Annotated in this window: 106 protein-coding genes, 1 tRNA gene and 4 pseudogenes (1 of these 111 running past the window's edge); 61 read left to right on the top strand and 50 right to left on the bottom strand. The window is 57.8% G+C overall.

What is annotated here, in order from left to right; all coding sequences use genetic code 11:
- Positions 1-1,028, top strand: partial view of a GMC family oxidoreductase gene (locus IPI80_RS10930; protein ID WP_413859960.1) — the 3' portion only. 589 nt of this gene lie to the left of the window's left edge; 1,028 of the gene's 1,617 nt are visible here — the last part of the coding sequence; its start codon lies off the left edge, out of view; its stop codon occupies positions 1,026-1,028.
- Between the two features lie 185 nt (positions 1,029-1,213).
- Here the strand turns inward: IPI80_RS10930 and IPI80_RS10925 are convergent, their stop codons facing one another.
- From IPI80_RS10925 to IPI80_RS10915, 3 genes are read right to left on the bottom strand one after another with little or no spacing between them, the layout of a single operon-like run.
- The gene (locus IPI80_RS10925) at positions 1,214-1,807 is read right to left on the bottom strand and encodes a DUF1579 domain-containing protein (protein ID WP_413859958.1); all 594 of its coding nucleotides are present in this window, start codon (positions 1,805-1,807) and stop codon (positions 1,214-1,216) included.
- 16 nt (positions 1,808-1,823) lie between these two features.
- Positions 1,824-2,147, bottom strand: coding sequence for a transcriptional regulator (locus IPI80_RS10920; RefSeq protein ID WP_413859956.1), 324 nt, complete (start codon positions 2,145-2,147; stop codon positions 1,824-1,826).
- Between the two features lies 1 nt (position 2,148).
- A complete protein-coding gene (locus IPI80_RS10915) occupies positions 2,149-2,712 on the bottom strand; it encodes a hypothetical protein (protein WP_413859954.1) in 564 nt (187 codons plus the stop codon).
- A 193-nt stretch (positions 2,713-2,905) separates the two neighbouring features.
- Between IPI80_RS10915 and IPI80_RS10910 the strand changes: the two genes are divergently transcribed.
- From IPI80_RS10910 to IPI80_RS10900, 3 genes are all read left to right on the top strand, one after another.
- Positions 2,906-5,551 (top strand): ATP-binding protein, encoded by a 2,646-nt coding sequence (locus IPI80_RS10910; RefSeq protein WP_413859952.1) that lies wholly within the window; start codon positions 2,906-2,908, stop codon positions 5,549-5,551.
- A gap of 34 nt (positions 5,552-5,585) precedes the next feature.
- Positions 5,586-6,779, top strand: coding sequence for an EAL domain-containing protein (locus tag IPI80_RS10905; RefSeq protein ID WP_413859950.1), 1,194 nt, complete (start codon positions 5,586-5,588; stop codon positions 6,777-6,779).
- Between the two features lie 433 nt (positions 6,780-7,212).
- The gene (locus IPI80_RS10900) at positions 7,213-7,677 is read left to right on the top strand and encodes a M1 family aminopeptidase (protein WP_413859948.1); all 465 of its coding nucleotides are present in this window, start codon (positions 7,213-7,215) and stop codon (positions 7,675-7,677) included.
- Here IPI80_RS10900 and IPI80_RS10895 read toward each other — a convergent pair.
- Complete coding sequence (locus tag IPI80_RS10895) at positions 7,674-8,252, bottom strand: cysteine hydrolase family protein (RefSeq protein WP_413859946.1); 579 nt, start codon at positions 8,250-8,252, stop codon at positions 7,674-7,676. The genes IPI80_RS10900 and IPI80_RS10895 overlap by 4 nt on opposite strands.
- 205 nt (positions 8,253-8,457) lie before the next feature.
- Between IPI80_RS10895 and IPI80_RS10890 the strand changes: the two genes are divergently transcribed.
- Positions 8,458-8,727, top strand: a complete 270-nt coding sequence (locus IPI80_RS10890; protein ID WP_413859944.1) for a hypothetical protein — start codon at positions 8,458-8,460, stop codon at positions 8,725-8,727.
- Positions 8,728-8,749: 22 nt separating this feature from the next.
- Here the strand turns inward: IPI80_RS10890 and IPI80_RS10885 are convergent, their stop codons facing one another.
- On the bottom strand, positions 8,750-9,712 hold the full coding sequence (locus IPI80_RS10885; protein ID WP_413859942.1) for a DUF6920 family protein: 963 nt from the start codon (positions 9,710-9,712) through the stop codon (positions 8,750-8,752).
- A 16-nt stretch (positions 9,713-9,728) separates the two neighbouring features.
- Positions 9,729-11,132 (bottom strand): class II fumarate hydratase, encoded by a 1,404-nt coding sequence (gene fumC / locus IPI80_RS10880; RefSeq protein ID WP_413859940.1) that lies wholly within the window; start codon positions 11,130-11,132, stop codon positions 9,729-9,731.
- Between the two features lie 218 nt (positions 11,133-11,350).
- Here fumC and IPI80_RS10875 point away from each other — a divergent pair, with 218 nt between their 5' ends.
- The 3 genes from IPI80_RS10875 to IPI80_RS10865 all read left to right on the top strand — a co-directional run bounded on the left by IPI80_RS10875 (position 11,351) and on the right by IPI80_RS10865 (position 14,829).
- Positions 11,351-12,307 (top strand): TAXI family TRAP transporter solute-binding subunit, encoded by a 957-nt coding sequence (locus IPI80_RS10875; RefSeq protein WP_413859938.1) that lies wholly within the window; start codon positions 11,351-11,353, stop codon positions 12,305-12,307.
- Positions 12,308-12,383: 76 nt separating this feature from the next.
- Positions 12,384-14,402, top strand: a complete 2,019-nt coding sequence (locus IPI80_RS10870) for a TRAP transporter permease (RefSeq protein WP_413859936.1) — start codon at positions 12,384-12,386, stop codon at positions 14,400-14,402.
- Positions 14,403-14,415: 13 nt separating this feature from the next.
- Entirely contained in the window at positions 14,416-14,829 is a 414-nt protein-coding gene (locus IPI80_RS10865) for a DUF1850 domain-containing protein (RefSeq protein WP_413859934.1), read from the top strand.
- A gap of 398 nt (positions 14,830-15,227) precedes the next feature.
- On the opposite strand, the gene IPI80_RS10860 is transcribed toward IPI80_RS10865, so the two are convergent.
- On the bottom strand, positions 15,228-15,926 hold the full coding sequence (locus IPI80_RS10860; RefSeq protein ID WP_413859932.1) for an SDR family NAD(P)-dependent oxidoreductase: 699 nt from the start codon (positions 15,924-15,926) through the stop codon (positions 15,228-15,230).
- A 282-nt stretch (positions 15,927-16,208) separates the two neighbouring features.
- Between IPI80_RS10860 and IPI80_RS10855 the strand changes: the two genes are divergently transcribed.
- A complete protein-coding gene (locus IPI80_RS10855) occupies positions 16,209-16,664 on the top strand; it encodes a fasciclin domain-containing protein (protein ID WP_413859930.1) in 456 nt (151 codons plus the stop codon).
- Positions 16,665-16,945: 281 nt separating this feature from the next.
- Positions 16,946-17,848 (top strand): class I SAM-dependent methyltransferase, encoded by a 903-nt coding sequence (locus tag IPI80_RS10850; protein ID WP_413859928.1) that lies wholly within the window; start codon positions 16,946-16,948, stop codon positions 17,846-17,848.
- 11 nt (positions 17,849-17,859) lie between these two features.
- On the opposite strand, the gene IPI80_RS10845 is transcribed toward IPI80_RS10850, so the two are convergent.
- Positions 17,860-21,696, bottom strand: coding sequence for a rhamnan synthesis F family protein (locus IPI80_RS10845; RefSeq protein ID WP_413860411.1), 3,837 nt, complete (start codon positions 21,694-21,696; stop codon positions 17,860-17,862).
- A 285-nt stretch (positions 21,697-21,981) separates the two neighbouring features.
- Between IPI80_RS10845 and IPI80_RS10840 the strand changes: the two genes are divergently transcribed.
- From IPI80_RS10840 to IPI80_RS10810, 7 genes are all read left to right on the top strand, one after another.
- Entirely contained in the window at positions 21,982-22,935 is a 954-nt protein-coding gene (locus IPI80_RS10840; protein ID WP_413859926.1) for a DUF6929 family protein, read from the top strand.
- A gap of 135 nt (positions 22,936-23,070) precedes the next feature.
- The gene (locus tag IPI80_RS10835; protein ID WP_413859924.1) at positions 23,071-23,682 is read left to right on the top strand and encodes a hypothetical protein; all 612 of its coding nucleotides are present in this window, start codon (positions 23,071-23,073) and stop codon (positions 23,680-23,682) included.
- Positions 23,683-23,755: 73 nt separating this feature from the next.
- Positions 23,756-24,088: an ArsR/SmtB family transcription factor gene (locus IPI80_RS10830; protein ID WP_413859922.1), complete on the top strand. Its 333-nt coding sequence runs from the start codon at positions 23,756-23,758 to the stop codon at positions 24,086-24,088.
- The gene (gene arsB / locus IPI80_RS10825) at positions 24,085-25,104 is read left to right on the top strand and encodes an ACR3 family arsenite efflux transporter (RefSeq protein WP_413859920.1); all 1,020 of its coding nucleotides are present in this window, start codon (positions 24,085-24,087) and stop codon (positions 25,102-25,104) included. Before IPI80_RS10830 ends, arsB begins: the two co-directional genes overlap by 4 nt.
- Before the next feature lie 11 nt (positions 25,105-25,115).
- Positions 25,116-25,535, top strand: a complete 420-nt coding sequence (gene arsC / locus IPI80_RS10820; protein WP_413859918.1) for an arsenate reductase (glutaredoxin) — start codon at positions 25,116-25,118, stop codon at positions 25,533-25,535.
- The gene (gene arsA / locus IPI80_RS10815; RefSeq protein WP_413859916.1) at positions 25,532-27,583 is read left to right on the top strand and encodes an arsenical pump-driving ATPase; all 2,052 of its coding nucleotides are present in this window, start codon (positions 25,532-25,534) and stop codon (positions 27,581-27,583) included. The genes arsC and arsA overlap by 4 nt, the downstream gene beginning before the upstream one ends.
- A gap of 47 nt (positions 27,584-27,630) precedes the next feature.
- Positions 27,631-28,407, top strand: coding sequence for a hypothetical protein (locus tag IPI80_RS10810; protein WP_413859914.1), 777 nt, complete (start codon positions 27,631-27,633; stop codon positions 28,405-28,407).
- 9 nt (positions 28,408-28,416) lie between these two features.
- Here the strand turns inward: IPI80_RS10810 and IPI80_RS10805 are convergent, their stop codons facing one another.
- The gene (locus tag IPI80_RS10805; protein ID WP_413859912.1) at positions 28,417-31,275 is read right to left on the bottom strand and encodes a serine/threonine-protein kinase; all 2,859 of its coding nucleotides are present in this window, start codon (positions 31,273-31,275) and stop codon (positions 28,417-28,419) included.
- Positions 31,276-31,485: 210 nt separating this feature from the next.
- Between IPI80_RS10805 and IPI80_RS10800 the strand changes: the two genes are divergently transcribed.
- Together IPI80_RS10800 and IPI80_RS10795 are read left to right on the top strand one after the other, a co-directional pair.
- Positions 31,486-32,022 (top strand): hypothetical protein, encoded by a 537-nt coding sequence (locus IPI80_RS10800; protein WP_413859910.1) that lies wholly within the window; start codon positions 31,486-31,488, stop codon positions 32,020-32,022.
- Positions 32,023-32,115: 93 nt separating this feature from the next.
- On the top strand, positions 32,116-32,691 hold the full coding sequence (locus IPI80_RS10795) for an ECF-type sigma factor (RefSeq protein ID WP_413859908.1): 576 nt from the start codon (positions 32,116-32,118) through the stop codon (positions 32,689-32,691).
- A 35-nt stretch (positions 32,692-32,726) separates the two neighbouring features.
- On the opposite strand, the gene IPI80_RS10790 is transcribed toward IPI80_RS10795, so the two are convergent.
- From IPI80_RS10790 to IPI80_RS10780, 3 genes are all read right to left on the bottom strand, one after another.
- Complete coding sequence (locus tag IPI80_RS10790) at positions 32,727-33,158, bottom strand: DUF3617 domain-containing protein (RefSeq protein WP_413859906.1); 432 nt, start codon at positions 33,156-33,158, stop codon at positions 32,727-32,729.
- A gap of 20 nt (positions 33,159-33,178) precedes the next feature.
- A complete protein-coding gene (locus IPI80_RS10785) occupies positions 33,179-33,649 on the bottom strand; it encodes a hypothetical protein (protein ID WP_413859904.1) in 471 nt (156 codons plus the stop codon).
- 112 nt (positions 33,650-33,761) lie between these two features.
- Positions 33,762-36,077 (bottom strand): hypothetical protein, encoded by a 2,316-nt coding sequence (locus IPI80_RS10780; RefSeq protein WP_413859902.1) that lies wholly within the window; start codon positions 36,075-36,077, stop codon positions 33,762-33,764.
- 266 nt (positions 36,078-36,343) lie between these two features.
- Between IPI80_RS10780 and IPI80_RS10775 the strand changes: the two genes are divergently transcribed.
- The 3 genes from IPI80_RS10775 (at position 36,344) to IPI80_RS10765 (ending at position 39,327) form a co-directional block, all read left to right on the top strand.
- A complete protein-coding gene (locus IPI80_RS10775; RefSeq protein WP_413859900.1) occupies positions 36,344-37,111 on the top strand; it encodes a CsgG/HfaB family protein in 768 nt (255 codons plus the stop codon).
- Between the two features lie 477 nt (positions 37,112-37,588).
- Complete coding sequence (locus IPI80_RS10770; RefSeq protein ID WP_413859898.1) at positions 37,589-38,650, top strand: OmpA family protein; 1,062 nt, start codon at positions 37,589-37,591, stop codon at positions 38,648-38,650.
- Between the two features lie 59 nt (positions 38,651-38,709).
- On the top strand, positions 38,710-39,327 hold the full coding sequence (locus IPI80_RS10765; RefSeq protein ID WP_413859896.1) for a hypothetical protein: 618 nt from the start codon (positions 38,710-38,712) through the stop codon (positions 39,325-39,327).
- A 192-nt stretch (positions 39,328-39,519) separates the two neighbouring features.
- Here the strand turns inward: IPI80_RS10765 and IPI80_RS10760 are convergent, their stop codons facing one another.
- From IPI80_RS10760 to IPI80_RS10745, 4 genes are all read right to left on the bottom strand, one after another.
- Positions 39,520-40,287, bottom strand: a complete 768-nt coding sequence (locus IPI80_RS10760; protein WP_413859894.1) for a LytR/AlgR family response regulator transcription factor — start codon at positions 40,285-40,287, stop codon at positions 39,520-39,522.
- A gap of 5 nt (positions 40,288-40,292) precedes the next feature.
- Positions 40,293-41,435 (bottom strand): sensor histidine kinase, encoded by a 1,143-nt coding sequence (locus IPI80_RS10755; RefSeq protein ID WP_413859892.1) that lies wholly within the window; start codon positions 41,433-41,435, stop codon positions 40,293-40,295.
- A 159-nt stretch (positions 41,436-41,594) separates the two neighbouring features.
- The gene (gene gdhA / locus IPI80_RS10750; protein ID WP_413859890.1) at positions 41,595-42,938 is read right to left on the bottom strand and encodes an NADP-specific glutamate dehydrogenase; all 1,344 of its coding nucleotides are present in this window, start codon (positions 42,936-42,938) and stop codon (positions 41,595-41,597) included.
- Between the two features lie 113 nt (positions 42,939-43,051).
- The gene (locus IPI80_RS10745) at positions 43,052-43,897 is read right to left on the bottom strand and encodes an AraC family transcriptional regulator (protein ID WP_413859888.1); all 846 of its coding nucleotides are present in this window, start codon (positions 43,895-43,897) and stop codon (positions 43,052-43,054) included.
- Between the two features lie 106 nt (positions 43,898-44,003).
- Here IPI80_RS10745 and IPI80_RS10740 point away from each other — a divergent pair, with 106 nt between their 5' ends.
- The 3 genes from IPI80_RS10740 to IPI80_RS10730 all read left to right on the top strand — a co-directional run bounded on the left by IPI80_RS10740 (position 44,004) and on the right by IPI80_RS10730 (position 46,640).
- On the top strand, positions 44,004-45,236 hold the full coding sequence (locus tag IPI80_RS10740; protein ID WP_413859886.1) for an MFS transporter: 1,233 nt from the start codon (positions 44,004-44,006) through the stop codon (positions 45,234-45,236).
- Between the two features lie 70 nt (positions 45,237-45,306).
- Positions 45,307-46,017, top strand: coding sequence for a ProQ/FINO family protein (locus tag IPI80_RS10735; RefSeq protein ID WP_413859884.1), 711 nt, complete (start codon positions 45,307-45,309; stop codon positions 46,015-46,017).
- A gap of 5 nt (positions 46,018-46,022) precedes the next feature.
- Positions 46,023-46,640: an ABC transporter ATP-binding protein gene (locus tag IPI80_RS10730; protein WP_413859882.1), complete on the top strand. Its 618-nt coding sequence runs from the start codon at positions 46,023-46,025 to the stop codon at positions 46,638-46,640.
- A gap of 21 nt (positions 46,641-46,661) precedes the next feature.
- Here IPI80_RS10730 and maiA read toward each other — a convergent pair whose 3' ends face one another.
- The 7 genes and pseudogenes from maiA to IPI80_RS10695 form a co-directional block, all read right to left on the bottom strand.
- A complete protein-coding gene (maiA, locus tag IPI80_RS10725) occupies positions 46,662-47,306 on the bottom strand; it encodes a maleylacetoacetate isomerase (protein ID WP_413860409.1) in 645 nt (214 codons plus the stop codon).
- Positions 47,307-47,323: 17 nt separating this feature from the next.
- A complete protein-coding gene (gene fahA, locus IPI80_RS10720) occupies positions 47,324-48,643 on the bottom strand; it encodes a fumarylacetoacetase (protein WP_413859880.1) in 1,320 nt (439 codons plus the stop codon).
- Between the two features lie 40 nt (positions 48,644-48,683).
- Positions 48,684-49,673 carry a TRAP transporter substrate-binding protein gene (locus tag IPI80_RS10715; RefSeq protein WP_413859878.1) on the bottom strand — a complete coding sequence of 330 codons (990 nt, stop codon included), beginning with the start codon at positions 49,671-49,673 and terminating at the stop codon, positions 48,684-48,686.
- 61 nt (positions 49,674-49,734) lie between these two features.
- A pseudogene (locus IPI80_RS10710) lies at positions 49,735-51,013 on the bottom strand (TRAP transporter large permease).
- Positions 51,010-51,576: a TRAP transporter small permease gene (locus tag IPI80_RS10705; protein WP_413859876.1), complete on the bottom strand. Its 567-nt coding sequence runs from the start codon at positions 51,574-51,576 to the stop codon at positions 51,010-51,012. The pseudogene IPI80_RS10710 and the gene IPI80_RS10705 overlap by 4 nt, the downstream one beginning before the upstream one ends.
- Positions 51,577-51,609: 33 nt before the next feature.
- Positions 51,610-52,152, bottom strand: a complete 543-nt coding sequence (locus IPI80_RS10700) for a VOC family protein (protein WP_413859874.1) — start codon at positions 52,150-52,152, stop codon at positions 51,610-51,612.
- A gap of 98 nt (positions 52,153-52,250) precedes the next feature.
- Positions 52,251-52,781: a hypothetical protein gene (locus tag IPI80_RS10695; RefSeq protein WP_413859872.1), complete on the bottom strand. Its 531-nt coding sequence runs from the start codon at positions 52,779-52,781 to the stop codon at positions 52,251-52,253.
- Between the two features lie 179 nt (positions 52,782-52,960).
- Between IPI80_RS10695 and IPI80_RS10690 the strand changes: the two genes are divergently transcribed.
- A complete protein-coding gene (locus IPI80_RS10690) occupies positions 52,961-53,872 on the top strand; it encodes a LysR substrate-binding domain-containing protein (protein WP_413859870.1) in 912 nt (303 codons plus the stop codon).
- Between the two features lie 79 nt (positions 53,873-53,951).
- Here the strand turns inward: IPI80_RS10690 and IPI80_RS10685 are convergent, their stop codons facing one another.
- Complete coding sequence (locus IPI80_RS10685) at positions 53,952-54,485, bottom strand: Lrp/AsnC family transcriptional regulator (RefSeq protein ID WP_413859868.1); 534 nt, start codon at positions 54,483-54,485, stop codon at positions 53,952-53,954.
- 108 nt (positions 54,486-54,593) lie between these two features.
- Between IPI80_RS10685 and hppD the strand changes: the two genes are divergently transcribed.
- Genes hppD through IPI80_RS10665 form a run of 4 tightly spaced genes read left to right on the top strand, consistent with a single transcriptional unit; the run spans position 54,594 to position 58,716 of the window.
- Positions 54,594-55,676: a 4-hydroxyphenylpyruvate dioxygenase gene (gene hppD, locus IPI80_RS10680; protein ID WP_413859866.1), complete on the top strand. Its 1,083-nt coding sequence runs from the start codon at positions 54,594-54,596 to the stop codon at positions 55,674-55,676.
- Positions 55,677-55,678: 2 nt separating this feature from the next.
- On the top strand, positions 55,679-55,999 hold the full coding sequence (locus IPI80_RS10675) for a 4a-hydroxytetrahydrobiopterin dehydratase (RefSeq protein WP_413859864.1): 321 nt from the start codon (positions 55,679-55,681) through the stop codon (positions 55,997-55,999).
- 12 nt (positions 56,000-56,011) lie between these two features.
- The gene (gene phhA, locus IPI80_RS10670) at positions 56,012-56,905 is read left to right on the top strand and encodes a phenylalanine 4-monooxygenase (protein WP_413859862.1); all 894 of its coding nucleotides are present in this window, start codon (positions 56,012-56,014) and stop codon (positions 56,903-56,905) included.
- Between the two features lie 56 nt (positions 56,906-56,961).
- Complete coding sequence (locus IPI80_RS10665; RefSeq protein ID WP_413859860.1) at positions 56,962-58,716, top strand: thiamine pyrophosphate-binding protein; 1,755 nt, start codon at positions 56,962-56,964, stop codon at positions 58,714-58,716.
- A gap of 96 nt (positions 58,717-58,812) precedes the next feature.
- Here the strand turns inward: IPI80_RS10665 and IPI80_RS10660 are convergent, their stop codons facing one another.
- From IPI80_RS10660 to IPI80_RS10610, 11 genes and pseudogenes are all read right to left on the bottom strand, one after another.
- Positions 58,813-60,144, bottom strand: a complete 1,332-nt coding sequence (locus tag IPI80_RS10660) for a 4Fe-4S binding protein (RefSeq protein ID WP_413860407.1) — start codon at positions 60,142-60,144, stop codon at positions 58,813-58,815.
- 91 nt (positions 60,145-60,235) lie between these two features.
- Entirely contained in the window at positions 60,236-61,045 is an 810-nt protein-coding gene (locus tag IPI80_RS10655; protein WP_413859858.1) for an FTR1 family iron permease, read from the bottom strand.
- Positions 61,046-61,060: 15 nt separating this feature from the next.
- Positions 61,061-61,408: a cupredoxin domain-containing protein gene (locus tag IPI80_RS10650; protein ID WP_413859856.1), complete on the bottom strand. Its 348-nt coding sequence runs from the start codon at positions 61,406-61,408 to the stop codon at positions 61,061-61,063.
- Positions 61,409-61,416: 8 nt separating this feature from the next.
- Positions 61,417-62,964 (bottom strand): carbohydrate porin, encoded by a 1,548-nt coding sequence (locus tag IPI80_RS10645; RefSeq protein ID WP_413859854.1) that lies wholly within the window; start codon positions 62,962-62,964, stop codon positions 61,417-61,419.
- A 3-nt stretch (positions 62,965-62,967) separates the two neighbouring features.
- Positions 62,968-63,525 (bottom strand): annotated as a pseudogene (locus IPI80_RS10640) (iron transporter).
- A 127-nt stretch (positions 63,526-63,652) separates the two neighbouring features.
- The gene (locus IPI80_RS10635) at positions 63,653-65,272 is read right to left on the bottom strand and encodes an ABC transporter substrate-binding protein (RefSeq protein WP_413859852.1); all 1,620 of its coding nucleotides are present in this window, start codon (positions 65,270-65,272) and stop codon (positions 63,653-63,655) included.
- A 132-nt stretch (positions 65,273-65,404) separates the two neighbouring features.
- Entirely contained in the window at positions 65,405-66,439 is a 1,035-nt protein-coding gene (locus IPI80_RS10630) for a dipeptide ABC transporter ATP-binding protein (RefSeq protein ID WP_413859850.1), read from the bottom strand.
- Positions 66,436-67,434, bottom strand: coding sequence for an ABC transporter ATP-binding protein (locus IPI80_RS10625; RefSeq protein WP_413859848.1), 999 nt, complete (start codon positions 67,432-67,434; stop codon positions 66,436-66,438). Before IPI80_RS10625 ends, IPI80_RS10630 begins: the two co-directional genes overlap by 4 nt.
- 43 nt (positions 67,435-67,477) lie before the next feature.
- Entirely contained in the window at positions 67,478-68,380 is a 903-nt protein-coding gene (locus IPI80_RS10620) for an ABC transporter permease subunit (protein ID WP_413859846.1), read from the bottom strand.
- On the bottom strand, positions 68,377-69,387 hold the full coding sequence (locus IPI80_RS10615; protein WP_413859844.1) for an ABC transporter permease subunit: 1,011 nt from the start codon (positions 69,385-69,387) through the stop codon (positions 68,377-68,379). Before IPI80_RS10615 ends, IPI80_RS10620 begins: the two co-directional genes overlap by 4 nt.
- A 212-nt stretch (positions 69,388-69,599) precedes the next feature.
- Positions 69,600-70,049 carry an SWIB/MDM2 domain-containing protein gene (locus IPI80_RS10610; protein ID WP_413859842.1) on the bottom strand — a complete coding sequence of 150 codons (450 nt, stop codon included), beginning with the start codon at positions 70,047-70,049 and terminating at the stop codon, positions 69,600-69,602.
- 176 nt (positions 70,050-70,225) lie between these two features.
- Here IPI80_RS10610 and rraA point away from each other — a divergent pair, with 176 nt between their 5' ends.
- Positions 70,226-70,747, top strand: coding sequence for a ribonuclease E activity regulator RraA (gene rraA, locus IPI80_RS10605; protein WP_413859840.1), 522 nt, complete (start codon positions 70,226-70,228; stop codon positions 70,745-70,747).
- Here the strand turns inward: rraA and IPI80_RS10600 are convergent.
- Positions 70,744-71,706 carry a DMT family transporter gene (locus IPI80_RS10600; RefSeq protein WP_413859838.1) on the bottom strand — a complete coding sequence of 321 codons (963 nt, stop codon included), beginning with the start codon at positions 71,704-71,706 and terminating at the stop codon, positions 70,744-70,746. The genes rraA and IPI80_RS10600 overlap by 4 nt on opposite strands.
- Positions 71,707-71,962: 256 nt before the next feature.
- Here IPI80_RS10600 and IPI80_RS10595 point away from each other — a divergent pair, with 256 nt between their 5' ends.
- The 17 genes and pseudogenes from IPI80_RS10595 (at position 71,963) to IPI80_RS10515 (ending at position 89,072) form a co-directional block, all read left to right on the top strand.
- Entirely contained in the window at positions 71,963-73,123 is a 1,161-nt protein-coding gene (locus IPI80_RS10595; protein ID WP_413859836.1) for an extracellular solute-binding protein, read from the top strand.
- A gap of 89 nt (positions 73,124-73,212) precedes the next feature.
- Entirely contained in the window at positions 73,213-74,313 is a 1,101-nt protein-coding gene (locus IPI80_RS10590) for an ABC transporter ATP-binding protein (RefSeq protein WP_413859834.1), read from the top strand.
- 11 nt (positions 74,314-74,324) lie between these two features.
- Complete coding sequence (locus IPI80_RS10585) at positions 74,325-75,248, top strand: ABC transporter permease (protein ID WP_413859833.1); 924 nt, start codon at positions 74,325-74,327, stop codon at positions 75,246-75,248.
- 10 nt (positions 75,249-75,258) lie between these two features.
- Complete coding sequence (locus tag IPI80_RS10580) at positions 75,259-76,110, top strand: ABC transporter permease (RefSeq protein ID WP_413859832.1); 852 nt, start codon at positions 75,259-75,261, stop codon at positions 76,108-76,110.
- A gap of 234 nt (positions 76,111-76,344) precedes the next feature.
- Positions 76,345-77,661, top strand: coding sequence for an isocitrate lyase (gene aceA / locus IPI80_RS10575; protein WP_413859830.1), 1,317 nt, complete (start codon positions 76,345-76,347; stop codon positions 77,659-77,661).
- A 97-nt stretch (positions 77,662-77,758) separates the two neighbouring features.
- Complete coding sequence (gene thrS / locus IPI80_RS10570) at positions 77,759-79,696, top strand: threonine--tRNA ligase (RefSeq protein ID WP_413859828.1); 1,938 nt, start codon at positions 77,759-77,761, stop codon at positions 79,694-79,696.
- A gap of 105 nt (positions 79,697-79,801) precedes the next feature.
- Positions 79,802-80,398 (top strand): translation initiation factor IF-3, encoded by a 597-nt coding sequence (infC, locus tag IPI80_RS10565; protein WP_413860405.1) that lies wholly within the window; start codon positions 79,802-79,804, stop codon positions 80,396-80,398.
- A 167-nt stretch (positions 80,399-80,565) separates the two neighbouring features.
- On the top strand, positions 80,566-80,769 hold the full coding sequence (rpmI, locus tag IPI80_RS10560; RefSeq protein WP_413859826.1) for a 50S ribosomal protein L35: 204 nt from the start codon (positions 80,566-80,568) through the stop codon (positions 80,767-80,769).
- 25 nt (positions 80,770-80,794) lie between these two features.
- Positions 80,795-81,154: a 50S ribosomal protein L20 gene (gene rplT / locus IPI80_RS10555; protein WP_087494119.1), complete on the top strand. Its 360-nt coding sequence runs from the start codon at positions 80,795-80,797 to the stop codon at positions 81,152-81,154.
- Positions 81,155-81,256: 102 nt separating this feature from the next.
- A complete protein-coding gene (gene pheS, locus IPI80_RS10550; RefSeq protein WP_413859823.1) occupies positions 81,257-82,330 on the top strand; it encodes a phenylalanine--tRNA ligase subunit alpha in 1,074 nt (357 codons plus the stop codon).
- 6 nt (positions 82,331-82,336) lie between these two features.
- Positions 82,337-84,773 (top strand): annotated as a pseudogene (gene pheT, locus IPI80_RS10545) (phenylalanine--tRNA ligase subunit beta).
- Positions 84,774-84,809: 36 nt separating this feature from the next.
- Positions 84,810-85,127 (top strand): integration host factor subunit alpha, encoded by a 318-nt coding sequence (locus IPI80_RS10540; protein WP_413859821.1) that lies wholly within the window; start codon positions 84,810-84,812, stop codon positions 85,125-85,127.
- A gap of 205 nt (positions 85,128-85,332) precedes the next feature.
- Positions 85,333-85,695, top strand: a complete 363-nt coding sequence (locus IPI80_RS10535; protein ID WP_413859819.1) for a MerR family transcriptional regulator — start codon at positions 85,333-85,335, stop codon at positions 85,693-85,695.
- Between the two features lie 39 nt (positions 85,696-85,734).
- Positions 85,735-85,811 (top strand) — tRNA-Pro (locus IPI80_RS10530).
- 77 nt (positions 85,812-85,888) lie between these two features.
- Entirely contained in the window at positions 85,889-86,368 is a 480-nt protein-coding gene (gene ispF / locus IPI80_RS10525; protein ID WP_413860403.1) for a 2-C-methyl-D-erythritol 2,4-cyclodiphosphate synthase, read from the top strand.
- 75 nt (positions 86,369-86,443) lie between these two features.
- Positions 86,444-86,926, top strand: coding sequence for a DUF3016 domain-containing protein (locus IPI80_RS10520; RefSeq protein WP_413859817.1), 483 nt, complete (start codon positions 86,444-86,446; stop codon positions 86,924-86,926).
- Positions 86,927-87,023: 97 nt separating this feature from the next.
- Positions 87,024-89,072 carry an FAD-dependent oxidoreductase gene (locus IPI80_RS10515; RefSeq protein WP_413859815.1) on the top strand — a complete coding sequence of 683 codons (2,049 nt, stop codon included), beginning with the start codon at positions 87,024-87,026 and terminating at the stop codon, positions 89,070-89,072.
- On the opposite strand, the gene IPI80_RS10510 is transcribed toward IPI80_RS10515, so the two are convergent.
- The gene (locus tag IPI80_RS10510; RefSeq protein WP_413860401.1) at positions 89,073-90,434 is read right to left on the bottom strand and encodes an ATP-binding protein; all 1,362 of its coding nucleotides are present in this window, start codon (positions 90,432-90,434) and stop codon (positions 89,073-89,075) included.
- Between the two features lie 77 nt (positions 90,435-90,511).
- Positions 90,512-91,243, bottom strand: a complete 732-nt coding sequence (ompR, locus tag IPI80_RS10505) for a two-component system response regulator OmpR (RefSeq protein ID WP_413859813.1) — start codon at positions 91,241-91,243, stop codon at positions 90,512-90,514.
- A 706-nt stretch (positions 91,244-91,949) separates the two neighbouring features.
- On the opposite strand from ompR, the gene IPI80_RS10500 reads away from it, so the two are divergent.
- The 5 genes from IPI80_RS10500 (at position 91,950) to IPI80_RS10480 (ending at position 94,169) form a co-directional block, all read left to right on the top strand.
- Positions 91,950-92,408: a protein kinase domain-containing protein gene (locus IPI80_RS10500; RefSeq protein ID WP_413859811.1), complete on the top strand. Its 459-nt coding sequence runs from the start codon at positions 91,950-91,952 to the stop codon at positions 92,406-92,408.
- 180 nt (positions 92,409-92,588) lie between these two features.
- On the top strand, positions 92,589-93,068 hold the full coding sequence (locus IPI80_RS10495) for an HDOD domain-containing protein (RefSeq protein WP_413859809.1): 480 nt from the start codon (positions 92,589-92,591) through the stop codon (positions 93,066-93,068).
- Between the two features lie 159 nt (positions 93,069-93,227).
- Complete coding sequence (locus tag IPI80_RS10490; protein WP_413859807.1) at positions 93,228-93,368, top strand: hypothetical protein; 141 nt, start codon at positions 93,228-93,230, stop codon at positions 93,366-93,368.
- Positions 93,369-93,578: 210 nt separating this feature from the next.
- Entirely contained in the window at positions 93,579-93,851 is a 273-nt protein-coding gene (locus IPI80_RS10485; protein WP_413859805.1) for a hypothetical protein, read from the top strand.
- 33 nt (positions 93,852-93,884) lie between these two features.
- The gene (locus tag IPI80_RS10480) at positions 93,885-94,169 is read left to right on the top strand and encodes a hypothetical protein (RefSeq protein WP_413859803.1); all 285 of its coding nucleotides are present in this window, start codon (positions 93,885-93,887) and stop codon (positions 94,167-94,169) included.
- Here IPI80_RS10480 and IPI80_RS10475 read toward each other — a convergent pair.
- Together IPI80_RS10475 and IPI80_RS10470 are read right to left on the bottom strand one after the other, a co-directional pair.
- The gene (locus tag IPI80_RS10475; RefSeq protein ID WP_413859801.1) at positions 94,166-95,191 is read right to left on the bottom strand and encodes a GGDEF domain-containing protein; all 1,026 of its coding nucleotides are present in this window, start codon (positions 95,189-95,191) and stop codon (positions 94,166-94,168) included. The genes IPI80_RS10480 and IPI80_RS10475 overlap by 4 nt on opposite strands.
- 240 nt (positions 95,192-95,431) lie before the next feature.
- Positions 95,432-96,202: a 3-hydroxybutyrate dehydrogenase gene (locus IPI80_RS10470; protein WP_413859799.1), complete on the bottom strand. Its 771-nt coding sequence runs from the start codon at positions 96,200-96,202 to the stop codon at positions 95,432-95,434.
- Positions 96,203-96,295: 93 nt separating this feature from the next.
- Here IPI80_RS10470 and IPI80_RS10465 point away from each other — a divergent pair, with 93 nt between their 5' ends.
- Both IPI80_RS10465 and IPI80_RS10460 read left to right on the top strand, forming a co-directional pair.
- Positions 96,296-97,198: an alpha/beta fold hydrolase gene (locus tag IPI80_RS10465; RefSeq protein ID WP_413859797.1), complete on the top strand. Its 903-nt coding sequence runs from the start codon at positions 96,296-96,298 to the stop codon at positions 97,196-97,198.
- 21 nt (positions 97,199-97,219) lie between these two features.
- Positions 97,220-99,439 (top strand): RelA/SpoT family protein, encoded by a 2,220-nt coding sequence (locus IPI80_RS10460; RefSeq protein WP_413859795.1) that lies wholly within the window; start codon positions 97,220-97,222, stop codon positions 99,437-99,439.
- An 18-nt stretch (positions 99,440-99,457) separates the two neighbouring features.
- Here the strand turns inward: IPI80_RS10460 and IPI80_RS10455 are convergent, their stop codons facing one another.
- The 6 genes from IPI80_RS10455 to IPI80_RS10430 are packed head-to-tail and all read right to left on the bottom strand — an operon-like array spanning position 99,458 to position 105,742.
- A complete protein-coding gene (locus tag IPI80_RS10455) occupies positions 99,458-100,315 on the bottom strand; it encodes a DMT family transporter (protein ID WP_413859792.1) in 858 nt (285 codons plus the stop codon).
- Complete coding sequence (locus IPI80_RS10450; RefSeq protein WP_413859790.1) at positions 100,312-101,769, bottom strand: TRAP transporter large permease subunit; 1,458 nt, start codon at positions 101,767-101,769, stop codon at positions 100,312-100,314. Before IPI80_RS10450 ends, IPI80_RS10455 begins: the two co-directional genes overlap by 4 nt.
- Positions 101,766-102,248, bottom strand: coding sequence for a C4-dicarboxylate ABC transporter substrate-binding protein (locus IPI80_RS10445; protein ID WP_413859788.1), 483 nt, complete (start codon positions 102,246-102,248; stop codon positions 101,766-101,768). The genes IPI80_RS10450 and IPI80_RS10445 overlap by 4 nt, the downstream gene beginning before the upstream one ends.
- Positions 102,245-103,588 carry a thymidine phosphorylase gene (gene deoA, locus IPI80_RS10440; protein WP_413859786.1) on the bottom strand — a complete coding sequence of 448 codons (1,344 nt, stop codon included), beginning with the start codon at positions 103,586-103,588 and terminating at the stop codon, positions 102,245-102,247. Before deoA ends, IPI80_RS10445 begins: the two co-directional genes overlap by 4 nt.
- A gap of 9 nt (positions 103,589-103,597) precedes the next feature.
- A complete protein-coding gene (deoC, locus tag IPI80_RS10435; RefSeq protein WP_413860399.1) occupies positions 103,598-104,383 on the bottom strand; it encodes a deoxyribose-phosphate aldolase in 786 nt (261 codons plus the stop codon).
- A gap of 60 nt (positions 104,384-104,443) precedes the next feature.
- A complete protein-coding gene (locus tag IPI80_RS10430; RefSeq protein ID WP_413859784.1) occupies positions 104,444-105,742 on the bottom strand; it encodes a purine-nucleoside phosphorylase in 1,299 nt (432 codons plus the stop codon).
- Positions 105,743-105,808: 66 nt separating this feature from the next.
- Between IPI80_RS10430 and sbcB the strand changes: the two genes are divergently transcribed.
- The 3 genes from sbcB to IPI80_RS10415 all read left to right on the top strand — a co-directional run bounded on the left by sbcB (position 105,809) and on the right by IPI80_RS10415 (position 109,081).
- Complete coding sequence (sbcB, locus tag IPI80_RS10425; protein WP_413859782.1) at positions 105,809-107,254, top strand: exodeoxyribonuclease I; 1,446 nt, start codon at positions 105,809-105,811, stop codon at positions 107,252-107,254.
- A 56-nt stretch (positions 107,255-107,310) separates the two neighbouring features.
- Positions 107,311-107,787, top strand: coding sequence for an FKBP-type peptidyl-prolyl cis-trans isomerase (locus IPI80_RS10420; protein WP_413859780.1), 477 nt, complete (start codon positions 107,311-107,313; stop codon positions 107,785-107,787).
- A 61-nt stretch (positions 107,788-107,848) separates the two neighbouring features.
- Positions 107,849-109,081 carry a serine hydrolase domain-containing protein gene (locus tag IPI80_RS10415; protein ID WP_413859778.1) on the top strand — a complete coding sequence of 411 codons (1,233 nt, stop codon included), beginning with the start codon at positions 107,849-107,851 and terminating at the stop codon, positions 109,079-109,081.
- A 26-nt stretch (positions 109,082-109,107) separates the two neighbouring features.
- Here IPI80_RS10415 and IPI80_RS10410 read toward each other — a convergent pair whose 3' ends face one another.
- The 3 genes and pseudogenes from IPI80_RS10410 to IPI80_RS10400 form a co-directional block, all read right to left on the bottom strand.
- A complete protein-coding gene (locus tag IPI80_RS10410) occupies positions 109,108-110,385 on the bottom strand; it encodes an amidohydrolase family protein (RefSeq protein WP_413859776.1) in 1,278 nt (425 codons plus the stop codon).
- 8 nt (positions 110,386-110,393) lie between these two features.
- Positions 110,394-111,048: pseudogene (gene upp / locus IPI80_RS10405) on the bottom strand (uracil phosphoribosyltransferase).
- Positions 111,049-111,543: 495 nt separating this feature from the next.
- Positions 111,544-112,263, bottom strand: coding sequence for a hypothetical protein (locus tag IPI80_RS10400; RefSeq protein ID WP_413859774.1), 720 nt, complete (start codon positions 112,261-112,263; stop codon positions 111,544-111,546).
- Between the two features lie 96 nt (positions 112,264-112,359).
- Here IPI80_RS10400 and IPI80_RS10395 point away from each other — a divergent pair, with 96 nt between their 5' ends.
- From IPI80_RS10395 to IPI80_RS10385, 3 genes are read left to right on the top strand one after another with little or no spacing between them, the layout of a single operon-like run.
- Positions 112,360-112,851 (top strand): putative molybdenum carrier protein, encoded by a 492-nt coding sequence (locus tag IPI80_RS10395; protein ID WP_413859772.1) that lies wholly within the window; start codon positions 112,360-112,362, stop codon positions 112,849-112,851.
- A gap of 13 nt (positions 112,852-112,864) precedes the next feature.
- A complete protein-coding gene (locus IPI80_RS10390; RefSeq protein WP_413859770.1) occupies positions 112,865-113,047 on the top strand; it encodes a hypothetical protein in 183 nt (60 codons plus the stop codon).
- A 29-nt stretch (positions 113,048-113,076) separates the two neighbouring features.
- Positions 113,077-113,607 carry an exonuclease domain-containing protein gene (locus IPI80_RS10385; RefSeq protein WP_413859768.1) on the top strand — a complete coding sequence of 177 codons (531 nt, stop codon included), beginning with the start codon at positions 113,077-113,079 and terminating at the stop codon, positions 113,605-113,607.
- Positions 113,608-113,692: 85 nt separating this feature from the next.
- Here IPI80_RS10385 and IPI80_RS10380 read toward each other — a convergent pair.
- On the bottom strand, positions 113,693-114,113 hold a 421-nt coding region (locus IPI80_RS10380), incomplete at its 5' end, for a hypothetical protein (protein WP_413859766.1).

Raw genomic sequence — 114,113 nt, 5'->3', positions numbered from 1 at the left:
CCGAATTTCGTGATGAACGCATGGCCTGCTGCGGCAGTTCCAGTTGCATCCCGGTGTGCCCGGTGCAGGCAAAATACGACGCCACAGTGCATGTGGGTAAAGCGGTTGCGGCGGGTGCGGTGCTGCTAGAGCGCAGTACGGCGGTGCAGTTGGATGTCGGTCCCGACGGACTTATTTCGTCTGTGCGCTTTCGGCGCTGGGACAATAGCGAAGGGGTGTTTCGCGCTAGGGTGGTCGTGCTGGCCTGCAACGCCATTGAGACACCGCGCCTGCTGCTGGCCTCAAAGAATCCGGCCATGCCCAACGGTGTTGCCAACAGCTCCGACCAGGTCGGTCGCAACCTGATGGATCACCCCGTGCAGCTTTCCTGGGCCTTGTCCAAAGAGCCGGTGTATCCCTACCGGGGTCCGCTCTCTACCTCGGGCATTGAAAACCTGCGCGACGGCGCGTTTCGCCAGCAGCGCAGTGCCTTCCGCATTGAAATCGGCAACGATGGATGGTCATGGCCAACAGGCGCCCCTGGCAGCACCGCTGCAGACTTCGCAAAGCAAGGGCTGCAGGGCCAGGCCATCAAGACGGCCACGGCAGATGCGGCTTCGCGTCATATGCGCATCGCCTCCCTGATGGAGCAAGAGCCCGACCCGGACAATCGCGTGAGCCTGGACAAGAGCGCACGGGACATGTACGGCGTGCCACTGCCGCACATTGCGTATAGCGTCAGTGAGTATGTGAAGAATGGCATGGTGGAGGCCCGCCGCGCCCACACGGACATTTTCGCGCGCATGCAGGCGACCGGGCTTGAGCATGCACCGACCTTTTTCGGCGCCGGTCACATCATGGGCACGACGCGCATGGGTGCAGACCCCCGGACCTCCGTCGTAGATGCATCCTTGTGCAGCCATGATCACCGCAATTTGTTCATGGTCGGTGCGGGGGTATTTCCAACCACCGGAACGGCCAATCCGACCTTGACGATTGCTGCTCTCAGCCTGCGCGCGGTGAGCGCCATACAAGACAGCCTGCGCTGACTCAGTTGATCGCTCACAACCCTATTGAGCCATTCGCGCCAAACCTCCGGATTTGTATCCCTGCTTTTGCACAACCTGCTGTGGCATCTGAGCTCTTTACTTAAATGCTATGGTGTTTGTAGCAACAAATTGAATGGAGACGAGGGCTAGAGCCAATATTCACTCACACCCCGTGGCAAGATCAACTATTTGGGACCTAGGCCCCCCGCGCCGGGCCAGGCGCTGGGGCCGACACGGGTCAGGTTCATCTCGAAGGTCTGGTGTGGTGGTTTACCTTCGGCCAAATATTCCCCAATTTCCTTGTAGGTGTCGCCCTTTACAACGGCCGTATATCGAATGGTCGCGTTAGGCCCGGCTGGGATGGTCCAAACGTATCCATCTGGCTTGGGTGTCAGTACGAATTCGCCCTGATGTCCCTGCGCCCAAGAGGTCAGCGTCCACGTTTTGGTCGTGGGATCGAACGCCAACACACCAAAGGCGTTAAACCCGGTGCTGCCATCTGCGTTGTAGCCGCGCCCTTCGATCAGCTTGATGGAGCCGTCCAGCAACGGGCCAATGCGCTCGGTTTGGGTAATGTCATGGCGCTTACCGTCGCGTCCCAGCGTCCAGGCACTGCCGCGCCATTCGCCATCCATAAAGGCCATGGTTTTGAGTGCGTCCTTCTGCGCGTTGAGCGTGGCCGCTAGGTCAGGCCCACCCTGTGCATAAGCGCTCGGTAGCGCCAAGCAGGCCTGTAGAACGAAGCCAATGCAGCCGAGAACAAACGAGTTTTTTTTCATGACAAGTCTCCGTGGGTTAAAGAAGGGGCAAGGAAACGGGTTCAGGGGGAGGTACCGTCCAAAATACTCCGCAGCTGTTCGACATAGACCGCAAACCCGCGCCGGCCCTGGCGGGTGAGTTGTATCCGGGTACGCGGTTTTTGCCAACAAAGTCTTTTTCAATGGCCACATGACCCGCAGTTTTCAGCGTGCCCAAGTGGGCACCGAGGTTGCCGTCGGTAGCACCCACAATGGCCTTGAGGGCTACGAAGTCAATAAACTCGCCGTCGGGGCAGGCATTGAGTGCAGCCATAATTTTGAGGCGTATTGGTTGGTGGATGACGCTGTCGAGTTCAGCCATGTCATGCGCGACGCAGCCAGAAACCCACGGCAACGAGTCCGCCACCGCCGGCCATGCCCATCCACAGGTTAAATTGGGCGTCAGCCCAGAAAAACGCAGCCAGTGCAATACATGCCACCAGGCCCCCAATCACTACCAGCCGCCAGCCGGCCCAAATGCCAAACAGCGCATAGGCTGCGGCAAAAACCAGGGTGATAAACGTGGCCACCTGTTGCCCGGACTGCGGCGCAAGCACCGAAAAACTGGCCGCAACAAAGGCTGCCACCACGGCCACGGCGGCCATGAGCCGCCAAGCGCCATGGTGGCGGGCTGTGATCGGACGGGCCCGCATGATGCGCCATGAGCCAAGTATGCCGATGACATCACTGACGCTCCAGATCACACCCATGTGGTTTGGATAGAAATTGCACAGCCCATAAGCCAAGGCCCAGCAGCAGCCCCACAGGATAAAAAAAGGCGCAGCGCGGCGATACCGGAGCAGGATTGCGCTGTGGCGGCTGGCATCTTCGATTGACCGGAGCGCTGCACCGGCTTGTTCGGGGGTGATGGTCATGTGGTCTGGCATGGTTGGCAAATCATATGCTCTATTGGACAGAGTACTCTATTTTATTTCTTAGGCGCCTGCCTGACCATCCCAAAGCAGCGAAAAGCTATCTCTATCATCGTGCCGCACTCAATTTTGAGGCCCTGGCGGATAACACCGTGGACGGCAAAATTTGGATGTACTATGGGCTCCACGGTTCACGATCGGAGTCACCATGGCAGCACCTGTCACGAGGTACGTGGCCCACATAGGCTTCGCGCTTGCGATGCTGGTGATTCTAGTTATGGGCGGGACGCTCTATGCAGTGAGCCAAAGCCAATTGGAGTCCTCGCGGTGGGGCAACCATAGTCAAGAAGTGTTGCGCGCTTTGACCGACATCGATGCCTCAGTCAGTGCGGCGGAATCTGCGCAACGCGGCTACCTTCTGTCGGGCAACGAAATATTCTTGACCGAACGCGATCGCACCATCGGCAAAGCCAACACCTCAGTGCAATTTGTCAAGAAGATGACAATGGATAACGCCAAGCAACGCGGCAAGATGCCATTGCTGGAGGACATGGTCGCCAAGCGGTTTGCGATCATGCATGACGATGCCGGGCTGCGGCGCATCCAGGGCCAGGCAGTGGATCAGACGACTGCCGTGTCCGACATCGGCAAACAGACCACGGAGAAGGTCTTTGAAATAACCGAAGCACTGCGCCAGGAGGAGCTTGACCTGTTGAAGTTGCGCCATGCAACTGCGGAACATCTTCAGGACATCACTTTGTTCGTGCTGCTAGGCAGCACGTTGATCGGCATGCTGGTCCTGATTCCGGGATACCTGGGTTTTTCTCACCAAGCACGTGTGCGCGCGCAGATCGAAAACAGGCTGCGAGCGATGGCCGACAGTCTGCCTGGTGCCATGTACCAGTTGCGGCAATCCCCATCTGATCTGTCAGAGATCACTTTTTCCAGTGTCAATCTACGCAGTGTCCATGGGATCGCGGCGAGCCATGGCACGGAGGATACGCCGGGATGGGATGAGATTGTGGGTGCCATTGACGACCGAGACAAAACGGACTTCCTCGCAACTTTAGACGATGCCAAGAAGAACCTTTCTGCTTTTCAACACGATTACCGGGTCAAGCGTGGCGACAACACCGACAAGTGGCTGCACCAGGAAGCTTCACTTCAGCGGGAAAGCGATGGCAGTATCGTCATGAACGTGTATGTGGCCGACATTACCGGGAAAAAACGAATGGAATTGGCATTGCAGGAAGCCAAGGAAGCGTCCGATTCGGCGAGCCGCGCCAAGAGTACGTTTCTTGCGACCATGAGCCATGAAATTCGAACACCCATGAACGGTGTCCTCGGAATGCTGGAGTTGCTGAGCCTGACTCGGCTCGATGCCGAGCAATACACGTCGCTGGCCATTGTGCGCATGTCCAGTAAGTCCTTGCTGCGCATCATTGATGACGTCCTGGATTTTTCAAAGATTGAGGCCGGCAGGATGGAAGTTCGCCCTGAAGTGGTATCGATCGAGGATCTGATCGGAGATGTTCACAACATCTTTTCAGGAAACGCCAGCAGCCTTGGCTTGTTGATCAAGCGCAATGTAGACCCGCATATCAGCCCTGCCGTGTGGGTAGACCCCACGAGGCTGCGTCAAATTCTCAACAACTTCGTCAGCAATGCACTCAAATTCACGTCGCAAGGCGTCATCGAGGTCAAGGCAGAACTGATCGATCAGGCGAACAACTCTGAGCGTGTGCGATTTTCGGTGGTGGACAAGGGCATCGGAATTTCGGAAGAAGACCAAAAGCGCTTGTTTCAGCCTTTTATCCAGATCGAAAACAAGGTGGCCCCACGGATGGGTGGTACCGGATTGGGCCTTACGATCTGTCGACGGCTCGCTGATCTGATGGGCGGTTCGGTCGAAATGCAAAGCGAGCTTGGCAAAGGCACGACCATGTTTCTCACACTGTGGTTGCCGACGGCTGATGCCAAGGACTTGCCAGGCCGCGATAGCCGTGCCGACCGCGATTGGCTTAGCACTACAACAAGTATGCGGCGTGCCGCGCCCAATGCGAAACAGGCACAAGCGGAGGGAACCTTGGTGCTGGTGGCCGACGACCACTCCACCAACCGGGCCGTACTGATGCGCCAGGTGCATGCGCTGGGTTATGCGGCCGAGAGCGCCGTGCACGGGGTCGACGCCTTGGAAAAATGGAAGTCGGGGCGCTATGGACTGTTAATCACTGATTGCAACATGCCGGAAATGGACGGCTACGATTTAACCCGCCGAATCCGTGAGATTGAAGCCAGTACCGGCAAGGCCCGCACTCCCATCATCGCCTGTACCGCCAATGCATTGGACGGCGAAAACGAAAAATGCATGGCAGCCGGGATGGACGACTATATGGTCAAGCCCGTCGAGTTATCCGAGATTTTGAAGAAGCTCGATCAGTGGCTTCCCATACCGCACGAACATGGACCATCTGAGGGAATCGTTGGTAAACCAACGTACGCGACGGTGGGCAATGGCGTGTTTGATCCAACGGTGTTGGTAGCCGTTGCCGGTGGAGATGCTGCAGACGAACGCCATATACTCAAGGACTTTCGGCGTGCTGCCGTTGAAGACATTGCCCTGCTAAGACTCGCGGTTGAGAACAGCGATATGGCCCAGTTGACTATTGCTGCGCATCGGATCAAGGGTGCCAGCGCAATGGTGGGCGCCATCGGACTGGCAGCCGTCGGCGAGCGCTTGGATAAGGCCAGTCGAGCCAATGATTGGACGACAGTCCTGGGCAACATGGGTGCGTTTGACAAGGAGTGGGAAAAGCTCAATGCCTTCCTCACGAATGTGATAGAGCAGACTTAAAATTGGGCAGATAAAAAATAGTGAGGAGGGAGCGATGGCAATCGCGAGGTTGAACTTTCTGGTTGTTGAAGACCATGACTTTCAGCGAAAAATGCTGGTCAGAATCCTGCACGGAATTGGCGCAAACGCGATCTATGAAGCGAAGGATGGTGTGGGCGCTTTGGCAATTCTGCAGGAGCCCGGCAAGCCCGTCGACATTATCATCAGCGACCTGGACATGCCAGGCATGGATGGAATGGCCTTTGTTCGCAACTTGGGGGAAAGTGGCGTTCGCGTCTCCATTATTCTCGCCAGCGCGCTCGATCGCAATCTGCTTGCATCCATTCAAACCATGGCAGAAGCCTACGGGATCAATTTGTTGGGTGTGCTGGAAAAGCCCCTTACGCCTGACAAGTTGCTCCCCATCATCGCACGGCACAGCATACTTGCGAGCCAGCTACCGCACCGCACAAGCCCAGTGTTTACTTTGGAGGAAATACTTGCAGGGCTGAGGGATGGCGAATTCGAGCCGTACTACCAACCCAAGATCGAAATGGCGACCCGCCGAGTCTCAGGCGCCGAATCGCTGGCGCGATGGAACCACCGTCAATACGGGCTAGTTGCACCTTGCGACTTCATTCCAACGCTTGAGCTGCAAGGAAAGATCGGTACGCTGACCGAGACCATGGTCGAGAAGACTGCAGCATTTCGCCGGACCTGGGCGGCCCACGGCATAGACGGATCCGTCTCCATCAACCTGTCGATTCGATCCCTGGTGGATGTGCGCACCGCCGATCATGTGATCGAACTCGTACGCGCACACCATGTCGAACCGCGCGATGTCGTGGTGGAGGTGACAGAGTCGGCATTGACCACAGATGTGGGCCATACGCTGGAAAACCTTGCACGATTGCGCATGAAAGGATTCGGCTTGTCGATTGACGACTACGGAACGGGCTACTCTTCCATGCAGCAACTCATCCGCATTGCGTTTACCGAGCTCAAGATTGATCAGTCGTTTGTGGCCAATGCGAGCAGACAAGAATCCGCCAGAGTCATACTGGAAGCCAGCCTGGGAATGGCCAGGAAACTCAATATCTGCTCCGTTGCCGAAGGAGTGGGAACCCAAGCGGACTGGGACATGTTGCGGCAGTTGGACTGCCATACCGTGCAGGGGTACCTGATTGCCCGACCGATGCCTTCCGAGGAATATCTGGACTGGGTAAAGGATTGGAATAGATCCATCTGAGTTTTGGGGCAATACAGTAATCGCATGGTTGGAGGGTTTGATTGTTCCCACGCCCAACATGTCGCCTGCTCTTCAACTACCTGCCGGGGTTTGTAATTACTATCAATTCAGTAGCTGCCAACGTAATGGATACGAGGGCTAGCGGCCAATTTTATCAACAAAAGTTTTAGTGCCCATTTTGGCTGATCCTAATCACCCTGCCAACCTAGCTGGCCGCGTAAAGGTCCAGAGCGTAGCCTGGCTCCAGAATCCAGACACTGTGCGCGTGCAGCCGCTATGAAATGCTTTGCCAGAGTCGTGAAGCTGTTGGTGGCTCTGCTGCTCTTGCCCGTGTCGGCTTGGGCGCAACAGGGCTGGAGCGTTCAGCACTTTGCGCTGCAACTGCAACCCCGGTTTGAAACCAAGACCATTGTCGGCAGCCTGCAGGTGGTAGGTGGCTACAGCGTTTTCAACCAGCCAGTGGACTCCCTGCCCGGATGCCCCCTCGGTGCGCGCCAGTTTGATGCTGGCCCTGGTTTTGCCATCCCAATTGGTCAGTGTGGGCAATGGCAATCCGCGTGCGCCGTTGCAGCAGCCAGCCGACGATGAACAGATCGAAGCTGCACCGACCAAATACAAAGGCCTCAAAGACGCCGGCTTGGACCGCCCACTGGTGTTTCCTGACTGGGATGCCCCAACTGCAGCCGACCGTTCACTGGTCTACGACAAGGGCACACTGGTCGTCCACGAACTGCGCAAGCTGATGGGAGAAGAACGATTCTGGAAGGGGTTTGCCCGCTACACACGCACGCACTGGGGCCAATCGGTTGAAACTGCAGACTTCCAGCGGGCTATGGAGGCATCCAGCGGTATGGACCTAAGCGCCTTCTTCCGACGCTGGGTTTACTTGCAGGACTAAAGCCGCTTACCCCCTTCACCGTAAAACTCAACGGCCTCAGCCGCGACCGTAGTGTTCTTGCGGCCCGGGTAGCTCAGCCAGGTCATTGCAATGTTCAGGTCCTCGACCAAGGTTGCGGCTTCAAGCTTCATGCCATTCTCCAGCTCCAGGGTCTTGGTGGTATGGGCGTCCTTGATCAGGGTCAGGTCGTATCCGCGTTCCAACGCGCCGTAGGCCGTTGCACGGATACACCAGTTGGTGGCGCAGCCTGCCAGGACGATATGGGTGACACCCAGCTTGGCCAATTCTTCGTCTAGCGGTGTGTGTTCGAAACAAGAGTTGAACTGCTTGTGGAGTAACCGCTCATCCGCGGCGGGTATCAATTCGGGTACCCACTGCCAACCGGGGCTGTCTTTAACTAGATCGTCATCCGCATGCTGCACCCAGACTATTGGCACTTTTTGGGCGCGCGCGCGTTTGACGGATAACGCCACATTACCAATGACGCGGGGTGCTTCCCACGCACCCTTGACGACGTTGACCTGCACGTCAACGACGAGCAGAACAGACTTGTTACCACTGCGAATGCTTGCCATGGTGATGTACCTCCCAGTAAATAGTTGAAAGTATGGCTTGCAAGTGTGCGTTACAGCACAGTGTTTTAGCGCGCCAGCGTGCACCATGGGGTCTATTGGATCACGCCATGGGTAGCCAAAAAGTTCTAATTAAATTGGCCTATAGCCCTCGTGGAATATACGTAGATAGCTATAAAAATAATAGTAAATGATTGAGGAGAATTCCATGTTAACGATACCGTTCAAAGCTACCGAAGAATCCCCTTGGTTTGCGTTTGCTGGCTCGCTGGTTGTGGTGGGCATGCTGGTACTTTTCTATTCGGTTGTCAGTGGTGCGGTGCAAGCTGGCGAGTTGCGGCGGCAGGCCCAGGCAAGCCAAACTACGGCGACGTTGCGCTGCAATGCCTTGCCAAACTGGAGCGATAAAAATGATTGCCTAAAGGAAATGGGTACGAAGGTGTCTGCGCAACAGTCACCCCTGTTTGCATCCAGATAGCCGTGAACTGGGCCTGCCCTGTCTAGCGCGGCATGTCGTAAACCAGCTTGGCGATCGTGCCGCGCCAGTAGGGCAAGCGACCTCTGGGTGTCAGCCAGGCCACTTCCCCCTCTTGCGGCACCCGCATGCCGTCGTGCTCCGCATAATTGAACAAGCGCACTTCCCAGGGCATGGGCACCATTGCACCGTTGAGCAGGGCGCTGCGCTCTGTGCTGCTGATGCGTTCTACAAAGCCAACCGCATCAAATGCGAACAACAGGCTTACCGTCAGTGGGCCATCGGTCAATGTGGCCTTGGCAGAATGTGCATCGACAGCCTCCCACTGCACGCCTTGGCTGGGCAGCAAGGCCGTGGGGTACCACACGCTCTCGGCGAAATAGCGGATCAGCTCGCCGCGCGCAATGTCAGTATTGCCTTCGCTGCTGCCCACATCCACCAGTCCCAACACCGAAGGCTGCAAGCTGCCAACGCCGGCCACATAGGCGTCCACTACGCGCACCGTGATTCCGGGCGACACCGTGATGGCCGCGTCCCACACAAAGCCCGGACGCTTGGTCGCCACCCGTTGGCGTGCAGTAAATGGCTCCCACTGAGGGGTCTGGGGATCGCTGCTGCGGTTGAAGCTGCCGGTCTGCTCCAGATAGAGCCCGCGCACAATAGGCTGGTTTGGGTTCAACGCCAGCGACAGGTATCGACGCACCACGGGCGGCAAGTTCTTCAATTCTTCGTCGTCGTAGCGCTGGGAATGCGTTTGCGGTGTAGCAGCCGCTAGCGCCTGCATGCGCGCATCGATATTGCGGCTCCAACGTGCGTTGCCACTTAGCCCCACGATCAAGGACACCACCGCCAGAGCGACAACCCCGCGCACTATCCACTTCAGCGCAGCCCACTTTCTTTGGGGATGTGCGGGTGTGTAGCTGGGCACCACAAAGTCGGCCAAGACTGGATTAGAGGTGGTTTTCGGCAATTCGCTGTCTATCGTCATGTTTGTGTGGTTCTGTTTAAACCATATTTTGCGGTGCCACCCAGGCATCAAAATCCGTGCCACTGACCGTCCCCAACGCCAGCGCCGCCTCGCGCAGCGTCGTGCCGTGCTGGTGTGCATACTTGGCAATTTCAGCCGCCTTGTCGTAGCCGATATGCGGGTTCAGTGCCGTCACCAACATCAATGAATTTTCCACCAGTGCGGCAATGCGTGTGCGGTCAGGCTCCAGCCCTTGTGCGCAATGGTGGTCGAAGCTGGTCATGGAATCACACAGCAGGCGCACGCTTTGCAGGAAGTTATGGATGATCAGGGGCTTGAACACATTCAGCTCAAAGTTGCCCATGGCGCCACCGATGCCCAACGCCACGTCGTTGCCCATTACCTGGCAACACACCATGGTGAGTGCCTCGCATTGGGTAGGGTTGACCTTGCCGGGCATGATGGAGCTGCCGGGTTCATTCTCAGGCAGCCGTAACTCGCCCAAACCGCCGCGTGGACCGCTGGCCAGCCAGCGCACATCGTTGGCGATCTTCATCAAGGCAACGGCCAAGGTCTTCAAGGCACCATGGGCACTGACCAATGCGTCGTGTGCGGCCAACGCTGCAAAGCGGTTGTCGGCGCAACGCAATGCCAAGCCGGATTCCTGCGCCAGCCGCTGTGCCACGCGCGCGCCGAATTCGGGATGGGTATTAAGCCCCGTGCCTACGGCGGTGCCGCCCACGGCCAGCTCCAGCAGGGCATCCAGGCTGCGTTCTATGCACGCCTGTCCGTGCACCAGTTGTGCGACCCAGCCCGACATTTCCTGGCCCAAGGTAATAGGCGTGGCGTCTTGCAAATGGGTGCGCCCCATTTTAACGATGGTGGCAAATGCTTCAGCCTTGGCAGTCAGCGTAGATTGCAGCGCGCCCAGCGCCGGCAACAGGTCGTGAGTGAGTCCGGCAAGCGCGGCGACGTGCATGGCAGTGGGAAAAATATCGTTGGACGACTGGCCCATGTTGACGTGGTCGTTGGGGTGGACCAGGCGGTCCATGCCGCGTTGGCCGCCTAGTATCTCGGAGGCGCGATTGGCCAGCACCTCGTTCATATTCATATTGGTTTGCGTGCCGGAGCCCGTTTGCCAGATGGACAGCGGGAAGGCGTGCGCATGCTGGCCTGCCAGCACCTCATCTGCAGCCTGAACAATGGCATTGGCAATCGCTGTATCCAATAAACCCAGCTCACTGTTCACATGCGCGGCAGCGCGCTTGGTACTTGCCAGTGCGTACAGTAGCGCCTGCGGCATGCGCTCGGTGGAGATCGCAAAATGCAGTAGCGAGCGCTGGGTTTGTGCGCCCCACAGTGCGTCGTTACTGACGGCTATCTCGCCCATGGAATCGTGTTCCATGCGCTGGTCTTGGCTGGCGGTTGAGGCTGTAGTCATGGTAGGCGGTATTCCTTCTGCTCTTTAGGCAACCGCTAAACCGTAAACGCATTGCGCCGGTTGGGTGGTTGTTCCGATTTTGGCAAATCTTCCAGCAGACCGCCAGCTGCGCATTTGGGGTTGCAAGCAAAGCCTGTGGGTACTGTCAAACCTGGGTTTCCCCTGAGAGCACTTGCGGTATGCTGGAAACCTCTTTCAATAAGACAGGAGATATTACGATGCGATTGATTCAAAAGGTGAGTCTAGGACTGGGCTTGAGTGTGGCCTTGGTCGCCGGTGCGGCCCATGCTCAACAGCAATTTATCAACGTACTGACCGGCGGGCAAAGCGGTGTCTACTACCCCATGGGTGTGGCACTGTCCCAGATCTATGCCAAGGCCATTCCCAACGTGCGCGCTACCGCACAGGTTACCAAAGCGTCTGCCGAAAATCTGAACTTGTTGCAGGCCGGGCGTGGCGAGCTCGCGTTGGCCTTGGGTGATTCTGTGTCTGACGCCTGGCGAGGTGATGCCGAGGCTGGCTTTGCCAAACCGCTGGACAAGCTGCGCGGCCTGTCTGCCACCTACAACAATTACATCCAGATCGTGGCCAGTGCCGAGTCAGGCATCAAAACGCTGGCTGACCTTAAAGGCAAGCGCGTGTCGGTGGGAGCCGCCAAGTCGGGCACCGAACTCAATGCCCGTGCCATTTTCAAAGCAGCGGGATTTAGCTATGCAGACTTGGCCAAGGTGGAGTACCTGGCGTTTGGCGAATCGGTCGAGCTGATGAAAAACCGCCAGCTGGATGCGACATTGCAGTCAGCCGGATTGGGCGTGGCCTCCATCCGCGACTTGTCTACCGCGATCAAGATCGTAGTGGTTCCCGTGCCGGCTGACGTAGTGGCCAAGGTGGGTGACGCGGCGTACCAAAACGCCATCATTCCTGCCAACACCTATGGCGGTCAGACGGCGGATGTAGCCACGGCTGCTATCCCCAACTTCCTGGTCACCCATTCTGGCGTGTCCGACGAGTTGGCCTACCAAATGACCAAGACGATGTACGAGAACCTTGACACGCTGTATGCAGCCCACAATGCAGCGAAGGCCATCAAGCGCGAGAACGCGGTTAAGGGCATGCCCATTCCCCTGCACCCCGGTGCACAGCGCTACTACCGCGAGGTGGGCTTGATCAAGTAAGCCCCATACTTGTTGTCTCCTGAATCGGCCGCACCATCCATGCGGCCGATTCTGTTTGCTATTTGAAGAGGTCCGCATGTCGCAAGCCCCTACCGTTCCCGACGAAGCCGTCCATGCGCCCCTGCACGGCGCCTTGTTCGTCATCGCCATCCTGTTTTCCAGTTACCAAATATGGATGGCCGCTTTTCATCCACTGTCCAGCCTGGTAATCCGGTCAATACACGTGGGCTTTGTTTTGCTCATGATTTACGGCTTGTATCCGCCCCTGGGCGGCCGGGTGGCATGGTCGCGTGCGCTGGGGTGGGTGTTAGGCCTGATTGGCTTTGCGTTTGGGATTTATCAGTGGGTATTTGAGGCAGAGCTGACGCAACGCTCGGGTGATTTGACGACCATGGACTGGGTGGTGGGCGTGGTGACCGTCGCCTTGGTATTTGATGCCGCCCGCCGTGCCATGGGTTGGGGCTTGCCAGTCATCTGTGGAGGTTTCCTGCTCTATGGCATGTTTGGCAACCATTTGCCCAGCGTCTTGGCCCACCGGGGGTTTGGGCTGGACCAGATTGTCAGCACCCTGGGCTTTGGGACTGAGGGCATCTACGGCACACCGACCTATGTGTCATCCACCTACATATTTTTGTTTATTTTGTTTGGCTCGTTTCTGGAGCAAGCCGGGATGATTCGGCTGTTCACCGACTTTGCCTTGGGCACCGTGGGCCACACCCGAGGCGGTCCGGCCAAGGTGGCTGTTATTTCGTCGGGTTTGATGGGCACCATAAGCGGGTCTGGCGTGGCCAACGTGGTGACTACCGGGCAATTCACCATTCCGTTGATGAAGCGCTTTGGCTACAACTCCGCCTTTGCAGGCGGCGTGGAGGCGACCGCCAGCATGGGTGGGCAAATCATGCCGCCGGTCATGGGGGCGGTGGCTTTCATCATGGCCGAAACGATCAACGTGCCTTACCTGGAAATCGTCAAGGCGGCGGTCATACCGGCCATTCTGTATTTTGTCACCGCATTCTGGATGGTGCATCTGGAAGCCGGGCGCAAGGGCCTGATAGGTATGTCCAAAGAAGACTGCCCCAACCCATGGGCAGCAGTGCGCGAACGCTGGTACCTGTTGCTGCCTTTGGCCGGCTTGGTAGTGCTACTGTTCTCGGGCTACACGCCGCTGTTCTCTGGCACCGTGGGCTTGGGCCTGACCGTCATCCTGATATTTGGCGCTGCGGTTGTCAGCGGTGTGCGTAGCATGCCGCTGCGCGCGTTGTTCTGGGTTTTGCTGGGCTTTGCGTGCAGCGGGTTCTTCAAGTTCGGGGTGGGGGCATTTTTTGTGCTGATTACGGCTCTGGTTGCGTGGACGTATATACGCCGTACCGGTGGAGACGCACGGCGCCTTGCCGTGATTGCGTTGGTGGACGGTGCCCGCCATGCGCTGCCTGTGGCCATTGCCTGCGCGCTGGTAGGTGTGATCATTGGCATGATCAACCTGACCGGAGTCGCAGCTGAGTTGGGCGGCCACATCATTGCCGTTGGTGAAAACAACCTGTTCCTGGCCTTGGTGCTGACCATGGTGACTTGCCTGATCTTGGGCATGGGCATTCCCACCATTCCCAACTACATCATCACCAGCTCTCTGGCCGCACCGGTGCTGCTCAAGCTTGGCGTGCCCTTGATCGTGTCGCACATGTTTGTTTTCTACTTCGGCATCATGGCGGACCTGACACCGCCGGTGGCGCTGGCCGCCTTTGCAGCAGCCCCTATTGCGCGCGAAAGTGGCCTGAAGATCAGTCTGCAGGCGATTCGGGTTGCGATTGCGGGGTTTATCGTGCCATTCATGGCGGTGTACAGCCCTGCGCTGATGCTGCAAACGGGCAACTGGGTAGATACCGTGTGGATTGTGTTCAAAGCGCTCGTGGCGATTGCCATGTGGGGCGCTGGTGCCATCGGGTTTCTGTTTGGCCCGCTGAACTGGGTTGAGCGCGCGTGGGCTATTTTGTCGGCTAGTTTGCTGATCGTGGCACTGCCGTTCACCGACGAGGCGGGGCTGGCGTTGGTGGCCGCGTTTGTGGTCTGGCACCGATGGCGCGTGCGCCAAGCCTGAGAAAGGTTGCGGCATGGGCCCAACATTGGGGGTTTGTTTGGCGCTAGCAGCGCTTTCGCCGGCAGCGAATCCAGTGTTTGTACCTGGCACCCACTTCACCCTATCCTGGATGCACAGCATTGAAAAAGTGCGTTGGGAAGAGGACTATGTGGTGCGGGCCCCTGTAGCCGGCCAGGCCTTGCGGCTGGATGCGGTGGAGGCGCGTGTGCATGGGTCTGCAGCAGGGATGGAGCCGCCGCCTGATGCAGTGCTGCGCAATGGCTGGTATGCCTACACGCCCAGCATTCCCTTCACCGATCGGCTGCCGTTGACGCGTTCCGAGTTCACCGCTGACTTCACGTTGTGTGCCGACGGCCAGTGTCACCTTATGGCGCACTGGTTGCCCTCGGATGGCGGAGTGAGCTACCTTACGCCATGTAGCCGCTGATCGGCATTCCAATTTGCTGCACGGTGCCTGCGCTGTCATCCTCGCGCAGGTAGAGATGGTGGTTCAGCGGATCACCTGAACCAGGCGCTTAGTCGACAAGCAAATGGCCGGTGTTGACCATGATCCGGCAACCTTCTACGCTAAACGGCTGGCGCTGGCTCATGTGCGGGCTGAGCAGCCAGCTACCAGAGTCAGGCGCTGAATTTTTCAAGTAAATCATTAACTTGCGACGTGTCGATGTGGGAACGTTGGGACACTAATGAGTTCAATTTCAACTCCAAATCCAAGTTTGCTGAAGCAGCTGTTTGCTGATATGGCGGATGAATGCCGTTGAGTTAGAAGTCAACCGCCGCACCATTGCAGCGCCAGACGACATCCATAAATGATTTAAGTAAACGCTACCAGGGTAGGCGTTGACCATCGTAGGCCCAGAAATCACCAGTCTGCTCCGGTAGCAATCCATCCATCACCTCTAGCAACTCCGCTGCAGCTGTTGCCGGCGGCCTACCAATCTCTGCACCGCGAAACGGCGCGGACAAGGCTGAATTGACGGTGCCGGGATGCAATGCCGCCAGCACCGCCAGTGGATTGGTGCGTGACATCTCGATGGACGCAGTCTTGATCAGCATGTTGAGCGCAGCCTTTGAAGCCCGGTAGCTGTACCAACCGCCCAGACGGTTGTCACCAATGCTGCCCACCTTGGCAGAGAGCACGGCCATAAGGCTGCGGGTGCATTTATCCAGAAGGGGAGTGAAGTGCGCGATGGCCAGTGCCGGCCCTATGGTGTTGATCCGAAAGGTGGATTCCATTTGCGCGTAGTTCAGTTGCGCCAGCTTTCTTTCTGGCATGCCTTGAGCACTGTGCAAAGTGCCGGTAGCTAGAACAACCAGGTGAAATGGTCCTAGCGAACGCATGTGTACCGCTGCCGTTTCAATCGAGCCCGGGTTCTCGAAATCAATTGCAGGCTGACTACTGCGGGATAGGCCGACGACGCGCCCGCACCGAGGATCGCGTTGGAGTTGTTCCAAAAAAGCAGATCCAATTGCGCCCGACGCGCCGATAACGAGCGCTTGATATCCTTCAGGCAGTGATTGCATAGTCGATTCCTTTGTCGATTAGTTGACCGCTAATGCTTTGACCGTTTCCTACTGATTTCAACCTTTCCGAGATTGAAACCTTTATTTCATGCTGTGGCTTTCATTGGGTACTTGCTATGACGCAGTGGCTGGCAGTTTGGTTTAGAGTCTCGCAATTTTTATGAAAATACTAAGTGGTATTAAAAAATACCATAAAGAATATAAGGATACTAATTAGTAATATAGTCGCGCTACGCCACATATCTGGCGCATCTGTAGATCAACTACTTGTCGGAGATTTCCATGAAAAAGACCCTTATCGCTTCTGTTCTCGCTCTCGGCGTCGCATTTTCTGCCCAAGCCAAAGACATCGTAGACACCGCTGTCGCTGCTGGCAGTTTCAAAACCCTAGTCACAGCATTGGGTGCTGCCGGGCTGGTCGACACCCTAAAGGGCCCCGGACCGTTTACCGTGTTTGCCCCAACCGATGAGGCCTTTGCGAAAATTCCAAAGGCTGATCTGGATGCGCTTTTGAAAGACAAGACCAAGCTCACCGCAGTTTTGACTTACCACGTAGTTCCCGGCAAAGTGATGGCCGCCGACGTGAAGGCAGGGAAAGTCAAAACCGTTCAAGGATCTGAATTGACTGTATCCACCATGGGTGGTGTCAAAGTGGACAATGCGGATGTTGTCAAAACAGACATAGTGGCTGACAACGGCGTTATACACGTCATCGACAGTGTGATCATGCCCAAGTAAGCCAGTATTCCGAGCCATCCAGCTACTTAGCCGAGATGAAATGCGCCCGAGGCTTTGAAAAGGCCCCGGGCGTTTCTGATTCTGGATATTTCATATCGACTGGCTTGGCATTCTATTTGTGCACCTTTTCAAGCAACCCGAAAACTGGGGCGCAGCGCGTCCTTTTATGTCTCACTTTTAGTGAGATACTCGCTGTCATGCGGTTGGATTGCCTATTCGCTTTCGAATCAACGGGACTCAATGGTCGTTGAGCGAATCCAATACTTTGAAGGATTGCTTTGATGGCTAGCGGAAAATCTCAACTTCCTTCAATATGGCTCGCTGAGTTCACTAGCAAGGCAGAGTTTGATGCCAAAGCTTCAGAGCTGGGCGCTCAACTGGAAGTAATGGCGGCGATAGATGACCGCATGTTGATGTCCAGGCATCCTTTTGACATCAAAGCTTGGTGCGCAGCGTGCAAATCCGTGACGGACATGCGGATTACCTGGCACTACTGCGGATCAAATCCGACGGGTTCTGTTCATCCTGCGTGGACTGAAACGTGTGCTTGTAGTCAGTGCGGGCTGAATAGCCGCATGCGGGCTCTTATCGATTTGCTCGTCAGCAAGCTGAACGTTTCGCAAACAGCGCATGTTTACATTGCTGAGCAAACTACCGTGTCATTCAAAGTCGTTCAGAATTTGTTCGAAAACGTAATCGGAAGCGAATACTTGGGGCCTGGATATAAGCTAGGGGAAGTGGTCGCGGATTTCAACGGTCATGTCAATGTCAGACATGAAGACCTGAGCCGATTGTCTTTTGCGGATAGCGTCTTCGACATTGTCCTAAGTCAGGATGTCTTTGAACATATTCCAGAGTACCTGAATACCTTTTCGGAATCAGCCCGAATATTGAAGCGAGGAGGATCGCTGGTTTTTACCGTCCCATTTTTCTACGATCAGGCGGAGACACGCATTCGCGCAACCGTCGATGCGCAGGGTAGCGTTCAACACATCCTGCCGCCAGAATTTCATGGAAATCCGGTCTCCAACGAGGGATCGTTATGTTTTCAGAATTTTGGCTGGGACATACTGGATGCACTGAGAAATGCAGGTTTCAAGCAGCCGACAGCCAATATGTACTGGGGCCCTTGGGCAGGGCACATCGGTTTCCCGTTTTTTGTCATGAGTGCACACCGAGCGTAAGCCCGTTGCGGCTATCGCACCAAATCACGGCCACAGTAGTAATCGTCCAGAACCAACTCGCGCAGCAAAGCGACCTCACGTTCGGATGCGTTTTTCACGAATGCTTCATACAGACCTCGTCCCAAAGACACTGGAACGACATAATTTTCCAAAAGATTGGTGCGTGTGGTCACGGCATCTTGGACAAATTTCAGTGCGCCTTTTCTGATTTCTGCTCTGATGGATTGGGATTGGACTTCATCACTGCTCAGAACGCGGACTTCTGGAGCCACTGCACCAGAAGGCATGATGTTGTAGCGAACAATTTGTGCTTCATCAGAACTCAACAGTTTTTCAAGATCGAAGCTCTGCGTCAACATTGCAGATGCATCCAGTGTCGGTTGAACATACTGGCCAAAGCACCCCGCGACAGTCACGGCGTATCGATCAGAAACAGATTCTGCGCGACTGTCCGTCATCATGTAGTAGCCATGTACCTTACTGTCCAAAAGTTGATTTAACCGCCCCTGGATGGTTGCTGAATAGCCAACGTCAACCACAGCAAATTTCTTGCCGTCGCCCAAGCCCATGCCCACGCCATTCAGATAAGCCATGAGTCCGGGAAGCTCTGTTTTAGCCTGCTCCAAAATTCGCGGCAAAAGCGCCGCAAGCAACGGCTTGAGGTGATCAATCTGCCCATTCGTCACTTCCACCCAGCCGTCCGCATGCACCAAACCCTGCTGAACGCAGGCAGACCATTCATCGTCCGTGAGCACCAATCCATACCGCTCGCGAAGAAATGTGGTTCCCTGATTTTCAAAATAGATCGTCCGCGCAATGGCCTCAATTTCATCCATCCCTCGGATCATCGGGACAGTGACTGCACGCCGCGACAAAATAAGGTATTCAGACGGTGGCAGCGCTTCTGCATGTTGAGCCCATAAGTCGTAGACCTTTTTCAGGAACTCGCCTTCACGTGACAGGAAATAGAGCCGATCCATGCCTTCTTCCGAAGCTCGCTGTCCAAGCCATTGGACGAAGGACAACACCAGCGGACCTAGAACGGTGTAGCCAATAGCTTGGTGACTGGGCGGAACCAGGTCCAGCGAATTAAAATGGGAGTAGAAGACCGGCCCCAAATTGGCGCGCAGTATTAAGCCCAAGGTCAACTCTTCGTTCAGATCATTTTTTTTCAACGCATGGTGCACCAACGCCGACAATCGCCCCGCAGCATGCGCCATCTCCACAGGGCGCATCACATGCCAGATTTTGATACCCATATCACTGGGAATCTGAACGTCTGAGTGCTCGTTGTCGCCAATCATCAATATTTGCTGAGGCGTCACTTGCTCTGTTGCCAGGATGTGGTGGTACAAATCTCCGGTGTCCTTGCGCAAGCCTACTTCCGAAGACAGGTAGAGCGCATGCCACCCCACAATTCCATTGTCCGCCAGCATGGATTCAATAACCGGCCGGGGCAGAAACATGTCACTTGCCAGAACCACCCGCTTCCCTTTCGCCAGTGCGAATTGCAGCATGTCAACTACGTCATATCGCGCTTTGACCGCGGCATGTTCCACGCTTTCCTCCAGGTGGCGCAGGCTGGCCACTGAGTCGTCCTGCAATCCCGACAGCACTGCAAACTCCGCATAAATGGCATCTAGACCGACATCGCGCCCGGCCCGTTGTCGCGCCAGACCTTCAGACTGAGCCCTGAATCTCAGATAGGTCTTGCCAACATCCTCGCCCGCCTTTTGCGCAATGATGGCTTTGGTGCTCTCGGGGTTTAAGAGAGGTCGCAGCAGCAGCGTGTCAAAGATGTCAAATGCCACCACTTCCAAAGCAGCGTCAGACACGAGGGCGCGCACGTGGGCGTCGGTTTGTCCCAAATATTGTTCAAAGCCCCAAGCGGACGATCGGGGAGATGCCGCATCCTGCAAAATTGCCGTCTTATAGCCGCTGCGATTGGCGGTCAGTGCAAACAGGCGTTCCAGGCAGTGAGCAGGCGTCGCGTCCTGTTGGCCCGTCTCCATTGGGAAGTCGTCCAGTGTCAAGCCTGCATCAAACAATGGCTTCAGGGCTTTGGTACGGGCCCAGAACATGGAACCCGCTGGATAGTCAAAATACCCGTTGGGCATGTCATCAATGCCCAGCCGTTGGCACCACGAACGCGCCAACGGCTTGTTGGAAAGCCAGGTATTGGCCCAGTAAGGAAGCTTGGAATAGTTTTGCGGATAGATCAAGCCAACCCGCGTGGGCTCGGCCAGCAACGCAAAGATTTTTCGTATCTGTAGAGGGCTTCCCATCAGTTGCTCCAGCAAATACTCTCTCCAACCCTGGGTTGCTCCCTCGTTGTATAGCGATTTTTTACTATGGATATGTGCCAGGTAATCATATTTGCGTAACTCTGCGCCGAAGGTGCAGAACATGGGCGCTACATCGCGCCCCCGATTCGGCACCACGGCAATTTTCAGGCGCAGCAGTTTTGGCAGATGTGCAAACAATGCCTTGCAGTCTATTCGGGCTTCTTCATTGGGAACCGATATAAACAAGTCGAATGCAAATGGCATGCGACCCAGGAAACCTGCGAATTCAGGGCCAACATCCGGGTAAAAAATATGCGCATGCACAGCGATTCGCCCGTGCGGGAGGGTGACAATGGGTGCGACACCTCCCATGTCCACCATTCCTGACATGGACGTGTCCGATAGCTCCAGAAAACGCGATACCAAATGGTGAGTGGGTGTGCCTGCAATATTGAGAGCTGTATCTGACGAGGCGCCAACCCAGGCGGGCGGTAGGCGAACGCCCACCTGGTTCGCTAGGGAGATGAGACGCCGACGAACGCTGTCCATTGCCTGACGGCGCTCCCCGCGCGCAATACGAGACACAAATCTCAGCAGCCCTGTCACTTTCCATGAAGTTGAATTGACTAGCTCCTCAATTGTGTTTTGCAATGCATCGGCTCGGGTTGCATTCTCTGCAGCAATTCCTATCAAAGCCGCTTTGCGTCGATCAAAACGGTCAATATTTTCTTGTAAGGCCACTGCATGTATGTGGGCAGCATCCAGCTTGGACTGCATATCAGCAAAAACCGCTTGGTCGGCAAGTAACTGCGCCTCCAGTTGTTGATTTTCATGAAAACGATCCAATGCCATTTGGTAAAAATGGCTTCTCGCGTTCTCAAACCAGTGAATCGAGCGTACCCAGTCGCGTGAAGTAAATTGTGGAAGCCAAGTTTCGAAAATCAACGCCCTATTGGTGATGTGTTTTTCGGCGTCAGCTTCCGATGAAAGGCCAGAAGAGCCGAGAGCGATACGGTACACAGCACTCACTTCGGGCACATGCTGGAAGTCCGTAAGGGCTGCAATTTGCAGCCAAAACTCCCAGTCTTCCAGACACTCGAGATCTTCTCGAAATCGGCAGCCATCGTCCAGAAGTGAGCGTTCAAAAAGAACAGCGTGAATGGGAAGAAAATTTGCCCCTCTCAGTCGGTCAATTTCCCACGGTTCATCCAGCACCAGGATGGTTTGCCCTTCGCTTCCCAATAACTGCACACCCGTGTAGCATGCCCGCGCTGTACTCGTTGTCAGCGCTGTGCACAATTTTTCCAGATGGTTTGCCAAGAAAAAATCGTCATCATCCAAAAAAATGAGGTATGTTCCTTTTGCGCTCTCCATACCCAAATTTGCGGCCGCAGAGCGTTCCAGATTACCGCTACCCTGAACGAGTCTCAGGGGAAATCGGCCACAACATTTATCTAATGTGCTGTGATTGACTCCCGTTGCATTCACTACTACTACTTCCACGTTCGAGTAGGTTTGCAATGCAATGGAATCGAGTGCATCCTGAAGCATGGGTCGGTCCATGCTTCGGACAATCACACTGACCAAGGGTATATCTGATACTGTCGAGACCGAGACCAATTTGGGTGTGCTTTGATAGTTTGGTTCACGCGATGCGAACATGTCGTTGTCTAGTTCGTGCGAGTTGAGCATGAATCGAGCTTACGGATCAACGTACCGTCCTTCTGTACGGTTGCGAACAGAGCTTTCTCTCGATTTTTTTTTGTGAGAACGCAGCAGGAGGGGACACGTAAATAGTACCATGCAATTATTGGTCCAAGCCATTGATAGCCGTTGGCCGATTTTTCCATGCCTTCTTTCTCTTGCACCCTGAATCCACAAAATATCGGCACACTTCGAATAGACCCAGTACAGCATCCGCAAGCACGGGCGCATCTGAGTGCGGCCAGTGGCCTTGTTCGGTCTGGCCATACGCTGTATGTAGTGGCGGACGACGACTTGCATCTTGGCTTGTTTGAAGACACCGTAGCTGCCGGAACGGCACCTGCACCGGGTCGTTTGTTGCAGTTGCTGGATGGTGATTTACCCAGAGACACTGCCCAACGCAAAAGGGTCAAGCCAGACTTTGAAACCCTTGCGCACTTGCCACCCCTGCCCGGCTGTGTGGGCGGTGCGTTGCTGGCATTGGGCTCGGGATCTACGCCCAACCGAGAGACGGGCGTACTGGTGGCACTGGCTGGTCCTGGGCAGCTCAATGGACGCAAGGCTATCGTGTCTTTGTCTGCCTTGTACGCGCCGCTGCGCAAACAATTTGCCGATTTGAATATTGAGGGCGCCTGGGTGGCTAGTGAAGAGCTGCATTTGCTACAGCGAGGCAACAAAAATGATGCGCGCAGTGCTTGTATCCATTACGACTGGAATGTGGCAGCGCGATGGCTGGCAGGGCTGCAGACGGAGCCGCCCGCCATCTTGAGCGTGCAGATGCTGGACTTGGGTGACGTGGACGGGGTGCCATTGAGCCTGACCGATGGTGTGCCGCTGCCTGGTGGCGAGTGGTTGTGCAGCGCAGTAGCCGAAGACACCAGTAGCAGCGTGGCAGACGGAGCCTGTGTAGCATCGGCGTTGGGGGTGGTTGCTGTGGACGGCCAAGTGCGCCGCCTGATACGCCTGCAAGGCGCGCCCAAGGTGGAGGGCATTGCGGTTCAGACGGACGGTGAAGACTGGCTGGTAACAATGGTGACCGACCCTGACGACGCAGCCCTTGCCTCGCAACTGTTGACCGTGCGTTTGCCGCGCAGTTAGTCACGTCGTAGAAGAGTAGTTTGTATGTATTCGCGTTGTCCTAATTGTGGTCACCAGCCGCTTCCCTCAGACCAGGCTCTTCCCGCTGCGTGCCCTGAGTGCGGGGTCATACTCGCCAAGGTTGGACAGAGTGCTGTGACACGACCAACAGCGGATGATGAAGCTGATCGAGAAGGTTGGTGGTCTCGCTTGACGGAAGTGCCCGATCAGGTCAGTTCATCAGCACTTTGGCTGCGTTGCCTGTCGTGGATGGCTTTTGGTGTGTGGGGCGTGAGCCTGATTGCACTGGACTACCGAGACGGCGCCATGGGAGCGACATTTCTGCACCGTCCACTTCTCATTTTTCATGAAGCTGGGCACGTTATTTTTATGCCATTGGGAGAGTGGTTCACCGTTTTGGGAGGAACCCTGGGCCAATTGGTGATGCCGTTGGTTTTGGCGGGTGCGCTGCTGGTAACTAACCGCGATCCCTTTGGTGCATCTATCGGGCTGTGGTTTTTTGGCGTGTCGTTGTTGGACGTAGCGCCCTATATGTATGACGCACTGCATCCCCAACTCATGCTGCTGAATGGACAAACGGGCGAGGAGGGCGGCCATGATTGGATATTCTTGTTTTCTTCCATGGGGTTGCTGCCCAAGGCGCAACTTATAGGCGGTTTGACGCGCGCGCTAGGCGCTTTAGTGATCATCGGTGCGTTGGCGTGGGCGGGGTGGCTCTTACGCCTGCAATATGCTCATCGCACCTAGGAGTACCAGCGCGGTCGGGAAATCAGCTCATATTCCTTTGTGCATCGGTCATTATTTCAACTATCATTGAATAATGGAATCAAATACAGTCGTGAAGGCGCTTTCGGCTTTGGCACAAGCGTCGCGCCTGGAGATCTTTCGGGCACTGGTGGTGGCCGGTGAAGCCGGGCTCACACCGGGTATCTTGGCCGACGCACTGAAGGTTGCGCCCAACACGCTGTCATTTCACCTGAAAGAGTTGATGCACGCCGATCTGGTCAGCCAGAAGCGCGACGGGCGCAACCTGATTTATCGCGCACAGTTTGACCGCATGAGCGACTTGTTGACGTACCTCACCCAAAACTGCTGCCAGGGCGAGCCTTGCCTGACCGGGGTGGTCGCATCATTGGGGGTATGCGTCCCATGAGCATATTTGAGCGTTATCTGACAGTCTGGGTTTTCTTGTGCATTGTTGTGGGTATTGCCTTGGGGCAGCTCTTTCCCGGGGTGTCTCAGGCCATTGGCCAGATGGAAATTGCGCAGGTCAATTTGCCCGTGGGTTTTTTGATTTGGGTGATGATCATCCCGATGCTGGTAAAGGTGGACTTTGCCGCGTTGGGCCAGGTGCGCCAGCACATCAAGGGCATTGGCGTGACCTTGTTTGTCAACTGGCTGGTCAAGCCGTTTTCCATGGCATTTCTGGGTTGGCTGTTCATTCGCCATTGGTTTGCACCGATGCTGCCGCCCGACCAGCTCGATAGCTACATTGCCGGCCTGATTCTGCTGGCCGCAGCGCCCTGCACGGCAATGGTGTTTGTTTGGAGCCGGCTGACTGGCGGTGACCCGCTGTTCACGTTGTCGCAAGTGGCGTTGAACGACAGCATCATGGTCATCGCCTTCGCGCCGCTGGTCGCATTTTTGCTGGGCATTTCGGCAATTACGGTGCCATGGGATACCTTGCTGACCTCGGTGGTTCTGTACATCGTTATCCCAGTCATCCTGGCGCAACTGCTGCGCAAATCGCTGCTGACCCAGGGTACGGCCCGTTTTGATGCGGTGATGGCCAAGATGGGTCCATGGTCTGTTGCGGCACTGCTGGCCACGCTGGTGCTACTGTTTGCGTTCCAGGGCGAGGCCATTTTGAGGCAGCCACTGGTGATTGCTTTGCTGGCGGTTCCGATCCTGATTCAGGTGCTTTTCAATTCAGCGCTGGCCTACTGGCTCAACCGGGTGCTGGGCGAAAAGCACAACATTGCCTGCCCTTCGGCTTTGATTGGCGCATCCAACTTCTTTGAGCTGGCCGTGGCGGCAGCCATCAGCCTGTTTGGATTCAACTCCGGCGCAGCGCTGGCAACCGTGGTGGGGGTTTTGATTGAAGTGCCCGTCATGCTGCTGGTGGTCTACATTGTCAATAGTAGCAAGTCCTGGTACGAGCGGGCATGAAGGAACTCAACATGAGCACAGTCACGATTTACCACAACCCCCAATGCGGCACCTCGCGCAATACCCTGGCCATGATCCGCAACAGCGGCGTGGAGCCAACTGTCATCGAATACCTGAAAACTCCACCAAAGCGTGAAACGCTGCTCGCCCTGATCCAGGCCAGTGGCCTGCCGGTGATGGACATTGTGCGCAGCAAGGAGTCGGTGTTTACTGAATTGCAGCTGGGCCGCAGTGGCGTGACCGATGCACAGCTGGTGGATGCCATGCTGGCCCATCCGGTTTTGATGAACCGGCCCATCGTCGTCACGCCCCTGGGCACACGCCTGTGTCGCCCGTCAGAGTTGGTGCTGGATATCCTGCCCCAGCCACAACAGGCGGGGTTCACCAAGGAAGACGGCCAAGTCGTTATCAATGCCAAGGGAAAACAATGAAAGGCACAGTATTGGGCCCCGGATGCAGCAAATGCGAAAGCACAACGCGCATGATCCAACGAGTGGCCAGCGAACTGTGCGTAGCCGTTGAAATAGACAAGATCGAATCGCGTGAGGACATCAAGAGCCATGGCGTCACAGCCACGCCGGCCGTCATCATCGGCGGTGTGATCGTCCATGCCGGTGGCATCCCGTCGCATGAGACGGTTCGGGCTTGGTTGCAGTCCAGCAAACTGGGGTTGCTGTCGCAGCCCACCCGGCATCTGTTTTTTACCGGGAAAGGGGGCGTCGGCAAGACGTCGATTTCCACCGCAGTGGCCTTGCGGTTGGCCGACGCGGGCAAAAAAGTCCTTTTGGTCAGTACCGACGCGGCGTCGAATCTGGATGAAATGCTGGGTGTTGTCCTGCGCAACCTGCCCACACCGGTTCCGGGGGCGCCACGGCTGTCCGTTTTGAACATCGACCCGGTTAACGCCGCAGAGTCTTACCGGCAACGTGTGGTTGACCAGATGGGGCAAGATGCCAGTGAGAAAGAAATCTCGACGGTCAGGGAGCAACTGTCGGGTGCATGCACCACCGAGATTGCATCCTTTGATGAATTTGCGTCATTGCTCTCCGACAAAGACCAGAACTACGACCACATCGTTTTTGATACAGCCCCTACCGGTCATACGCTGCGGCTGCTGAGCTTGCCCAAAGCCTGGAGCGGGTTTCTGGCAGACAACGACCAGGGTGCATCCTGTCTTGGGCCTCACTCCGGCCTGAAGATGCAGGAGCTGCGGTTCAAGGCCGCACTGGATGCCTTGTGCGACCCAGCCTTGACCACCATCATCTTGGTGACCCGAGCGGATGCGGGTGCGATTGGCGAAGCATCGCGCACGTCCGACGAGTTGCAAATTCTGGGTCTGCTCAACCAGCGGCTGGTCATCAACGGCGTCTTTCACGCAACCGACAGCCACGACGCTGTTGCTGCGGCCCTTGAAGACTTGGGCACCAAGGCGCTAGACGCCATGCCTGAAAATTTGCGGGCACTACCGCAAGATCAGGTTCCTCTGCGTGCTTTTGATACCGTTGGCCTTGCCGCTTTGCGAGCCTTGCTGCCACAGGCCAACGCGGCGCAAGGCGTTAGCGGTACGGTCGAGCCCTTGTCGTTGGCAGTGCCGCTGCAAGGCGCTGGTCTGGATGCGTTGGCCGATGCACTGGCGCAAGCCGGGCAGGGCTTGATCATGGTGATGGGTAAAGGTGGGGTTGGCAAGACAACCGTTGCCGCAGCCCTGGCGCTGGGTCTGGTTCAGCGGGGCAAGACAGTGCATTTGAGCACCACCGACCCAGCTGCGCATCTGACCAAGACACTGGAAGGGACGGTCGAAGGGTTGCGCGTGGACCGCATTGACCCCATCGTCGAAACGCAGCGGTATATCGACAAGATCATGGCCAGCAAAGGCGCCGGGCTTGATGCGCAAGAACGCGCCTTGATGCTGGAGGACCTGCGCTCTCCCTGCACCGAAGAGGTTGCGGTGTTCCACGCTTTCTCGCGTGTGGTGAGCGAAGCGCGCAGCGCCTTTGTGGTGCTGGATACGGCCCCCACTGGCCACTCGCTCTTGCTGATGGATGCAACCGGCGCCTACCACCGCCAAATGATGCGGGAGTTTGAGGGGCATGGCGTGGGCCGCGTCGTCACCCCGTTGATGCGTTTGCAGGACCCGCTGTACACCAAAATTATTTTGGTCACTCTGGCGGAAACCACCCCGGTATCGCAGGCACAAGCCTTGCAAGAAGACTTGCGCCGGGCCAGCATTGAACCCTTTGCATGGGCAATCAACAAGAGCATTCTGGCGGCGGGCACACAAGACCCGTTGCTGCGCGCACGTCTGGTGGGTGAAGCCCGGCAGATGGATCGCATTGCCGATGGTCTGGCGAAAAAAACCTATGTGCTGCCCTGGCTGGCGCAGCCACCGGTTGGTGTGGAGGCGCTAACAAGTCTGGTGACCAAACTGGCTATCCAAATAGCCCCCCCTCGCGCTACCTTGCTTCAACGCAACCCTTAAACTGGTCGCCAATATCGTTTTTACCGGTCTGATGCACCGCTTAAATCATGCTTGACGCCTATTTCGATTTATCTTCGTTTTTGCAATTGCTGATACTCACCTTGCTGTCGGGGCTGATGTTGGCAGCCAGTTTTTTGTGGCTGGGCTGGCTTAATCGCCGCTTTGCCAGCGTGCCCAAGCTCCTTCCCGTGGGTCCAGCATTTGTACCGGTTACCACCATATTCGCGCTCTTTTTGACTTTTCTTGCTGTCGACATCTGGACACAGCAGAGAACGGCTATTGACGCAGCGTCCAAGGAAGTCTCGGCATTGATGAGACTCAGTGAACTTAGGGAACCTGCTGCGTTGAATGTCTCCCAGGCTGAAGTGCTGTTAGTGGCCTACCGGAATGCCGTATCTACTGACGAGTGGGGTGTGCATTTCAACCATAAAGCCAGTCCTGATGCGGCAAAGGCACTGCGCGAACTGCGAATGCAGGGCGCACGCTTGAGCCGTGACGGCTCGCCTGCGCTAATGGTGGGACAGTGGCTCAAAGCGGTCGATGAACTGGAGGATGCCCGTCTTCGACGCCTGCTTATTGGCAGTGATCACACAGACAACAATCAGTGGTGGGTGGTGATTTTGCTGGCTTTTTTCGCCTATATGATGATTGCGGCCTCGCATTTGGACCGTCCACCTGCCGGGCGACTTGTGTTGGTGTTGTTTTCAATCGCAACCACCTTGGCTCTGTGGCAGTTGGCGATGCATACCAACCCCTATAACGGCGGTTTTACCCGAGTCACCATGCCCGTTTATCTGGCAGCGCCAACGGCAGGGAATCTATAGCTAGTCAAGTTATAAACTAGCCATATAGGGAACTCGCCAGTTCGAAGGGCGTGGGCGCATAAAGGCCTGGTCTACCGCGTCTTCCGCAGCACGAACGGCTGCCGCGTTGCTGTCGGGCGCAATGCGGGCGTCCAGATACGCCAACACCGCTTTCCAATGGGGCTGCGGACCGCCCAGACGCGCAAACATGGCCTTGCTCTGCGCCACCGATTGGGCGGCGGCGGCGGCATTAAACTCCGCTTCAAACAACGCACGCTGTAGCCACAGCGTGGCACGGCGCGGACTGTCGCCCTCCAGTGACTTCTCGTACAGCGCAAAGCGGTCTTGCAACAACTCCACAGCACGCTGTGGCTGGCCGCGCAGATAGGCCGTCAGTGCCGCACTGCGGTTAACTTGGGCCGCACGCTCGGGGTTGGAGTTGTTGATTTGGGCCAGATCGGTGCGGGCCAACTTTTGTGCTGTGTCGGCCAGATCCAACCAGCCCGAACCCGCCGCTGCGTCAGACAGGCGCCGGTAAAACTCGGCGCGCTCGGCTCCGCCACCCGGCAAGTTTTGGGGCGCGACTGCCAGCATGTGCTCTAGCTGCGCCTTTACCGTGGCGTTGGGCACCATACCCCGGCGGATTTCAATACCCAGTAGATTGAGTTCGGTGTCTGCCAGCCGCTCCGCCGCGCCTGGCTGGGTTTTCTGTAGTTCCAATAGTGCCTGGTTGATGGCCACAGAATCGGCAAAGCGGCCGGTTTCATTGGCAAGGCTTTGCAAACGGTCGATCGAGCTGATCGCCAAGGGGCTGCCTTTGCCCAGCAGTACATCCAGTTCGGCCACGATCTTTTCTAGGCGTGCTTGCGTCCCGTCGAACTGGCCCAGGCGTAAGCGAATGGCCTCCAGGTTGGCCCGCATGATGAGGGCGTCGCGCACATGCTGACCACCCAAGCGGGCCACGGCTGGCAAATCAGGCTCAATGGCGCTCAGTGTGTCTGCGGCCTCGCGCCACAGTGCCTGCTGGGTCAGCAGCACGGCGGCATCGTTGACTACATCGACACGCTTGGCCAAGTCTTTGGGGAACAGCTTGGTCATGATGGTCGCGGCCTGCATCAGCCGGTCTTTGGCCTCTTGCATGCGCCCCACACCGGCCAAGCTGCTGCTGAGGCCTTGTAGCAGCAGGGCGTAGGCCTCGCTTTGCACACCGTAGCGCCGTTCAAAAACCGGCAACAATTGCTCGTCGATGACAAGGGCCTCCGGTTCCCGGTTGAGTCGGCGCAAGATCTGGGCCGTGTGTTTGCGAACGTCCAGCATGGCATCCGAGTCCGCCGATTCCGTTTGGGCCAGCAGCGCCTGCAACTGCTGCAACTGGGCCAACGCCACGGCATTGCGGTTTAGCGCGTCGTTGGTTTCGATCAAACGCTGTAGCAGCGTGGCATGTGTTTTGGGATCATCGGCAAACTGCGTGCCCAAGTCTTTCTCGGATTGCTCCAGCAGGGTCAGCACGGTGGGCCAACTGCCACCGTGGTTGTCGGGGCTGGCGCTTTGTATCAGTTCACCCAAGTAGTCTGCCACTTTGTTGGCACGCAGAGCCTCTGCATTGGCCCTTTGGGCTTGCCACAGCGCCACCACCAATCCAGCACTCACCGCCACAAAGGCAATGGACGCCAGCACCGCCACCAACCGGTTGCGCCGCAGCCATAGGCCCGTGGTGTAGCGCCAATTACCACGGCGCGCTTCCACCGGAAGCTTGCTGATCCAGCGCTCCAAGTCGGCAGCAAACGCACCCACCGTAGGGTATCGGTCAGCCGGATTCTTGCGCAGTGCCTTGGCCACGATGGCATCCAGATCGCCTTGCGCACGAGCCGCGTCGTGCGGCCTACCCGCCACCGACGTCGGTGCGGTCAGCAATGCCTTGGCCACCGACTTCGCCTCGGTGTGCACGATGGCATGTTCCAGTGCCGTGCGATTTTCACCGGCGAATGGCATGACCCCTGTGATCAACTCAAACGCCAACACCCCCAGCGAGAACACATCGGCAGCCACCCCTGTGGCCTCGCCGGTGATTTGCTCTGGCGCGCAGTAGCCCAAGGTGAATCCACGTCCGGTGATATGGGTTAAAGCAGTCGCTTCGCCAGGCTCTATATCGTCCAACAGCTTGGCAATGCCAAAGTCCAGCAAGGCTGGCTCGCCTGCGCGGCTCACCATCACATTGGACGGTTTGATATCGCGATGCACGATGAGTTGGCCGTGCGCGTACTCGGTGGCCCGGCATACCTTGAGAAGCAGATCAATACGTTGCACCAACTGCGGTGAGTTGCCACCCGCCCAGTCGGTAATCGGCATGCCGTCGATGTACTCCATCACGAGGTAGGGTTCACCGTGGTGGGCGCCGGCATCCAGCAGTCGTGCGATGCCGGGATGGGTCAGGCGGGCCAACAGGCGGCGCTCCCGCAGGAAGCGATCGACCAACTCGGTTTTGCCCAGTCCGGTGCGCAAGAACTTGATGGCGGCATGGCCCTCAAAATTTCCATCGAGCCGCGCGGCCAACCACACCGCGCCCATACCGCCTTCGCCAATCTTGCGTTCCAGCTGCCAGGGACCGACCAGATCTCCGGCGCCGATTGGGGCGCTCACCTCGGGTGCGGCCGCCAGATCCACCTGGGCGTCAAATTCACGGGCACTGATACCCACCAGACTGGGGGACTGGTCTGGGAAGGTGGAGGTCTGATCCAAGGCATTCAAAAGGTTCTGCACTGCGGCCACATGCTCAGGCTCGCTGATTTGCAACGCCAAAAACCAGGCAGCACGGTCAGGTAGAGCCAAGTCAGCCACCGCGTCAAACAGGGCGAACCGGCGCTTTAAATCAGTGGGATTGACGGTCATGGAGGCTGTGTGTTTTTCGTAGGCTAACCCAAACAGGCGGGATACCTTAAGTGGTAAGACGCAAATCGGCCCAGAAGTACGACAGATGCCACAGGTGTTGTCTATTTTTTAGTGTTGTGGCGCAATGGACGCCCGCGCTACGTCTTATTGATGCAGACAGCACTGTAAACCCTGCACCTCCACGACGACTTATTCCACCCAAGGAGCACCATGTACATACCACTCATTCTCCGCAGCGCTGGCGCACTGGCACTGACACTCATGGCTTTTGGCCTGGGGTTCCCGCTAGCGGCAACGGCAGATACCCCGCAGCGCCTAAGCGCCACAGTAGACGGCAAATTATTTGAGAGCGACGACGATGGCATCATGTATTTGATGCCCACCAAGGGGGTGCTCAACCTGATAGCCAGTACCAAAGGTGCCAGTGCCTACCCGCCACCTAAAACGCCGGTGGACAAGCTGTCCATCAACTGCAGCAACTTTGATGGCAAGCCCGTGAAGTTTATCTTTGCCAAATCAGGCAGCCGCAGTTGCGAAATCAGCTTCACGCAAGGTGTGAGCCAAAAACCCTTTGGCGAACCGGTTGCTGAGTACCGGATGGTTGATGGTAAAAACCAGTTGGAGATCACCTCAGTCAACGGCAAAGTCATAGAGGGCACTTTCAGCTTCGAGTTTATGAACGTCAAAACGAAAGCCAAGATGGTTATCACGGACGGCAAGTTCAAAGCCGAAGACCGCCAGCTGTAACGCTTAGTTACAGACCCTGATCCGGGGTCTCATTCGCTGTGCCTTAAACTGCCTCGCTAAAGCGCCCAAGCGCCCACAGCGAGGACACCAGCTTTGACACCAACGGATTCCGCCGAACAGATTGCACAATTGCTGCAAGACATACGCACCGGTGACGAGAGTGCTGCGGCACGGCTGTATGCCTTGCTCTATCCCGAAATCAAACGCCTGGCCCGCTCGCGCCTGTATGCCGTAGGTGGCGTTACCAGCCTGAACACGACCGGACTAGTGAATGAAGGCTTTTTGCGCATGGTTGAGCGCGTGGGCATGGCCGGTGAATCACGGGCGCAGTTTTTTGCCTACGTGGGCAAAGTGCTGCGTTCGGTAGTGCTAGACCACCTGCGTGCCAGCCAGGCCGAAAAACGCGGTGGTGACTTGGTTCAGGTCACGTTGTCCCAAGCAGAGTCGATTGCTGCGGATGGACGCGACAATTGGTTTCTGCTGGACTCGGCATTGGAACAACTGCGCACATTGGACCATGCGTTGTATGAGCTGGTGGAACTGCGTTACTTTGCAGGCCTGACGGTGGCCGACATCGCCAAACTGTTGGGCGTATCCACCCGCACGGTGGACCGCGATTGGGTCAAGGCCAAGACCTGGCTGGAAGGTCTGATTAAGGTTGCTGACTAGGCGACCCCAATGCTCTGGCATCAGTCTGGGCGCAATTACTTCGTACAGTCACCCAGCCGCTTGGCACTTAGCGCGGTATGCACCACGGTGCCCTTCATATCGCTGCCTTCATCAAACTGCGTCACGCGCATGTCCATGTTGAATGTGTCATCGGTTACCGTACCCTTTCCCTCACCACTCATTTTTGGTTTGGTGCAGGCGTATTTGATGGAGATGTTGTTGCCCTTGCGTTTGACCTCCGGCGGGGTGCAGCCTTCCATGCCTTGCTGGTTAACGTAGGCGCTGTTGGTGTCCACATCTTTTTGCGTCACGCATTGCTTAAAGTTCACCGGGATTTTCATGCCAAATACTTCCGTCACGGTGGCGTATTCGTACTGGCCGGGCTTGAGGTTTTGCGCGCTGGCAGAGGCCAGGCCCATAAGGGCCAGACCGGCAAAGCAGGCGACTTTTTTTAGGGTGATAGTCATAGTACGTACTTTGAGGTATTTCACGAGGGTGAATTGACGGTGCTTATGTCGCAGGATTTGAAGATAAACGGCCCATCGCTGGCGAGGGCGACGTAACTCGCATTACTCTCTAAGCTGATGGGTACCAAAATCTGTTGTACGCCGGGTGATACCGAGAGAGTTTGGCCGCTGGTGGATGCGGTTGCCCCCACCAATGCCTTCATCTTTTTGGTTGGCATGTCCGAGGTGATTCCCACGACGAAATTCATGAGGTAAAACCCCGTCTGTTTGCCGTTACGCTTGAAGTCGCACAGCACACCTGCTGCCACCCCGCCAAATTTTGGCTCGGGGTTGCTGGGGTGGATGTAAACCGTTCCCTTGTCAAAATCGATCCCTGCACCTCTGAACGATAGGAAGCCCAAGGTCGCCTTTGGGTTCGCCAGTGTCAGCGATACCCCTGCATCCATGTCAGGGGCCTTGGCCGTTGCTTCCAGCGCTGTTTTTTTTGCCATTTCTGTCTCCAAATGATGATCATGATTTATGGACCTGATGGATGCCAAAAGTGACATTCACCCTATAAGACGCAATTCGCGCAGAGAACACGACACGCTGCGCAATGAGTCGTCAGCGCTTGTGAAATTGGCTACCCAGGTTGTCCGGCACGGTGAGCGAGGTGTTGCCCAAACTTCCGGGCGGATGTGGCCGGACCGTTCCGGTTTCTGAAGCGGGGCTGCTATCGGACTTGCTGTAGACCTGCGCCTGTTCGGTCTGGCGGCAGGTTTTGAGTTTGCCGCTATCCACCTGTAACTTGCAGGCATTGAAATCCGCCACATTGCTGCACAGCATCTCGTCGGCTCGGCCTAGAATGCGCTTGCAACTAGCGAGTTGTGGCGTTTGCAAGTCCAAGGCCACAGCGGGTGCTGTGGGTGCAGTTAGTTTGGTACCGAGTGAACCTCCCAGTAACATACCTCCCGCCGCAGGTGGCAGCGTTACCAGCGCACCGCTGCCCATCACAGACTGTTTGAAATGCACACTCAACAAGGCGGCGAATCGTGGCTCCAGAGCTTTCTCAAGCGCTACTCCGGCGTTGTAAGAGCTGCTTATTGTGATCAGCTTCTCAATGGCTTCATCGCGTAGTTGCTGGAATTGCTGCAACGCCTCGCCCCGCTGCTTTTCTACATCTTTGGCCGATGCGGCTGGGTCTTTACTTGGTAGAGCCAGTACACGCTTGGCCTCAGCGTCCAGATGCTCATCCACCTTGCCCTTGGCAGCAGATATTCTGTAAAGCACGCCATAAGCTTTGGCACAGCCCTTTTGAATACTCATGGGACCAGCAACGTCGCCATGTTCGTCGGGTGGACCACTGGTTTTGCCGCACGCCTGGTACATGTGCGTGATATCGGTACCGCAGCGGATGTCTGAGCACTCGGCTTTAAGTTTGGTAATGGCAGCCAGTGCCTCTGCAGAATTCTTCGGCTGCAACTCTGCACCGGTTCTCTTGGCTGCGTCTTCTTCTTTCTTTTTTTGTTCTTCTGACTTTATATTTGTCATCACGACTTTGGTTACGCCATAGTCCATAAACGATGTGATTTTCTGAGCGATCAGCACATTCGCTTGCTTTAGTAGTGGGCGATTGGTCGCGTAGAAGATGCTGCCTACCGTATCGGTCGGTTGGGCATTCGCCGCCATCGTCTGAATTTTTTGAATAGATTTTTGCGGGTCAGTCAACGCTGTGGGGGTGTAGGAATAGAAATCGTCAAACTGTCCCATGCTTTTAGGCTCAGTCACTGTTTGGTTGAAGCCATACACATCACGCAGCACGGTAGACACGCAGGAATAGTGCGCAGCACTAAGCAGCGCCAATGTCTTATAGCGCTTGAAAAGTCCATCCGTAGCCCCACCCATGTACTTTTCAGGCGGTACTGATTTGACCGCTTGGGTCACCGCCTTGGCACAGATACGCACTAGCGGGTCACCTCGTTTCCAGCTTGGCAAATCCAGCGCATCACCATTGCGTGGCAGCAGCCAACCCAACTGCGACTTCATCAGCTTGGTAGCAGCGAGGGTTGGGTCTGCAGCCAGGCCCTTAACCAATCGAACTTGGTCTTGCAAGACTGCCCACTTGGCAAATTCTTGGTTGTACGAGTCGCGGAAACTATTGCAGGTCTTCTCTGCATTACCAGGTTTCATGCGGTATGCATCAAAATAGTCCCGACACGTCGCCGTCACCCCATCTACGTAGCCACCCTGGCGCATGAGCGTATTGTGCAGCTGCGAATAGGGTGACATCAACGCCACCCAATATTTGTACTCAGCCTCTCGTCGGTTGGCAAAGTAGATGCGGTAGTAGGTTTCTTGAGGCATATGCGCACCCTGGTAAATGGACTCCAAAGTGTTCTCAACAGCCTTTGCACCTGTCTCTATACCGACCAACCCACCTTTGACCAAGTCCGTCACCAAGCCGCCGCATTGTTGCGCGCCGCTGCCCACCGCATTCATGACTTTTTTAATCGTTTCCGGGCCTCCAATGTCTGCCACCGCACAGCCGCATGAGAGCGCTCCCGTCACAGTGCTCATGCCTGGTACGCTACTAAGCGCAGTGCTCGCTCCGCCATCAACAATGTCTTCCAGCATATCGGTGCCCTTGGCTCCCAGAAGTGTTGGCAGGCCAGGCACCTTCAGCAAAGCATCGGCAATGAGACCACTGGCCTTGCCGTTGATAAACCCCTTGCATTGCCCGATATCTTTCGGTATCACGTTTTTTTGCTGTAAGGCAATCACCGTCACCGAGCTAACAATGGTGGCAGGGTCCACCGCCATGACACGGCCCACGCATGGTGGGTCGTCTACAGCCAACTGCAATACTTTTTCGCCAGACGATACGGCCACTGCCGCTGCCTTGAACGGTGCCGCCAAGCAGCCGGCTGCGTTCTTTACCACTTGGCGTGTGCGGGCGCTGAGGCAAACAGCAGCGGTGCCAGAAGACCCAAAAGCACCGTACGCAAGGACAAATCGTTCCTGTCTATCACTGCAATTCCCCTGTCAATTCGCTGATACCTCATAAGAAGGAAAGCTGAACGCGTTTGCGACATTCGTGCGTGTGATTTATTTTTCATGAAGATGTCGCAGTCTTCGCGCCAACTGCGTCTTAGTTGGTAAGAAAGCCCCAATGCGGGCTGTGGCCCCAACGCAAACCAGGAGCTTTTATGTCCCGAAAAATCGTCTCGCGTCCGCAGGCCCTCTGCTGCGCACTGCTGGCTTTTATCTGCTTGTGCGCAGGTTCTGCACATGCCGAGGGCAGTGACCCAGTCTCTGACCGTTCTTCCACCACCCAGAAGCTGCAAGGTCTAGCCATCGTTGCGTTGGCTGCACGGCCCATGGTGACGGTCTATGAGGTCACGTCCAACGTGTCAGAGATTGAAGCCCGCGCGGCCACTGCGATGTTCACCACGGCGCTCATAAAGAGCAAACAGTTCCGGGTGATGGAGCGCAGCAAAATCGCGAACGGCGTCGCCCGGGAGCGTGAGATGAACCAGACCGGCGTGTCCAGCGGCAACAGTGCCACCAAGCAGATCAAAGGCGCCAATGTGATCTTTGAGGCCACCATTTCCGAAGCCACTGCCTCAAAGTCCAGCAGCTCTGGTGGTTTTTCGATCGGCGGCATGCAGTTGGGCGGGGGTAGTACCGCAGACGAAGTGGGTATGGATGTTCGCGTGCTGTCGGTAGGCAGTGGTGAGGTGTTGGACGCCATCAATGTGCGCAAGGAGGTGGCCAGCACACAAAGTAGCGTTAGCGGCATTGGCAGCCTGCTGGGCACAATGGCCGCCAACAGCGGCCAGGATCTGCACGGCATGAACCCGGACGCCAACTTTCAATCAGCCCACAAGGAGGGCATGGACCGCGCCGTGCGGGCGGTAATGGAGCAGGCAATTTTTGAGCTGGCGCAGCGTGCCGGTGAATGGGTGGATGACTAACATGCTACTGGGCAGCAACCTGCGCCGCTGCATTCCGTGCATGGTCCTGCTGGCGGTGCTGAACCATTGGTGTGCACAGGCGGCAGACGATGAGGCGCTACAAGAGCCCCTAAGTCGCGAAGGCCCTGCACCCTACCGCCTACCCGGCCATGACCGTCTCGTTTTCACAGCTCCGCCAAGCCAGTTGTTTGAACCGTGGCTTTGTGCGTGGCCGGCTACCAGTGGGAATCCTTGGGCCGTTGTACCCTGCCGCCCCTACGACCACCCTGAGAGAAACCCATACACTGGTTATCCCAATGATCTTCTGCAAGATCCGTTTGCCCGACTGCACTACCTGTCACAACCATACCCCTTGCGTCCACCCCAACCGCGTGGTGAATCCGTGCCGGGCGCGCCACCGTCGCAGTTGCCCAATGGCCGAAGCCTTCCCTTAGGCCCTGACTATCCTTCTCCCCAACTTCTATTAAGGTGAATACCATGACTTTTCAACACCGCTTGCTCCTTCCTTCCACCCGACTTTTGATCGGCGCTTTTCTGCTGTGCGCCAGCGCACTGGCCCAAGCCGCCAACCCGATGCCAACCAAAGACTTAAAGGGTCTGACCGACCCCGATGGCCTGAAACGCTACACCGGCTCGATATTGACCTACCGCGACGACGCAGCCTATGACGAATTGAAATTCCCCATGGGCAAGGTCATTTCCAAAGACGATCAAGCCGTTGCCGCGCGCAGTCTGGATCGCTCCGGCCAGCGCACCATGCTGCAATACTTGACCCCGGCGGGCAAGTCTGCACTGGAAGTGGTGCGCAACTACCAGCAGGACCTGAAGGCTGCGGGCTACAAGTCCACATTTGAATGCGCGGGCGAAGCCTGTGGTGCCGCAGACTGGATAAGCCGGGGCTACTTTGTATCCACCCTGGTGTCTGGTGCGTACTGGAGCAATATTGGTGACAACAGCCCCGCAGCCTGTAGTGGTGGTGCCAATGTTGGGGACTTCCGCTACGCGCTGCTGGATAACCCCGCTACTGGTTCCACCGTTGCCGTGGCAGCCTGGCGCCCAGGCATTCTCTCGGCCTACTGCGATGAGCCCGAGTACCAAAAGCGCACCAGCGTTGTGGTAGTCAAGGTGGATGCCAAGGCGCGCGAACAAGCCATGGAAACGCTGTCCGCCAGCGAAATGGGCAAGAGCCTGGATTCGAGCGGCAAAGTTGCCGTGTACGGCATTCTGTTTGATACCAACAAGGCCGACATCAAGCCCGAGAGCCGCGCGTCGCTGGATCAAATTGGCGCACTACTGAAACAACAAACGGGCCTCAAGCTGCATGTCGTGGGTCACACCGACAACGTGGGCACTTTGCCTGCCAACATGGACCTTAGTAAACGCCGGGCTGAAGCCGTGGTGGGCGATCTGGCCAGCAGCTACGGCATCGCCCGCAACCGCCTCACTGGCAATGGCGTGGCCAGCCTGGCCCCCGTAGCCAGCAATAGGGATGAGGCGGGCAGGGCCAAGAACCGCCGCGTGGAGCTGGTGCTGCAATAACCAAACACCAGGAGACGACTATGAACTTACTTCGCTTCACCCCCAAGCTCGCAGCCAGCATGCTGGTAGTTACTGGACTGCTGGCCAGCCACGCCCATGCGCAGTTGCCGGGAGGATCACAAAGTCAGCTGCGGCCACCCAGTGGGGGAAAAATCATGCCCCAAGTTAGTGCGGTGCCACCAGCCAACAATACATCACTTGCGGCTCAAGTGAATACACCCAAAGTGCACACCCCTGTGAAAGTGGAGTTGCCGTTGACTGAATTTGGCACCCCGGTTGTGCGCACTGAAGTGCAGAAACAAATTACCCTTCGCAAGGTCTATGACAACGACCCAGCGAACACAGGTAAGACTACGGAGTTGCCCAGTATCCGGCTATCAGGAAGTCAATCAGCTGATTTTTCGGCAACTCCACCCAATTGCCATTTGGGCATGGAGAGCGGGAAGATGGTTGTACAAGGACTTCCGATGACGACACCGCCAGCCTACGTCTTCACTTGCACCAGTACCGTCACGTTTCGACCCAGCGCCGAAGGTGCTCGCTCTGCACTACTAGAGGCGCTATTTGCTGATGGTGACAGGTTTAGTGCCGTGCTGAAAGGCACTGGCCGATCCCCAACAGTATCTCTTTCAGAACATGCCGCACCAAAGGGTGCAGTGGCCAGAGTACGTCAGTAAAGCCCCTGCGCTGACATGCCTGGCAAATGTGAACAGCAGCGAACTTTTCTGAATTGTTGTCAACGGTGACGAAGCCAGCAGGGCCAAGGACCGTCGCGTAGAGCTGGTGCTTCAATAAAGCGCTATAGATCTAATAGCTGCATGTGTAATTTTGACGAGGGCTAGAGCCAATTACTTTGCATAAAACTGCGTCTACATCGCCTTGAACAGGTGCACGTAGGCGCGGCTTACCGGCAGCTCGTTGGCGTGGCCTTTGATACGCACAAACAGGCGGCTGGCTTCGTCACGGCGCGTGCCTTCCAGATGATGCAGATTGACGATGGTGGAGCGGTGTACCTGCCAGTACTGCGTTGGGTCCAGTTGTGCGGCCAGCTCGGCAATGGGGGTACGGATCAGGTACTCGGCTTGGGCGGTTTGCACACAGGTGTACTTTTCGTCCGAGTGAAAGAACAAGATATCGTGCACCGCCACTTGGCTGGTGTAGTCGCCCCGGCTGGCGCGAATCCAGCGCAGTGGTTCTGTCGCGATTGCATTTTTGGGCAGCAGCTTCTTTAGTACGGCCAGTAGTTTGGGGTCGGCCATGTCTACACCTGCCTCAGCCGGCGCGGCCAGCGCGCGCTGCACCCGTTCCATGGTGCGCTGTAGGCGGTCCAGCTTCACGGGTTTGAGCACATAGTCCACCGCCTCCTGATCAAAAGCCTCTACAGCGTATTCGTCAAAAGCCGTGACAAACACCACCCGCGTGTGCCCTTCAATGCCTTGGGCCACTTCCAGGCCGGTCAGGCCGGGCATCTGAATGTCCAGAAAGGCTATATCGGGCTTGAGCTCGGCAATGCGTTGGGCGGCTTCCAGGCCATTGCGGGCTACGGCCACGATGGTCAGTTCGGGCCACTGGGCCAGCTGGGCCTGCAAGGCACGCACCAAGTGGGGTTCATCGTCAGCAATCAGCACAGTGGTCATGGGGTCTATCCGGCATGGAGCGGGCGGTAGGGCAATCGCATGGTGGCACGCATGCCGGGGTTGGCGTCAGTCAAGGTCAAGGAAGCCGTGTCACCGTACTGTGCCTGTAGGCGTTCCCGCACATTGGCCAACGCCATGCCAGAGCCTGGGCGACGACGGGTACTGTCTGGCCCCATGCCATTGTCCAGTACCTCTAACACCAGGGTGTTTGCATCGATCGTGGCCGATATATGGACGCTGCCACCTTCTACTTTGGGCTCCAGGCCGTGGTGCAAGGCGTTTTCTACCAAAGGCTGCAGCAGAAAAGGAGGCATGGTCACGTCTCGCAGATGCGGGTCGTAGTGCACGGAATACTGTAGGCGGTCTTCCATGCGGGTCTTCATCAGCTCCAAATAGTGTCCAACCAGGTCCAGCTCGCCACCCAGCGTGGCGTCCAGGCGCCGCAGGTTGCCCAATGAGGCACGCAGGTAGTCGGTAAAGGACTCCAGCATCACCTTGGCGCGGGGCACATCGTCGTCCATCAGCGACGACACATTGGCCAAGGTGTTGAACAGGAAATGTGGTTCGATCTGCCCTTGCAATAAACGCAGTTGCGCTTCAGCAGCACGTTTTTCGGCTTGAAGTCGGCGCGCACCAACCCTGAATATCCAATAGAACACCAGGCTGATCAGGAACGCTAACAACAAAGCCTGCAACAGGCTCCCTGCCAAAGCGTTGGAGCTATCAAGTAGACGCGAGGAATTGGTTTCATAGCCCATCACCGCAGCACCCAAAGGCCAGCCTATGGCCAACCCCAAATTGGGAATGCCAATGAAGTATGCCAAGCGTCTCCAGCCACTGAGCTTGCGTATGCCTTCGGTACCCAGCCAGTGGTGGCCCAACACAAACAGCCCGCGAATGGTGAAACCGATAAACAGGGCGATGATGAGGTTAATCTTGTACCCTTGCCACCAGCTGGCCCAGTTGCGCCAGGCACCATCGTCCTGTGCAGCCATTGCAAAACCCATGACGGTGAAAGCGACCGCGCAGGCGCCCGAGAAAAGAAAGGTCCAGACCACAGACAACCATTGCGGCCCCACGGGATGGGGGTCGCTGCCCCACCAGGAACGCCATGACTGCCGCAAGGTGTAAGTGTTCAGTGTGTTCATGGCGCCGAGTTTAGGGCGTCTCAAACGCACTGTCAGTCTGCCTATGACGAATCGACAGACTGTGCGACGAACCGACAGCGTTGAGCTGGTGTTTCAGTAAAACGCTATAAATTCAATAGCTATTTACGTAACGTTGACGAGGGCTAGCGGCCAATTCCGTTAGATAACTCCCTGCGCCAGCATGGCATCAGCTACCTTGACGAAGCCGGCTACGTTGGCGCCGTCGATGTAGCTGACCGTGCCATCCGCGCGGGTGCCGTGCTTCAGGCAGGCGGCGTGGATGCCTTGCATGATGATCAGCAAGCGGTTGTCCACCTCTTCGGCGGTCCAGTTCAGGCGCATCGCGTTTTGGCTCATCTCCAGACCCGACGTGGCCACACCACCTGCATTGCTGGCTTTGCCCGGTGCGTACAGTACGCCGGCGGCTTCAAATGCCTTGGCTGCTTCGATGGTCGACGGCATGTTCGCGCCTTCGGCCACGCACAGCACTCCATTCTTGATAAGGGTAGCGGCGTCATTTACATTCAATTCATTCTGCGTGGCACAGGGCAGGGCGATATCCACTGGCACATGCCAAGGAGTCTTGCCTGCCTGGAACGGTACCCCCGTGCGCTGCGCGTAATCGCTGAGGCGGCCGTAGAGGTGGTTCTTTACGTCCATCAACGTAATGAGCTTTTCGGTGGTGAAACCGTCTTCATCGACGATGGTCCCACTGGAATCAGACACCGTGACCACCTTGGCGCCCAGTGCCATGGCTTTTTCGACGGCATATTGAGCGACGTTGCCTGAGCCGGAAACCGATACGCGCAAGTTCTCGAACGTCTTGCGACGGGTTTTGAGCATTTCGGCAGCGAAGTAGACCGTACCGTAGCCTGTGGCCTCGGGGCGGATCAGCGAGCCGCCGAATGACAGACCTTTACCCGTGAATACGCAGTCGGCACGGTTGCTGAGCTTCTTGTACATGCCTGCAATAAAGCCCACCTCCCGTCCGCCCACGCCAATGTCACCGGCCGGGACGTCGGTGTCCGCACCGATGTGGCGGAACAGTTCACTGGCAAAGGCCTGGCAGAAGCGCATGACTTCGCCGGGGCTCTTGCCTTTGGGGTCGAAGTCAGAGCCGCCTTTGCCGCCGCCCATGGGCAGGGTGGTCAGCGCGTTCTTGAAGGTCTGCTCGAACGCCAGGAACTTGAGAACCGAGAGGTTGACGGATGGGTGAAAGCGCAGGCCGCCTTTGTAGGGGCCAATGGCCATGCTGTGTTGAATGCGGTAGCCCCGGTTGACCCGCACAGTACCGTGGTCGTCGGTCCACGACACGCGGAACATGATGACGCGCTCGGGCTCCACCAGACGCTCCAGCAGGCTGTGTTCGGCGTACTTGGGGTGTTTTTCAATGAACGGCCACAGGCTTTCCATCACTTCGGTGACCGCTTGAAGAAACTCAGGCTGACCGGGGTTGCGTTGCGCTACCTGTTCCAGGAAGCTGCCGAGGGACTCGTACATCATATTCAGAGGACTTTCTTGGTGAAAATGCGGGCAATGCGGCGCCGCAGCATAACATTATGCATGATGCTTATAAGTACCAATGGTCGAACGCATGGATCATTGAGCCACGTCAATCATTGGCTGCGCAACGCGGTGTTATGCGATTTATTCGAAAAAGTTCGCGGAGCTTTTCCCATAGCCAACTTGAACATGGCAGAAAAGGCACTGTCGCTTGCGTAGCCGCTGGCGGCAGCAACCTGGCTGATCGGCATGCCGCGCGCGAGCAGGGGCAGGGCGTGTGCCAAGATGGCTTGTTGGCGCCATTGTTGGAAATTGGTACCCAGTTCGTCCCGAAACAATCGCGCCACCGTGCGTTCGCTGGCGCCGATAGGGGTCACCCAGTCGCGCAAATGGGTCTTGTCAGCCGGGTTGCGCAACACGGCCTCGCATAGCGCGCGCAGGCGCTTGTCGCCATGCTCGGGGTGGGGCATGGGTACGCCCAGCGCTTGTGTGGTGGCGCGGGCCATTTCGTCGGCGGACAGTGCCATGATGGCGTCGTCGCGGGCGCCGGGGACCGAGTCTTCCAGCGCGTGCACCAGCTCGCGCAACAATTTGCTGACCACCAGCACCTTGCAATCGGTCCAATCCTTTGGGGTCACGCAAGGGTCCAAATCCACAGTACGCAATTCCGCCGTTTCCAGCACCACCACATGGTGCTGCACCTGGGGTGGAATCCACACTGCACGGGTGGACGGCACGATGTAGGTGGTCTGGCGCTCCTCTTGAGTCACTGTCACTTGCATCAGGCCACTGGCGCAAAAGGTGAACTGTGACCAGGGGTGCTGGTGTGGGGCGATGTGGGCGTCCATTGCCAGCGAACGGGCACGGCTGCGTACCGGGCGCTGCGGTGTGGGAGCGCGGTTGGCTGAGTTGTCAAACCCCACGGTGGTGAGCTGGACTTTGCGTTTGCTGGTTGACATGCTGGGAGGAAGTGGCACTGGTGTGCAACTGAGTTGGCGGAATTTCGACGATTATTGTCTTTTTGTCATATTCCGGCTTTTGAGCTTGGCTTTTACCATTGCCCTCATGACTGCTACCACTCTCGACTCCACCGCCGCATCCGTCCCGCTGCAACAGGATGCCACGGTGATTGGATTGGTAGGGTTGGCCCACGCCAGCTCCCACTTTGCCCACTTGTTGTTGCCGTTGCTGTTTCCTGTTTTTATGAAGGAATTTGGTCTGAACTTTTCGGAGTTGGGACTTTTGATGACCACCTTCTTCGTGGTTTCCGGTGTGGGCCAGGCTTGTGCGGGCTTTGTGGTGGACCGGCTCGGCGCCCGGCCTTTGTTGTTTGTGGCCATGGGCATTTTTATTGCTGCCTGCATAGGGGCCTCGTTGGTCACCGGGTATGTAGGGCTGATTTTGGTGGCGGCTCTGGCTGGGCTCGGCAACGCAACCTTCCACCCGGTGGACTTCACCATTCTTAACCAGCGGGTATCGGCGCAGCGCCTGGGCTATGCCTTCAGTGCCCATGGGCTTACGGGTAACCTGGGTTGGGCGGCAGCGCCGGTGTTTTTTGCAGGATTGGGCGCGAGCATTGGGTGGCGTAATGCCTATGTGGCCGCCGCGCTGATGTATGCCTTGATACTGGTCGTGCTGGTGTTGCAGCGGGACAAACTCAGTACCCACGTGGTTCGACACGACCCACAGGCCCATGCCAACGGCAAGGCCGAGCACGACCTGGCCTTCATGAAGTTGCCTGTGGTGTGGTGGTGCTTTGGTTTCTTTTTGCTCTCCACCATGACATTGGCGGTGGTGCAGAGTTTTGCCGTATCCATCCTCAAGGCCATGCACGGCATCAGCTTCGAGGCGGCCACCTACACCATTACAGCCTATATGCTGTGCGGCGCCACGGGTATGTTTGTGGGGGGTTTTATCGCGGCCCGTACCATTAACAGTGACCGCGTCGTGGCCATTGCCATGGCAGTTGGCGCTGTCCTGCTGGCTTTGTGCGGCACGGGCTTGCTGAATGCGCGGGCCACCATGGTGATATTGGCTGCCACAGGTTTTGCCGTTGGCATAGGCGGGCCGTCGCGCGACATGATGATCAAGAAGGCCACGCCCAAGGGCGCTACCGGGCGTGTTTATGGGCTGGTTTACTCGGGTCTGGACACTGGTTTTGCAATTTCCCCTATCATTTTTGGAATGTTCATGGACCGTGGCTGGTACGGAGCCACCTTGTTGGGCGCCGCATTGGTGCTGTTGCTGAGCGTGGGAGCAGCCTTGGGTGTGGGGGTTCGTACGGTGAAGGCACATTGACCTGGTTGGGAGCGACAACCCAATCGCTGGCATGATGGAGGGCTTTTCGTCCGCCTATTTTTGATATTTCATGACCGACTCCGTGACCCCTATTGCCGAAACTGTAGAAGAAACTATAGAAATTTCCGTGTCCGATGCCAGCTCTGCCACGCCGGAAACACCGACTTCTGCTAAAGCCCAACGGCCCACTAAACCGGATGTCTTTCCTGTTTTGGAAAAATTGGCAACCCTTTATCCTCAACATTTTGGTGCTGAATTTTTGCCGCTCAAACGCGGTATTTTTCAGGACCTGATGGAGGCTCATCCCGATACGCTGGATCAGGCTGGTCTGAAAGCCGCACTGGCCTTTCACACCCGCTCTACCCGCTATCTAACGGTGGTGGCCTCTGGCCAGCAGCGCCACGACCTGCAAGGCCAGCCCGTGGAGCCCATGGCGCCCGAGCATGTGCAACATGCACTGCTGGAAGTATTTCGGCGTCGCCAGACACGCAGCAAAGAAGACCTGCGGCCCAAGCTGCTTGGGCGCATTGTGCAGGCGCAGGAAGCCTCGGGCCTGTCTCCGCTGGCCTATGCGGACCTGGTGCGCGGCCGGGATGAAGCTGCCAACGCGGTGTTGGACGAGGCCATGCTGGAGTCTCAAGCCCGCGATGCCAAGACCGAAGCCCTGCTGCGTGCGTTTGAGGCCAGTGGCAAATCGGTGGAAGAGTTTGCTGACATGTACGGCATGGAGCCGCGCGCCGTGCGCCGTATGCTGCCGCGCAAGCCAGCGGCAGCTGCCTGAGCGCCGTGCTGCAGGTTAGAGGGTTGGGCTTTGCCTATCCCAAACAGAATGCTTTATTTACCGATTGGTCACTGGACATTGCGCCCGGCGTGACTTGGATTGGCGGTGACGAAAGCACCGGCAAGACTACGCTGTTGCGGTTGCTGGCAGGTGATCTGGTGCCCCAAACAGGCAGTTTGAGCCTGACCGATGGAAGCACCTTGGCAGCGCAATCCGCTGCCTACCAAAGCCAGGTCGCCTGGGTGGACCCACGCACCCAGGCCTTTGATGCGATCACTCCCAACACTTTCTGGAGCACGCTGCAATCCCAATACCCCGCATGGGATGCTGCGCTGCTGGCAGAACTGATAGATGGCCTGGCGCTAGGGCCGCATGTGGGCAAGGCCTTGTACATGCTGTCCACTGGCACCAAGCGTAAGGTCTATCTTGCGGGTGCTCTGGCCAGCAGTGCAGCAGTCACGTTGTTGGACGAACCGTTTGCCGCGTTGGACAAAACGTCCATTGATCTGTTGCTGGAGTTGCTGAAAGAAGCCGCTACGCACCCCAGCCGGGCGTGGGTCGTGGCGGACTATGTGGCGCCACGTGGAGTGAGGTTGGCGGCTCAGATCCAACTTGGCCCGTGATCCGATAGCTCGGTTGGCGCTCTACTCCGCGTCCGGCTGCACCTGCGGCGCCGCATTTTGAAATGCAGGCAGGGCCAGGCACGCTTCTTCGATGCGGAGAATGGTGGGGAATGCTTCCAGTGGAGTCTGGAAACGGCGCGAGTTGGCAATCTGCGGAATCAGGCAGCAGTCGGCCAGGCCCGGTGTGTCGCCGTGGCAGAACACCCCGGTGGCGCTGTTGTTGGCCAAAATCGCCTCGATTGCGGTAAACCCTAGCGTGATCCAGTGGCGATACCAGGTGGCGCGGGTGGCCTCATCCAGCTTTAAATCGTGTTCCAGGTATTGCAGCACCCGCAGATTGTTGAGTGGGTGGATCTCGCAGGCTATGGCTTGCGCCAGTGCCCGCACCCGTGCCCGGCCCAATGCGTCGCGCGGCATTAGGGGCTGGTCAGGGTGGGTTTCGTCGAGGTATTCCATGATGGCCAGTGACTGGGTCACCGCATGGCCGTCGTCTATCAGTGCCGGCACCAGTTTGGCCGGGTTGATGTGTTGATAGGCTGGTGCATGTTGGGCGCCACCGTCTTTGAGCAGGTGCACTGGCACCGATTCAAACGGTAGCCCCTTGAGGTGCAACGCAATGCGCACCCGGTACGAGGCCGAACTGCGAAAGTAGGTGTAAAGCTGCAGCATGCGATGGTTATCCATTACTCACTAACGCGGGCCGGCAGCACCGTGCCACGAACCTCACCAAAGCCAATGCGTGCGGCGCCCGGCGCGGTGCAGGTACCGCGGAAGACCACCGTGTCGCCATCTTCCAAAAAAGTGCGAATTTCACCTGTGGGCAGCGTCAGGGGCTGTTTGCCGCCCAGGGACAGTTCAATCAGCGAACCCGCTTCCTCCGGTGCGGGGCCAGACTGCGTGCCGCTGCCCAACAGGTCGCCGCTTTGCAGGTTGCAGCCACCGACTGTGTGGTGCGCCACCATTTGCGAGACCGACCAGTAGGCATCGCGAAAGTTACTGTGTGAGAGGCGATGCTCTGGCAGGCCCTTGTGCCGCATGGCCGCGCTTTGTAGATACGCCTCCAGCTCAATGCCAATGGCGCCCTGTTGGCGCAGTTCGTTGCTGTCCAGATAGGGCAGGGGCTGTGGGTCGTCCTCCGGGCGGGTCCAGGGCTGGCGAAATGGTGCCAGTGCCTCCAGGGTCACCACCCACGGTGACACCGTGCTGGCAAAGTTTTTGGACAAAAACGGCCCCAGTGGCTGGTATTCCCAACCCTGCACATCGCGCGCAGACCAGTCGTTGAACAGGCACAGGCCAAACACATGCTCCTCTGCCTGTTCCATGGCAATGGGCTCACCTTGGGCGTTGCCAGCACCCAAGAAAATGCCCACTTCCAGCTCATAGTCCAAGCGTGCACTGGGCGCCAGTACTGGGGCGGTGGCACCGGGGCGCATCACCTGGCTCAAGGGGCGGCGAACGCCCTGACCCGAAATGCCAATGCTGCTGGAACGGCCGTGGTACCCAATAGGAACCCATTTGTAGTTGGGGAGCAGCGGGTTGTCTGGGCGCATCAGTTTGCCGACATTGGTGGCGTGGTGCACCGAGGTATAGAAATCGGTGTAGTCGCCAATGCGGGCAGGCACGTCAAATTCGGCTTGGGCTTGTGGCAATAAGCAGGTGCTCAGCACGGCTTGGTCTGGTGAACCCGTCCGCAGGGCGCGTGACAGGGCCAACCGCAGCGCAGACCAGGCCTTGGGGCCCAAGTCCATGAAGGTGTTGAGGCTCGGTGCGCAGCAGGCATGCACACCCGCCAGGGCCTCACCATTGAACACGCTCGTAGCGCGGGCAGCCGTCAGGTCAAGGATGTCGTCGCCAATGGCCACCCCCACCCGAAACGCCTGCTTGCTGCCAGTGTGGCGGAACACGCCAAACGGCAGGTTCTGAATGGGGAAATCGGTCTGGGCCGTGTTGGCGGAGGCCACCCAACTGGTGAGCTGGGCGCTGTGTGTTTCGTTCAATGCCATCACTGCAGGCCTCCTGTTGTCGTGCGGGTTGTTGCTGGGCTTACTTGGCGAGTTGGTTGGTGACTTCAGTCACCAAATCAGCGCCAACATCCTTGGTAAACATGTCCCACACCGGCTTGACCTGGGCGCGCATCCGCTGGCGCTCGGCTGGTGTGATGTCGTTGATCAACAGACCCTTGGCTGCCATGGCGGTCTCTGCCGACTTGGCTTGGTCGCGGGCAACACCGCGCTGGAAGGCGCGGGTTTCTACAGCCGCGTCACGCAAGATGGCCTGGTCGGCGGCGGGCAAGGTATCCCAGAACTTCTTGGACACCAGCGGAACAAAAGCGCCGTAGGAATGCTTGGTGAGTGACAGGTACTTCTGCACCTCATTGAGCTTGAGCGCGGCAATCACGGCGGATGGTGTTCCCTGCCCATCGACCGTGCGGGTTTCCAGCGCGGTGTACAACTCAGGCACGGCCAGTGGAACGGGGTTTGCGCCCAAAGCCTTGACGGTTTCCTGCGAAATCTTGGCTTGCACGGCGCGGAACTTCAGGCCCTGAAAATCTTCCCACTTCTGGATCGGACGCTTGCTGTTGGTCGCGTTGAAGAAGCCGTTTTCCCAATAAGCCAGTCCGATGAGTCCTTTTGCGGGGAGCTTGTCCAACAGCTTCTGGCCGGTGGGGCCATCGAGCACTTTTTCCGCGTCTTGTTCACTACCAAACAGGAAAGGAAAGTCCAGAATCTCAAATTCCTTGACCATACCGGTCAGCGTGCTGGTTTGTGGCACCGTGAATTCGATGGTGCCGCCCTGCAACGACGAGGTGACTTGCACATCGTTGCCCAAAGCGCCGTTGTAGAAAGGCTTGATCTTGATGCGGCCCTGGCTCTTTTTGTCGACCAGATCCACAAAGCGGGCAACGCCCTGGCCCTGGTGGGTTTTTTCGGACAGCGTCACGGCAAATTTGGCAGTGACATCGGCAATGGCCGAACTGCTGAGTAGTGTGGCCAATGCCAGACCGGTCAATTGGGCGATGAGAGTGGTTTTCATAAAGCGAGTCTCCTGGGGTTGTTGTGAGAGAAAAAAGGAACGGAACGCGAGTGTGGTCGTTTTAACGCCACCAGCCAGCCGGTACCATGACCAGCGCCGGGAACAGAATCAGCGCGACCAAAATAGCGGCCTCGGCGAGCAAAAAGGGCATCACGCCCTTGACGGCTTCGGACATGGAAACCTTGCCGATAGAGCTGACCACATTCAGCACCACACCCACAGGCGGTGTGATCATGCCAATGGAGCAATTCATGATGAAAATCACGCCAAAGTAGATCGGGTCGACGCCGGCCTGAACGGCGATGGGTAAAAAAACCGGCGTGAAGATCAACACGATGGGGATGAAATCCAGCACCATGCCAGCCAGAAAAGACCACCACCATCATGGCCGCTACCAACAGCAACTGGTTGCCGGCAAACACTTCCAGCCAGCCGCCCACTTGACCGGGGATGTCGGCAATGGTAATCATGTACGACGCCACCATGGCCATGGCCGCCAGCAACAGCACCACGGCGGTGGTGCGCGCGGTGGTGAGCAGGCATTCGTAGACCTTGGCCAGGCTAAGCTCGCGGTACACCACCAATCCCACAAACATGGCGTACATGGCGGCCACCACGGCGGCCTCGGTGGGGGTGAAGATACCGAATTTCAGGCCACCAATGATGATGACGGGCAACAGCAAGGCCCAGAAACCTTTACCCAACAAAGCCATGCGTTTGCCCCATGACAGCTTGGGGGCGAGTTGTATCTGTTCGCGTCGGGATACCAACCACCAGGCCGCCACCAGCGCCAGACCCATCATGACGCCGGGCACCATGCCGGCAAAAAACAGTTTGGTGACCGATACGTTGGCCACCACGCCAAACAGCAAAAAACCAATGGACGGCGGGATGACCGGCGCAATGATGCCGCCCGCCGCCATCAGCCCGCAGGCGCGGCCCACGTTGTAGCCAGCCGCGCGCATCATGGGTACCAAAATGGCGGCCAGCGCTGCGGTATCGGCCACCGCTGAACCCGAAAGGCTGGCCAACAAAATGGCGGCGATGATGGCCACGTAGCCCAGACCACCGCGCAGGTGGCCGACGAACGCGCCGGCCATGTCCACGATGCGTTTGGACAGGCCACCAGCGTTCATGAATTCGCCAGCCAATATGAAGAACGGAACCGCCATCAGCACAAAGTTGTCGGCGCCACCGATGGTGTTCTGCACCACAATCTGCGCGTCGAATTGACCAAGCACCAACATGATCGCAATGCCTGAGGCCAGCAAGGCGAAGGCAATCGGCATGCCGATGGCGATGGCCCCCAGCAGCGTGCCCAGAAAAATGAGCGCGGTCATGCTTTGGGGTCCTTGGCTTGGTGGGTGGCAACGTTTTCGATCTCGGCTTCGATGCGCTCGCCCAGGTTCAGCGTCATGGACAGCTCGGCATCGGTATGCGGCTGCGTCAGTGCGTCCCATATATTGAACAGGATGCTGATGCCCATGCCAACGCCAAACACAATCGCCGAGCCATACAGCCAGGCGTACGAGATACCCAAAACGGGGTAACTGTTGTCAAGGTTGATGTGCGTCTGTTGCCAGCCTCCCACGACAAAGATCACGCAGGCCGCCAACATCAAAACGCCCGTAATGGCAATGGCCGCCTTCTTCCAACGGTGCGGCAGGCTTTTGACAAGTGTGTCAAAGCCGATGTGGGCATGCTGGCGTGATGCCAGGATAGCGCCCAGCAGGACCAGCCAGACAAACAGAAGGCGCGCCAGCTCTTCAGACACGGCAATGCCGGAATCAAAGCCATAACGCAGCACCACGTTGCCAAAAACCAGCAGGGCCATCATGGCCAGACAGGCCACGATGGTGAGCTCCAGCGCGCGGGTAACCGCGTGGGTAAGACGAACGAACATGGGTAAACAGGTGTGAAAAGACGGAAGGTGTGATCAGGCTGTCATGAAACCTTTTCCGTCGTGCATCCACGCGGCGTGCTTGGGGGCCTTCTTGGTGCGGTCCCACTCGTTGATCATGTCCCACTTCACGTCGTCCAGAGACTTCTTCATCGCGGGCGTGGCCGTGTTGCAAGCCAGCTCCAGGCGGTGGCCGCTAGGGTCATGGAAGTAGATGGATTTGAAGATGGTGTGGTCGGTCACGCCCAATACTTCAATGCCAGCAGCTTCCAGGCGGCCCTTGGCGGCCATGAGCTCGTCCATGCTGGCAACTTCAAAGGCCAAGTGCTGCGTCCAGGCAGGGGTGTTGTGATCGCGGTCCATGGGGGCGCTGTTGGGCAGTTCAAAAAATGCCAGCACGTTGCCGTTGCCCGCATCCATAAAAATGTGCATGTACGGATCAGCCTCTTTGGTGGATGGCACTTCGTCCTCGGCAATGGCCAGCACGAACTTCATGTCGAGGTGCTTTTCGTACCACTCCACGGTTTGTTTGGCGTTAATGCAGCGGTAGGCGACGTGGTGAATTCTCTGGATCAGCATGGGTGTTCTCCTCGGTGTTGGTTGAACCAGTCAGGCGATGGATCGTCGTGACATGGTTGCAATTAAAGAGGAGATTGATCTATCATTCAAACAGATTTTTATGATGAATTTATTTGAATATCGAATAAATAACCATTGCCTTCAGACGTGTGGCCCGGTTGATGCGCCTGAAGAACTTGAAAAACCTGCCGGGAAGCCGTGCGGGCAATGATTCCACCAATGGTTTCAACGATCCTGCCCGCAGAATGTGCGTAGCAAACTGTGACATCCGTCTCTTTGCCAATTCCAAAAGGACCCGTGGGAAGGGTCCTGATCAGGAACAACCGGAATCGCGGCGTTACGTCTTGCGCGTGTGGGCATTCATTGAAAACTCCTATCGACACACCGAAGCCAGCACCATGCACCTGAAGGGTCCACTCGTCTTTGCTTTGCGCTGTCAGCTCCAGGTTCGCCAGTGCCTGGGCCTGGCCCAGAATCGGCAGGTACATCTGCAGTGCTTCTACCAGCAAACGAAATTGCGGTGGAGCTGCATCCAGACCCTGCAACGGATTGGGCCTGACGTTGCCACTTTCAAAGCCCCGTCCATGGGTGTGCAACCGGTAGATCTTCCCGAGAGGGTGTTTTTTCATCCATACGTAACGGTTTGCAATGCCCGTGCGTGGACCCAACCCCGTGCAGCAGCCCACTTGTTACATCAAGAGACAAAGCTTCTTCAACATAGAAGGCGATGGGGCTGCAAGCGCACAATCATGTGCCGACTTTTCGTGTATAGCGATGGTCTGGCGTTGACTTTTCAATGGCCTGATCCATGAACATTACCTTGCGCCAATTGAGGGCCTTTGTGGCATTGACCCAAACCGGCAGCTTCACCGACGCCGCTGCCCGTCTGCACGTGACCCAGTCGGCGCTCAGTGGTTTGATCAAGGAGTTGGAGCAGACGCTGGGCGTACAGGTGGTTAATCGCAGCACACGCAAGGTAGAGCTGGCCGAGGTGGGACGTGAGTTCTATCCCTTGGCCGCGCGGCTGCTGCAAGACCTGGATGGCGCACTAGTGACCATTGCCGACATGAAGGCTTTAAAGCGTGGCTTGGTGCGGATTGCAGCACCCCAGCTCATGTCGGCCTCGGTGCTGCCTGAGGTGATTGCCGGTTTCAAGCGCGAGTACCCCGACATCGAAATCCGCCTGCTGGACTGCATGGTGGAAAACGTGCTGCCCAAGGTGCACAGCGGCGAGGTGGATTTTGCCGTAGGCCCCGAGCGGGAATCCTCCGCCGATATCGAGGCCAAGACCTTGTTTGAAATCCCGTTTGTGGTGGTGTTTCGCGCCGACCACCCCTTGAACAAAAAGAAGCGTGTGACTTGGGATGACGCGCTGCGTTACCCGGTTGTGGCCCTCAAGGGCGAGTTCACCCACCGCCTGCGCGTCGACCTGCACGAATCCCTGCACGACGAAGCGCTCAACCCCGCCAATGAAGTGGGCTTTATGACCACGGCCTTTGCCATGGTCAGCGCCGGCCTGGGTGTAACCACCTGTTTACCCTATGCCAGTAACCTGATTCGTTTGCACCAATTGCAAAGCCGCCCCTTGCTGGAGCCGGAGGTGCGCCGCAAGTTTTTGATTTTCACCCGGCGGGATCGGCCCTTGTCGCCGGCAGCGCAGCGGTTCTCGGAGTATTTGATGGACTACGTGACCGCGCAGCCGTGGTGCAGTAAACGTTAATAGTTTTTATAAAATTGTCCTATAGCCCTCTTGCAATATACATAGCATGCTATCGAAAAAATAGTATTGGCTGAAATGACTACCCTGCAATCCGTACCTTGCGAGCCATGCCATCGCCCCGGCCAATGTGGCCCAGCGGCAGTTCGGTGCTGGACTTGATGCAGTTCAGCACGATGTTGGAGCGGATATTGGCCACGCCCTTGATGCGCATGAGTTTCTTCAGCACCGAGTCCGACAGCACGGTCAGGTCAGCCGCCACGATTTGCAGGATGTAGTCCGATTCACCGGCCACCGAGTAGCAATCCAGCACCTCGGGGATGACCGCAATTTCGCGCTCAAAGGCCAATCCCTCGTCGCCGCCGTGGCGGCTTAACGTGACGTAGCTCATGGCGCGCACACCCAGGCCCAGCGCAGCAGGATCCAACAGGGCGACATAACGGCGGATGATGCCGCTGGTTTCTAGCCGCTGGATGCGCCGGCTCACCTGCGAGGCCGAGAGGTGAATCTGCTCGCCGACTTGCTGGTTGGTGGCGTGGGCATCCTTTTGCAGTGCAGCAAGCAAGCTGATATCGAACTTGTCTAGCAGCAAATCGTCATATTTTTCTTGATTCATGCATAAATTATGCATATGTTTGGCGTTAAATGGCGCAAGTTGCGTACACCGTGCGCGCAGTCTTGACCACAATCAAGTATTCACAACAACGACTTTAGGAGCAACGCAATGGCCGATTTGTTTGACAACCCGATGGGACTGATGGGATTTGAATTTGTGGAGTTCGCATCCCCCACGCCGGGCGTTCTGGAGCCGGTGCTGGAACAGATGGGTTTCGTGCGCGTAGCGCGCCACCGCTCCAAAGATGTGGATCTGTACCGCCAGGGCGATATCAACTTCATCATCAACCGCGAACCCAAAAGCAACGCAGCCTACTTTGCCGCCGAACACGGCCCCGGCGCCTGCAGCATGGCGTTTCGCGTGAAAGACTCGCACAAGGCCTATACCCGTGCCCTGGAATTGGGCGCACAGCCCGTGGATATTCCTACCGGCCCCATGGAACTGCGCTTGCCCGCCATCAAGGGCATTGGCGGCGCGCCGCTGTATTTGATTGACCGTTTTGAAGAAGGCAAGAGCATTTACGACATCGACTTTGACTTCATCGAAGGCGTGGACCGCCATCCGGTTGGGCATGGCTTCAAGATCATTGACCACCTGACGCACAACGTCTACCGTGGTCGCATGGCTTTTTGGGGCAGTTTCTATGAGCGCATCTTCAACTTCCGCGAAATCCGCTACTTCGACATCAAGGGCGAATACACCGGCCTGACCTCGCGCGCCATGAGCGCGCCGGACGGCATGATCCGCATCCCCCTGAACGAAGAAGCCAAGGGCAGCGGTGGCCAGATTGAAGAGTTTTTGATGCAGTACAACGGCGAAGGCATCCAGCACATTGCGCTGCTGTCCGACAACCTGTTCGATTCGCTGGACAAACTGCGAGCTGCTGGCGTGCCCTTGATGACAGCGCCACCCGAAACCTACTACGAAATGCTCGAAGGCCGTCTGCCCAACCATGGCGAAGACGTGAACGCGCTGCAGACGCGTGGCATTTTGCTGGATGGTACGACCAAGTCCGGAGAGCGCCGCCTGTTGTTGCAAATCTTCTCGCAGACGCTGATGGGTCCGGTCTTTTTTGAGTTCATCCAGCGCAAGGGCGATGAAGGTTTTGGCGAAGGCAACTTCAAGGCCCTGTTCGAGTCCATGGAGCGCGACCAGTTGCGCCGAGGGGTCATTGAAGGCGTGGCGGCTTAACCATGCGCAAACTTGAAGCCACCGAATTGGCCGCATTGGCGGCCGAGTTTCCGCAATGGCAGGTGGACACCCATATCGGGACCCTGAGTCGCAACTTTGTATTTGGTGATTTCATGCAGGCCTTTGCCTTCATGACCCATGTCGCCATTGCATCGGAAAAGCACAACCACCACCCCGAGTGGAGCAACGTGTACAACCAGGTGGCCATCACCTGGACGACGCACGACGTACGTGGCCTGAGCACCAACGACATCGATATGGCCCGCCTGTGCGAGCAGGCCTTCGCTGGCAATGTGGCAGGCGCTGTCGCTACTGCAGCCTGAAGGAGCCGGACCATGGACGTTAACGTAGCTGAAAAAGTCAAACACGGGCTAGCCGCTGGTGCCACCGCAGCCCCCCAGCGCCCGGACTGGACAATGGACCAGGGCTGGGAAAACTACACACCCGCGCAACACGCGGTTTGGAAGACGCTGTACGAGCGCCAGACCAAGCTCTTACCGGGCTTGGCCTGTGACGACTTTGTGGCCGGCATGAACCACCTGCCCATGTCGGCCGAGCGCATTCCGAATTTTGAGGAACTCTCCGAAACCCTGATGAAAGCCACCGGCTGGCAGGTGGTGGCGGTGCCAGGCCTCGTGCCCGACGACGTGTTCTTCGACCACCTGGCCAACCGGCGCTTTCCGTCGGGCAATTTCATCCGGGGTGCCCATGAGTTGGATTACCTGGAAGAGCCCGACGTGTTCCACGACGTGTTTGGCCACGTGCCCATGCTCATGCACCCGGTTATGGCCGACTTTATCCAGGCCTATGGCCAGGGCGGCCTGCGTGCCCAACGCTTAAGCAAGCTCACCGAACTGGCCCGCGTGTACTGGTACACGGTGGAGTTTGGTCTGGTGCGCCAGAAAGAGGGCTTGCGCATTTACGGCGCGGGCATAGCGTCTTCGTATTCCGAAAGCGTATTTTCGATCCAAAGCGATTCGCCCAACCGCATTGGGTTTGACCTGGAGCGGGTTATGCGCACTAATTACCGCATTGACGACTTTCAAGAGGTCTACTTTGTGCTGGACCATTTGGACGATTTGTTGGCTCTGGCGCAGACTGACTTTGCGCCGGTGTACGAACGCCTGGGCCATGGTCCGCACTACCAACCGGGCGATGTGTTGCCTGCCGATACGGTACTGCACCAAGGCACCGGTAGTTACCACTTGGCGCGCCCACGCAAGAGCTGACCGGCTATTGGCGCATGGTGATTTGGGGTTGTTTGTCTTGACGCACAATATGCGCCATGACCGTTCTACCACCCCCTCAAATCGCCGGCCACCTGCTGGTGCAATGTCTCATCGAACAGGGTGTAACCCACGCCTTTGGTGTGCCTGGCGAGAGTTTTTTGGCCGTACTCGACGGCTTTCACCGCTACCAGTCCCAGATCCAGTTTGTGGTTAACCGACAAGAGGGCGGTGCCGCATTCATGGCCGAGGCGCATGGCAAACTGACCGGGCGACCCGGCGTGTGCATTGTGACGCGCGGTCCCGGTGCCACCAACGCCTCCATCGGCATCCACACGGCGTTTCAGGATTCCACACCCATGGTGATGTTGGTGGGCGACGTGGCCAGCGACACCCGCGACCGCGAGGCCTTCCAGGAGCTGGACTACCGCGTGTTCTTTGGCGCCAGCACCCAGGGCATGGCCAAACGTGTAGAGCGCATTGATGACGCCAGCCGCATCCCCGAGTACATTGCTCGCGCCTTTGCCACGGCCATGAATGGCCGCCCAGGGCCGGTGGTGCTGGTACTGCCAGAAGATATGCTGGTGCAGACCCTGACGCCCAACCCGGCAACGGGCCTGCTGCCCCAGCCGCTGCCCCGCGTGGAGCCGTCTGATGCCTGGGTTGGCCCGCAGGCCATGGAAAAACTACGTGAGCTGCTATTGAAAGCAGAGCGCCCCATGGTCATCGCGGGCGGTGGCGGCTGGACGCCGCAGGCCGCACAGGCCCTGCAGCGGTTTGCACAGGCCTGGAAACTGCCAGTGGGCAATGCCTTCCGGTTTCAGGACACCTTTGACAACCACCACCCGCAGTACGCTGGTGACGTGGGCATTGGCATCAACCCAGCACTGGCCAAGCGCCTCAAGGACAGCGACCTGATTCTGGCCATCGGCCCACGCCTGGGCGAGATGACCACCGGCGGCTACACCGTGCTGCAGGCACCCAAGGCGGCGCAGACGCTGGTGCACATTCACGCCAGTGCCGAAGAGCTCAACCGCGTCTACCAGGCCGATCTGGCCATTAACGCCAGCATGCGCACTGCGGCGCACGCACTAGAGACCATGGCCGCTCCGGCAAGCCTACCGTGGGAGGCCTGGACGATGGCTTGCAACGCCGATTACGTGGCGAACCTGCAGGCCACGCCTATCCAGGACCTGCCTGCGGATACCGAGCGCGGCTTGGTGGACATGCACAGCGTCATTGCCACCGTGCAAAAGCATCTGCCACTGGACGCAGTGCTAACCAACGGCGCCGGTAACTTTGCCAGTTGGCTGCACCGCTTTTACCGCTACAGCGGCCTGGCTGGCGGCCACAAGACCCAACTGGCACCTACCAACGGCGCCATGGGCTACGGCGTGCCGGCGGGTATTGCAGCGGCAGTTACGACCAAACGGGTGGTGTTCACCATTGCTGGCGATGGAGATTTCCTGATGAATGGGCAGGAGCTGGCCACCGCCGTACAGCACGGCGCCAAGACCATCATCCTGCTACTGAACAATGGCATGTTTGGCACCATCCGCATGCACCAGGAGCGTGAGTACCCCACACACGTACAGGGCGCTGGAACGGCCTTGAACAACCCCGACTTTGCGGCTTTGGCACGCGCCTACGGCTATGCCGGTGTGCGCATCCAGCGCAGTGACCAGTTTGAAGCCGAACTGCTGGCAGCCCTGGCGCGGCCACAGGGCACATTGATTGAGGTGATGCTGGAGCCCGAGCTCATCAGTACCCGGGGCAGCCTGAACACCATCACGCAGACGGCGCTCAAGCGCTAGTGCGTTGTCATATTGCTATTACTTTGGTAGCTGCTTGTGTAGATTCGACGAGGGCTAGAGGCCAATTTTGCACATAGTTATTTGGCAAATGGCACCTTAACGGACAAACAAAATCTGGGCCCACACGCCTACCACCAAGGCCAGTGTCAGCCACGCCAGCAAGCACGCGGCTACCGACCGCAGCGTGCGGCGCGTCAGGCACAGCCGTGCCAGCAGGTAGGCCGAGAATCCCGCGCCCGCACACAGCAGCACCGCACGCACAGCCGGCACCCAGGTCAGGTCCACACCCTCGGCCTTGAGGTGGCCCAGGGTCAACATGGACAGGCCCAGAAACACACCGGCACCGCCTATGGGCACCAAACCCAGCGCCAGCTTTTGCCAGGGCAGGGCGGGGTTGTTCAGCAGACGCGCCGCCAGCCAGATTCCAGCCCAAACAACCAGTCCCAGGGCTGCACCGCCGCCCAGAATCCAGGCCAGAATGCACAGGCCATCCAGCCAGGTGAAAATGTCCTGGGCCTGTGGGTAGTGGGTGAGCAGCCACCAGGGCGCGTTGTCCTGCAGCAAGACCATCCAGTCATGGTCAATCAGCCACTCCGCCACGGTGGTTTTAAACCACACAAAGCGAGGGCTGGCCGACCAAGTGAATGCGGCGGTCGCAATGCCAATCACACCCACGATCAGGGTTATGGCCTCACCGGTATTGGCGGCCGCCGGGCGAGTGTTCAAGATCTCGTGCGCGGGTGAACGCAGCGCCAGGGCCACCGCGTCGTTCTCGCCAGCGCAGCGCCCACAGGCGTGGCAGCTGGATGCGCTTTGCATGTGGCCAATATTGATGAGTGGCGCGCAGTTGACAGCATGACGACGTTCGGTGGATTGGCCCATTTGCTGCAGCCAACGCGCTTCGTCCACGCCAAAATGCACGGGGGCAATCTTGGCCAGCAAGCCAAAGACGCCATTGGCCGGACACAGGTAGCGGCACCAAACCCGGCTGCCTTTGCCGTAGACCAAACCCACCGCCACGGCGGCCACGGTGGAGCCACCAAGTACCAGCAACGCAGCCTGCGGGTATTCGTAAACACTGACCAGCTGGCCGTACACCGTGGTGCCGACAAAGGCGACAAAGGGCCAGCCGCCCCAGCGCATCCAGCGCGGAATGGCACGACCCAGGCCATGGCGGCTGGCCAGTTCGGTCAAGGAACCTTCAGGGCAAAACACGCCGCACCACACGCGCCCCAGCAGCATGGTGCTGAGCATGACAAAAGGCCACCAAATGCCCCAGAACAGGAACTGGGCAAACAGCCGCAAGTTGGTCAAAATGTGTGCGTCTTGGTCGGGCAGCGGCATCATCGCCGGCACCACCAACAGCCCAAAATAAAACAGCACCACCACCCACTGAATACCCTGAATAAGGCGTTGGTGCCGGCGCATGGCCAGGCCCAAACGGGCGAGCAGGCCCTCCCGCTGCTCTGGTAGTGCGGGCGCCGCTGCCGATGCCGTTGTTACCGGGTAGATGGGGATGCTACGCATGTTGGCGGGCCGGGCGCATGGCGCGCAGCATGAACAGCCAGTAGGCGGCGTACACCACCACCAGCATGAGCGACGGGTGGGCCCGGTAGCCAACCAGTGCCGCCACGATAGAGCCCAGCCGACCGCTGTCGTCCAGCAGCCCGGCGCTGTTCCACAAGGGGTCCATCAGCGCGGGTAGCAGGCCGGCACCGATCAAGCGGTCGATGGCGCTGACCAGCAACGCACCCGCAAAGAACAGCAGCATCCAGCCACTCATGGCAAAAAAGCGCCGGTAGTCTAAAAAGCGCAGTCCCCGGCCCAGTATCCAGGCGGTGAACGCGGCCAGGGCAAAGCCCAGCATGGCGCCCATGAATACATTGGCCGAGTTGCCCGGCTCCAGACTCACGCCATAGAGAAACACGGCCGTCTCGGCGCCTTCCCGGGCAATGGCCAGCGCGGCCACGGTGGCAATGCCGATCAGACCCGAGCGTTGCATGGCCACTTGCAGGCTTTGGTGCAGGTTTTTGCGCATGCCTGCGCCGTGGCGGCGCATCCACAACACCATCTGCACAATCAAGCCCGACGCCACCAACAGCATTGCCACCTGGAAGTATTCCAGCGCAGTGCCCGAGAGTTCGTCCTGTGCCGCCACCATGGCCCAACCCAGCAGGCCGGCCAGCCCCAGGCCGCACAACACGCCCAATCCCAGCGCGCGCAGGCCGGCTGCTCCAGCGCTGTTGAACTTGAGCCAGGCGTGCAGAATGCCGACCACCAGCATGGCTTCCACGCTTTCCCGCCAGACGATAAAAATTGTGCTACCCATGGTTGTGCTCCCGGTTTACTTGGCCACCATCTGGCCTTGGGCGGTTTCGGGATGAAAGTCGCCAAAGAACTTGTAGGTACCGGGTTTGAGAGGCTGAAAGATCAGGAAGCTGGTGACACCCGGTGCCAACACCTTTTCTTTGCGCAGTTCCACGCTTTCAAATTCTTCGGCGCCAGGGCCTTCGTTTTTGATCACCAAGCGGAACTTGGTGTTGGCCGGAACCTCCAGAATGGCGGGCACAAAGTGCCCATTGCGGATCACAAGGTTGACGGTCGGCATGTCCTGTGCCTGTGCTGGCAAACTGTTCAGCAGCATGGCACTGAGTATTGCCAGTAAAGCGTTTGAAAAACGGTTGGTACGCATATGACCTCCTAAAAAGTGAATTGCGAGCGCAGGCTGAAAATGCGCACACCGGGTGCGCCAGCGTCGCCACCGGCGTTGCCGATGAACTGCAGACTGGGCGTCAGCTCAAACTGTTTGGCCACGCGCCAGCGGTAATACAGCTCGGCCACGTTCTCCGACTCGTTGAGTGTCTGCGGGTCAGTGGGGTCGGTTAGCTTGTAGTTGCGGTAGGCATCGCTGGTGCGCAACCAACCCAGCCCCAAGCCCAAGCTGTCGCCGCCGCGGTTCCAGTACGAGCCATTGGCCTCCAAGCCCAAGGTGAGCGTCCGGTCGAATTTGACCCGGCCCGTTGTTTGCTGACCCCAGCGGGCGAACAGCGTCATGCCATCACCCACGCGCTGGTCCATGGACAGGCCCCAGCCACTGTGGTGCTCGGGCGCAGTCAGGCTGGTGTCGGCCAACGGCAAATCAAAAGCAAAGGGAACGGCTTGTGGATTACTCCATGCGTATGCGCGGTAGTTACCCAGCAGGCCACCAAAAAAGCGCCTGGCCGTTTCCGCTTGCAGCATTACCAGCGGAGCGCCCAGGCTGCCTTGGTAGTTGGCGCCTTTTTCGCCGGCACCGAACAGGCCCAGTGAGACACGCCAGTTCTCCAGCTTGTCGCTTGTATCCAGTAGCGAAAAGCGCAGGCCCGGTGCAAAGCCGTTGGCATCGACCCCGATATCGCCACCTGCATCCAGCAAGGGGTTGTGCACGAATGCCGAGTTGAGGAACTGGCGGGTTTCATCCCCAGCCACGGCGTTTTGGTCAAAGAACACAAACGGGTCCATCTTGCCAACGGTAATTTCCAGTTTTTGTTTGGATGCGGGTTTAAAGCCGCCCAAGGGCAATGGAATACTGGCCTGGTACCAGGCTTGGGCCAACAAGGCGACGGAGTTTTCGGCGCCTAGGCCGAGTTGGAATGCAGTGGCCAATGGATTAGAAAACCCCGATGGCAAGCCGCCCAAGCCAGAGCCCTGACCCAGGCGCAACTGGGTGAACAAGGATTGCTCTATGTCGCCAATTGGCTCCAGAGGTAACGACACAAAGGCATCGGTGCGGTAACCGAGCTGGCCGTCTTCGGCATTGGGAGCCAGTGACTTTTGCGCCACCATGCTTAGGCTTAAACCGCCTTTGATGTCGTTCAGCGCAGCGAGTTTGCCGACCGGGCCAGATAGTTCCTGGGTTTTGACCTCCACGGCCTTGAGCCGTGCGCTTAAATCGGGCTCCATTTCACTAATCGTATCGCTATCCAGGCTGGTGACAAGCAACGACTGCTGTTGCTCCAAAGCCGTCAGGCGTTGTTCTACAGCGCTTGCGGCAGTTGTTGCTGCCTTGGCTGTCACAGCCTTGGCGCGGGCGGCGACCAGTTCATGCTGCAAGTCGGCATTGGCTTGCTCCAGCTTTTGTACGCGCTGGTTGAGTTGTTCCAGCAGTTTGGCCAGTTGGACGTTCGTGGCTGCACTGGCGGTACCCGCAGCGCCCAGACTCAATGCAGTGGCTATCACCACGGTTTTCAAAAGAAAAGGGCAACGCATGGCTCAGTAACCTCCCTTTTTGCCAATGCCGACAAAGCTAAAGTCGTATTCGACGTCAAAAGGCTTGAACCAGGGACGCACGCCGGTCAGGCGGTCGGTGTGGCGGCCAAAGTGGGCGTGCTTGTTTTCGCTGGGCGGCAAGATGGTGTACTTGACGTGGTATTTTCCTGGGCCAAAGAGCTTGATGTTGTCGCCATAGTGGGGGCCGTCGTTGGCCACCATGGGCATGAACTCACCCTCCACCTTTTGTGTGGTTCCGGTTTTGGTCACCTCAAACTTGCCCATCAGGTAGGGCACCCAGGCACCTTCTTCGAAGCCGTTGGGGTTGCCGGCCAGGGCTTTGATGTCGGCCTAAATGTGAATGTCAGATTCTTCCGCCTTGCGCATCATGCCGTCGGGCTCCATGACGACCGGTTGCAGGTAAACCGCAGCGATCTCCATGCCAAATCGCTGCTGCGGCGTGCCGATGGGGTATTCGAGGGCTTGGGCAGCCATTGCACTGGCTAGGAGGCCAAATGCTGCAACGGTTTTGCATATGGGTTTGCGGACGAAAGTGGGCATTATTTTTTTCCTTAATAAGAATTATTATCAAATGTAAATGATAGGCGTTCTCATTGCAACAAAATAATGAGCAAAAAAAAGGCCGGTGCGAACCGGCCTTAAAACCTTTTGAGAAACCCGTTGATGCTTACTTCATATCCACGCCATAGAAGGTGTGGCGGCCGAAGGGGCTGAGTTTGAAATCAACCACTTCCTTGCGAATGGGCTTGAGCTGCACCGCGTGGGCGATGGTGAACCAGGGAGCCTGTTCCTTGAAGATGACCTGGGCCTGTTCGTAGAGTTTGGTGCGCTCGGCAACGTTGGACACCACTTTGGCTTTTTGCACCAAGTCCTCAAACGGCTGGTAGCAGAACTTGGCCACGTTGGAGCCATTTGTCTTGGCAGAGTCGCAACCGAGCAAGGTGCTGAGAAAGTTGTCTGGGTCCCCGTTGTCGCCGGTCCAACCCATCATGCCCATCTGGTGTTCGCCGTTTTGCATGCGCTTGCGGTACTCGCCCCACTCAAAGCTCTTGATCTCAGCCTTGACGCCAATCTTGGCCAAGTCGGCTTGCATCAGCTCGGCAATGCGCTTGGCATTGGGGTTGTAGGGGCGCTGCACGGGCATGGCCCACAGATCAGTAGTGAAGCCGTTGGGGTAGCCAGCGGCAGCCAGTGCCTTCTTGGCAGCTACTGGATCAAAAGGATCGTCCTTGATGGACTTGTTGTACGACCACTGGGTGGGTGGAATCGGATTGATGGCAGGAATACCGGTGGAGAGGTACACCGCCGAGACGATGGCCTTCTTGTCGATGGCCATGTTAATGGCTTTACGCACGCGCACGTCGTCAAACGGCTTCTTGGTAGTGTTGTAGGCCAGGTAGCCAATGTTCAAGCCAGGTTGCTCCAGGATCTGGATGTTGGCGTCCTTGTGCATCGCATCGAGGTCAGCCGGGTTGGGGTAGGGCATGACATGGCATTCGCCCTTTTGCAGTTTGGCCCAGCGTACCGATGCATCAGGCGTAATCGAGAAGATAAGGTCGTCGATCTTGGCCTTGCCTTTCCAATATTGGGGGAAGGCTTTATAACGGATGATGGCGTCTTTTTGGTACTGCACCAGCATGAAGGGGCCGGTGCCCAGGGGTTCCTGATCGATCTTCTCGGGGGTGCCGGCCTTCAGCATGGCAATGGCGTATTCCTTGGACTGAATGCCGGCGAACTGCATGGCCAGGTTGGAGAGGAAGGGAGCCTCTGGCTTCTTCAGGGTAATTTTGACGGTGTAGTCATCGATCTTCTCGATGGACTTGAGCAGTTTGGGCATGCCCATGTCGTTGAAGTAAGAATGGTTGGAGCTGGTGACCTTGAAGTAGGGGTCGCTCTCGTTCCACTGGCGTTCGATAGAAAACAGAAAGTCATCGGCGTTGAAATCGCGCGAGGGCTTGAAGTTTTTGTTGGAATGCCATTTCACGCCCTTGCGCAGGTTGAATGTGTATTCCAAACCGTCTTTGGAAATGCTCCACTTTTCTGCCAGACCCGGCTCGACCTGGGTACCGCCGCGTTCGAACTTGACGATGTTGTCGTAGATTTGTTCGGTGGCATCAAACGAAGTGCCGGTGGTGTTAATGCTGGGGGCAAAGTTCTCGGGGCTGCCTTCAGAACAGTACACCAGCGTCTTGGCAGCCGCGGGAGTCAGGGCCAGCAGGGCAGGCAGTGCAATGGCGCATAGCGCTGCGATTTTGGTCGGACGCAGGCGCGCGTGGGAAAGGGACATCAAAAACACTCCAAAAAAATGAAGGGGCGTCGGGTGCCCCTCTCACTACATGAGAATCCGGCTTGTGGCCGAATCACCGAACGGACATATTACGCGAAGCAAACGTGTTTTGTATTGGGGTTCTTACCCGGGTTATTGACCTTTTGTAGAAGGTGCTGACAGGCGTTCCGCTTCAAAACAGGCTACTTTGCGGCCGTGCAGTTCTTCCAGTTGTGGACGCTCCCGACGGCACTGGTCCGTGGCGTACGGACAGCGCATAGAAAACACGCAGCCCACTGGCGGGTTGAGTGGAGACGGCAGCTCGCCCTTGAGCACCGTACGCTGGCGCGCTGGGCCGCTACCGGCCAGTCCGGGCGTGGAGCCGAGCAGGGCCTGTGTGTAGGGGTGCAAGGGGCGGGTGAAAATGACGTTCTTTTCGCCATGCTCCACGGTATGGCCCAGGTACATGACCAGCACGTCATGGGCAATGTGACGCACCACGCCCAAGTCGTGTGAAATGAACAAGTAGGCCAACCCCAAGCCGCGCTGCAGGTCGGCCAGCAGGTTCAATACCTGGGCCTGGATGGAAACGTCCAGTGCCGAAACAGGCTCGTCAGCCACAACCAGCGCGGGGTTGAGCATCAGCGCCCGCGCAATGGCAATGCGCTGGCGCTGACCGCCGGAGAACATGTGGGGGTAGCGGTCGTAATGTTCGGGGCGCAACCCAACCAGTGCCAGCATGGAGCGGGCCTTTTCCGCGCGTTGGTTGGCGTTAAGGTCGGTGTTGATCTCCAGCGGTGCTTCCAGAATCTGGCCGATGCGCTTGCGTGGGTTGAGTGAGCCATAGGGGTTCTGAAACACCAGTTGCACTTTCTGGCGCAGGGCACGTTTGTCGTGTGCCGAGGCATTCATCACATCGATGCCGCCCAATTGAAGACTGCCTGCAGAGGGGGACTCGATCAGCGCGACCATACGGGCCAGAGTGGACTTGCCACAGCCCGATTCGCCCACAATAGCCAGTGTTTTGCCGGCCTGCACAGAAAACGAAACACCGCTGACGGCTTGCAGTTGATCGGGCTTGCGCAACATCCCTTTTTTGATGGTGTAGACCTGGCGCAGGTTGTCCGCACGAACAACGGTCGTGCCGGGTGCAGCGGGCGGGGTCGTGGTGGTGGCGGCTTGACTCATGCGGATACCTCTGGGGTGGAGGTCTGGTGGTGGGTCACTCCCAAGGGAAAGTGGCAGCGCACAGTGCCGTCTTTCCAACCACGCAGTGCGGGGCGTTTTTGACACTCGATGTCATCGACATAGCTGCAGCGCGGGGCAAACAGGCAGCCTGTGGGCCGGTCAAACAGGCCCGGCACCATGCCGGGAATGGTGGCCAGGCGCGAATGTCCGTCGTTGCGCTCAGGCAGGGCGGCCATCAGGGCTTCGGTGTAGGGGTGTTGCGGTTGCGTGAACAGGGTGTCGGAGCCTCGCTCTTCCATGATCTGGCCGGCGTACATAACAGCCACGCGCTCGGCCATTTCACTGACCACGCCCATGTTGTGGGTGATCAGCACCAGAGCCATACCCCGGTCCTTTTGCAGGCTGCGCAGCAGGTCCAGAATCTGGGCCTGGATGGTTACGTCCAGCGCGGTGGTGGGCTCGTCGGCGATCAGCAGCTTGGGGTTGCAGGCAATGGCCATGGCAATCATCACGCGCTGGCTCATGCCGCCGGAGAGTTGGTGCGGGTAGGCGCTCAAGCGGCTCTCAGGCGCGGGGATACCTACCTGTTCCAGCAATTCGATCGAACGCTTGCGAGCCGCGGCCTTGTTCAAACCCATGTGCAATTTGAGTGTCTCGGCCATCTGAAAGCCCACGGTGAAGCAGGGATTCAGGCTGGTGGTGGGGTCCTGAAAAATCATGGACAGATCTTTGCCCGTGAGTTGGCGGCGCTCCCGGGCAGAAAGCGTGAGCAGATCGTTTCCGTCAAAGCGCAGTTTGTCTGCCTTGACGCGTCCGGGGTAGGCGACCAGTCCCATCAGGGCCATCATGGTGACGCTTTTGCCTGAGCCGGATTCGCCCACGATGCCTAGCACCTCGCCGGTGTCAATCGACAGGCTCACGCCATCAACTGCGTGCATGGTGGCGTTGTGCGATGGAAATTCCACCGACAGGTTTTCAATTTCTAGCAAGGCCATAGTGTTCTGCTGTCGTATGGTTTAGCTATTGATTAGCTGGTGTTTAGCGCTTTAGCTTGGGGTCCAGCGCATCGCGCAGGCCGTCGCCCAGAAGGTTGAATGCCAGGACCGTGATGAGAATGGCCAGCCCCGGAAAGGTTACGACCCACCAGGCGCGCAGGACGAATTCACGAGCGTCGGCCAGCATGGTGCCCCACTCGGGTGACGGCGGTTGTGCACCCAGACCTAAAAAACCCAAGGCGGCTGCATCCAGTATTGCGGAAGAAATACCCAGTGACGCCTGTACGATCAACGGGGCGGTGCAGTTGGGCAGCACCTCGCTGAACATGATGCGCCAGTGGCCTGCACCGCCCATGCGTGCTGCGGTGACATAGTCACGTGAGGTTTCCGCAATGACTGCTGCCCGCGTGATGCGTACGTAATGCGGCAGCACCACAATGGCCACTGCCAGCATGGCGTTCATCAGGCCCGGCCCAAGAATGGCAACGATGACGATGGCCAGCAACAGGCTGGGCAATGTCAGGATGATGTCCATCAAGCGCATCACGGCAATTTCAAACACACCGCGGAAGTAACCGGCCAAGAGGCCTAACACCGTACCAATGACCACCGAAATGGCGACCACGGCAACGCCGATGGTCAATGACAGACGTGCACCGTGGATCAGACGTGAGAGGATGTCGCGCCCGATGGCGTCGGTGCCCAACCAGTGTGCACTGGAGCCACCTGCCTGCCAAGCGGGCGGGACCAGCGATACGGTGGTGTCGGTCAAGTCCGGGTTGTAGGGGGCGATGACGGGCGCAAATGCAGCCAGCAGCAGGACCGTGATCACGATGAACAGACCCAACACGGCGCCACGGCTGGCGCTGAAGTAGCGCCAAAAGTCTTTCAGCGGGTGCAACGGCGCCGCTGAGGTGGGCGATTCGATGGCGGTGGTACTGCTCATTTCTGGTGCCTGATGCGCGGGTTGATGATTCCATAGGCCAGGTCCACCAGCAGGTTGACAGCCATGACCACGGCGCCCAGCAGTAGCATGCCGCCCTGCAAGACCGGGTAATCTCGCCGGCTTATCGCTTCAATCAGCCACTTGCCAACGCCGGGCCAGGAAAAAATGGTTTCGGTCAGTATGGCGCCAGTGAATAGCACGCCCACTTGCAGGCCGATGACAGTGATTACCGGGATCAGCGCATTGCGCAGGGCGTGTATGGCCACGATGCGAAAGCCCGACAGCCCTTTGGCCCGCGCGGTGCGGATGTAGTCTTCACCCAGCACCTCCAACATGGCCGAGCGGGTCATGCGCGCAATCACCGCCAACGGGTTGGTGCCTAAAACAATCATGGGAAGAATCAAGTGGGAGGCCGCCGACCAGAAGGCGCCGGTGTCATGTGCCAGCAACGTGTCGATCAGCAGGAACCCCGTCACCGGTTCGATGAAGTACTGCACGGCAATACGGCCGGATACCGGCGTCAGGTCGAGTTGCACCGAGAACAGCAGAATGAGCAACAGGCCCCACCAGAAGATAGGCATGGAGTAGCCAGTGAGCGAAACCCCCATGACCCCGTGGTCCAGTATCGAATTGCGTTTGACTGCGGCGATGATTCCTGCCGGAATACCGATGATCAGTGCAAACAGAATCGCGCATACGGCCAACTCAATGGTGGCCGGAAACAGTGAACTGAACTCACTGAGTACCGGGGCTTGCGTGATGATGGATTTGCCCAGATCACCATGCAGAACCTTGCCAATGTAGATGCCGTATTGCACCAAAACGGGCTTGTCCAGGCCATATTCTGTGAGCAGTGCGGCATGGCGGGCGGCATCAATACCACGCTCGCCGGCCAACGTTTCAATGGGGTCGCCAGGAACCAGGCGGATAAGAAAAAACGCCAACAGCGTCATGCCGAAAAAGGTCGGAATGATCAGGCTCAAGCGCGTGAACAAAAAGCGCAGCATGGGTTGGTTGGGTGGGGATGTTGAACTGAAGAATTGCACCGTACTGGCGCAAAAGGCCCCGCATTCTAACGCCGCAAAATCACCAGAATTTGCTTGCGAAACAGGGGTTTCTACTTAGTTGAGGGGATTCAACCGAGCGTCGTTCAACACCGCGATTTGCATAAAAAAAGGCCGAACGCGTCGGCCTTTTTGGAAAATGGCAAATGAGCCGATTATTTGAGGTGCTTGCCGATCAGGCCAGCCATCTCGAACATGGACACTTGCATCTTGCCGAATACTTCCTTCAGCTTGGCGTCCGCATTGATCATGCGCTTGTTGACGGCGTCTTGCAGTTTGTGCTTCTTGATGTAAATCCACAGTTGCTTCACCACTTCGGTGCGGGGCAGTGGGCTGTTGCCGACGATGGAAGCCAATGCCGCGCTGGGCGTCAGTGCCTTCATGAAAGCAGCGTTGACGGTGCGCTTCTTGGCGGGAGCCTTTTTCGCAGCGACTTTTTTTGCAGGAGCGGCCTTCTTTGCAGGAGCGGCCTTCTTTGCAGGTGCCTTGGCGGCTACCTTTTTCGCGGGAGCTGCAGCCTTTTTCGCGGGAGCAGCCTTCTTTGCCGGTGCAGCTGCCTTTGCAGGTGCTGCTTTTTTTGCCGGAGCTTTCTTTGCAGTTGCCATGATTGATTGTCCTTCTTGAAGTTGATTAATCACCAGTAAAAAACTGCTTCTTCGCTGGTACCCGGATGCTACTGGAGAAAAAGCCCCCTATCCAGCGAAAAAATGGTTTTTTCATAGGGAAATGTTGTTTTTTCCATTGGAGAATAGGCACATTCATGGAAAAGGAGTGACAAGCGATGGCCCAAGAGTTTGCAAGCTGTGATTTGTGTGATGCCCACAAAAGTGATTTCAGTGGGGACTTTCGGGTGTTACCCCCGGTGTTTCGGGACTTCGGTGGGGTTAAAAAATTTGCGGGCCCGGTGGTCACTGTCAGGTGTTTTGAGGACAACACGTTGGTGAAGGCTGCGGTGGATTCCGTTGGGTACATCGAAACCGCCGAAGGTCGCGTGGCCAAAGTCCTGGTGGTCGATGGCGGCGCCTCTTTGCGCAAAGCGCTGCTGGGCGGAAACCTGGGGGCCGCCGCAGCCCGCAATGGTTGGGCTGGTGTGGTGATCGATGGTTGTGTGCGTGACACGGCTGAGCTGGCACAGCAGGTCGTGGGCATTCGCGCTCTGGCAGCCATACCAATGCCCACGGAGAAGCGCAACCAGGGGCAGGCCGATGTGGCCGTACAAATACAGGGCGTGTGGGTGCGGCCTGGTGATTGGCTCTATGCAGACGAGGATGGCATCGTGGTTTCCGACAAAGCGCTGGTTTAAGGCGCTGGCGGAGTGGTCTTGCCACTAGGCAGGGTGGCAAGCAGCACACCGGCCAGGGCGATGGCAAAGGCCAACAACTGCAGGCCACCCAGGCTTTCACCCAGAGCCAAGACGCCTACCAGCGCGGCTGAGACGGGCAGCATGACGGTAAAGACCCCGGCACGGGCAGCGGGGATCGATTTCAAGCCCGTCATCCACAACCACACGGTCCAGACACTGGCCGCTAGCGCGTAGAACAACAACAACGCCCATGAGCCGAGCGTGACTGCGGAAAAGTCAAACTTCCACGCCGCATATAACCCCATGGGTGTCATCAGCACAAAGCCCCACAGGTTAATGAGCGCGGTAATGCGTTTGGGAGACAGTGCGCCGGTCAGTTTCTTGCCGATAACGGCATAGGCGGCCTCGCACAGCACGGCCACAAAAATCAGCAGATTGCCCAGCAGTGGATTGCTAAGAGCCGAATGGGTCTCTAGCCCTCCAGAAGACTGCGTAGGAAGCTCACTTTTTGATAGCGCAATCAAACCGATGCCGAGTGCGCTACAGGCTACCGCGCCCCAGGTGCGCAGTCCGATGTGCTCTTTGAGGAAGGCCCAGCTCATGAGGGCCACAGCCGCAGGGATGGACGCCATGATGACGCCAGCCGACACAGCGCTGGTCATGCTCACGCCAAACAGCATGGCGATAGAAAACAAAAAATTGCCGAGGAAAGATTCCAAAAACATCAACCGCTTGGTGGACGGCGTCATGGCAGGTTCATTTGCGGGGCGCTTGAGCCAGTGTGCAATGGCCAATCCGCCAATACCAAACCGCAACCAGGCCAGCAGGAATACCCCCAGTGCAGCCACCAGTGGCTTGGACAGTGCCACATAGCTGCCCACCAGCGACATGCTCAGAGCCAAAAAGCAATAGGCCAGCCAGCGGTTGGTGGGGGAGTTTTGTGTGATGGGCTGGGTCATTAGCCACGCATCATGCCAGAGCACAATGGCTTGCCGCTGTGGGACAGCGATGCGTCTTTTATAGTGAACAGCCTGGGCTTTTGATTACGCGCTGGCAGAGCGGCACCCGACCGACCAGTTTGAATAGAATACCCGGGAAATTCAACGGTGCGTCGTTACGGGCCCGGATATTTTCTCGCTCGCGGAATTCGCTAATGCCAGTCTTGGGCAAGTGTCTCGTCGGTTTTGTTACCTGGTATCTGGAATGTCAAACAACATGAAAAAACTCGCATTGGTTCTGGCTGCTTCGGCGGCCATGCTGGCCGCCTGCGGCAAGAAAGAGGAACCCGTGGTAGCGGCACCCGCGCCTGCACCAGTAGCCGCCGCGCCGGCCGCTGCGGTGAATACCGAAGAAAAGGTGCTCAATATTTACAACTGGCCCGACTACATCCCTGAAGGAATGGTTGCGGCCTTCGAGAAGGAATCGGGCATCAAGGTCAACTACGACACCTTCGAGACCAACGAAGCGCTGCAAGCCAAACTGGTTGCCGGCAACACGGGCTACGACATCGTGGTTCCCGGGACGGTATTTGCCAAGTCACAAATTGAAGGCGGCTTGCTGCAGCCACTGGACAAAGCCAGGATCAAGAACCTCGCCAACCTGGACCCCGCATTGATGGCCACCATGACCAAGGCCGACCCGGGCAACAAGTACCTATTGCCGTGGGGGTGGAGCTTCACTACCGTAGGCATCAACAAGACCAAGGTTGAGAAAGCTCTGGCAGGCATGCCCCTGCCTGAAAACGCCTGGGATCTGGTTTTCGACCCCCAGTACACAGCCAAGCTGAAATCCTGCGGTATTGCCTTTTTGGACTCGCCGACCGAAATTTTGCCTGCTGCCCTGCACTACATTGGCAAAGACGCTTATTCAAACAACGTGGAAGACTACAAGGCCGCTGCCGCCATGTTGGCCAAAGTGCGCAAAGACGTGCGCATGTTCAGCTCCACCATGATTGATGACATTGCCGGTGGCAAAGCTTGCGCAGCCATCGGTTGGGGTGGCGACATCAACATCGCAGCGGGGCGTGCAAAAGAGAATGGCTCCAAAGACGTGATTGAGGCATTGCTGCCAAGCACTGGCGCATTGATTTTCATTGACTCGATCGCGCTGACCAAGGACGCCAAGCACCCTAACAATGCGTATGCGTTCATTGATTTCTACCTGCGACCCGAGAACGCCGCCAGAATGGCCAACGAAATGACCTACAACACCGGCAACAAGAATGCCATGGACGAGGTAAAACCTGAAATCGCCAGCAACAAGACCATCTTCGTGGATCCTGATTACATGGCCAAGATGGTGCCGCCCAGCAGTTTCACCAGTGAGGCCCGAGCAGCGTTGGCCAACGCTTACAACGCCTTCAAAAAGGGCAAGTAAGCCCGGAAGGTGATGACCCCCATGGGTTGTTTGTACACCGTGTATCAACAGCCCTTTTTGCTGGCCCAGTTTTTAACGGGAATCTTTTGATGAGCGCACACGCGGATAACGCCGGATACCTGGTGACCGAAAAACTGGTCAAACGCTTTGACGAGGCGCTGGCGGTGGACGAGGTATCGCTTTCCATCCGGCAGGGCGAAATTTTTGCCCTGTTGGGTAGCTCGGGTTGTGGCAAGTCAACTTTGCTGCGTATGTTGGCGGGTTTTGAGGCGCCCACCTCGGGGCGCATTTTGCTGGGCGGGCAGGATATAGCCAAGTTTCCACCCTACAAGCGCCCGATCAACATGATGTTCCAGAGTTATGCCTTGTTTCCCCATTTGGACATTTGGGAGAACGTGGCCTTTGGTTTGAAGCGCGAAGGTTTGCCCAAGGACGAAATCCGCCAACGTGTTGGCGAGATGCTGGATTTGGTGCAACTGGGCGCCTATGCCAAGCGCAAGCCCCACCAGTTGTCGGGTGGACAACAGCAGCGCGTAGCGTTGGCGCGTAGCCTGGCCAAGCGGCCCAAGTTGCTGCTGCTGGACGAACCCCTGGGTGCGCTGGACAAGAAACTGCGTGAACAGACGCAGTTTGAGCTGGTAAACATCATCGAAAAGGTGGGTGTGACCTGTGTGATGGTGACGCACGACCAGGAAGAGGCCATGACGATGGCCAGCCGCATTGCCGTTATGAGCAAGGGGCGGGTGTTGCAGGTGGGTACGCCCGAAGAGGTGTATGAACACCCTGCCAACCGTTTTGTGGCGGACTTCATTGGCAACGTTAATATTTTCGAAGGCCGTTTGAGCGTGGATGAGCACGACCATTGCGCCGCAGTGACGGGCATTGGCGAGATTCGGGTTGGCCATGGTGTGAGCGGCACGCTGAATATGCCGGTGGGTATTGCCGTGCGCCCGGAAAAAATCCAAATTAGCAAAGTGCGTCCGAACGTGGCTGCGAACCTGTTCACGGGCAAGGTCAAGGAAATCGCGTACTTTGGCTCGTACAACAGCTTCATCGTGTTGGCTACCGACGGCTCCCGGGTGAAGATCACTGAGGCCAACACTTCGCACCAGGAACTCAGCAACATCACTTGGGAAGATGATGTGTACTTCTGGTGGGGCGACCGCTCGGCCGTTGTGTTGCGCGGTTAACGTACAACGCCATGACCCAACTGTCCATTCCCATACCCGGGCGCCGTTTTGTCATTGCGGTGCCCTATGCCTGGCTGGTGCTGTTTTTTTTGTTGCCCTTTCTCATCCTGCTCTACATCAGCTTCGTGGACATGGCGGGCGACATACATCCCTTTAAACCTATCTGGGACAGCTCCACTGGCCTGCTCAAGCTGAAGTACGAAAACTACGGTTCCATTTTCCGCAGTTCCGAAGACGGTTTGTTGTTTCAAACCATCTACATTGAAGCGTATTTGCGTTCCATCTGGTATGCGCTGTGTACCGCTGTGCTGTGCCTGGTGATTGGATACCCCTTTGCCTATTTCATTGCCCGTTCGTCGCCCAGCGCACGGCCGGCGTTGCTCATGATGGTGATGCTGCCGTTCTGGACCTCGTTTCTGCTGCGGGTCTATGCGTGGAAGGGCATCCTGGCCGACCAGGGTGTGGTCAACCAGATGCTGATGTTTGTCGGTTTGACCAGTGAACCCATCCAGATGCTCTATACCAACGTCTCCATGCTGGTTGGCATGACCTATGTGTACCTGCCTTTCATGGTGCTGCCGCTGTATGCCAACCTGGTCAAGTTGAATGTACGTCTGCTGGAGGCCGCCTATGACCTGGGCACCACGCCGTTCAAGGCATTCTGGTTGGTGACGGTTCCCCTGTCCAAGGCCGGCATTGTGGCCGGCTTCATGCTGGTATTCATTCCTGCAGTGGGGGAGTTCGTGATTCCTTCATTGCTGGGCGGGCCCGAGAACATCATGATTGGCCGCGTGGTCTGGGATGAGATGTTCACCAGCAACAACTGGCCCCGGGCAACTGCGCTGGCGGTGGTGATGATTGCACTCATAATCGTGCCTCTGGCGGTTTACTACCACTACACCGGTGACGACCAGGACGCGTCCGGCAAGGCATGAGGCTGTGGCAATGAAAATCTGGCTTGAAACGCATTTTGGCAAAGGCTGGATGGCCTTGGTGTACCTGTTCCTGTACCTGCCGTTGATATTCATGGTGGTGTTTTCGTTCAACAGCACCCGTCAAGACGCCAACTTCACAGGTTTTTCTCTGCGCTGGTACGAGGCGCTGATGCGCGACACCAAGATCGTCGACGGCTTTTGGCTATCCGTTCAGGTGGCTACGGTTACGGGGGTGCTGTCCGCCGTGCTCGGCACCTTTGCTGCCTTCGTGCTGGTGCGTTACCGGCGTTTCCTGGGGCGCACCGTGTTTTCCGGCATGGTGAATGCACCGCTGGTCATGCCGGAAGTGGTGATCGGTCTGTCTTTGCTGCTGCTCATGGTGGGGGCGCAAAACCTGTTCGGTTGGCCGGAGCGCGGCAAGTTGACCATCATCATGGGGCATACGCTGCTGGGCATGGCCTATGGCATGGTGGTGGTGCAGTCGCGCCTGCTGGAGGTGGACCGCGCGTTGGAAGAGGCGGCCATGGACCTTGGAGCCAAACCGCACGAAGTGTTTTTTCTGGTAACCCTGCCCAACATTGCGCAAGGCATTTTGGCGGCTTTTTTGCTTTCATTCACTTTGTCGTTTGACGATGTGGTGATTTCAGAGTTCTTGTCGGGCCCGGGTGTCAGCACCCTGCCGCAGGTCATCTTTGGTTATGCGCGCCGCGGCATCAACCCCACCATCTATGCGGCAGCCACTCTGTTGATCTCCACGGTGACCGTGGCCATCATTAGCTACAGCGTGTGGGTAGCGCGTAAGACCCGTAGACGGGAACGTGAAATTTCCGCTGCTGCCCGGATAGAGAGTGCACCACGCTGATTTCGGTGATGCAAATCAGCCTAGACTGGCAACTTGGCTCTCACAAGGAAAGAGACGATTTCATTTTGTGAAATAGCACTTCTAAGTCATTGATTCAGTTGAGAAAATATTTATGTCTTATATAAGACATAAGATACAAATTTGGTCTTATATAAGACTAGAATAGAGCCAGCTTGAATGAAATGTGAAGCTCCTTCAAGCGCCGAATTTTCTTAACTAAGACGGAGTGATTCCATGACTAACCAGACCCGCGAACAACAAATTGCTGCCCTTGAAAAAGACTGGGCCACCAATCCCCGTTGGAAAGGTGTCAAGCGCGGCTATTCAGCAGCCGACGTCGTTCGTCTGCGCGGTAGCGTGAACATCGAGCACACGCTTGCCAAGCGTGGTGCAGAAAAGTTGTGGGACAAAGTCAACGGCGGTGCCAAGAAGGGCTATGTCAACGCATTCGGCGCCATCTCAGCGGGCCAGGCCATGCAGCAAGCCAAGGCAGGCCTTGAAGCCGTGTACCTGTCGGGCTGGCAAGTTGCCGCTGACGGCAACACCTCCGAGACCATGTACCCAGACCAGTCGCTGTACGCATACGATTCCGTGCCCACCATGGTGCGCCGTATCAACAACACATTCAAGCGTGCGGATGAAATCCAGTGGGGTCGTGGCGTCAATCCCGGTGACAAGGAATATATCGACTTCTTCCTGCCTATCGTTGCTGACGCAGAAGCCGGTTTCGGCGGTGTGTTGAACGCCTTCGAACTGATGAAGAACATGATTGCATCCGGCGCTGCTGGCGTGCACTTTGAAGACCAATTGGCTGCTGTGAAGAAATGCGGCCACATGGGCGGCAAGGTTCTGGTTCCGACCCGTGAAGCGATTGAGAAGCTGATCTCTGCGCGTTTCGCAGCAGATACCATGGGTGTATCTACCCTGATCCTGGCCCGTACCGATGCCGAAGCCGCTAACCTGATCACCAGCGACTACGACGCCAACGACAAGCCTTTCATCACCGGCGAGCGCACCCAAGAAGGCTTCTACCGCGTCAAGAACGGTCTGGAGCAGTCCATCAGCCGTGGCGTGGCTTACGCTCCTTACGCCGACTTGGTGTGGTGCGAAACTGGCGTGCCAGACATCGGCTTTGCCCGCGAATTCGCACAAGCCGTGTTGGCCGCTTGCCCAGGCAAGCTGTTGTCATACAACTGCTCACCTTCTTTCAACTGGAAGAAGAATCTCAACGACAAGCAGATCGCGTCTTTCCAGGACGACCTGTCCGCGTTGGGCTACAAGTACCAGTTCATCACTTTGGCCGGTATCCACATCAACTGGTTCAACACCTTCCAGTTTGCCCATGCATACGCTCAAGGCGAAGGCATGAAGCACTACACCGAAATGGTGCAAGAGCCAGAATTTGCAGCACGCGACAAGGGTTACACCTTTGTGTCGCACCAGCAAGAAGTGGGTGTGGGCTACTTTGACGACGTAACCACCGTAATCCAAGGTGGCACTTCCTCTGTGAAGGCCCTGACCGGCTCTACAGAAGAAGAGCAGTTCCACTAAGCAGCTAGCGAGGCCGGCAGAGCGTAAAATCGGTCTCTTTCGGCTTCCCGTTTCAAAGCGCGGCGTGTCCGCGCTTTTTTATTTTCTTGTGTAAACCATGATTCAGATCACGCTTCCCGACGGCTCCCAACGCGAATATCCAGGTCCGGTCACTGTGGCCGAAGTGGCTGCCTCCATTGGTGCTGGCCTGGCCAAGGCAGCTTTAGCCGGCAAGGTCCGAGGCGACGGTGAGCCTGCTGGCTCGGGCAAAGTGGTGGATACCAGTTTCCAGATGACGACCAACTGCGCACTGTCCATCATCACGGCCAAAGACGCCGATGGCCTGGAGGTGATTCGCCATTCCACGGCCCACTTGCTGGCCTATGCCGTCAAGGAGCTGTTTCCGGATGCGCAGGTCACTATCGGCCCGGTCATTGAGAACGGTTTCTTTTACGACTTCTCGTACAAGCGCCCGTTCACGCCCGAAGACTTGCTGGCGATAGAGAAGAAGATGACGGCACTGGCCGCGTTGGATGAGCCGGTGACGCGCCGCGTATTGCCGCGCGATGAAGCCGTGGCCTATTTCAAGAGCCTGGGTGAGCACTACAAGGCAGAGATCATCGAAAGCATTCCCGCGGATCAGGACGTATCTCTGTACCGTGAAGGTAAGTTCGAAGATTTGTGTCGTGGTCCCCACGTGCCGAGCACCGGCAAGCTCAAACATTTCAAGCTCATGAAGCTGGCTGGTGCCTACTGGCGTGGCGACCATAGAAACGAAATGTTGCAGCGTATCTACGGCACGGCGTGGGCCACGAAAGACGAGCTGCAGCAGCATTTGACGATGCTGGAAGAGGCCGAAAAGCGCGACCACCGCAAGCTTGGCCGCGAACTAGATTTATTTCACATTGACGAGCACGCCCCCGGTCTGGTGTTCTGGCACCCCAAGGGTTGGACGCTGTGGCAGGGTGTGGAGCAGTACATGCGCAAGGTGTACCAGGACAACGGCTACCAGGAAGTCAAAGGCCCACAGATCATCGACAAGGGCTTGTGGGAGAAGACAGGGCATTGGGACAAATACCGGGAGAACATGTTTATCACGGAGTCGGAGAAGCGCGAATATGCACTCAAACCGATGAACTGTCCGGGGCACATCCTCATTTTCAAGCAGGGCATCAAGAGCTATCGCGACTTGCCCTTGCGGTACGGTGAGTTCGGCAACTGCCACCGCAACGAGCCTTCAGGCGGCTTGCATGGAATCATGCGCGTGCGTGGATTCACACAAGACGATGGCCATATCTTCTGTACTGAAGAGCAGATTCTGAAAGAGTGCGTGGACTACACCGCCTTGCTGCAGAAGGTCTACACCGACTTTGGTTTTAAAAACATCATTTACAAGGTCGCGACCCGCCCAGAGCAACGCATCGGCTCTGATGAAAGCTGGGACAAGGCGGAGGCCGCGTTGATTGAAAGCCTGAAGGCTTCCGGTTGTGCCTATGAGATTTCCCCGGGTGAGGGCGCTTTTTATGGCCCCAAGATTGAATACACGCTGAAAGACGCCATCGGGCGTCAATGGCAGTGCGGCACCATCCAGGTCGATTTTTCCATGCCGGAGAGACTGGATGCCGAGTATGTGGGTGAAGATGGCGCCCGCCACCGCCCGGTGATGTTGCACCGCGCCATTGTCGGTAGCCTGGAGCGATTCATCGGAATTCTCATTGAAGAGAGTGCTGGTGCATTGCCGGCGTGGCTTGCGCCCGTGCAAATTGCGGTGCTCAATATTACGGATGCACAGGCAGAATATGCCAAAACCGTAGCCAAAACGTTGCAAAATCAAGGGCTTAGGGTCAATTTAGACCTGCGTAACGAAAAAATTACGTATAAAATACGCGAGCATTCGATGCAGAAGCTGCCGTACTTGGTCGTTATTGGCGACAAGGAAATGGCAGCAGGCGCTGTTGCAGTGCGCGCCCGGGGTGGTCAAGACCTCGGAGCAATGCCCCTTGATACCTTTGTACAAAAGGTTCTGGGCGACATTGCCAGCAAGTCAGCTCTCTAAGGAATGACCCCCGGTTGTATCCATGAGGAAACGTTGCTTTGTTCGCGTGCGCTGTGGAGCAACCGCTACAGTTTTTGTAGCAAAGATATTGTGAAGGATTGAGCCATCGCTACTGAATTTCGTGACCGTCGTCACCGCGAAGAACGCAAACACCGCCTCAACCGTGAAATTATGGCACCCGAGGTTCGCCTCTCTGGCCAGGAAAACGAGCCTTTGGGCGTCGTGAGCCTCATGGAGGCCCTGCGCATGGCAGGCGAGTTGGACGTGGATCTGGTTGAAATTGCTGCTACGGCGAACCCGCCGGTCTGTCGTTTGATGGACTACGGCAAGTTCAAGTACCAGGAACAAAAGAAGGCTGCGGAAGCAAAGGCCAAGCAGACGGTCATTGAAATCAAGGAAATCAAGTTCCGCCCGGGAACGGATGATGGCGATTACAACATCAAGATGCGCAACATCAAGCGCTTCCTGGCCGAAGGCGACAAATGCAAGATTACGCTGCGCTTTCGGGGACGTGAAATCACGCACCAGGAACTCGGAATGGCCTTGTTGAACCGTATTCGTACTGATTTGGCTGATTTGATTGTGGTGGAGCAGTTTCCCAAGCTCGAAGGGCGTCAAATGATCATGATGATCGCGCCCGGTAAGAAAAAGCCCAACGTTAAAGCGGCTTCAGAGGCTGCGGCGACAACAGCGGCGACATAGAGAAAATGGGTGCTGTCCGGTTTTTGCCGGCCAGCCACAGAATCAGAAGGTGAAAACCCTCTGACTAGGCAGCGCCGAAAGGCATTGCCTGAGAAGTGACTCGGGGCCAACAAGGCTGGAAACCGTTTCCAGACGCCTCACGAGCACAAAGTAAAAGGAGCATTAGCATGCCCAAAATGAAGACCAAAAGCGCGGCGAAGAAACGCTTCCGCGTCCGTCCAGGTGGCACCGTTAAACGCGGTCAAGCCTTCAAACGTCACATCTTGACCAAGAAGACCACCAAAAATAAACGCCATTTGCGCGGCTCCACTGCAGTTCATGTGACCGATATGGGTCGTATGGCGCAGATGTTGCCAGGCCGTGGTATTTAATTAACGACGAACAAGGAGTAATCACATGCCTCGCGTCAAACGTGGTGTAACGGCTCGCGCCCGCCATAAAAAAGTTCTGGCCCTTGCAAAAGGTTTCCGCGGTCGCCGCGGTAATGTCTTCCGTATCGCCAAAGAAGCGGTAATGAAGGCTGGGCAATATGCCTACCGTGACCGCCGTACCAAGAAGCGTGTCTTCCGTCAGTTGTGGATTGCCCGTATCAACGCGGCAGCCCGTCAATGCGGCCTGACATACAGCCAGTTTGCCAACGGTCTGAAGAAGGCCAATATCGAGATCGACCGCAAGGTTCTGTCCGATATCGCCATTCACGACATGGCGGCTTTTGCCGGTATCGTGGAGCAAGTCAAGGCCAAGCTGGCTGCTTGATTTTCGCCCTGTAGCGCTATCTTTTTGGTAGCTATCAGAGCAAATAGAACAAGGGCTAGAGCTTGAAAAAGCGCTAGCCCTTTTTCATGGATCCGAGAACCTATGAACGATTTGAACGCCATCGTCCTGCAAGCCCAAGCCGCCTTTGAGCAAGCCGTAACCCCTGCTGACCTGGAGAACGCCAAGGCGCTGTTCCTGGGCAAGGCCGGACGCATCACCGAGCTGATGAAAGGCATGGCCGCCCTGAGTGTGGACGAGAAAAAGTCCCGCGGCGCGGCCATCAACCTTGCCAAGCAGGCGATTGAGGTTTCACTGAACGATCGCCGTCAGGCATTGGCAGATGCAGAGCTGCAAGCACAATTGCGCGCTGAAGCGTTGGATGTGACCTTGCCGGGCCGCCAGCGCGGGCAGGGCGGTTTGCACCCGGTTTCTCTCACCTTGGAGCGTATTGAGGCCATCTTTGGCTCCATGGGGTTTGATGTCGCCCAGGGCCCGGAGATTGAATCTGACTGGTTCAACTTCACCGCATTGAACACGCCCGAGGACCACCCCGCGCGTTCCATGCACGACACCTTCTATGTCGAGGGCGGCACTGAAACCGCTCCCAACCTGCTGCGCACCCACACCAGCCCCATGCAGATCCGCTACGCGGTGCAGCATGTCAAAAAGTATAGCCGCAAAGCCAATAACGGCGAGGGCCAGAGCCTGTTTTCAGGTGATATGCCTGAAATTCGCGTGATAGCCCCAGGGCGCACCTACCGGGTGGACAGCGATGCCACGCACTCGCCCATGTTCCACCAGTGCGAAGGCCTGTGGGTGGGCGAGAACGTGAGCTTCAAGGACCTGAAGTTTGTGTTTACCGATTTTTGCCGTACCTTCTTTGAGTCGGACGATCTGGTACTACGTTTTCGCCCCAGCTTCTTCCCGTTCACCGAGCCTAGCGCCGAGATCGACATCCAGTTCCAAAGCGGCCCGTTGTCAGGGCGATGGCTGGAGGTGGCTGGCTCAGGCCAGGTCCACCCCAACGTGATCCGCAACATGGGCCTGGACCCCGAGAAATACATCGGCTTCGCCTTTGGCATGGGTCCCGATCGACTGACCATGCTGCGCTATGGTGTCAATGACCTGCGCCTGTTCTTTGATGGTGACATCCGGTTCCTGTCGCAATTCCAATAATCCGCTATGCAATTTTCTGAATCCTGGCTGCGCACTTTCTGCAACCCCGCTATTTCCACGGCTGAACTGGCCGAAACCTTGACCATGGCCGGTCTGGAGGTGGAAGAGCTCAAACCGGTAGCCCCGCCCTTCACAAAAATCGTGGTGGGTGAAATCAAAGAGGCCCAGCAGCACCCCAATGCGGACCGCTTGCGTGTCTGCAAGGTGGATGTGGGCCAAACAGAGTTGCTGAACATTGTCTGTGGCGCACCCAATGCCCGCGTCGGCATTCGCATTCCCTGTGCTTTGGTCGGGGCCGAGCTGCCGCCGGGTGAAGATGGCAAGCCGTTTCAAATCAAGGTTGGCAAGCTGCGTGGCGTGGAAAGCCAGGGCATGCTGTGTTCGGCCCGTGAACTCAAACTGTCCGAAGACCATGGCGGTCTGCTTGGAGCTGCCATTGGACGCGTCCCTGGGCCAGGACATTCGTTCCTACCTGGATCTGGACGACACCCTGTTCACCCTCAAACTGACGCCCAATTTGGCACATTGCCTCAGTGTGTATGGCGTCGCGCGGGAAGTGTCGGCGCTAACCGGCGCACCACTCACCACGCCTGCCATTGCCCGAGTGGCCGTGACCAATCAGGACAAATTGGCAGTCAAAATCAGCGCGCCCGATTTGTGTGGTCGTTTTTCCGGCCGCGTGGTGCGCAACGTCAATACCAAAGCGAAAACCCCACAGTGGATGGTTGACCGCCTGGCACGTTGTGGCCAGCGCAGCGTTACCGCGTTGGTCGATATTTCCAATTACGTGATGTTTGAGTTGGGTCGCCCATCCCATATTTTTGATTTGGACAAAATTCACGGTGGCCTGGATGTGCGCTGGGGCAAGGCGGGCGAGACGATCAAACTGCTCAATGGCACTACCGTAACGGTGGATGACAAGGTTGGCGTAATTGCCGACGCGTCGCAGGTTGAGTCCCTTGCCGGCATCATGGGCGGTGATGCCACCGCCGTGTCGGATGACACCCAGCATGTGTACGTGGAAGCCGCCTTCTGGTGGCCCAAGGCCATCGCCGGACGCTCGCGCCGGTTCAACTTCTCCACCGACGCCGGTCACCGTTTTGAGCGGGGTGTGGACCCTGAGCTGACGGTGGAACACATCGAGCGGATCACCCAGTTGATCATTGATATTTGCGGCACGCCCACCACCACCTGTGGCCCGGTGGACGACCAGAAGGCCCATGTGCCTGCACCCAAACCTGTAACGTTGCGCGTAGCGCGTGCCGTCAAGGTGATTGGCATGCCACTGACCCAGGCGCAGTGCTTTGACGCACTGCAGCGGCTGGGCTTGCCGGTGGAGCAGGGCGATGGCGTGGTGACCGTCACGCCACCTTCCTACCGCTTTGATCTGCAAATCGAAGAAGATTTGATCGAAGAAGTGGCGCGCATGGTGGGCTATAACAATCTGCCACACACGCCTCCACTGGCTCCCATCACCGCCAAGATTCGCACCGAATCGCAACGCGGGCCATTTGCGGTACGCCGTAGTCTGGCCGCACTGGGTTACCAGGAAACCATCAACTTTAGTTTCGTGGAAGAGGCTTGGGAACACGGCCTGGCAGGCAACCCCAATCCCATCAAGTTGCTCAACCCCATTGCCAGCCAGATGAGCGTCATGCGTTCGTCCCTGCTGGGCTCGTTGTTGCAGGTGCTGAAGTTCAACCAAGCCCGCAAGCAGGCGCGCGTGCGCGTGTTCGAGCTGGGCCGGGTGTTCTTGCGTGACGCATCGGTCAAGAGCACTGACAGCACGGTTGAAGGCTTTGATCAGCCCATGCGGGTGGCCGGTTTGGCCAGTGGCGGTGCGGATGTCCTGCAGTGGGGGCGCAAGGAGCAAGGTGTCGATTTCTTTGATGTCAAAGGTGATGTGGAGGCGCTCTTGGCGCCCCTGCAAGCCAGCTTTCTGCCGGGTATCCACCCTGCCATGCACCCCGGTCGTTGTGCACAGGTGGTGCTGGAGGGTCGTGCAATCGGCTTTGTGGGTGAACTCCATCCCCAATGGCGCCAACAGTTTGATTTGGCCCAAGCCCCCGTCCTGTTTGAGCTGGACCTGGACGCTGTTCTGCGACGTCGGGTGGCAGAATTCAAACCGGTGGCCAAGTTGCAGCCGGTGCAGCGCGACATCGCAGTGGTGGTGGCAGATGATGTAACCCATGCGGCACTAATGGCAGCCATTTGGGCGGCGCCCACGTCTGGTTTGCTGCGGGATGCCCAGTTGTTCGATGTGTACCGTCCAAAGCTTGCCAAGGATGCCGTGGCCACGGATGGCGCAGCAGACCGCAGCCTGGCGGTGCGCCTTACACTCAACAGCGATGAGGCTACGCTGTCGGAGGAACAAATCGAATCCACCGTTAAGGCAATTGTGGATCAGTTGACAGCCAATGTGGGAGCTCGCCAGCGCGTTTGACCCCGCGCAGCTGGCAGTTATAAGAATCGAGGCACCATGGATTTTTCTGTTGAGAGTCTGGAAACCCCGGCATTGACCAAGGCGCAGCTGGCGGACCTGCTGTTTGAGCAGATCGGGCTCAATAAGCGTGAGTCCAAGGACATGATTGATGCCTTCTTCGACCTTATCGCAACCAGTTTGGTAGACGGCGCTGATGTCAAAATTTCCGGATTTGGCAACTTCCAGATCCGCACCAAGGCACCTCGTCCGGGGCGCAATCCGCGCACCGGGGAGGCCATTCCCATCCAGGCGCGTCGTGTAGTGACTTTTCACGCCAGTCACAAGCTCAAAGAACAAATTCAGGTCGAAACCTGAACCGTGCCGCTGTTTTAGCAACAACGTGCCGGCATTCCGTTGGGGTGCCACAATCAGTCTTTGCACTGAGATGAAAGTTAGAGTAACCTCTACGCTTTCCTTCGTACAGCATTGATTTCAATGGAGAAAACTCTCCCCCCTTATACCGGCTAAACGCTACTTCACCATCGGTGAGGTTGGGGATCTGTGCGGCGTCAAACCCCATGTGCTACGGTATTGGGAGCAAGAGTTCACGCAGCTACGCCCTATGAAGCGACGTGGCAATCGCCGCTACTACCAGCACCACGAAGTGCTGATGATCCGCCGCATCCGGGATTTGTTGTACGACCAGGGCTTCACCATCAGCGGTGCTCGCAACAAAATGCAGGAATTGCTGCAAAACGAGCGAGATAAAAAACGCAACGGCGAAATCCTGCTGGATGGCGTGGAGGTGCTGGAGATTGACGACGTAGATCTGGATGACTTTGTGGATAGCCAGTCGCGCGACGGTTTTGACGACAGTTCCACCCACTTGGTACAAGTCCGCAGAGAATTATTTGAAATTCGTGAGTTGCTGGCTACCGAGTGAAAGAGCAGCAATTTCCCGCGTTATAATTGAAGGCTAGATCGGTGTGTGGCGCAGCCTGGTAGCGCACTTGCATGGGGTGCAAGGGGTCGAAGGTTCGAATCCTTTCACACCGACCATTACAACGACTAAAGCCTTCAAACAGAAATGTTTGAAGGCTTTTTTCATGGCGCGTGTAGCGCTGATGAAAGACACCATGAAATTGCGTATTGGCGAAGGCTGGGACATTCATGCTTTGGTGCAAGGGCGTAAGCTGATTCTGGGCGGTGTGGAGATTCCACATACCAAGGGGCTACTAGGCCATTCTGATGCTGACGCTCTATTGCACGCCATTACCGATGCACTATTGGGCGCCGCCGCCCTGGGTGACATTGGAAGCCATTTCCCCGACACCGATACCCGTTTCAAGGGCGCTAACTCCTGTGTGCTGCTTGCCGAAGCCGCACGCCAGGTGCGGGACAAAGGTTATGCCATCGCGAACGTGGACAGCACCGTCATTGCCCAGGCACCCAAACTGGCCCCCCATATTGGTGCCATGCGTGCGCGCATTGCCGATGTGCTGGGCCTGACTGTGGATCAGGTTAACGTCAAAGCCAAAACGGCAGAAAAACTGGGGCCGGTGGGTGCTGGCGAAGCGATGGAGGCGCGCGCTGTCGTACTGCTGGTGGGAACTTGATGCTGGCAATTTGAATCCTACCCAAAGATCCCTATGGATCTTGCGTTAGGTACGCGTTTTCCTACAGGAGGTTGTATGAAACTCCGTAATTTGTCATGTATTGCCATTTGTTTTGCTATTGCAGGCGGTGCCGTCCGGGCTGGGTCAGTTGACGTAGCCTTCGTGCACCCAGAAGCTTTTACCGATGTGCGCGACCAAAATCTGGATGCGGCACCCAACCTGCAGACCATTGCCGAGTATTTGCAGTCCCTTGGACAAAAGTACTTGCCCGCCAACCAGTCCTTACAGGTAGATGTGCTCAATGTCGATCTGGCTGGCAAATTGCATCCCTCGCGGCGCTGGGGATGGGTGCGGATAGTAGGCGGCCAGCTGGACTGGCCGCGGATGACCCTTAATTACCGGTTAGTTGAGAATGGCACAGTGTTGGCCAGCGGACAAGATGCTATTGCCGACATGGCGTACTCTTCGCACCTGGACTCCTACCCTGGCTGGGAGACGCTAGAGTCTGAAAAACGCATGCTTCGCGACTGGTTTCGCAGCCGGTTCGTGCAGCCTTGAGTCTGCAGCACTGCTGCACCGTGTACGTTTGGGGTGCTCACTCCAGAGCGGTGGGCCTACACTCGCGCCCTGATTTCACTCTGCCTGCGCAAAAACCATGTCCCAGCCTCAATTCGCTCACCCCAATCTACTGAAACCGCTGGACCTGGGTTTTACTACCCTGCGCAACCGCGTGATGATGGGTTCCATGCACACCGGGCTGGAGGACCGTTTCTACAACTACTCCAAGCTGGCTGCGTATTTTCGTGAACGAGCCAAGGGTGGCGTGGGGCTGATCGTGACGGGCGGCATTTCACCTAACCGCCAGGGCTGGCTATTGCCTTTTGGCGGGACACTCAATTCCATTTTTGATGTCCGCAACCACCGCAAGCTGACGCAGGCGGTGCACGACGAAGATGGAAAAATTCTCATGCAGATTCTGCATGCAGGGCGTTACGGTTACCAGCCCTTGGTGGTCTCTGCTTCAGCCATCAAGTCGCCGATTTCCATGTTCAAACCCAAAGCGCTGACTGAGGCGGGCATCCAGTCCACCATTCGTGCCTATGTGCGTTGTGCAAGGCTGGCACAAAAGGCTGGCTACGATGGTGTGGAGATCATGGGCAGCGAAGGCTATTTGCTCAACCAGTTTCTGTGCACGCGGACCAATCAGCGCACAGACCGCTGGGGCGGTGCCATTGAGAACCGGATGCGGCTGGCCGTAGAGATCGTGCGCCAGGTTCGTGCTGCCGTTGGGTCTAATTTCATTCTCATGTACCGCCACTCAGTGCTGGACCTGGTGGAAGGTGGCAATAGCTGGGATGAAGTGGTGCAGGTGGCGCAGGCACTGGAATCTGCAGGGGTAACTTTGTTCAACACCGGTATTGGCTGGCATGAGGCCCGTACACCCACCATCGTCACATCGGTGCCGCGCGCGGCTTTTGCCCATGTGGCGGCGCGGCTCAAGCAGTCTGTGAAAATTCCGGTGATTGCCAGCAACCGCATCAACATGCCGGATGAGGCCGAGGCGTTGATTGCCAGTGGCCAGGTCGATATGGTGTCCATGGCGCGTCCGTTCCTGGCTGATGCCGAGTGGGTTAACAAAGTGGCAGCCGGTCGGGTAGACGAAATCAATACCTGCATTGCCTGCAACCAGGCTTGCCTGGACCACACCTTTGCCAACAAGCGTGCCAGTTGCCTGGTCAACCCACGGGCAGGCTATGAAACCGAATTGGTCTATCGCAAGGCGCAGCGTCGCAAGAAAATAGCAGTAGTGGGTGCGGGGCCTGCCGGCATGTCTGCAGCCACTGTGGCGGCTGAATGTGGACACGACGTCAGTCTGTTCGATAGCGCTGACCGGGTCGGCGGCCAGTTCAATGTTGCGATGCAGGTGCCAGGCAAGGAAGAGTTTGCCCAGACATTGCGCTATTTTGCCAAACGGATCAAAACCACCGGCGTCAACTTGCAATTGGGACAGCGGGTAACCCGGGAGCAATTGCTGGCGCATGGGTTTGACGACGTGGTGTTGGCCACCGGCATTGTTCCCCGCACGCCGCGAATACCCGGCGTGGAGCGGACCAATGTAGTGTCCTATCTGGATGTGTTGCAGCGCAAGGTCACGCTGGGCAAGCGCGTTGCCATCATCGGTGCGGGCGGCATTGGGTTTGACGTGGCAGAGTTTCTGCTACACGACCCTGGCGTTGCCCTGCCGGTGTCCATTGAACACTGGTGCAGTGAGTGGGGTGTCGACTTGCAGGCCACCGCAAACGGTGGTTTGGTTTCCACTCAGCCAGCAGAACCCTACCGTGAGTTATTTTTGCTGCAGCGCAAGGCGACGCGGGTCGGTGCGGGCTTGGGTAAAACGTCAGGTTGGGTGCACCGCGCCGTGTTGCAACGCAACGGCGTGGAGATGTTGGCAGGCGTTGAATACCAAAACATTGACGATACCGGCTTGCACATCACGGTTAACGGCGCATCACGCCTGCTCGAAGTAGACCACGTGGTGTTGTGTGCTGGCCAAGAATCATTGATTGAGTTGATGCCACCATCTGACGCGCCGGCCATGCCAAGCGCGCCGCGTTTTCACCGTATTGGTGGCGCCGCCCTTGCGTCAGAGCTGGATGCCAAGCGCGCCATCCGTGAAGGCGCAGTGCTTGCGGTCAGCCTGTGATCACGCATCGGTGAATCGCTTAAGCCGTATATTGGCCGACAGGCCTCCGGTACTGGCGATGCTCAGCGTAAACACGCCGCCCATGCGCTGAACGGTTTTTTCTACGATAGCCAGCCCCAGCCCGGCACCATTGGCGGCCGTGCGGGCCGCTTCTCCCCGGTAGAAGGGCTGCGTCAGGTTGGCCAATTGTTCTGGCGCAGCGCCGATGCCGCTGTCGCGAATTTTGATGAGCACCCATTTGTCCCGCGATATGGCTGCAATCTGGATACGGGCAATACCGGTTTCAGGTGTCTTGCCATAGCGGCGGGCGTTCTCAAGCAAGTTGGACAGGATGCGACCAAGCTCCACCTCGTCCGCGATCACCATAAGGTTGTCTTCCAACTGCAGGGTGATTTGCACATCAGCCTGGTTTTTGTAGGAATAGATGCAGGCATCCACCACGTCCGCCAGCAACACGGGCGCGAGCGCGTCTTTTTCGGGCCGGGCATAGTCCAGAAATTTGCCGATGATGGCGTCCAATTGGGCAATGTCGGCGGCCATGTGGGCACGGGCATCCAAGTCGGCAACGCTCATTTCGGTTTCCAGACGTAACCGCGCCAGCGGCGTGCGCAAGTCGTGCGAGATACCAGCGAGCATCACTGCGCGATCTTGCTCAACTTTGGCCAGGCGCTGTGCCATGCGGTTAAAGCCGATATTGACTTCCCGGATTTCACCGGTTTGGACGTTTTCATCCAGCCGGCTGGCTTCAAAATCGCCTTCGCGCACCCGGCTTGCTGCAAACGACAACTCCTTGAGCGGGCGATTGATCAGTCGGGCAATCAGCGCCGCACCAGCCAGCGACAAGGCCCCTGCCACGGCCAACCAGATGATCCAGGTGATTCCGCCAGCCGTGTTAAACCGTTCCTGATCCGTGAGTAGCCAGTAGTCGTCGCCGTCGATCACAAAACCGATCCAAAGGCCGCTTTGGGAATTCACACTGCTGGCAATGACCGTACCAGGCCCCAGGCGTGTACTGAGTTCATCGGCGATCTGGCGGGTGATTGCGTTTTTGCCGAAGGGCGTGAACTGGTCAGTGGGTTCACGCGGAACTATATGCACGCCTTCCTGGTCGCTCATGGTTTTGAGTAGTGAGGTTCTGGCAATGGCATCGGCGTGGATCAAGGCAGCGCGGCTCAAATTTACCTGGGATGCCAGTTGTTGTGCCGTCTGCATGGCGCGGGGCTCAAACTCCAGTGAACGCAGGGTCTGCAACCAAGCCAATATGCTGCCCAGCAGCAGGAGGGCCAGCAGGAAGAAAGTGCGCCAGAACAGGCTCAGGCTGGTGCGCCGGTGTTGCGGGCCATCGATAGCCGAATCAATCAGTGTTGCTGGCGCACTGTTCTGCGTATCCTCAAATTGGGTGGGAGTCTGGGTCTGGACCAATTGCGCCAACACCTGGTTCAGGTGGCCTCATCAGGCACAAACACATAACCCACACCCCATACCGTTTGAACGAAACGTGGCGAGGCGGGATCGGTTTCTATCAGCTTGCGCAGGCGTGAGACTTGCACATCCAGGCTGCGGTCAAACGGTTCAAATTCTCGACCGCGTGACAACTGTGCCAGCTTTTCACGGGACAGCGGCACACGTGGATGGCGCACAAGCGCTTTGAGCATGGCAAATTCGCCTGTGGTCAGGGCCAACTCATTGCCTTCCTTGTGCAGAGTTCGGGCGGCCAGGTCAAAAGTAAAGGTGCCAAAGCGTGCAACCTCGTTTTCCGTGGACGGCGCACCGGGTACTTCGGGCGGAGGGCGACGGCGCAAAACCGCATGGATGCGGGCCAGCAATTCACGCGGGTTGAATGGCTTGCCCAGGTAATCGTCGGCACCCACTTCCAGGCCCACGATGCGGTCAATGTCTTCACCCTTGGCGGTAAGCATGATGATGGGAGTCTGGTCGCCGGCGGTACGCAAGCGCCGGCAGATCGACAGGCCGTCTTCACCGGGCATCATCAGGTCCAGCACGATGAGATCGGCGGTTTCCCGCATCATGATGCGGGTCAACGCCTTGCCATCTTCCGCCAATAGAACGTCAAAACCTTCTTGTGTTAGGTAACGCCGCAACAGGTCGCGGATGCGGGTGTCATCATCAACCACCAAAATTTTGTTGGGTCGGGGTGCCGGATTCTGCATAAGGTGCTGTCAAATATGTAACAAACCCGATTCTGCGCGGCTTGGGCATCACGGGCTTCGTTAAACCGCAATAGTTGACACTATGTTACAAAAACGGGTGGCAATTGGCAGTGTTCACACCAACAATGGGGATCAGGCTACCCTTTGACCCTTCAAACTGCCATGCTCAAACATTGTGTCCTGTGCTGCATTTTCGGGTTGAACGCCTCGGTGGCGTTCGCTCAGGGCAACGCCTTGCCTGTGCACAGTACACACGGCGACGCGAAACCGCCGCCGCCAGCCGCTGAAACCCATGATCGCCGCGCAGCATTGCGTGAAGCGCTATTGGCCCAACGCGAAAATACACGGCCTCAAGGAAATCAACCGTCGGCTGAGCGCCAGTTGAACGACCAAGAGCGAGCAGAGCTGCGTCAGCAGGTGCGCCAGCAGAGTCGCCCATCACCCTGAAATCCAGGGTCACTGAACGGGCAACACGCCATCATTCCGCTGTCGTGCATTGCTGCGAGTGCACGCCAATTGTGTGCCGCCTACGACGCCTCTGCATGTCCAATACTCCCGCTATACCCAATACCCGCTCCATGTTGGCGACGGGTGCATTACGCGTATCGGATACTTTAGGCCGATTTGAACTACGCAAAATCCTGGGGCAAGGTGCACAGTCCACCGTTTGGTTGGCCTTTGATCCCCGTCTGGAACGCGAAGTAGCGTGCGACCGAGTAGCGGCACGGTCGACCAGGCCCTGTCGCAGTGGCTGGATGAAGTGCGCAGCGTTGGTCGGGTCAAGCACGCCAATATCGTGCCGGCCTACGAGGTCGACATCCAGGACGTGCAGCCTTACCTTGTGTTTGAGTACATTGCCGGTCAGACCCTGGAGCAGCTTCTCAAGAAGCGCGGTGCCATGGGACCGCACGAAGCGGTCGCCTTGATGATGGATGTTTTGGATGCCGTGGCAGTAGCACAGGCGGCTGGTGTCGTTCACCGCGATCTCAAACCCTCCAATGTGCTGGTGGACCCTGTGGCGCCCAATGGCTGCAACGTGGGTTACCTGTCCCCAAAGGCTGCCAACGGGGCCACGCCAGTTCCTTCCATGGATATTTTTTCTGCTGGGGTGGCGCTGGCCGAAATGCTCATGGGCAAGCCGCTGATCGAGGAGCGCGACCCCTAACGCCCGGTATACCGGGTGACATATGAGTAGCTGGCGCTACCAGCCGATGTCAACCCGGATGTGGATGACCGCCTGCGTGCGACGGTGGCCCGGGCACTGGCGCGCAATCCCAGCCAGCGATTTACCACAGCCCGCGCGTTCCTGGACGAATTGGAGCAATGGGCTAAGCCCTAGGCAACATTGGCCCCCGTAGAGGCGGGCGGTCAGAGCAGCACGCTGGACTTTCTGCTGCTCCACATTCACCACAAGAGTGATTTTCCGGCGCTGTCGGATTCGGTGGTGCGCATCCAGCGCATGGCCACGTCGGAGGCCGAGAGTGTTAACAGCGTCGCCAATGAAATCCTGAAGGATGTGGCGCTCACCAACAAACTCCTGCGCATGGTCAACAGTGCGCATTTTGCGCATCGCCGCAGCATCAATACCGTTTCGCGGGCGGTCAACCTGGTGGGGTTTAACGGCATTCGCAATATGGCCCTGAGCTTGGTGCTGTTGGAGCACATGCAGGACAATGCCCAAGCCGCGCAACTCAAGGAAGATTTTTTGCGCTGCCTGATGGCCACATCCCTTGGTGGCGAGCTGCGCCCGCTTGCCAGTGAAGGCGAAGAAGCCGCTATTGGCGCCATGTTGCAGAACCTGGGGCGGGTGCTGGTGCAGTTTTAATTTCCCGATGAAGCCAGCCAGATTCGCAACCTGGTGCAAGCCACGCGTGAACCGCAGACCGAAAAGGCGGCCTCCATCACCGTGCTGGGATTGACCTTAGGAAACCTGGGCCTGGGCATTGCCAAAGCCTGGTGACTTCCGCACAGCATGCAGCGCTGCATGCGCAAACTGGTAGATGTGGTGCCTTCGCGCGCACCGTCGGACCTTGGTGAACGCATCCGCTGGGTTGCTATGGCCTACAACGAAATAGCGGACGTACTGTGGCACTCCGATCCCAAAAATGTGGATACTCTTGTCTAGACAATTACGCGTAAATATGTGCAGGCGATGGGTGTAGGGTCGAAGGATGTACAGGCGGCCACGGCGGTAGCGCGCCTGAAACTAGTGGAACTGGCCACAGCCATGGAAATTCGGGTGAAACAGGGGTCACCGGCTGGCAGGTTATTGACCATTCCGGACGGGGTGCAAGGTAATGCATCCGCAGTACAAGCATTGCCCAGTCAGTGTGAAATGGCAGCGTTAGAATTGCATGCCACGCATACTGCACCCTTGAATGCAATGGGTCATGTGGCGGTCAATGACCCTCGTGTGACCGAAACCCTGACCGCTGGTATTCAGGATATTACCAATGCCATGGTGGAGGACTACAAGCTCAACGATGTATTGCGCATGATTCTGGAAATCATGAACCAGGCCATGCAGTTTCATCACATCATTTTCTGCATGTGCGACGCCAAGACCGAAACCATGACCTGCCGTTTTGGCTTGGGTAACGAGGTCTAGCAGTATGTCAAAGGGTTCAAGTCAACCCTCAAAGTGACCACTCCCGACTTGTTTGCCGTGGTTTGCAACACGGGCACCGACACCATGATCAGCATTGCCAGCGAAACCCGTCTGGCCCAGCGCTTGCCAGCTTGGTATCGCGCCTGCTTGAATGCTCCGACCTTCTTGCTGCTGCCTTTGCTGTTCAAGGGCGCACCTTTTGGTCTGATTTACGCAGAGAAAAAGCAGCATGGTTCTCAGGAGCTGGATGAAAAAGAACTGTCCCTGCTATGCGCGTTGCCCAACCAGGCCGTGATGGCGTTCAAACAGTTCAGCTAATCCCGCTCGACACGATTGCGCCCGTTTTGCTTGGCGCGGTACATGGCCGCATCTGCGCGGTTTAGAAAGGCCACCGGGTTGGTGATTTTGGCATCGGACTGTGCAACACCGATAGAAATCGTCACCGATGGAAGTTGTCGGCTTCCACTGCAGAACTTTGCCTGCGCGATGCTTTCGCGCAGCGCGTTGATGCGGGGCATCACTTGATCAAGTGTCGTATCGCGCAGAATGATGCTGAACTCCTCGCCACCGTATCGACAAACAATATCGCTGGCTCGTGCCCATTGCATGAATAGCGTGCCGAGCGTTCGCAAGACATCGTCACCTGCCTCGTGGCCATAGGTGTCGTTTATGCGCTTGAAGTGATCGATGTCGAGCATTGCCACGCACAGATTGTGGCCATCACGCTCGGAGCGCCGCATTTCGTCGGCAAGGGTTTCATCAAGGTAGCGTCGATTGTATAGGCCCGTCAATGGATCATGGGTGGATTGCGCGCGGAGTTGTCCTTGCAACACCAGATAGTCGTGTTCTATTCGCTGTGCATGAATGCCGATGAGTGCCAATGTTGACAACTGCACGGTTAGAACCTGGGCCAAGACATAGTAGCTCTGGAATCCGGTCTCCTGCATCCACAGTGGATCGGTTGCGTGGCCAGCAATTGCGTGCCAGGCCCGGTACAGCGTGAGTCCTCCCATCAGCATCATCCAGGTTGCAAGCAAAATTTCGTTGACCCCCAATTTTTGGTGGCTGGGACCGAGCGCGGATTCTGCAATGGCCAGTAACAGGCCCGTAATATAGAGGGAGTAAACGGTAATGCGCGCGGCAATGTCCTGCCTGTCTGAGCAGTAATAGCCAAAGACCAGAAAGAACGTCAGGAATATGCCCCATTGCAGCCAGCGGTGTTCTGATCGTCCCCGAAATACCAGCATGCCGTGGTAAACCAGTAAATAGCCCAACACCAACAGGCTGTTCGAACCCAGGAGGAGCAGCCAACCCGTGTGCGCCCCGCGCACCCCGAACATGATCGTTCCCAACGCAATTGAGACGATTCCAAACGCCCACCAGCCAAACCCTGGATAGGTTCGCTGCGTGCGCAACAGTATGAGCATCACCACACCGGCTGCCAGTGACAGCGCCGCAGTGGTGATCATCAAGGTCTTGATGTCCAAGGGCCTCCCATTTCAAAACGGGTAAGTGGGTGAACCCCCTTCAACCGATGGACCGATGCTACACGGTGTTGCCCCTCTTGTGGGCTGCCATGTCTATTGCGCTGTCCAGCCACCATCCATGTTCCAGGCCACGCCACGCACGTTGTTGCCAGCAGGTGAGCAGAAGAACACGGCCAAAGCGCCCAGTTCCTCGGGCGTTGTAAATTGCAGGGAGGGCTCTTTTTCACCCAATAGCAGCTTGGTCGCGTCGTCGTTGCTGATTTTTAGCGCTGTAGCTTTGGCATCCACCTGTTTTTGGACCAAGGGTGTGAGTACCCAGCCGGGGCAGATAGCGTTGCAGGTCACGCCGGTGGTGGCATTTTCCAGCGCGGTCACCTTGGTTAGGCCCACGACACCGTGCTTGGCCGCCACATAGGCAGACTTTTCAGCTGACGCCACCAGGCCGTGGATCGATGCCACGTTGATGATGCGGCCCCAATTGCGCGCCAGCATGCCCGGCAACGCGAGGCGGGTGGCGTGGAACGCACTGGAGAGGTTGATGGCCATAATGGCGTCCCAGCGCTCCACCGGAAAGTTCTCTACCCGCGCCACGTGCTGGATGCCGGCGTTGTTGACCAGAATGTCCAGAGCACCAAAGGTCTTGGTGGCGTGGTGGATCATGTTTTCGATTTCAGCAGGCTTGCTCATGTCGGCACCGTGGTAGCTCACCTGCACACCTAGCCCTGCAACCTCGGCCTTGGGGCCTTCTACGTCGCCAAAGCCATTGAGCACAATGTTGGCACCCTGGGCTGCCAATGCCTTTGCAATACCCAGGCCAATACCGCTGGTGGAACCGGTAATGAGGGCGGTTTTGCCTTTGAGCATGCTGTTCTCCTGATCAGTTTTGTAAATGGATGGATGATTGAATTACGATCCAGCTATGGCATCGAACCCGAATTATCAAACCTCCATTGCACCATGTCTGAACCTAAGCTGAATTACCTACCATGTCCCGATGCTTACAAGGGCCACCGCATGGCGTATTGGGAGTGGGGTTCGCCTGATGCATCCCATGCTGTGGTCTGCGTCCATGGGCTGTCCCGCCAGGGCCGTGACTTCGATACCCTGGCCCAGGCTCTGGTGGAAAGATCCGGTGGCAGCGTGCGTGTAATCTGCCCCGATGTGGTGGGTCGCGGCCAAAGCGACTGGCTGGTTGACCCCATGGGCTACCAAGTGCCCGTCTATGCGGCCGATATGGTGGCTTTGTTGGCCCATTTGGCACCGCAAACCAAAACGCTGGATTGGGTTGGCACCAGCATGGGCGGGCTCATCGGCATGGCCGTGTTGGGGCAGACCCAGTTTCCCTTGCCCATCACGGCACGCCGTTTGGTGCTTAACGATGTAGGTCCCAGCATTCAGTGGGAAGCTCTGGTGCGCATTGGCGCCTACCTGGGGCAGGTGGTGCGGTTTGAATCCCTCCAGCAGGCAGCCGACGCCATGTGGGCCATTTCCACCACCTTTGGTCCCCACACACCCGCTCAATGGCTGGAGCTCTCTCGCCACATGGTTAAGCCGATTCCCGGATCAGACAATGCAGTGACGCTGCACTACGATCCAGCCATTGCGGTGCCTTTTGCCAGCATGTCGCAAGAGAGTGCGACCCAGGGTGAGGCTATGTTGTGGGCTTTATACGATGGCATCCAGGCACAAACCCTGCTGCTACGTGGTGCGCAATCTGACCTGCTGTCGCCCCAGACCGCTCGCCTGATGACCGAGCGCGGCCCCCGTGCCCGCCTAGTGGAGTTTGCCGGTGTAGGCCATGCACCCACGCTGATCGCCACCGATCAAGTCGATGCTGTGGTCCAGTTTTTGCTAGGATAAAACGCAACCCCTGCTAGCTGCATGAAAAGTCATTCTCCCGAGCACCAGGCCACCGCGCCAGTGATTACAGCCACCGCCCAAAGTCTGCCCGATCAGGCTGATGCACTGGCACGTGCACGTGCCTTTGCAGAACCCCTGTTGGCCAGCGAAACATTGGACACCGGTGAAAACGCGTTGGTCCACGCCGACGCCGTGGCCGCAATCCTGAAATCGATTGGCGGCTCGCAAGCCATGCAGGCTGCCAGTTACCTGGTCTATGCCTGTGACCACCTGAACAAGCCTTATGAAGTCATCGCCAAGGCATTTGGCGAGAATTTTGCCGAGTTGGCACTGGAAACCACCAAACTGGTGCGCGTGCAGCGCATGGCGCGCTTGGCGCAATTGTCTGCCAGCCGTGCCGCTACACCCATACCCATGGCGCAAACGGCGGCAGCTCAGACCGAGAGCGTGCGCAAGATGCTGTTGGCCTTCTCGCGCGACCTGCGCGTGGTCATGCTGCGCCTGGCTTCGCGCCTGCAGACGCTGCGCCACTTTGCGGCCAGCAAACAGCCGGTGCCGCCCGGCCTGGCCGCCGAGGCCTTGCAGGTGTTTGCCCCGCTGGCCAACCGCCTGGGTATTTGGGAAATCAAGTGGGAGATCGAAGACCTGTCGTTCCGCTTTCTGGAGCCCGAGACCTACCGCGAGGTAGCCCGGTTGCTGGATGAAACGCGCGTTCAGCGCGAAGCCCATGTGGACCAGCTGCGTCAGCACGTGGCGCAAGAGCTGGCCCAGCAGGGCATTCATGCCACGGTGCAGGGCCGCCCCAAACACATCTACAGCATCGTCAAGAAGATGCGCGGTAAGTCTCTGGGGTTCGATCAGGTTTATGACCTGAGCGCACTGCGCATCGTGGTGCCCACCGTGCCGGACTGCTACGCCGCACTGAGCTGGGTGCACAGCCACTACACCTCAGTGCCTGAGGAATTTGACGATTACATTGCCCGCCCCAAGGCCAATGGCTACCAATCGCTGCACACTGTGGTGCGCGACAGCACTGGCCAGCCCATCGAAGTGCAGGTGCGCACCCAGGCCATGCATGACCATGCCGAGACCGGCGTAGCGGCGCACTGGGCTTACAAAGAAGCCGGCACCAAGGGTTACGCCGGCGTGTCGGCCAGCGGGGAATACGACGCCAAGATTGCCGTGCTGCGCCAACTGCTGGCCTGGGAGCGCGACCTGTCCGGCGGCAAGGGGGATGGATTTTTTGATGACCGCATCTATGTGCTGACTCCCGACGCCGCCATTGTGGAATTGCCCCAGGGCGCCACCGCGGTGGACTTTGCCTACAGCGTGCACACCAACCTGGGCCACCGCTGCCGTGGTGCACGGGTGGATGGCGCCATGGTGCCGCTCAACACGCCGCTCAAGAACGGCCAGACGGTGGAAGTCACTACTGTCAAGGAAGGCGGCCCCTCGCGCGATTGGCTGAACCCCGAGTTGGGCTTTTTGGCCAGCCCGCGTGCGCGCGCCAAGGTGCGCGCCTGGTTCAACGCTCTGGCCATGGGTGAGACCGTGGCCAAAGGCCGCGAGGCCGTGGAGAAACTGCTGCAGCGCGAAGGAAAAACGGCTGTAAAACTCGACGATCTGGCCTCGCAATTGGGCTTCAATTCCGCCGAAGCGCTGTTTGAGGTGGTGGGCAAAGATGAATTTTCGCTGCGCAACATTGAAGCCGTCCTGCGTCCGCCCGAACCGGTGCTGCCGCAGGACGAGTTTTTGTTGCTCAAGAAGCAGCGCCCGCCCAGCAGCACACCCAAGGGCGGCGTGCTGGTGGTGGGTGTGGATTCGCTCATGACCCAACTGGCCAAGTGCTGCAAACCCGCACCACCCGATGCCATTTGCGGCTTTGTCACCCGTGGCAAGGGCGTGAGCGTGCACCGGGCCGATTGCTCCAACCTGCGCAACATGGTCACCCGCAGCGGCGACCGTGTGATCGAGGTGGAGTGGGGCGGCAAGACCGGTGGAGATGGTACTGTGTACCCGGTGGACGTCGCCGTAGAAGCCAACGACCGCCAAGGCCTGCTGCGCGACATTTCCGAGGTGTTCGCCAAGGAAAAAATGAACGTGATCGGCGTTCAAACCCAGTCAGTGCGCGGCATCGCCTTCATGACCTTCACCGTGGAGGTGAGCGACGCCGGGCGCCTGGCCAAGGTGCTGGGCATTGTGTCGGAATTGAACGGGGTGCGCACAGCGCGGCGGCGCTAAAGGCTTTTTGTGGTGCCTTTATTTGCGTGCCAAATAGACACCCCAGACGGTCAGCGCCATTCCCGGTATGGCAATGCCTGAAAAGGTATCGCCGAACAGCATCCAGGCGAACAACACGGTGCAGGGTGGCACCAGGTAGAAGAGGCTGGAGACATTGACCGAGCTGTTGTGCCGGATCAACCAGTTCAAAAGGCTAATGGCGCCAATGGACAGCACCAGCACCAGCCACCCCAAGGCAAAGAACAACTCTCCCGTCCAATCGATGTGGCCGGTTTCGGTAGCCAGCGCCAGCAGCAGCGTCACTGCGGCGGTGGGCAAAAACTGGGCCACCGCACCAGTTCGCCAGTCAAAGGCCGGGCAAAAGCGTTTTTGGTACAGCGTGCCGGCGGTAATCGCCAACAGTGCCGCAATGGCGGGCACCAGGGACATCAAACCGAACTCTGTGCCAGCTTTGGCCGCTACCACCAGCCCCACGCCAATAAAACCTACGGTCAGGCCCAGCCATTGGGACCGTGAAACCTGCGTCCCCAATAGCCAGCCCGCACCAACCGCCGTCAGCAAGGGTTGAACGCTGACCACCAGACTGGTCACTCCGGCCGGAAGACCCATGGAAATGGCCATGAACACGCCGCCCAGGTAAATGCCATGAATCAACAGCCCGGATACGCCAATGTGCAGCCACGCGGTTCCGGATGACGGCCAGGGCGCGCGGGTCAGCACTGCAATGGCGGTCATGCACGCAATAACCAAAACATACCGAATGAACAAAAACGTCATTGGCTCTATATGGGGCAGCCCCAAGCGCGCGCCGATAAAGCCGGTGGACCACAGCACCACAAACAGCAATGGAAAAATTCGGGTTTGAAGTGAAGTCATGGTTTAGGGGGAGGCTGGGTCGGCTGGTCTGCCATGTCGCGCATGAGCTGTTCAACCTCGGTGTTTGACACGGGCGCATTCTGACTGGCGGGAGCCACAGCCGCATCCAGTTGATGCACTGTCCATGGCCCAATAAAGACCAGTACGGTTACCACACTCTGCACCGCCAGGTAAGGCAACAACGCCCGCAGCGTGAGCCAGATGGAGGCGTTGATTTGGGTGGAGCGGGCGCGCGCCATCATCACCGCGTAGCCCATGGGAGGAATCAGAAAGCTCAGTTGCAGCACCAGCAGCAGCAAAACGGCGGTTTGCTGGGCGTCGCCCAACAGGGCGATTAATGGCGGTGCGACGATGGGAATAATGACAAAGATCATCTCAAACGCATCCAGCACCCAAGCGCACAGCGCCACCAGCAGCAGCACCAGCGCGGCGGTCAGCAGGTGCGGCAGGCTGGAGCCCAGCACCACGTCGGCGATCCAGTGGTCGGTGCCCCACAGCCTAAACACCAGGCTGAACGTGGTGGCACCCACCAGCAGGGCCAAAAGAGCACCACTCAAACTCAGGGTGTCGGTCAACACGGAGCGCCATTGCGCGTGGTTCAGGGCGCGGCTGGCCAGTGTGGCAATGACCAGCACCACGCCACCCGTGGCCGCAGCCTCCACGGCATACACCTTGCCCAAAAACACGCCAGTCAACAGCAGCAGCGTGGCGACGACCAGCGTGGCCGATTGGGCCCATTGCATGCCGCTCAGTGGTTTCGATTGCATTTGTGCGGTGAACCGGCGCCCCTGCCACCAGGCGACGATCAGCCACAGCACCAGCACTGTGGCGGCAGGTAACATGGCTGCATGGAACACGTCCTGGGTGTTGATGATGCGCTGGCTGCCCAGCACATAACTGGAGAGGTTGCTGGCCTCGGTGTGGGCGCGCAGCATGGCGTCGCCCAGAAGGATCAGCACCAGGGACGGTGGTACCACGACACCGATGGTGGCCGACACGCTGACCAGTGCGGTCGCTGCAGCATTGTCTAGCCGCCCCAACCGGGGTGTGACCAGGCGCGCCAGCAGGGCCGAGCTGGACGCCACCGACCCATTCATGGGTGCGATCAGCGCGCCCACGCCCATGGCGGCCAGCGAGGTGCCGGCTCCAGTGCGCCCCAGCAGCCTGGCAAAGCCGGAAAACAACGTGTCCGCCACGGTGAGGCGCTGCAACAGCACGCCAATGAATACGTAGAGTGGCAGGGCCTGCAGCAGGTCGTGTTCCAAAAGACCCAGGGTGCGGCCACTGATGGCGCTCAGCACCCCCACATCCATGGCACCGCTGGCCACACCGGCTGCGGCAAACAGGCTGGCGCTGCCGATCAGCAAGGCCCACACGGGCAGGCCAGTGCCGACAATCAGCAAGCCCAGGGTTGCCAGCATCCACAGCCCTGCGGTGGGAAAGGGCGCGTTCATGGTTGCTTGGGCGGTTGTGTGAGTCTGCGGTGAGCCTGTAGCACATGGGCCACGGCCTCCACCAGTACCAGTAGGGCCAACAACACTAGGGCGATGCGCAGGACAAAGTAGCCGGGGGTCAGTCCTTCGCTGAAGATTTCCAGCGCCTTGATGGACGCCCACATTTGCGGTGTGGCGGTCCACAGCAGGAACAGTGCCCAGGGTACCACGCAAACGGCTAGCAGCCAAGCTCGCCAGATCGCTATCATTTTGGTAGCTGCATGTACTTGATTGACGAGGGCTAGATGGGTTTTTGAAACTGAGGCAGCGGTCACGGCAATGGCCGCATACAGCCCAAACAGAATTTGGGCGGTGTCATTGGCCTGGAGCGAATATGCCTGTAGCCAGTCGCGCAGGGGCCACTGGGCACACAGCAACAGAGCCAGGGGTAGCACCAACAGGCTTGCTGCGGTCAGCAGGGCAGACAGTCGGCGTTTCATGCAGCTACCCCCAGCGTGCTGCCCGCCACGGTTGCCATGACGCAAGGTTCGGCCTGCCATGGCGTGCCAGCGTCCGCAATATGGACGGCAGCCTGCACCTGTGCCACAGCGCGCTGTGCACTGGCTTGGTCGGCCGCGTGAATGAAAGCCAGTGGCTCGCCTTTCGTGACGGGTGTGCCCAAAGCGTGCACGGCGCTCAGGCCCACGCGCAGGTCAATGGCATCGCCAGCCTGGCGCCGGCCACCACCCAGTTCCACAACCGCAATGCCAATATCGCGGGTTTGCAGGGATGTAAGAATGCCGGTGCGCGGTGCCGGTACGGGCATAACGACGGGGGCTGCTGTCAGGTACACATCAGGGCGCTCCAATAGGTCCGCAGGCCCGCCCAACGCTGCCACCATGCGCGCAAACCGTTCGGCTGCAGCACCACTGTCCAGCGCGGTTTGCAGCTGGCTGTGCGCGGCTTGCGTGTTAGCCGCCAAGCCGCCCAGCACCAGCATTTCTGCACCCAGCGCCAGGGTAACGGCGTGCAGGCGTGGCTCGCGTGCACCGTTGCCGGTGAGGTAGTCCATGGCCTCGCGCATCTCCAGCGCATTGCCCACCGTGTGGCCCAGTACCTGGTTCATGTCGGTTATCAACGCCGTGGCTTTCAGGCCTGCGCCGTTGGCCACTGCGACGATGCTGTGGGCCAGTTCATCGGCCATGGCGCGGGAATCGGCAAAGGCGCCGTTGCCGCATTTCACATCCATCACCAGGGCGTGCAGGCCGGCCGCGAGTTTTTTGGACAGAATGCTGGCGGTGATGAGCGGCACGCTTTCCACCGTGGCGGTTACGTCGCGGGTGGCATACAAGCGTCCGTCGGCTGGGGCCAGATCGGCGGTTTGGCCAATGATGGCGTAGCCCACCTCGCGCACCACCCGGTTAAGGTGGGCCGTGTTGGGGGTGGCGTTGTAGACGGGAATGGCGGCCAGCTTGTCCAGCGTGCCGCCGGTGTGGCCCAGGCCGCGACCTGAGATCATTGGCACATAGCCGCCGCAGGCCGCCACCATGGGTGCCAGCATGAGGCTAACCTTGTCGCCCACGCCGCCGCTGGAGTGTTTGTCCAGCACCGGGCCTGGCAGGTCTGGCCAGGCCATGACGCGGCCCGAGTGCACCATGGCGTGGGTCAGCGCCACGCATTCATCCCGGCCCATGCCACGCAGGAACACGGCCATGGCCAGCGCGGCCACTTGGCCTTCGCTCCAGCCGCCATCGGTCAGACCCTGCACAAATTGCGCAATCTCGGCCGTGTTGAGCGCGTGGCCATCCCGTTTGCGGCGAATGATTTCTTGGGGGAGCATGGGCGCGATTCAGTAAATGGTTTCGGAGTCAACGATGGGCGTAGCGCCCGAAAGCACCGCCTCAATGTCATTGAGCAAGCCGCTGGCGCCAAAGCGAAGGCGTTGCGGCGTCAGGGCATCCGCGCCCAAGGTGGCGGTTACCAGCTCCAGATAGGGCAGGGCATCCTGCACGGTGCGGATGCCCCCTGATGCTTTGAAGCCCGCTGTTGCGCCCCTGGGGTGGGCGGCGATGGTGTGTAGCATCACGTCTGCCGCTGCGGGCGTGGCTGACACCTTGGTTTTGCCGGTGCTGGTTTTCACAAAATCGGCACCAGCGTCCAGCGCCAGCCGGGTTGCCAGGGCAATCAGCTCGGGCGTGGCCAGCTCGCCGCTTTCGATGATGACCTTGAGCGTGGCCGGGCCGCAGGCAGCACGCACCTGGGCCAGAAAGTCGGCGCAGGGAATGCTCTGACCGCGCATCAGCGCGTGGTAGGGCAGCACCACATCCACTTCATCACCGCCGGCGCTGAGGATGTCTCTTATATCGGTCAGCGCCAGGGCAATATCCAGCGCGCCAGCCGGAAAGTTGGCTACCGCCGCCACCTTGATCCTGCTGGGCAACGCCGCGCGGGCCTGCGCCACAAAGCGCGGCCAGACGCACACCGCAGCGACCGGGCCAAATGGCGTTTGGGCGCGTTGGCACAGGGCTGCGATGTCGGCGCTGGTGTCACCCGCGTTGAGGCTGGTCAGGTCCAGGCAGTTGAGCGCCCGTTGTGCGGCTTGGGGGGTGGACAGGCTGCGTAGCATGATTTCTATTGGTTAAATCGGGCTATAGCCCTCGTGAAATATACGTAAGCCACTATCAAAGTAGGAGCGTCATGGCATGGACGCGAGTGTGCCCTCATCCAGACTCTGCAGCAATTCGGCCAGAAAACCCGCCGCAGTGTCACCGGCGGCTTGCGCCTGCGCCAGCGTGGCGGCATGGGTGAGCGGCTCGTGCGACAAGCCAGCCGCCATGTTGGTGATGAGTGACAGCCCCAGCACGCGCAAGCCGGCGTGGCGCGCCAGTATGGTCTCGGGCACCGTGCTCATGCCCACGGCGTCAGCCCCCCACGCGGCAAACATGCGGATTTCGGCAGGGGTCTCAAACTGTGGTCCCAGCGCCCACAGGTAGGTGCCCTCTGGCAGGGGCGTGCCTCGTGCTGCCGCTAGTGCGCGGGCGTGCGCGCGCAGGGCGGGGTCGTAGGCGGCGCCCATGTCCACAAAGCGGGCGTTGCCGGGCTCGCCCACCAAGGGGGAGCACTGCGGGGCGTTGATGTGGTCGGCAATCAGCATCAGGCTGCCAGGGGGCATGTGGGTGCGCAGGCTGCCGGCCGCATTGGTCTGTACCAACACCTGCACGCCCCAGGCCTTGAGGCTGCGAATGGCACCGGCCATGCCGGTGCAATCGTTGTTCTCGTAGGTGTGGCGTCGCCCGGCCAGCAGGGCCACGCGCTGCCCACTGATGCGGCCTACGACGACGGCTCCCATGTGCCCTTCGACTCCTGTGGGCTCGAAGGCCGGTAGCTCGGTATACGGGACTTGTTGCGCATCCTGCAAATGGTCCACGACGCCGCCCCAGCCGGAGCCAAGGATGACCGCCACCGCAGGCGCCGCGCCAAAGAGGGCCTGCAGGCGCTGGGCGGTTTCCGTAGTGGCTGCAATCGGCGGCCATCGCGGCGGGGCTCTGCATGGGGTCAGTCCTTGGGGTGGGTGGCGCTGTGGGCTCAGGTGGTCCGGGCCAAAGCTGGCGGGCAGCAACTGCCCCAAGGTCCAGGTCTGGCGGATGCCGGTGGGGTCGGCGGCAATGATTAGCAGATCATCATCGCCAAATTCGCGTAGTTTTTGCCGGCAGCCGCCACAGGGCGTGATCACGTCTGGCCCTGGCCCGGTTACCAGCACCGCCAGTGCACGCTGGCCGCCAGCCATCAGCATGGCGCCCAGGGCGGTGGCCTCGGCACACCAACCTTGCGGGTAGGCGGCGTTTTCCACATTGCAGCCGGCGTGTATTGCGCCTTGGTCGTCCAGCACGGCAGCGCCCACGGCGTAGTGGGAGTAGGGCACGTGGGCGTGGGTGCGGGCGGCTTGCGAGGCGGCGCGCAGGCGTTCCAGAATGTCGGGGGAGAGTGGGTCCATGGCGTGTTTTTGCGAGGGATGTCGGGGCTGTGCAATAGTGTAGTGTCGTCACACACGGTAAAGCCCATGGACAGCCACACCTTTCTCTGGCACGACTACGAAACTTTTGGTGCCACCCCCCGGCGCGACCGCCCGGCGCAGTTTGCGGCCATTCGCACCGATGCCGAGCTGAACGAACTGGGCCAGCCCATCATGCTGTACTGCCAGCCAGCGCCCGACTTTTTGCCGGACCCACAGGCCTGCCTGATCACCGGCATCACGCCGCAGCAGTGTCTGGCGCAGGGCGTGCCCGAATACCAGTTTGCCGCCACCATTGAGCAGGCGTTTGCCTTGCCCGGCACCATTGGGGTGGGCTACAACACCATTCGCTTTGACGATGAGGTCACGCGCTTTATGTTTTGGCGCAACCTGATAGACCCCTATGCCCGCGAATGGCAAAACGAATGCGGCCGCTGGGATTTGCTCGACGTGGTGCGCACCGCCTATGCCTTGCGCCCGGAGGGCATTCAATGGCCCACACGGCCAGAGGGTGGTGCCAGCTTCAAGCTGACTGACCTGACTGCCGCCAATGGCCTGGTACACGAAGCCGCCCATGATGCCCTAAGCGACGTGCGCGCCACCATTGCCCTGGCGCGCTTGATTCGCACCGCGCAACCACGCCTGTTTGACTACTGCCTGGGCTTGCACAAGAAGGACCAGGTGGCGTTCGAACTGGGTTTACCCGCCGCCTTGCGCCACGCCAAACCCTTTTGGCATGTGTCGGGCATGTTTGGCGTGGAGCGCGGCTGCCTGGCCCTGATGTGGCCGCTGGCCATGCACCCGCACAACAAGAACGAGCTGATCGCCTGGGACCTGGCGTTTGACCCTGCTGAACTGGCCACGCTCAAGGCCGATACCATCCGCACGCGCCTGTTCAGCAAGACGGCCGATCTGCCCGAGGGGGTGGCGCGGCTGCCGGTTAAATCCATTCACCTCAACAAATCGCCCATGGTGGGCTGCAACCTCAAGGTGCTCTCAAGCGCCGTGACTGCGCGCTGGGGCATGGACTTGCCCGCCCAACTGCAGCGCGCAGTGCAGGCGCGTGACCTGCCCGACATGAGTGGCATCTGGCCCGAGGTGTTTGATCGCCCTCAAGCGCCCGCGCCCGATGTGGACGAAGACCTGTACGGCGGCTTTATCGGCAACAGCGACCGGCGCCGCCTGAACGAACTGCGCACCTTGCTGCCCGCGCAACTGGCACATGCCCACCCCGCGTTTGACGACCCGCGCCTGCCAGAGCTGCTGTTTCGCTACCGGGCTCGCAACTTCCCCGATGGGCTCACCGGTAAAGAAGCCGCCCAATGGGAGGCGCACCGCGCCGAGCGCCTGTTTGAGGGTGCCGGTGGTGCCCGCACGGTGGAACAGTTGTTTGAGGCCATCGACCAGCTATCCGAGACCGTGGATGACCGCGGCGAGGCGATTTTGGGCGCCCTGTACGATTACGCCGAATCCATCGCCCCCGACCGCGCCTGATCTGCGGCGAAAATGCCCCACTGAACCATTCAACCCACTCCCCTTACGGAAACCCCATGAAAATTGCAAAAGACACCGCCGTTACCCTGCGCGTCAAAGTCTCGGACTCCACCGGCAAACTGATCGACGACGGCACCCACCCCACGGTTTACCTGCACGGCGGTTACGAAAACACCTTCCCCAAGATCGAAGCCGCGCTGGAAGGACAAGAACCAGGCTTTCAGTTCACCATGACCCTGCCGCCCGCAGACGCGTTTGGCGTGCGCGATGAAGCCTTGCTAACCACCATCGACAAGAAGAACTTTCCACCCGGCGTGAAAGTGGGCGGCCAGTTGCAGGGCCGGGGTGAAGATGGCCAGGACCGCGTCTTTAACGTGGTCAAAATCAAGGGCCCTGTCGTGCACCTGGATGCCAACCACCCGCTGGCCGACCTGACCCTGCGCATTACCGGCACCGTGGTGGATGTGCGCGCTGCATCCGCCGAAGAAATTACCCACAAACATGTGCACGGGGAGCATGGTCACCACCATTGATGAGCTATTTGTTTGATAGCTGGTTACGTATATTTGGCGAGGGCTAGAGGCCGATTTGATCATGAACAAAGCGACAAATGACCTCAACCATGGCGTGGTGCACGGCCAGTACGCGGCCGGTTTTGAGCCGGTCGTAACCCGGTTCGTCCAGTCCTTTGAACGCGCCCAAGAGATTGGGGCCAGCCTGTGTGTGTACCACCGGGGAGAAATCGTGGTGGACCTGTGGGGCGGGCTGGCAGATCAGGCGGCACGCACGCCATGGACGGCGGACAGCCTGATCGTCGTCTTTTCTGCCACCAAAGGGCTGACCGCCATGGCCCTGAACCTGGCCGCTGAGCGGGGGATGTTTGACTGGGACACATCCGTGGCACGGTATTGGCCCGCCTTTGGACAGGCTGGCAAACAGCACATAACCGTGCGCCAGCTATTCAACCACCGCGCGGGCCTGGGCGGTATCACCACACCGCTAAGCCTTGCGCAACTGTGCGACCCGGCGCAAGCCGACTCGGTGCGCTCTGCGCTGGAGCGGCAAGCACCCGCATGGCCGGCCGATACCCAGCAGGGCTACCACGGCATTAGCTACGGTTTGTATGCCACTGCTTTTTTTGAGCAGGTGTGTGGTGAACCCCTGCACACGTTCTTGCACCGCGAATACCTGGACCCATTGGGTGCCGACGTTTTCATGGGTACACCCGCCGCGCAAGACCACCGGGTAGCAACGCTGTACCCCTGTTCGCGCGCCAGTCTGTTGGGCAAAATGGCCTGGGCCGCCGTGCGCGGGGGCAGCACCGAGACCCATGTGGGGCGTTCGCTTCTCCGTGGCGGCCATGCCCGGCAAGCGTTTGTGAATCCGCCCACGCCTGGTGGAATCGGCGTCTACAACCAACTGCCGCTGCGTCGCCACAACCTGGCATGGGCGTCGGCCACTGCCACCGCGCGCGGCCTGGCACGCGCCTACGTGCCATGGTCCATGGGTGGGCAATGGCAAGGCCGCCGTTACCTGGCCGACGAGACGATTGCAGCCGTCACCCAGCGCCAAGGCTGGAGCGAGCGCGACCATGTGCTGGGAAAGCCTTTGGGCTGGGCGCAAGGGTTTTTGAAAGAAGATGATGGCGTTTTTTCACCCAACCGCGCGTCCTTCGGGCACCCCGGAATGGGTGGCGCGCTGGGTTGGTGCGACCCGAGCACGCAACTGGCCTTTGCGTACACCATGAACCGTTGTGACTGGCATATCCGCTCACCGCGCACCATGGCGCTGTGCGAGGCGTTGTACCGCTGTGATGTGAACCCCTGACTGCAGGGTTCAACCGCGCCCGCGGTTCATCGGCCAACCATCAACGAGGTTTTGTCCGGCCGCCCCGGCAGGTTCAGCGCAGCCGTGCGTGCCGGTGTTTGCGCCAGCAATTTACCGCGCTTGAATACCTTGAGCCGTGTGGCTTTCAGGCGCAGGGCTTCCACCGGGTCGCGCGCTTGCAGCAACACAAAATCGGCGTGGCAGCCTTTGGCAATGCCATAGCCGTCGAGTTGCAGGATGCGTGCGGGGTTGGTGGTGATGGCCTCAAAGCATTGGCGCATGGCGCTTTGGCTGGTCATGTGCGCCACGTGCAGGCCCATGCTGGCTACGTCGAGCATGTCGGCACAACCCAGGCTATACCAAGGGTCCAGCATGTCGTCCTGGCCAAAGGCTACGGTCAGGCCAGCGGCCATCAGCTCGGGCACTCGGGTCATGCCGCGGCGTTTGGGGTAGGTATCAAAGCGGCCCTGCAGGGTGATGTTGACGCAGGGGTTGCTGGCCACGTGGACCTGTGCCTCGGCCATCAGGGCGATGAGCTTGGATGCATAGTAGTTGTCCATGCTGTGCATGGAGGTCAGGTGCGAGCCGGTCACGCGGCCCTGCAGGCCCAGGCGCTGGGTCTCAAAGGCCAGGGTTTCGATATGGCGCGAATGCGGGTCGTCCGATTCGTCGCAGTGCATATCCACCGGCAAACCGCGTTCAGCGGCAATTTCGCACAGCAACTTGACGCTGGCCGCACCTTCCGCCATGGTGCGCTCGAAATGCGGGATGCCGCCCACCACGTCCACGCCCATGTCCAGCGCGCGCTGCAGGCTCGCGGCTCCGCCTGGGGTGCGCAACACGCCATCCTGCGGGAAAGCCACCAGTTGCAGGTCGATATAGGGTGCCACGCGCTTCTTGACCTCCAGCAGTGCCTCCACCGCCAGCAGGCGTGGGTCGCTGGTGTCCACGTGGGAGCGAATGGCCAGCAGGCCCTGGGCCACGGCCCAATCGCAGTAGGTAAGGGCACGCTCGATGATGGCATCTGCCGTCAGGCTGGGCTTGAGCTCGCCCCACAGCGCAATGCCCTCCAGCAGCGTGCCGCTGGCGTTAACACGCGGCATGCCATAGGTGAGGGTGGCGTCCATGTGGAAATGCACGTCCACAAAGGGCGGACTTAGCAGCAGGCCACCTGCGTCCAGCGTCTCGGCGGCGGGGGCTTGCAGACCCTCAGCCACTTCCACAATGCGCCCATCTTGCACCGCCACCGCCATATGGGTGCGGCCGTCGGGCAGGGTGGCGTTGGTGACTAATAGGTCTAGCATGGGGCGACTTATTGCGTGCCAAAAATCCGGTCACCCGCATCACCCAAGCCCGGCAAGATGTAGCCGTGGTCGTTCAGCTCGCGGTCAATGGCGGCGGTGAAGATTTGCACATCGGGGTGCTCCTTGTACATGGTGTTGATGCCCTCGGGGCAGGTCAACAGACACAGGAACTTGATGGATTTGGGTTTGCACTCCTTCAGGCGCGTCACGGCGGCGGCGGCTGAGTTGCCGGTGGCCAGCATGGGGTCTACCACCACAATGTCGCGCTCTTCCATGTTCTTGGGCATCTTGAAGTAGTACTCAACCGCCTGCAGTGTTTTGGGGTCGCGGTACAGGCCGATGTGGCCCACGCGCGCGCCGGGCACCACCGACAGCACACCGTCCAGGAATGCCGTTGCCGGCGCGCAGGATGCTGACAAACACCAGCTTCTTGCCGTCGATCATCTTGGCGTTCATCTTCTCCAGCGGCGTTTCAATCTCCACGTCTTGCAGCGCCATGTCACGGGTGACCTCATAGGCCATCAGGCTGGAGAGCTCGTTGAGCAGGCGGCGAAAGCTGTTGGTGCTGGCCGTTTTGTTGCGCATCAAAGACAGCTTGTGCTGCACCAGCGGGTGGTCAATCAGGTGGACGTTGGCGCGGGCTTGGGGTTTATGGGTGTGCATGGGCGGGGCTACCGGTGAAAGTGGGAAGGAGTGTGCTGAGTTTAGGCTCGCCAAACTCTAACGCAATTTGTTTGTGGGTTTAAGCATTCGACAGGGCGCCTGCGAGCCCTACAGCGACATTGCATGGGAGTTGTGTGCCACGCGAAATATGGGCACGGGTTGCGGAGGATGAAGGAGGCAGTGACCGGCTATGGCAGATCGCGGGCCTTCAATCCTGCAAGCCCTATGTCCGCATCCGACCCATAGCTGACAGTCGAAGAACCTACGACTATGTCCGGTAGGCAGCTTGGAAGCTGCCGGTCAGTTCCATCGACGTTGGTCCAATTATCGTCATCCGCTAGTGGCAGCCAAGCTGAAATCTTGGTTCGATAAAATGGCTTCAATTAACAGGGTGTGCAGCCTCCTAGTCCGACAGTCAACGCTGCCAGTGCCTGAAAAAATTGGCTATCTCCGCGTTAATCTGGACTTCGCTGGCATTTGCATCCAAAGATACTTCTACGCCGACAGAAAATAGCGGTTTATCAAAGTCATTGGGACGATGTCAGCAAAATTACCTTCGAATGAATCCTCCACAGATTCTGAGCAACTGAACTTGATTTTGCCAACTTCCCACCCACTCCGCCCAAGGTTAAAACACACCTCGTAAAGGCACAGACCGGTCGCCGCACGGTGGATACGAAGCCTTCTAGAACGCTCTACGTACACCATCACCCATTCGCTATTCATGTCATTGGGGATGAGCCCGAGACGGATCAAATCCATCTGATCGTCTGTGAATATTGGTCTGTTCTGTTTGCAAATAATCGTGGCATGGTTTTCTGACATCGGTTGGAGAATCTCCAAATGCTGTTTCTGTATGGATGACAGGGTGGATGGCGGTTCAGAATATGCATTTGCAGGATCAAACGGTGGACCTTTTTGCATGGATTTGAAGAGATCCGCTAGTTGTCCGGCCAGTTGCTCCCCTTCTTTGCTTCCCCGCAGGTCATCATTGAGAAAAAAGCCTTGCCTTGCAAGGCGATCTTCTCCACTCTCATTGCCGGTGGATTTTTCTTGGTTTTCAGGTTTTTGATTCATAATTTTTGTTGAACAGGCAGTGATGGAATAGCCATTTACAGCGCCATTGAAGTAGTCACGTACGTCACGCCCGCAAACAGGGTCGAGCTTTACTGCTTTTGATCGACGGACCTGGATTTTTTGTTGTGCATACGTCAACTTGTGTCGCATTGGCACGTGGTGAAAACGCAGCCACATTGTGCGACACGTTTCGTCGCGCAGTCGGGAAACAATGCAATTCTTGAAAGGTAATCCATGAACGACACATACACATTGCCAGCAAATTTTCAGATAGTCAGCGGCGGTCAAACGGGAGTCGACCTGGCGGCATTGGACTGGGCAATCACCCATGGCATAGCACACGGTGGCTGGTGTCCTAAGGGGCGGCGGTCAGAGGACGGTCTGATTGACCAGCGCTATTTGTTGCGTGAAACCCCCTCCAAAAACTATATGGAGCGGACCGAATGGAACATCAGGGACAGCGATGTCACTGTCATTTTCACTTTGACAGACGAGCTGGATGGAGGTTCCAAACGGACGGCGCAACTGTCCGACAAATTAGGCAAACCATGGATTCATATGCGACCGGGCGTACACCCAAAATTCATGGCAAGATTTTTGTTGAGCCGAAAAACGGTGGTTCTCAATATCGCTGGAAAACGCGAATCTGCCGCTCCCGGGATTGGCGAGTTTGTTCAAAAAATGCTGAATTCCGCGTTGGAAGTTCAGAATGAATTAAGTGTTTAAATTGGAGTGAAAAATGTATCTTCGTGATTCGCACCTAAATATCATCGCCCGTATTGAAACGCTATACAACGGCGACCAGCAAATTTATAACATGCATGGCAATTTACTCGGGTCTTTCCGCGTAGTGGGCAATATCACCGTTGATGTGCATGGCAATGTCGTGGGTTTCGGCAACTTGCTTGCGATGCTGCTCTAAACCTTTTTTCAGTTGGAAAGATAAACAGTGTGATTGCATCGTCTATCCGAAAAATTGCCCTCGACACCGAAACAACGGGCGTAGATTGGGCGAATGGTGACCGCATCATTGAAATTGCATGTATTGAAATTTTTCCAGCGCAGAGTACGCCCAAGACGTTTCATGCCCTCATCAATCCTGACTGCGAGATTGACGAATCAGGAACAGCAATACATGGTTACACATGGGCCGATCTTTGCGCCAAGCCGATGTTTTCTGAAATCGCTGCCGACTTTCTGGAGTTTGTCAGCGGGGCGGAACTCATCATTCATAACGCTGCCTTTGATATCGAATTCCTCAACACCGAACTCGAAAGATTGGGATTTCCAAGTATCGAGTCTATCTGCTCGATTACCTGCACTTTGACTTTGGCCAGAGGCCTATACCCTACGCAATCCAACTCGATTAATGCTCTGTGTGAGCGACTTGGGATCAATATACCGTCAACACATCCTTGGACGATGCAGGATGCTGTGCTGGTTGGGGATATCTACATCGCACTGAATTGCGTAGAAACATGAACGATTCGAGCTCTTCAAATATTTTCTACCAGTTTAATAAGCCTTGCATCACGCGTTAGTAGCTCATCCAAGAATCTCCAGTATTTTAATCTTGGCGATTTTTCAGAGGTCGTCGTTTAGCTCCATGAACGCTACGGTATGACTTAATAAAAACTCGCTCCCATTCTCTTACTGTTTCATAAGTTGGTTTCCCAGATTTAAGCGCATCCGAATTCAGATTCTCCAAAGTGGCATACCAAACTCGCAGTGGCCCATGTAACTGTATTAATCGACTATAAAAAGAAAAATTCTTGTTCTTGTCGGCAAGTTCTTGTAGTCCAGCGTCGATGCCCGTCAAGGCTACATTTGAACAATCGCGCGTCAAATTTTTAAAATATCCCTTTGGCCATCTACCGGAAATAGTCCCCTTTGACATCTCGATGTAAACAACAGTGCTCTCAAGCTTGTTGCCGCTATCGTGTCTGTAGGGGTGGTCCATAGCCCAAATAAATACTATATTCGACGGA

This window comes from Candidatus Aalborgicola defluviihabitans, assembly GCF_016705985.1.
GTDB classification, from domain to species: domain Bacteria; phylum Pseudomonadota; class Gammaproteobacteria; order Burkholderiales; family Burkholderiaceae_C; genus Allorhodoferax; species Allorhodoferax defluviihabitans.
Note: the sequence above shows the minus strand (reverse complement) of the source record. Positions and strands in the feature narration are given on the sequence as shown.

What these genes read in the sequence shown, in the direction of transcription:
- thrS (WP_413859828.1), top strand. Translation starts at nt 77,759, where the DNA reads ATGATTCAGATCACGCTTCCCGACGGCTCCCAACGCGAATATCCAGGT.
- IPI80_RS10885 (WP_413859942.1), bottom strand. Translation starts at nt 9,712, where the DNA reads ATGACGATAGACAGCGAATTGCCGAAAACCACCTCTAATCCAGTCTTG.
- IPI80_RS10840 (WP_413859926.1), top strand. Translation starts at nt 21,982, where the DNA reads ATGCCTTCTTTCTCTTGCACCCTGAATCCACAAAATATCGGCACACTT.
- IPI80_RS10445 (WP_413859788.1), bottom strand. Translation starts at nt 102,248, where the DNA reads ATGAAACGCCGACTGTCTGCCCTGCTGACCGCAGCAAGCCTGTTGGTG.
- ompR (WP_413859813.1), bottom strand. Translation starts at nt 91,243, where the DNA reads ATGCAGAATCCGGCACCCCGACCCAACAAAATTTTGGTGGTTGATGAT.
- IPI80_RS10665 (WP_413859860.1), top strand. Translation starts at nt 56,962, where the DNA reads ATGACCGTTCTACCACCCCCTCAAATCGCCGGCCACCTGCTGGTGCAA.
- IPI80_RS10585 (WP_413859833.1), top strand. Translation starts at nt 74,325, where the DNA reads ATGACCCAACTGTCCATTCCCATACCCGGGCGCCGTTTTGTCATTGCG.
- IPI80_RS10845 (WP_413860411.1), bottom strand. Translation starts at nt 21,696, where the DNA reads ATGGACCGACCCATGCTTCAGGATGCACTCGATTCCATTGCATTGCAA.
- IPI80_RS10910 (WP_413859952.1), top strand. Translation starts at nt 2,906, where the DNA reads ATGGCAGCACCTGTCACGAGGTACGTGGCCCACATAGGCTTCGCGCTT.
- IPI80_RS10645 (WP_413859854.1), bottom strand. Translation starts at nt 62,964, where the DNA reads ATGCGTTGCCCTTTTCTTTTGAAAACCGTGGTGATAGCCACTGCATTG.
- IPI80_RS10905 (WP_413859950.1), top strand. Translation starts at nt 5,586, where the DNA reads ATGGCAATCGCGAGGTTGAACTTTCTGGTTGTTGAAGACCATGACTTT.
- pheS (WP_413859823.1), top strand. Translation starts at nt 81,257, where the DNA reads ATGAACGATTTGAACGCCATCGTCCTGCAAGCCCAAGCCGCCTTTGAG.
- IPI80_RS10540 (WP_413859821.1), top strand. Translation starts at nt 84,810, where the DNA reads ATGGATTTTTCTGTTGAGAGTCTGGAAACCCCGGCATTGACCAAGGCG.
- IPI80_RS10860 (WP_413859932.1), bottom strand. Translation starts at nt 15,926, where the DNA reads ATGCAATCACTGCCTGAAGGATATCAAGCGCTCGTTATCGGCGCGTCG.
- hppD (WP_413859866.1), top strand. Translation starts at nt 54,594, where the DNA reads ATGGCCGATTTGTTTGACAACCCGATGGGACTGATGGGATTTGAATTT.
- IPI80_RS10735 (WP_413859884.1), top strand. Translation starts at nt 45,307, where the DNA reads ATGACCGACTCCGTGACCCCTATTGCCGAAACTGTAGAAGAAACTATA.
- arsC (WP_413859918.1), top strand. Translation starts at nt 25,116, where the DNA reads ATGAGCACAGTCACGATTTACCACAACCCCCAATGCGGCACCTCGCGC.
- IPI80_RS10675 (WP_413859864.1), top strand. Translation starts at nt 55,679, where the DNA reads ATGCGCAAACTTGAAGCCACCGAATTGGCCGCATTGGCGGCCGAGTTT.
- IPI80_RS10875 (WP_413859938.1), top strand. Translation starts at nt 11,351, where the DNA reads ATGCGATTGATTCAAAAGGTGAGTCTAGGACTGGGCTTGAGTGTGGCC.
- IPI80_RS10800 (WP_413859910.1), top strand. Translation starts at nt 31,486, where the DNA reads ATGTACATACCACTCATTCTCCGCAGCGCTGGCGCACTGGCACTGACA.
- sbcB (WP_413859782.1), top strand. Translation starts at nt 105,809, where the DNA reads ATGGACAGCCACACCTTTCTCTGGCACGACTACGAAACTTTTGGTGCC.
- IPI80_RS10760 (WP_413859894.1), bottom strand. Translation starts at nt 40,287, where the DNA reads ATGACCACTGTGCTGATTGCTGACGATGAACCCCACTTGGTGCGTGCC.
- IPI80_RS10595 (WP_413859836.1), top strand. Translation starts at nt 71,963, where the DNA reads ATGAAAAAACTCGCATTGGTTCTGGCTGCTTCGGCGGCCATGCTGGCC.
- IPI80_RS10620 (WP_413859846.1), bottom strand. Translation starts at nt 68,380, where the DNA reads ATGAGCAGTACCACCGCCATCGAATCGCCCACCTCAGCGGCGCCGTTG.
- IPI80_RS10740 (WP_413859886.1), top strand. Translation starts at nt 44,004, where the DNA reads ATGACTGCTACCACTCTCGACTCCACCGCCGCATCCGTCCCGCTGCAA.
- IPI80_RS10890 (WP_413859944.1), top strand. Translation starts at nt 8,458, where the DNA reads ATGTTAACGATACCGTTCAAAGCTACCGAAGAATCCCCTTGGTTTGCG.
- IPI80_RS10450 (WP_413859790.1), bottom strand. Translation starts at nt 101,769, where the DNA reads ATGAACGCGCCCTTTCCCACCGCAGGGCTGTGGATGCTGGCAACCCTG.
- IPI80_RS10415 (WP_413859778.1), top strand. Translation starts at nt 107,849, where the DNA reads ATGAACAAAGCGACAAATGACCTCAACCATGGCGTGGTGCACGGCCAG.
- IPI80_RS10390 (WP_413859770.1), top strand. Translation starts at nt 112,865, where the DNA reads ATGTATCTTCGTGATTCGCACCTAAATATCATCGCCCGTATTGAAACG.
- fahA (WP_413859880.1), bottom strand. Translation starts at nt 48,643, where the DNA reads ATGGCATTGAACGAAACACACAGCGCCCAGCTCACCAGTTGGGTGGCC.
- deoA (WP_413859786.1), bottom strand. Translation starts at nt 103,588, where the DNA reads ATGCTCCCCCAAGAAATCATTCGCCGCAAACGGGATGGCCACGCGCTC.
- IPI80_RS10695 (WP_413859872.1), bottom strand. Translation starts at nt 52,781, where the DNA reads ATGAAAAAACACCCTCTCGGGAAGATCTACCGGTTGCACACCCATGGA.
- ispF (WP_413860403.1), top strand. Translation starts at nt 85,889, where the DNA reads ATGAAATTGCGTATTGGCGAAGGCTGGGACATTCATGCTTTGGTGCAA.
- IPI80_RS10855 (WP_413859930.1), top strand. Translation starts at nt 16,209, where the DNA reads ATGAAAAAGACCCTTATCGCTTCTGTTCTCGCTCTCGGCGTCGCATTT.
- IPI80_RS10635 (WP_413859852.1), bottom strand. Translation starts at nt 65,272, where the DNA reads ATGTCCCTTTCCCACGCGCGCCTGCGTCCGACCAAAATCGCAGCGCTA.
- IPI80_RS10410 (WP_413859776.1), bottom strand. Translation starts at nt 110,385, where the DNA reads ATGCTAGACCTATTAGTCACCAACGCCACCCTGCCCGACGGCCGCACC.
- IPI80_RS10600 (WP_413859838.1), bottom strand. Translation starts at nt 71,706, where the DNA reads ATGACCCAGCCCATCACACAAAACTCCCCCACCAACCGCTGGCTGGCC.
- IPI80_RS10515 (WP_413859815.1), top strand. Translation starts at nt 87,024, where the DNA reads ATGTCCCAGCCTCAATTCGCTCACCCCAATCTACTGAAACCGCTGGAC.
- arsB (WP_413859920.1), top strand. Translation starts at nt 24,085, where the DNA reads ATGAGCATATTTGAGCGTTATCTGACAGTCTGGGTTTTCTTGTGCATT.
- IPI80_RS10705 (WP_413859876.1), bottom strand. Translation starts at nt 51,576, where the DNA reads ATGTTCGTTCGTCTTACCCACGCGGTTACCCGCGCGCTGGAGCTCACC.
- IPI80_RS10865 (WP_413859934.1), top strand. Translation starts at nt 14,416, where the DNA reads ATGGGCCCAACATTGGGGGTTTGTTTGGCGCTAGCAGCGCTTTCGCCG.
- IPI80_RS10770 (WP_413859898.1), top strand. Translation starts at nt 37,589, where the DNA reads ATGACTTTTCAACACCGCTTGCTCCTTCCTTCCACCCGACTTTTGATC.
- IPI80_RS10810 (WP_413859914.1), top strand. Translation starts at nt 27,631, where the DNA reads ATGCTTGACGCCTATTTCGATTTATCTTCGTTTTTGCAATTGCTGATA.
- arsA (WP_413859916.1), top strand. Translation starts at nt 25,532, where the DNA reads ATGAAAGGCACAGTATTGGGCCCCGGATGCAGCAAATGCGAAAGCACA.
- IPI80_RS10610 (WP_413859842.1), bottom strand. Translation starts at nt 70,049, where the DNA reads ATGGCAACTGCAAAGAAAGCTCCGGCAAAAAAAGCAGCACCTGCAAAG.
- IPI80_RS10690 (WP_413859870.1), top strand. Translation starts at nt 52,961, where the DNA reads ATGAACATTACCTTGCGCCAATTGAGGGCCTTTGTGGCATTGACCCAA.
- IPI80_RS10580 (WP_413859832.1), top strand. Translation starts at nt 75,259, where the DNA reads ATGAAAATCTGGCTTGAAACGCATTTTGGCAAAGGCTGGATGGCCTTG.
- IPI80_RS10700 (WP_413859874.1), bottom strand. Translation starts at nt 52,152, where the DNA reads ATGCTGATCCAGAGAATTCACCACGTCGCCTACCGCTGCATTAACGCC.
- IPI80_RS10475 (WP_413859801.1), bottom strand. Translation starts at nt 95,191, where the DNA reads ATGTTCGGGGTGCGCGGGGCGCACACGGGTTGGCTGCTCCTCCTGGGT.
- IPI80_RS10650 (WP_413859856.1), bottom strand. Translation starts at nt 61,408, where the DNA reads ATGCGTACCAACCGTTTTTCAAACGCTTTACTGGCAATACTCAGTGCC.
- IPI80_RS10830 (WP_413859922.1), top strand. Translation starts at nt 23,756, where the DNA reads ATGGAATCAAATACAGTCGTGAAGGCGCTTTCGGCTTTGGCACAAGCG.
- IPI80_RS10520 (WP_413859817.1), top strand. Translation starts at nt 86,444, where the DNA reads ATGAAACTCCGTAATTTGTCATGTATTGCCATTTGTTTTGCTATTGCA.
- IPI80_RS10470 (WP_413859799.1), bottom strand. Translation starts at nt 96,202, where the DNA reads ATGCTCAAAGGCAAAACCGCCCTCATTACCGGTTCCACCAGCGGTATT.
- IPI80_RS10615 (WP_413859844.1), bottom strand. Translation starts at nt 69,387, where the DNA reads ATGCTGCGCTTTTTGTTCACGCGCTTGAGCCTGATCATTCCGACCTTT.
- IPI80_RS10915 (WP_413859954.1), bottom strand. Translation starts at nt 2,712, where the DNA reads ATGCCAGACCACATGACCATCACCCCCGAACAAGCCGGTGCAGCGCTC.
- IPI80_RS10785 (WP_413859904.1), bottom strand. Translation starts at nt 33,649, where the DNA reads ATGGCAAAAAAAACAGCGCTGGAAGCAACGGCCAAGGCCCCTGACATG.
- IPI80_RS10685 (WP_413859868.1), bottom strand. Translation starts at nt 54,485, where the DNA reads ATGAATCAAGAAAAATATGACGATTTGCTGCTAGACAAGTTCGATATC.
- IPI80_RS10625 (WP_413859848.1), bottom strand. Translation starts at nt 67,434, where the DNA reads ATGGCCTTGCTAGAAATTGAAAACCTGTCGGTGGAATTTCCATCGCAC.
- IPI80_RS10460 (WP_413859795.1), top strand. Translation starts at nt 97,220, where the DNA reads ATGAAAAGTCATTCTCCCGAGCACCAGGCCACCGCGCCAGTGATTACA.
- IPI80_RS10920 (WP_413859956.1), bottom strand. Translation starts at nt 2,147, where the DNA reads ATGGCTGAACTCGACAGCGTCATCCACCAACCAATACGCCTCAAAATT.
- IPI80_RS10870 (WP_413859936.1), top strand. Translation starts at nt 12,384, where the DNA reads ATGTCGCAAGCCCCTACCGTTCCCGACGAAGCCGTCCATGCGCCCCTG.
- IPI80_RS10765 (WP_413859896.1), top strand. Translation starts at nt 38,710, where the DNA reads ATGCTGGTAGTTACTGGACTGCTGGCCAGCCACGCCCATGCGCAGTTG.
- IPI80_RS10715 (WP_413859878.1), bottom strand. Translation starts at nt 49,673, where the DNA reads ATGAAAACCACTCTCATCGCCCAATTGACCGGTCTGGCATTGGCCACA.
- IPI80_RS10590 (WP_413859834.1), top strand. Translation starts at nt 73,213, where the DNA reads ATGAGCGCACACGCGGATAACGCCGGATACCTGGTGACCGAAAAACTG.
- IPI80_RS10630 (WP_413859850.1), bottom strand. Translation starts at nt 66,439, where the DNA reads ATGAGTCAAGCCGCCACCACCACGACCCCGCCCGCTGCACCCGGCACG.
- IPI80_RS10395 (WP_413859772.1), top strand. Translation starts at nt 112,360, where the DNA reads ATGAACGACACATACACATTGCCAGCAAATTTTCAGATAGTCAGCGGC.
- IPI80_RS10895 (WP_413859946.1), bottom strand. Translation starts at nt 8,252, where the DNA reads ATGGCAAGCATTCGCAGTGGTAACAAGTCTGTTCTGCTCGTCGTTGAC.
- rpmI (WP_413859826.1), top strand. Translation starts at nt 80,566, where the DNA reads ATGCCCAAAATGAAGACCAAAAGCGCGGCGAAGAAACGCTTCCGCGTC.
- phhA (WP_413859862.1), top strand. Translation starts at nt 56,012, where the DNA reads ATGGACGTTAACGTAGCTGAAAAAGTCAAACACGGGCTAGCCGCTGGT.
- IPI80_RS10745 (WP_413859888.1), bottom strand. Translation starts at nt 43,897, where the DNA reads ATGTCAACCAGCAAACGCAAAGTCCAGCTCACCACCGTGGGGTTTGAC.
- IPI80_RS10490 (WP_413859807.1), top strand. Translation starts at nt 93,228, where the DNA reads ATGCGCAAACTGGTAGATGTGGTGCCTTCGCGCGCACCGTCGGACCTT.
- IPI80_RS10790 (WP_413859906.1), bottom strand. Translation starts at nt 33,158, where the DNA reads ATGACTATCACCCTAAAAAAAGTCGCCTGCTTTGCCGGTCTGGCCCTT.
- IPI80_RS10420 (WP_413859780.1), top strand. Translation starts at nt 107,311, where the DNA reads ATGAAAATTGCAAAAGACACCGCCGTTACCCTGCGCGTCAAAGTCTCG.
- aceA (WP_413859830.1), top strand. Translation starts at nt 76,345, where the DNA reads ATGACTAACCAGACCCGCGAACAACAAATTGCTGCCCTTGAAAAAGAC.
- rraA (WP_413859840.1), top strand. Translation starts at nt 70,226, where the DNA reads ATGGCCCAAGAGTTTGCAAGCTGTGATTTGTGTGATGCCCACAAAAGT.
- IPI80_RS10755 (WP_413859892.1), bottom strand. Translation starts at nt 41,435, where the DNA reads ATGAACACACTGAACACTTACACCTTGCGGCAGTCATGGCGTTCCTGG.
- IPI80_RS10805 (WP_413859912.1), bottom strand. Translation starts at nt 31,275, where the DNA reads ATGACCGTCAATCCCACTGATTTAAAGCGCCGGTTCGCCCTGTTTGAC.
- IPI80_RS10465 (WP_413859797.1), top strand. Translation starts at nt 96,296, where the DNA reads ATGTCTGAACCTAAGCTGAATTACCTACCATGTCCCGATGCTTACAAG.
- IPI80_RS10850 (WP_413859928.1), top strand. Translation starts at nt 16,946, where the DNA reads ATGGCTAGCGGAAAATCTCAACTTCCTTCAATATGGCTCGCTGAGTTC.
- fumC (WP_413859940.1), bottom strand. Translation starts at nt 11,132, where the DNA reads ATGACTACAGCCTCAACCGCCAGCCAAGACCAGCGCATGGAACACGAT.
- gdhA (WP_413859890.1), bottom strand. Translation starts at nt 42,938, where the DNA reads ATGATGTACGAGTCCCTCGGCAGCTTCCTGGAACAGGTAGCGCAACGC.
- rplT (WP_087494119.1), top strand. Translation starts at nt 80,795, where the DNA reads ATGCCTCGCGTCAAACGTGGTGTAACGGCTCGCGCCCGCCATAAAAAA.
- IPI80_RS10660 (WP_413860407.1), bottom strand. Translation starts at nt 60,144, where the DNA reads ATGCGCCGGCACCAACGCCTTATTCAGGGTATTCAGTGGGTGGTGGTG.
- IPI80_RS10430 (WP_413859784.1), bottom strand. Translation starts at nt 105,742, where the DNA reads ATGGACCCACTCTCCCCCGACATTCTGGAACGCCTGCGCGCCGCCTCG.
- IPI80_RS10925 (WP_413859958.1), bottom strand. Translation starts at nt 1,807, where the DNA reads ATGAAAAAAAACTCGTTTGTTCTCGGCTGCATTGGCTTCGTTCTACAG.
- IPI80_RS10485 (WP_413859805.1), top strand. Translation starts at nt 93,579, where the DNA reads ATGGCAGCGTTAGAATTGCATGCCACGCATACTGCACCCTTGAATGCA.
- IPI80_RS10775 (WP_413859900.1), top strand. Translation starts at nt 36,344, where the DNA reads ATGTCCCGAAAAATCGTCTCGCGTCCGCAGGCCCTCTGCTGCGCACTG.
- IPI80_RS10655 (WP_413859858.1), bottom strand. Translation starts at nt 61,045, where the DNA reads ATGGGTAGCACAATTTTTATCGTCTGGCGGGAAAGCGTGGAAGCCATG.
- IPI80_RS10455 (WP_413859792.1), bottom strand. Translation starts at nt 100,315, where the DNA reads ATGACTTCACTTCAAACCCGAATTTTTCCATTGCTGTTTGTGGTGCTG.